Below are 114,910 nucleotides of genomic sequence, written 5' to 3'. Positions count from 1 at the left end.
TCACCCACGAGGTGTTCTCGAAGAACAGCGTGAACCCGACGAACGGTGCGCTCGCGCCCGCTACCGCAGCCCAGTTGGCTCGCGCTCCGTAGGCCAGGGCGACTCGAAACACGCCCCAGGCCAACAGAATCGAGAAGCCCAGTTTGACGACCGTTGCCAGCAGTACCAGGTTGTCGATCGACGGCGAGATGTAGTTGATCGCCATCTGCACGGGATTCCACAGGCCGCCCTGGCCCTCGACCGGGTAGTTGCCGGCCATCCACTGATCGAGCACCAGCGAGGGGAATTGCCCGTCGCGCATGATGCGTCCGAGCTGGAGCCAGTTGGGTACGGCACCCGATTCGGTGTCGTCGATGTAGAAGAAACGGGGATCGACGCTGAGCACCAGGAGATAGCCGAGGACCACCACTGCAGCGACCGCTGCTCCCCACGCGAGGCGCTCTCTCCTGCTGTCGGGCAGGGCGGCGCGCGCGATGTGGGTATCCGTGGGGGTCAAGGGTCAACTCCGTGAGTTCGGGCAAAGACACTCGACTGTATCTCTCGAGGTGTCCAGGAACCGAAACGTCGACGCGCGGAACACGCAGGTGATCGCGAGACGGCCGACTCGGTACGGCTATTGCGAGTGATCACTCTCTAAGTTAGAGTTTCGTCATCCTATGACGGAGGTCACATTGAGCTCGAACATTCCTTTCGACGTCGTCATCACCGGCGGCACCGTCTACGACGGGTCCGGCGGTCCAGGAGTGCGAGCCGATGTGGGCATCGTCGACGGTTTCGTACGGGCCGTGTCGTCCACTCCGCTCGAGGCGGGCCCGACGACCGAGGTGGTCGACGCCACCGGTAAGTGGGTCACCCCGGGCTTCGTGGACGTGCACACCCATTACGACGCGGAAGTGCTCGTCGGGCCCGGTCTAGAGGAGTCCGTTCGGCACGGGGTCACGACGGTTCTGCTGGGGAACTGTTCGTTGTCGACGCTCTACTCCACTCCGGTCGACATCGCTGATCTGTTCAGTCGGGTGGAGGCGCTGCCGCGCGATCATGTGCTCAAGGCCGTCGATACGCACAAGACGTGGACCAGTCCCGACGAGTACATCGCAGCGCTCGAGCGTCTGCCTCTGGGCCCCAACATCGCAGCCTTGGTCGGTCATTCTGATCTGCGTGCGCACGTGATGGGCTTGGACCGATCGACCGACCGCAGTCAGAAGCCCACCCGCGAGGAATGGCGCACCATGTCGGACGCGCTCGAGCAGGCGCTCGATGCCGGGCTGCTCGGAATGTCGACGATGACGAACCCGTGGGACAAGCTGGACGGGGATCGGTACCGATCTCGTTCGCTGCCGTCCTCGTACGCACGGTGGAGCGAATTCCGTGCTCTGCACAAGATCCTGCGTAAGCGCGGCCGACTGTTGCAGAGCATTCCGAACCTGAACACCAAGTACGACATGCTGTTCTTCCTTGCCTCGGCCACCGGGATCGGCCGCACTCCGCTCAAGATCTCGTTGCTGGCGGCGGCCGACGCGAAGGCCTCGCCCTGGATCCATCGGGTCTTCGGCCCGCTCGCTCGCATCGTCAACGGGCCGGGCAAGGGACAGTTCCGCTGGCAGCACTTGCCCACCACATTCGACGTGTATTCCGATGGCATCGACCTCGTGGTGTTCGAGGAGTTCGGCTCGGGCCGCGCCGCGCTACATCTGCGAGAAGAGTTGGGCCGCAACGAGTTGCTGTCGGACGAGGCCTACCGCCGCTGGTTCCGCGCCGATTTCGAGAAGAAGTTCAGCTCGCGCGTCTGGCATCGAGACTTCGCCGACGCCGAGATCACCGAGTGTCCCGACGCGTCGGTCGTCGGCAAGAACGTCGCAGAGGTTGCGGCCGAACGCGGGGTACACGTGGTGGACGCGTTCCTCGATCTGGTGGTCGAGCACGGTCGAAAGCTGCGCTGGCACACGACGGTTGCCAATCACCGCAAGCGGCAGATGGACAAGCTGATCAACCAGCCCGGGGTGACCGTGGGGTTCTCCGACGCCGGTGCTCATCTACGCAACATGGCGTTCTACAACTTCGGCATCCGGTTGCTGCACCGTGTGCACGACGCGCGAAACGATCGCCGACCCTTCATGACCGTGGAGAAGGCCGTGCACAAGCTCAGCGGCGAGCTGGCCGACTTCTACGGTCTCGACGCCGGACACGTGCGGGTGGGGGATCGCGCCGACATCGTGGTGATCGATCCGGAGGGGCTGGACGAGGAGGTCCTGGCCTACCGGGAGGAGACCATGCCGGAGTTCGGTGGCCTGAGTCGAATGGTCAACCGCAACGACCGGGCCGTGGCCGCCACCCTGGTCGCAGGCCGAGTGGTGTTCTCCGGTGGCACCTTTGCTCCCTGGTTCGGTGTGTCGGAGCGGGCAGGTAGTTTCCTGCGGGCCGGCACCCCGACGGCTCCGCGTCGACGGGAGCGTGTGTGAGCCCGAGTCAACTGCAGCGTCGGACCGAGACGATCGGAAAGTTGCTCGACGCGACCATCGAGTCGTTGTGCGAGAAGGGCTATGCCGCAACCAGTGTCAGTGAGATCGTCAGCCGCGCAGGGGTGTCTTCCGGTGCCATGTTTCGGCATTTCGACACCAGGCTGGACCTGATAGTTGCCGCAGCAGACGAGGTTCGGCGACGTCAGTTCGTGGAGTTTCGCCGTGGCCTGTCCGGTTTCGGGAGCGCGTCGATCGAGCACTGCCTCGAACTGCTCAGGGCTGCGTGCCGCGCTCCGATCAACGGTGCCTGGTACGAGCTGTTGACCGCGGCCCGTAGTGACGAGGAGTTGCGAGAGAGGCTGCAGCCGTTCACCGTTCGGTACCACGAGCAGATCGCCGAACTCGCTCGCACGCTACCGGTCGCCGGCGTGATCGATCCACGCCATCTGGAGACGGTGGTCTTCAGCGTGGTGCATCTGCTCGACGGCGAGGCGTTGGCCGCGGTGGTGCATCCGCAACCCGAGCAGGAGGCCATGCGGCTGAGGATGATCGCCCACTTGCTACGCGGCGGCACTCTGTACGCACTGAGCGACGCGGGATGACCCACTGGACTGTGCGCACTCCGGGTGCCGAGCTTCCCGTCTTCGAATACGGGGACCCGGCGGCGAAGTCCACAGTGCTGCTGGTGCACGGATACCCCGACAACCGTCACGTGTTCGATCCGCTGATCGCCGAGCTCGGCGACCAGGTTCGGGTGATCGCCTACGACACACGAGGAAGCGGAGCGTCCACGCTCGAGCACGAGGCGGACGTGTCCATCGAGCAGCTGGCGCGCGACGCCTTCGCGGTGGTCGAGTCGATTCCTGACCTCACCGGGAAGGTGCACGTCTTCGCCCACGACTGGGGTTCGGTCCAGATGTGGGAGGCGATGGCCTCGCCTCGCGCATCGACCGTGTTCGCGTCGTACACATCGGTGTCCGGACCCAGTCTGGATCATCTGAGGCAGGTGGCACGGGCGCGGCTGGTGCGGCCGCATCGATGGCCGTCGTTGATCGGGCAGTTGGCCCGGTCCTGGTACGTCTTCGGGTTTCATGTGCCCGTTCTGGGCACACGGGTACCGGACTTGTTGGCACGGCTGAATGTCGAGGGTGAGCCGACCCCGACGGTGGCCGACCAGCAGCGCGGCATCGCCCTCTACCGGGCGAACGTGTTGCGGCGTGTGCTCCGCGGGCCTGCTCCACGGTGCGCGGTCCCGACCACCGTGGTCGTACCGTCACACGACCGCATGCTGTCGACCAACCTCACCGACGGTCTCGATCGATGGATCCCCGATCTGCGCGTCGATCGAGTCGATGCCGGCCATTGGTGGCCGTACACGCACCCCGCCGACGCCGCCCGCGTGCTGATGGCGAGGGTGCAGGAAGCGAAGTAGACGGCGAGCGTCGGACAGATCGGTCGGGGCCTGTGCAACCATGGTCAGTGGTCTTCTTCTCTCCACGACCGCACAGAGCCACTACTCGAACTGGATGGGGTACTTCTCGGTATGGACGGCACTGCTCTCGATCGTCTCGGCTCGCCATCGGATGTGTCGGCTGTTGCCGGCGGTGACGGCGAGCCCGAACTGACAGTTCAGAGACTGCTGTTCGACGGCCCGTCGCCCCTGGTCAGTGCCGATATGTACAGCTCTGTCGGTAAGGGAAATGCCGAGCGCACCCGCACGGGCGTCCGTATCGCCAAGCGCAGCGTGCTGCACACCAACAGCTACTTCGGACGGTTCCCGGCCAGCTACTGGCAGCGGTGGACCACCGTCACCGAGGTGGTGTTCCGTGCGACCGTCGCCGGTGCCGGGCGGATCGATCTGGTGGGCACGGACTACAAGGGTCACGAGCGCACGATGGCCAGTACAACGGTCGATTCCGCGAACTCGTCGACTCAGTTGGCCGTTCCCGTCGCCACGACGCAGTTCCTCGACGGCGGCGCGCTGTACGTCCGCTTCACCACCACATCGAGCGAGTTGTCGGTACAGGACGCGGAGTGGACCGTCGCCGCGCCGGAGAAGCTGCGTCCCACCTCGGTGGTGATCTGCACGTTCAACCGCGCGGACGACTGCGCCAACACCGTCGCTGCCATGGCCGACGACCCCATAGCGCTACTCGGCGTCGACAACGTCTACGTCGTCGATCAGGGCACCGATCAGGTGCAGACGCGCGAGAAGTTCCAGCGCGTGGCGGCCCAGCTCGGCGACAAGCTCGTCTACATCACCCAGCCCAACCTCGGCGGTGCCGGCGGGTTCACTCGTGGGCTCTACGAGGTGCAGGGCAAGGGCGGCGATCCGGCCAACGTCATCTTCATGGACGACGACGTGCTGTGCGAGCCCGAGGCGATAGTGCGGATGAACTCGTTCGCCAACATGACCGTCGAGCCGGCGATCATCGGCGCGCAGATGCTCTACCTCTTGCACCCCGATCGCGTGCATGTCGGTGCCGAGGTGGCGAACCTGCAGAAGCTCGAAGCCGGAGTGCACGTCAAGAACGCAATTTCGGACAAGAGCGCGTTCAAGCGCAAGCGCCAGCAGGACGTTCGCGTCGACGCCGGCTACAACGGCTGGTGGTCGTGCCTCATCCCGTCCGAGATCGTCGGCCAGGTCGGCTACCCGCTGCCGCTGTTCTTCCAGTGGGACGACATCGAGTACGGATACCGTTCTCGTGCAAATGGTTTCGCGACAGTCACGCTGCCCGGTGCAGCTGTATGGCATGCCGACTTCGCGTGGAAGGACTGGGACGAGTGGCACCGCTACTTCAACCTGCGCAACGGCATGATCACCGCCGCCCTGCACATCGAGCTCGACGGTAGGACGCTCGCCAAGCAGCTGTTCACCGATCTGCTGCGGTACCTGGTGTCGATGCAGTACGGCATGGCGTACACGCTGATCAAGGCCGTCGAGGACTTCCTGGCCGGTCCGGAAAATCTGCTCGACGGCGGCATGGACGCTGCCGGTTCCATCCGACGCGAACGTGCTGCGTACGGAGAAACCAAGCGGCACAACGCCAACGACGTTCCCGGGGTGCGTCCGGCGGATATGTTCATCACCCCCGCGGGACCGCACCCGAAGAAGAGCATGGAATTCGCCGTGTTGGCCAAGCGGATGCTCAATCAGTGGCGCGGCACGGTGAACCCCGGTCCGGTCGCCATCTCCGCCGACGACGCCCACTGGTGGCACGTCTCGCTGTTCTCCCACGCGATCGTCACCGATCGCTCGCAGGAGGGCGTCCGAGTTCGCCAGCGCAACAAGCAACATGCGGTCGAGCTGCTCAAGCGCGGCGTGACCGCACTCAAGCGTCTGCGCACCGAAACCCCGACGGTCGCTGCGTCGTACCGCGCAGCGGTGCCCGAGCTGACGAGCCGAGAGAACTGGGCTCGCCTCTACGGCCAGTAGCTATTTCGCGCGAACTGTCGGGGCCGTGCGAATGCGTACGACGACCTGTTCGTTGTCGGCGGTGTAGCCGAGGTAGTCGAACTCGGTACCGGTGCGTGCGACGAATTCCGTCCACGCCCGGTACTCGTGGTTGCGCCAGCCGGGGAAGTTGAAGTACTCGTCGAACACGATCACCGTGCCCACCGCGAGTCGATCGGCCACCAGATCCAGCACGGTGACCGTCGACGAGTACAGGTCGGCGTCCAGGTGCAAGAACGCCAACTTCTCGTGATGGCCCTTCAGGAAGCCCGGCAGCGAGTCCTCGAACAACCCGGGGACGATCTGTGCGCCCGGCACTTCGGGGATGGTGTCCTGCTCGAAGAGACCCTTCGGGAAACCGGTGCGCCAGGTTTCGGGGAGGCCGGAGAACACGTCGAATCCGGCGACGACGGTGATGTCCTTGCGTGAGCTCAATTCCTCGGCGATGATCTCGAGCGTCGTTCCGCTGGCGACGCCGAATTCGAGTGCCATGCCGCGAATGGAGACCTCGCCGAGGGCGAACCGCAGCGTCGCGTGCGGCCGCAGGAACGTGGGGGCCTGCGGCATCATCTCTTCGGCGAATTCCGCGCTCTGGGCGGCTGCTTCGACGTCGGAGGCGTACGGAATATCGCGACGCATCCGCATCTCGAGGCCGCGGATGAACGCGTGCAGATCGTCGATCTCACGCCGCTGGCGTTCGAGGACGTCGAGCAATTTCGCCTGCTGATCGCTGGTCTGTTCGGCCAGCTGAGCGGTCTGCTGAGCCAGAACCTCGCCGATCGCCCGTTGAAGCTTCTCCCGTGCCGACGACTTGATGCGATCAGCGAGCTTCCGAGGTTCCGTCATGGGCACACGGTAGCGGTATCACGCGGGTCCGCGCACCCCATGACGAGCGGTGCTAGGGCCTACGGAAGTGTTCCCGACGCCCCAGCCCGCGCAACCGGAACCATTCGGCCAGACCCTTCGGGTTACGGGTGGTGATCAGGAAGAACCAGGTGAACCGAATCCACTCTTGCGGCAACAGCTTTCGCATGCCGGGCTGCGACATGAGGTAGCCGCGATTGCGGTACGTGAAGTAGCGCTTGGTCGCGTCCTCCGGGTACTGCGTGTGCATCCGGCCGCCGAGGATCGGCTTGAACTCCTCGGCTCCGTTGGGATGGACGTAGGCGGCGGTGAGGCAGGTGCCGAACTTCAAGCCCGATCGCTGCAATCGACGATGCACTTCCACCTCGTCGCCGCGCACGAACAGCCGTAGATCGGGCACGCCCACTGCGTCGATCGTCGACGCCTTGAACAGCGCTCCGTTGAACAGGGAGGCGATGCCTTCGAGAAGGTCGTCGTCCGGGTTCGTCGGGTCGATCAATTCGGACCGCAGCCGACGCCATTCGACGCCGCGGCGCAGCGGAAAGGCCAGCCGGTCCGGATCGTCGATGTCGCAGACGACCGGGGAGACCTCGTCGAGGCCGTGGGTGAGAGCGCAGTCGTAGAGAGTCTCGAGCACCTTCGGGCCCTCGGGGCGGCCGTCGTCGTCGGCGAGGAACACCCAATCCGCGCCGAGCGAGAGCGCATACAGAATCCCGAGCGCGAACCCGCCCGCGCCGCCCAGATTGTGCTGCGAGCCGAGATACGTCGTCGGCAGGTCGATCGATTCCACCAGTTCGCGTACGGCCGGCTCGTCGGCGTTGTCGACGACGACAAGATGATCGAGCGGACGAGTCTGTGCGCCGATGACATCGAGCGAGAGAGCCAACAACTCACGCCGCTTGTGCGTGACGATGACCCCGACAATCTTGTCAGCCACCGGCATTGTCTTCCCGCTCGATCTCTTTCAGGATCTGCGCGACGTGGTCTCCCGCGTCATCACCGTCGTATGCCCGCACCACGTCCTCGATGCCGCCCTGTTGGCGAATCTGGCCGTGATCGATCCACATCGCGGTGTCGCACAGCTGAGCCAGGAATTCGTTGGAGTGGCTGGCGAACACCAGGATTCCCGAGCGCTTCACCAACTCCTGCAGGCGGTGACGCGCCTTCTTCATGAATTCCGCGTCCACGGCTCCGATGCCCTCGTCGAGCAGCAGGATCTCCGGGTCGATGCTGGTGACCACGCCCATCGCGACGCGCACGCGCATGCCCGTGGAGTAGGTCCGCAGCGGCATGTCGAGGTAGTCGCCGAGTTCGGTGAAGTCGGCGATCTCGTCCATCTTCGCGAGCATCTGCTTGCGCGTCTGGCCGAGGAACAGGCCGCGGATGATGATGTTCTCGTAGCCGGAGATCTCCGGGTCCATACCGACGCCCAGATCGAACACCGGCGCGACGCGGCCGCGGATGGTGGCGCTGCCTCGCGTCGGCTCGTAGATGCCCGAGAGCAGCCGCAGCAGCGTCGACTTGCCCGCACCGTTGTGACCCACCAGTCCGACGCGATCGCCGTCCTTCAGGTTCATCGTGATGTTCTTGAGAGCTTCGACGACGACGACGTCGGACGAGTTGCGGTCGATCGCACCACCGGCCTTGCCGAGGAACGCCTTCTTCAGTGACCGCGTCTTGGCGTCGAAGATCGGGAAGTCGACGCACGCGTCGTGAGTGCTGATGCTGATGGACAACTCGAATACCCCTAAACCCAGTAGGGCACGCGGGCCCGGTACTTCTTGAGTGCGACGATGGCCAGCGCCCAGCCGACGACGGTGAACCCGAGCACGATGTACCAGTGGTACGCCTGCTGATCCTCGCCGATCAGTGGGGCCCGGATGATGTCGAGGTAGTGGAAGAGCGGGTTGATCTCGACGAGCTTGGCGCGGTTCGCGGCCTCGCCGCCCATGGACTGCAGGCCTGAGGTGGTCCACACGATCGGCGTCATGAAGAACATCAGCGTCACGAAGCTGCCGAGGATCGGGGCGATGTCGCGGTAGCGGGTGGCGACGATGCCGAACAGAATGGACACCCACACGGCATTGAGCAGAATCAGCACCAGCGCGGGGATCGCGAAGATCACGGTCCAGTGCAGCCCGCCCTCGGGCCAGAAGATCGCGATGATGATCACGTAGATCAGCATGTTGTGACCGAACAGCAGCAGCTGACGCCACACCAGGCGATAGACGTGCACGCTCAGCGCACTGGGCAGCTGTTTGATCAAGCCCTCGTTCGCGACGAAGACGTCTCCGCCTTCGAGGATCGCGGCGCTGATCAGTCCCCAGACGATCAGGCCGACGGTGACGTGTGGCAGGAACTCGCGCAGATCGATGTTGAGCAGGACCGAATACAGCAGACCCATCGCGATGGCCTGCACGCCGGTGGCGATGGTGATCCAGAACGGACCGATCACCGACCGGCGGTACCGCTGCTTGATGTCCTGCCAACCGAGATGCAGCCACAGCTCGCGCTGGTTGAAACCGGTTTTCAGGTCGCCGAAAGCGCGCCGATAAGTCTGTGAGTCCGAAACCGGAGCAGGCATCTGGTCTCCTGCCTCGCTCTCGGGATCCTTCGCTGGTGCCGACACGACGGTCGACACTACCTCTCTTCGGAGACTGCGCTCATTCCGAGCTTGCTACAGATACTGGCCGGTACCGCCGCCGCCGTGGCCCCCGCCACCCTGGCCGCCACCCGGGGCACCCATCACACCGGGAGGCAACGCGCCCTGCCGCATCTGTTCGAGTTGAGCCCGCGCGGCCATCTGCTGAGCGAACAGGGCCGTCTGGATGCCGTGGAACAGACCTTCGAGCCAGCCGACGAGCTGAGCCTGCGCGATGCGCAGTTCCGCGTCGGTGGGGACGACGTCGTCGCCGAAGGGCAGTACCAGGCGCTCGAGCTCGTCGCGCAGTTCCGGTGCGAGGCCCTGTTCGAGTTCGTGGATGGACGACTTGTGGATTTCCTTCAGCCGCGTCCGGCTCGCGTCGTCGAGCGGCGCGGCGCGCACCTCCTCGAGCAGCTGCTTGATCATCGTGCCGATGCGCATCACCTTCGCGGGCTGCTCGACCATCTCCGACAGGCCCGATCCATCGTCCGATCCTTCGTTCGCGGAGGATCCGGCGGCGCGGGCCGCAGCGGCCGTCGCTTCCTCGCGGCTCAGGGCGAGCGGTTCCCCGTTGGGGCCGATCACAACGACATGGTCATCGGGCGCGCTGTTCGGCTCGGATTGAGTCATATATCCATCATTACGCCTCGCTCGCCGTTGCGCGATCGTCAGGGGCGATTATCCTGGTTCGGTCGTCGGGAACAGTGGAGGCCGGGAGGATCGAGCGTGCGAGGTGGGCAACCGTTCCCTGGGGAAACAGGACGTGGAACACATGCTTCACCGGTCGGCGCTTAGAGTGTCCGGCATGGGTTACGACGTCGCGCGAGTGAGAGGTTCCATCCCCTCGCTCGGTGACGGGTGGATTCATCTCGACCCTCAGCTGGGGATGCTGATCCCGGACCGCGTGTCGACCGCTGTGTCCACCGCATTTCGGCACAGTGCCTCCAATCATTCGGCCGGCAACACCTCGGCCAAGCGCAGTGCAGCTCTGCTGGAATCCGCCCGCGTCGCGATCGCCGATCTGGTCGGTGCCTATCCGTCCGGTGTCGTCATCGGCCCGGACCGCGCGACGCTGCTGTCCTGGCTCGCGGACTCGATGAGCTCGCGGCTGGGCCTGGGAACCGGTCTGGTGCTCTCACGTCTGGACGAGGAAGCAAACGTCGCACCGTGGCTGCGGGTGGCCAGCCGGTCGGGCGCGCATGTCCGATGGGCCGAGGTCGAGATCGATACGTGCGAATTGCCCACCTGGCAGTTCGACGATCTGATCACCTCCACCACTCGGCTCGTCGCCGTCACTGCTGCGTCGCCGATCGTCGGTAGTGCGCCCGATGTTCGGGTCGCGGCGGATCTGGTGCACGAGGTCGGTGGGCTGATCGTGGTCGACGCGGCCGGAGCTGCCCCCTACGCCCACGTCGACATCAAGGAACTCGGGGCCGACATCGTCGCGATCGACACCGCCGCTTGGGGTGGGCCGTCGGTCGGTGCGTTGATCTTCCGCGATCCGACGCTGCTGGAACAGTTGCCGTCGATGTCGCTCAATCCGTCGGCCAAGGGGCCGGCGCGGCTCGAGGTCAGCAGTCACCAGTACGCGTTGTTGGCCGGCGTGGTCTCGTCCATCGACTACCTGGCCAATCTCGACGACGCAGCGACCGGGACGCGTCGCGAGCGCCTCGAGCTGTCGATCGGATCGCTGCAGCACTACCACGACGGTCTGTTCGATTACCTGATGAAGGCGCTCGGTTCGCTGGACCACGTGATGGTGCTCGGCAATGCACCGACGCGCATCCCCACTCTGAGCTTCACCGTCGAGGGCATGCCAGCGGTGAAGGTGTCCGAGCAACTCGCGCAGGCCAGAATCGGCAGTGTCAGCGGAGTCCACGGTGGCAGTCGGTTGCTCGACGCGTTGGGCGTCAACGACGAGGGTGGTGCCGTCACCATCGGTCTGGCTCCGTACACCACCCGCTACGAGATCGATCAACTCGTCAAAGCGCTCACCGCCCTCGCCCTCTGAGAGCGGCTGTGCCGCACGCGCACGAGGAGCCTCCGGGTCGTTCCGCAGGCTCCACTCCGGCCTCGTAGCCCACTACGAGGTTCCGCGCACGACCGCTGAGCTGCGCTACTGGATTCGCAGAATCACTTTTCCGATGGTCTCGGCCTCGTCGAGCATTCGATGTCCTTGCGCCGCTTCGGTTATCGGAATCTCGGCGTGCACGACGGCGGTCACGCGGCCCTCGGAGATCATCGGCCACAGGTGTGCGGTCATCTCTGCGACGATGTTCGCTTTGCTCGACGGCCCAGTTTCGGGTCGGCCACGCAATCCGGCTGCGTGCACCGAGCCGCGCTTGGCGAGGAGTTTGCCGAAGTTCAGCTCGCCCTTCACGCCGCCCTGCATACCGATGGTGACGACGGTGCCGTCCATGGCCAATGCGTCGAGGTTGCGGTCGAGGTATTTCGCGCCCATGTTGTCCAGGATCAGGTCTGCTCCGTGATCCTCTGTCTGTGAACGGATCTCGGTGACGAAGTCCTGGTTCTTGTAGTCGATCAGGATGTCGGCTCCGAGGTCTGCGCACATGTCCAGCTTGTACTTGGATCCGGCGGTGACGGCGACGGTTACGCCCATCTGTTTGGCCAGTTGGATTGCGTGCGTGCCGATTCCACTGCCGCCGCCGTGGATGAGCAGTACCTGCCCCGAACGCATGTGTGCGTCCATCACCAGGTTGGACCACACCGTCGAGGCGACTTCCGGAAGTGCCGCTGCGACATGTAGATCGAGGCCCTGCGGAATGGGGAAGAGTTGGGTGGCGGGTACGGCGACCTGCTCGGCGTAGCCGCCGCCGGCCAGCAGCGCACAGACCCTGTCTCCGACGTTCCAGCCGCTGACGCCCTCGCCGAGTTCGGAGATGATGCCCGAGCACTCGAGTCCGAGGATGTCGCTGGCCCCCGGAGGCGGTGGGTAATTGCCCTGACGCTGCATCAGGTCGGCGCGGTTGACGGCGGTGGCCGAGACATCGATGATCACCTGTCCGCGGCCGGGGCGGGGGTCGGGGACCTCGGTCCATTCCATGACGTCGGGATCGCCGAATTCTTTCAGTGTGATGGCACGCATGTCTCCATAGTGCGCCTCCGGCGCAGTGGTGCGGTTAAGTGCCCTCTGGAGCGCTTAACCGCACCACTGCCGCAGGCACCTTTACAGGTCCCAGAGATTGATTCCGAAGTCCTCGGCATGCGTGTCGATCTCGGCGAGTTCGGCGTCGGTGAAGTCCAGGTTCTTCAAAGCCGCCACGTTGTTCTCGAGCTGTTCGACGCTCGATGCGCCGATCAGTACCGACGTCACGCGTGGGTCGCGCAGGGCCCAGCTCAGCGCGAGTTGTGCGAGGGATTGGCCGCGGGTGGCGGCAATGTCGTTCAACGCCCGGAGATGTCCGATGTGGTCATCGGTGAGCCAATCCGGATTCAGTGATTTACCCTGCGCTGCTCGCGAATTCGAGGGAACACCGTCGAGGTACTTGTCGGTGAGCATGCCTTGGGCCAAAGGCGAGAAGGCGATGACGCCCGCGCCCACCGCGTCGAGGGTAGCGAGCAGTTCGGGTTCGATCCACCGATTGACCATCGAGTAGCTGGGCTGATGGATCAGCAGGGGAACACCCGCTTCGGCGAGCAGGTCTGTCATCTTCTGCGTGCCCTCGGGCTTGTACGAGCTGATGCCCGCGTACAGGGCTTTGCCCTGCTGCACAGCGCTGATCAGTGCGCCTGCTGTTTCTTCGATCGGGGTGTCGTGGTCGGGGCGATGGCTGTAGAAGATGTCGACGTGGTCGAGTCGCATTCGGGTCAAGGATTGTTCGAGCGAGGACAACAGATATTTGCGAGAGCCGCCGAAGCCGTAGGGGCCGGGCCACATGTCCCAGCCGGCCTTGCTGGAGATGATCAGCTCATCGCGGTATCCGGCGAAATCTTCGGAGAAGATGCGGCCGAAGTTCTTCTCCGCGCTGCCGTACGGCGGGCCGTAATTGTTGGCCAGATCGAAATGCGTGATGCCGAGATCGAATGCGCGACGCAGGATCGCGCGCTGGTTCATCAGCGGTACGTCGTCACCGAAGTTGTGCCACAGTCCCAACGACACTGCCGGAAGTCGGGGGCCCCGTGAGCCCACTCGGCGGAACAGCATGGACTCGTAGCGATCGTCGGCGGCAACGTACGGCGGGTCGATGTAGGGATCGGTCATACCTCGACCATAGGGCGCTCCGCCGAACGGGGCCTCGAACCGCCTCAACCTACTCGTGGGTAGATTTCCCGCCTAAGATGACACGCGTGACGGCCGAATTAGCCATTGGTCCCGGGGGGGACCCGCAGTGGCTCGACACTGCGGAAATGAAAGCATGGCGCGCCTATATGGACGGCGGGCAACGATTGATGGGGGTATTGAACAAGGATCTGCAGGATCGCCACGATCTGTCGATGGCCGAGTACCGCATCCTGGTGATGTTGTCGGAATCGGTCGACGGCTCCATCCGAATGAGTGAGCTCGCCGACGGTGTCCTGTCCTCGAGAAGTCGCCTGACGCATCAGATCAGGCGAATGGAACTGCAGGACATGGTGTCTCGCAGTACCTGCGTCAACGACGGCAGAGGCGTGCTGGCGGTGATCACCGAGGAAGGGCGTCGGCGATTGTCGGAGGCGGCACCCACGCACGTCCGCGGCGTCCGGCAGCACCTCGTCGACATCCTCTCGCCCCACGAACTCGAGGTGCTGGGCGACATCTTCGAGAAGGTCGACGCCGCGATGGACGCGTCCGGCTCGACACCGCGACGGTGAGGGGCGATTGGGCCTCGGGCCGCTCGGCCGTTTAAGATCGCACACGGAAGCGTGGCAGAGCGGCCCAATGCACTCGCCTTGAAAGCGAGAGACGTGTAAAAGCGTCCGGGGGTTCAAATCCCTCCGCTTCCGCCACATGTTCGTCGTTCACGCCCGGTCCACCCGCGAGGGTGGGCCGGGTGTTTCCGTGTCGGGTGTTTTCGTGTCGGAGAAGCCGAGCGAGGTCGTTGTCCTCGGGCATTCCGACCGGATTCAGCGGGGCTCTCCCGCGTGAGCTGATAGATGGGACAATCGATCGATGAGACATATTGAGACAGTTCGAGTTTCGGACGGCCAGATGCGATTGGCTCAGCAAGTGTCTCTGGATCTGGTCTGGCCGCCCACCGGTGTTCCGGGCTTTGTGTACTTCGGTGACGGAGGAGCGCTGATCAGCACGGGGATTTCAGGTGGTTTCGTGAGCGTCGAGCTGCGAATGCTCGAAGGTGAACCTGAACTGGATCTCCACTCGTGGGAAGACATCGACGAGGGCGACCTGCGAACCAAAGCGGGAGGCATTCGCCTGTCGGCGGGTATGGAGTTCAAGAATTGGATACCCGGAGGCCGCGAAGGCCTGACTCCTCGTGGTCCAGGGCTTCATCGGGTCCGTGTCAGTGCCACCGGTAGAAACTCGAACTACGACTTGGTAGTAGACGACGATCAACCCGTCGAGTCCTACTCGATCGAGATCTGGCAGGCGCAGTCTTCATCAGCGTCGATCGTACATAAGCACTCGTCGGGCAGGTAGAGGTCGAACACGGGACTCCCGACGGGCTGGTATCGATCCCGACTCAGTGGGTACTACCTGCGAATGAGTGAAGAAGCGCGGCGCAACGATGGCGACAACGAGGGACCTCTGGAAGAGGAACTCGAGGAAAGTTTCGACGCTGTCGTCTCCGAAGGTGCAGAGCGATTGCACCGGACCGTGCGCACAGTGCTGATCACCGGATTCTTCGGCGGGCTCGAAGTTGCTCTGGGTGTGATGGCCTATCTCGCGGTGCTGGACGAGACCGGAAGTCATCTGCTGGCGGGCCTTGCGTTCGGCATCGGCCTGGTGGCCATCTATCTCGCGCATGGTGAGCTGTTCACCGAGGACTTCCTGATGCCGATCGCGGCGGTGGTTGCCCGCGACGGAACACCTCTGCAGCTGGCGAGGCTGTGGGTCGGAACGTTGCTGGCGAATCTGCTGGGCGGTTGGTTCGTTATGTGGTTGATTGCACACGCGTTTCCGCAGTGGCTCGAGGTGCTGTCCGAGGCGGCACATCATTTCGTCGACGCACCGCTGAATCTCCAATCGATCTGCCTCGCCGTTCTCGGCGGCAGCACGATGACGTTGCTGACTCGCATGCAGCAAGGAACAACCTCTGATGTCGCGCGGATCATTGCTGCCATGGCGGCAGGGTTCCTGCTGGCCGGATTGCAGTTGTTCCACTCGATTCTCGATTCCTTGCTGATTTTCGGAGCCATCCACGCGGGTGCGGACGTGAGTTACCGAGACTGGATCGATTGGTTCGGCTACACAGTGCTCTTCAACATCATCGGGGGCGTCGTGTTGGTCACTGCGCTGCGCTTGGTGCGCACGAAGGAACTCGTGAAGTCCGAGCGTGATCGACATCCCGAGTAGCCGAGCGGAGCCGGAAGTCACGGGCCGACATCTGGTACCCACCGCTCCAGGCCTAATCCGGTCTCGAAGCGTCGCGGGGCTTTCGAGATCGGGTCCGTGAATTCGAGTACACTGGCGAGTAATTGGAGCGGGTCGGTGAAATCGTCGACGGCTCGGCCGGTGGCTGTCGGGTAGAGATCGTCGCCGAGGATGGGCACGCCGAGTGCATTCATGTGCAATCGCAGTTGATGGGTGCGGCCGGTCACCGGTGTCAGTCGATAGCGACCGAGTCCGTCTCGATGCTCCAGTAGTTCGACGGTGGTGTGCGCGTTGGGTTCTCCGTCGACCTCGTGGGCGGTGAATTGCCCCTTCTCCGAGACGATTCGACTGCGAACGACGGTCGGCAGGGTGAGCGACGGGTCGTAGCGCGCGATTGCCTCGTACTCCTTGCGGACCTCGCGATCCTGGAAGAGCGTTTGATACGCGCCGCGCAGTGTCGGATCCACGACGAACAGGACCAGGCCAGCGGTCACACGATCGAGCCGGTGAGCGGGCACCAGTTGCGGCAGTTCGAGTTCGAGACGCAATCGTACGAGCGCGGTCTGCAGAATATGTCCGCCGCGGGGGATGGTCGACAGAAAGTGAGGCTTGTCGATCACGAGCAACGCGTCGTCCCGGTGCACGATCGAGATATCGAACGGCACAACGGTTTCCGGCGGTAGGTCGCGGTGGAACCAGACCGCCTCGCCGGGAACGTATGGAGCGTCGAAGGAGATGGGGCCGGCCATGTCGACGATGTCACCGGCGGCGAGCATGGCGTCGATCCGGTGCGGGGGAATGCGTGACTCCGTAGCGGTGAGGAAGTCACGAACAGTGAGCCAGGGGCCGTCCTCGGGCATCCGAATTCGGGCGGGATCGAGACCGTACCGCTTCGCCAGGGGCGGTTGCTGGCGTCGTCTCACCGGATGAGCGTATCCGCCCGCCGAGACCGCACTTGTGCAGACAAATCAGTGCCATCTACCTGCACAAGTGCGAACTCGCTACTCGCAGCCGATGCCGTCGTTGTCGCGGTCGAGATGAGGTCCGTAGCCGTACTCGTCCCGATAGACCGGGTCGGCTCCGGCGTCGCGCGCCGCGTCGCAGTTCTCGTACTGGAATGTGCCGCCCTGACGGGGTGCGGGCGCGGGAGCTGCCAGTGGGGCCGGGGGTGGGGGCAGGAGAACCGGGCAGAACTGGGCCGAACCACTGTTGCAGAGGAAGTCGGTGATCGGATCGGCCGACGCTACGGCCGGGGCGGTGACCAGGGCGGCCGCCGCGATCACGCCGCTGATGCCGATCTTGACCAGCAGGTTCTTCGTCTTCATGGAACTCCAATCGAGGGGATGTGATGTGGAGCATCCTCGGCGAATTGTTGAACTGTCAATCAAGTCATTCGAGTGACCTACGCCAGAGCGCACACGGGCAATCGTGTTTGGAACCCGTCGATTCGGCGTATCTACGAACGTATGAGCGAAAACGAGCAGGTCAACCAGAACCCCGAGAAGGATCCCGACGATTGGGTCACCGGCGACGAGCCGATGACCGGCCCGCAGAAGAGCTACCTGAGCACTCTTGCGCAGGAAGCGGGCGAGGAAGTTCCCGAGGGTCTCAACAAGGCGCAGGCGTCGGAAATGATCGACAAGCTGCAGGGCGAGACCGGCCGCGGCTGAGACTCCCAGAGGTCCACTCGATGTGACATCGACCCCCGAAAAGTCCACCAAATGTCACATCGAGTGCCTTCGCGGTAGCGGTGTCCGCGAGGACATCCGACCAGGTAGACCGTTATGTCTCGAGTACATGTAACAAAGGATCACGCGGACTTTTGTACCCGTGTATCCGCGGCTATTGTGAGCGAACCCACAGCTTTAGCGTGCGCGCATATCGGTGGGTACGTTGAGTGACGGATGTTGTTTGTGTTGCGCCCCGTGAGGGTGCGCCGGGGGAGGATGGGCAATCTGATGCACCGTCGAGTGTTGGCAGTAGCGGGAGCTGCTCTGGCAGTGTCGCTGCTGGGGTCGGGTCTCGCCGGGGCGCAGCCGCTCCCCGATACCGGCAGTTCCGATGGCGCCGGTGCGGCTCCTGGCATCGCAGCTCAGTCCCAGCCGTTGCCCTCGGCGCGCATCGATCGGGTGGACATGCTGACCGACCGCCGCGCTGCCGTGTGGGTGGAGTCGCCGGCCATGGGCCGCGCCATCCAGGTCCAGGTTCTTCTTCCGGCCGCGCAGGCGGTGTCTCGTCCGACGCTGTACATGCTCGACGGTGTGAGCGCGGGCAAAGAATCCGATTACAAGGAAAGCACCTGGACGCAGAAGACCGACATCGTCGACTTCTTCGCCGACAAGCAGGTCAACGTCGTGCTCCCGGTCGGTGGATCGAGCAGCTACTACACGGACTGGAACGTGCCGGACCCGGTGCTGGGCGTCAACAAGTGGGAGACGTTCCTGACGTCGGAGTTGCCGCCGCTGATCGATGCGCGCTTCTCCGGTAACGGCACCAACGCGATCTCGGGTGTCTCGATGGGTGCCCAGGCCGCGATGGACCTGATGACACGTCACCCCAGCCTCTACACCGGCGTCGCCGGCCTGAGCGGTTGCTACGACAATTCGCAGACCAACTTCAAGGACGCGGTGCGCGCCACCGTCGCCACCAACGGCGGCAACGCAACCAACATGTGGGGCGAGAACACCGATCCCAAGTGGGTCGAGCACGATCCGTCGCGTAATGCCGAGGCGCTCCGCGGCAAGGACGTCTACCTGTCCGTCGGCACCGGCCTACCCGGTCCGTACGAGCTAGGCCCCGGTGGCAGCGGAGTCGAGAGCGCCCTGATGGGTGGACCGCTCGAGGCTGCCGCGCTCTACTGCACAACGGTGTTCGATACTCGGCTCCGGTCGCTGGACATCCCCGCGACAGTCGTCTACCGCCCGTACGGCATCCATCAGTGGCCGTACTGGCAGGACGACCTGCGTGAATCCTGGCCGACGCTCGAGCGCGCGCTAGGCCTGTAGAGCGAACTTCAGAAACGCGTCGTTCTCGTGCGGGTCGCCGATGGTGACCCGCACTCCGTCGTTTCCGTAGGCGCGCAGCAGCACGCCCTGTTCGGCTGCAGCAGCAGCGAATTCACCCGAGCGTTCGGCCAGCGGCAGCCAGACGAAGTTGGACTGCGATGCGCCGACGTCGTAGCCGCCCGCAACGAGCGCGTCGCGCGCACGATCCCGTTCCGCGATGAGGGCATCGGTGCGGGCCAGCAGCTCTGCCGACGCCTCGAGCGACGCCACCGCAGCCTGCTGGGCAACGGTGCTGACAGCGAAGGCGATCCGCACCTTCGACAGTGCCGTGATCACCTCGGGATCGGCCACCGCGTAGCCCACCCGCAAGCCGGCGAGTCCGTAGGCCTTCGAGAACGTCCGCAGCACGATCACATTGCGTCGTCCGCGTGCCAGCTCCACTCCGTCGGTGTGGTTGCCTGCGTCGGGACGGGTGTACTCGAAGTAGGCCTCGTCGAGGACCACGAGAATGTTCGACGGCACCGCATCGAGAAACGCCTCGAGCTTGTCGCGCTGAACGACGGTTCCGGTCGGGTTGTTCGGGTTGCAGACGAAGATCAGCCGGGTGCGGTCGGTGATGGCGGCGAGCATCGCGTCGAGGTCGTGCACGTGGTCGGCGGTCAACGGAACCAACACGGGTGTCGCGCCTGCGACGCTGGTGACGATGGGGTACGCCTCGAACGAGCGCCACGCGAACAGCACTTCGTCGCCGGGACCGCAGGTGATCTGTACGACCTCCTGGCACAGCGAAACCGAACCACTGCCGACGGCCACGTTCTCCGCGGCGACTCCGAGCTTCTTCGCCAGTGACTCGACGAGCGCGGTCGCTCGATTGTCGGGGTAGCGGTTGACGCCACCGACGGCCTCAGCGATCGCGTCGCGCACGCTCGGCAGTGGCCCCTGCGTCGTTTCGTTGCTCGCCAGTTTGATCGCACCCGGAAAAGTGCGTCCGGGAACGTAGGCGGGGATGGCGTCGAGGTCGGGGCGGATGCGCGCGGTCACGGCTGCCATTATGCGCTCAGGTTCGGGGTTGACTTCTGCGCGTCCGTGATATTGCTGTGCACGACCGGACCGATCGTCCTATCTTCGATAAGTATGTCGGGAATATTGAGCGACGTCGCAGTTCTTCGGTCCGCCTCCGCGCCCACGGTCGGTGCGGACGACGTGGTGGACACGACCGCGCACGAATCACCCCCGCGTGAGAAAGTGCCGTTGACGGCTGTCGAACCCGATGGTCCACCTCGCGGCGGAATCGTCGTGCTGCACGAGGCACGTGAGGTGCCCGAGTCTCTACTCGACCTGCTGCGCGCACTCGCGCTTGAAGGCTGGCTCGCCGTCGCGCCGAACCTGTTCCACCGAGGCCACGGCGACGACAAGGAAGTGTTCGGCGACGACCTCTTCGCGGACTTCGATGCCACCTCCGACTGGCTCGTCCAGCGCGGTGTCTATCCCGATTGTGTCGGGGTGATCGGGTTCGACGACGCAGGCACAGCAGCGTTGATCGTGGCCACCAGCCGTCCGGTCGGGGCGGCGGTCAGTGTTGCTGCCGCCGGCATCGTCGAACCGCTCAACTCCGACGCTGTCGCGTTGGTCGAGGCCGCACCCAAGCTGCAGGCCCCCTGGCTCGGTCTCTACGGCGAGGACGACCCGCACACCCCACCGGAACACATCGAAGCCCTTCGCGACGCCGCCACGCGCGCCTCAGTGGCCACGAACGTCGTCAGCTATTCGGGGCTGAAGCATCGAGCCGACCATCCCCGCGAACAACCCGGCAGCTCCGATCACAGCGACCCCGCAGCGGCCGCGCTAGTGGACGCGCAGACCCGAATCTTCGACTGGTTCGACAGCTTCATGCGCTGAAGAGCAACAAGCGTCTTTTACGCGAACGACGCGCGAACCATAGGCGTCGACCAGCCGTTTTGCCTTCTGGCCTCCGCTGTGGGTAATCTCTTTCCTCGGCGGTCCGAGAGGGCCGGCAGCCTAGGAGGCGTGCCAGAGCGGCCGAATGGGAGTCACTGCTAATGACTTGTCCTTTCACCGGGACCGGAGGTTCAAATCCTCTCGCCTCCGCCACGAACGGTAGATCGTTGCCGTTCAGCTGGACCAGTTGAATAACTGAACATGCGCCCGTAGCTCAACGGATAGAGCACTTGACTACGGATCAAGAGGTTAGGGGTTCGAATCCCTTCGGGCGCACAGAAGAAGAAGCCCCGAACTGCAGCGATGCGGTTCGGGGCTTTTTCGTTGCCCTCGAGTGGTGCGGCGGTGGAGCTCTGATCTCGACAATCAAAACAAACCGGGCGTAGGGTTTGATGACGTCGTCGAGGGAGTTCACGTGAGCGATCGTCCGGGTAGAATCTCGAACGAACGGGCTCGGCTGGACGGCGTCGGTGCCGATTCTCGACCGCATGCCGTCACCGCGTGGTTGTCCGTCCCTCTGTTGCTCATCGCGGCTTTGTTCATCGGCGCGTTGCCGTTCTACGTTCGGCAGCCGCTCGGTTCCGGGGAGTCGGTATCGAGTCCGATGTGGTTCGGCGGATCCGCGTATCTCGCATCACCGGTAGCGGGTCTCTACTGGCTGATCGCACTGCCGGTGTGCATCGGGGCAGTTGCTCTCTACTGCACGTGGTGTGAACGTAGATCAGGTGCCGAATTGCACGTTCGTCTGTGGCTCGCGGTCAGCGTTGGATTGTGTGTTGCCACAGTCGTTGCCGTGCGGAGCGGACTGCTGTTCTTCCTGGGCAACTTGACCATTCGTGGACTGCTACCGCTGTTGACGATGTCGGCAGCGGTGTTGATCTGGGGTGTTGCTCTGCGATCGCGCGTAGTGATCGGGGTGGGAGTCGTGGCCGTCGCGGCGAGCCTGGTGTCGAACCTCTACAACGTGGAGAACCTTGTACCGCAACAGTTCACGTTTGACCCTCGCTTCAGTCTGTGGTCGAACATCATGCTGACGGCGTCCGTCTTCGTAATCGGCGCGCTGGTTGCCGCGTTTACCGTCCGACGCAGCGATGGGGGTCAGTCCTGAGAGCGGTCACGTATGAACACAGCCCAGAACAGTGTGTAGAGCCCCCATGCGGTGGTACTGGCCAGGACTACCCACCAGAATCCGATGTCGTACACGACGAGCGCGACAAACTGACAGATGAACAGGCATACGTAAAATACTCGCCAAAAGCGCTGCTCGCGCCGAGCGGCCGAAGAAAGTCCCCGCTCCACATAGTCGACCGGGCGCATGGGTTCCACCACCCCACGTTCTCACAAGTCGTTCGCGGAGTCAGCCGGTCGGGCTCAACCCAGAACGCCGTCGACGACAAGTGCGCCGGCGAAGATCAGCAGCAGAACACCTACTCCGAGTTCGAGGTTGGCCAGTCCTCGCGGGCCGAGGTTGCGAAAAGCCCTGACGCCGAACAGGACCAGTATCGGCAGATAAAGAACCCCGACCAGGACGTCGGCGGCACCCAGGACGTCGGCGGCACCCAGGACTCCGAGTTGCATAGCGAAGGCCACGAGGACGATCGGTCGACGAACTGCGGCAACACGGCGACGAAGAACAGGATCACCTTCGGGTTGGTCAAGTTGGTGACGAAGGTACTTCGGAAGGCGCGTCGACGGGCATGGCTACCGGATACCGACTCGGGGCCGACGGTGAGGGAACTCCCGCCTGAACGCCTCGTGCCGACGCTCGCCATCAGCGCCCGAATACCGAGGTAGGCGAGATACACGGCCCCAAGGATTGCAAGGACGGTGAGGATGCCGGGAAGCGCGACGATCAATGCCGACAGGCCAACCGCGCTGACGAGCATATGCACGGCCAAGCTGCACAATGCGCCGGCAGCTGCTGCCATCGCGACGATCCGCCCTTTCACGCTCGAGCGCAGGATCATCACAGTGTCGGGCCCGGGGGAGATGTAGCTGGCCAACACCAACGACAAGAAGACGGCCCACTGCACACTCACGGGTGCTCGATCTCCTGTCGGTTCTTGGTCGGGTGATGGATAACCATAGAGTGCATCGGCGGCGTCGGCGAAGGGGAATCCGTGCATCGCGACGCTGTGTGCAATGTCCCGGTTCGGGTGCTGCTCCGACGTCTCGTGGATCGTCACTGCCGCATCGAAATCGACTGTTCCAGGTCGAGCTCGTCTGCCATCATGACGCCGTGAAGATCGTGTCGATCAATGCGTGGGGTGGTGCCATGTACGACGAGCTCGTCGCCTGGCTGAAAACCGTTGAGGCCGATGTCATTTGTCTTCAGGAGGTCACTCGCACTCCGCATCGATCGGGCTGGGCGACGTTCGCGGACGGTGAGCGCACTCTGCCGCAACGGCTGAACTTGTTCGACGACGTGTCGGCGGTGCTTCCCGGATATACACCGCATTTCGTCGCGAACGACGCGGGGCCTGTCACGGACGGTGACGGCACCGAGTTGAGGCAGGACTTCGGCATCGCCACCTGGGTGCGTGACGACGTTCCCGTCGTAGGAATCGATGCCAGGTTCGTTCACTCCCGGTTCGTCGATCACGCGGAGTGGAACGTTGACGACCGACCGCGAGCTGCCCTGACGATCACCGTTCGCGATCGCGTAGCCGAAAGCTTCATCTCTGTCATCCAATTGCACGGGCTGCGAGATCCAATAGGCAAGGGCGACAGTCCCGCTAGGTTCGAGCAGGCCCAGAAGCTAGCGGAGATCGTCGAGCATGTACGGGCGGTGAGTGACGAAATCGTCCTGTGCGGAGACCTGAATCTGCTGCCGTCGAGCGAGACGTTCAGGTTGCTGGCCGAGCATGGGATGACCGACATGGTGGGATCGACAGATACCCGAACGTCGAGGTACACGAAACAAGTGCGCCGTGCCAGCTATCTGCTGGTGTCCTCGCCGTTCGCGGTACGCAGATTCGAGGTCGTCGCCGCGCCGGAGGTGTCCGATCTCCGAGCACTTGCGCTCGACCTCTGAGGGCCGGGTCCTGGTTCGAGCTCGGCGCGATGCCCGTCTCGGGCAGGTAACAACTCGGCTGCAGCGGTGGACAGGCCGGCTCGAGTAAAGAATTGTTAAAGTTCGGCGGCGGCACGCCCCAACGACCGCGCAGGAACCGAATCCGACGAACCGTGCCGTCGAGGATGGTGACGGCAACCGTGGACACACTTGCTCGCAAACTGGGCCTCAGAACCGACAATCACATCTTCTTCGTGTCGGCCGGCCTCACGATCACACTGCTGGTTCTGTTCCTCGTCTTCCAGGACTGGGTGGGAAACGCGTTCGGTGTCGGGAGGGAGTGGATCGTCACCAATCTCGGCTGGTTCTTCATCATCGGCGTCACGGTGTGGCTGGTGTTCCTGATCTGGGTTGCCGTCAGTAAGTACGGTCATCTGCGGCTCGGTGAGGACGACGACAGACCCGAGTATTCGAACCTGTCGTGGTTCGCAATGCTCTTCGCCGGCGGAATCGGCACTGTGTTGATGTTCTGGGGTGTGGCAGAACCGATTTCGCATTTCTCCGCGCCGCCGTTCGATGACGTGGAGCCCTACAGTGTCGAAGCATCCCAGGATGCGATGAGTATCTCGCTCTATCACCTCAGCTTGCACACCTGGGCGATCTTCACGTTGCCAGGGTTGGCATTCGGCTTCTTCATCTACCGGTACAAGCTGCCGATGCGCGTGTCGTCGGTGTTCTATCCGATTCTGAAGGAACGCATTTCGGGTCCGATAGGCAAGACGATCGATGTATTCGCAGTATTGGGCACGATCTTCGGACTGGCAGTGTCGTTGGGGCTCGGTACTTCTCAGATCAACGCCGGACTGAGTGAGCTTGTCGGGCTTCCCGATGCCGTGTGGGCGAAGGTGCTGATCATCGGCGTACTCACTGTGGTTGCGACGATTTCGATTGCCGTCGGGTTGGACAAGGGCGTGCGTCGCCTCTCCAACCTGAACATCCTCGTCGCGGTCGGTTTGATGATCTTCGTCCTGATCGCGTCGGACACCGTCTTTCTGCTGCGCCAGGTGTTCGAGAGCTTCGGCAATTACGCACAGGACATCGTTCCGCTGTCCTTCTGGAACGACGCCATGGCCGAGTTCACCTCCGACGGCGGGTGGGGATGGCAGGGTGGTTGGACCGTCTTCTACTGGGCGTGGACCGTCACCTGGGCCCCGTTCATGGGCGTCTTCCTCGCACGAATTTCGCGGGGCCGCACCATCCGCCAGTTCGTCGCCGGAGTTCTGGTTGCGCCGTCACTGTTCACACTGGTGTGGTTCGTCGTATTCGGCTGGTCTGCAATGAGAATCGACGGAATCGGTGGCAACGGTGGTTCGATCTCGGACGCTGTGTCCGAGAGCGTTCCGTTGGCGATGTTCACGTTCTTCGAGAACTTCCCTGCGGCGACTTTGGTTCAGGGGATCGCTGTGGTGGTCGTGGCGCTGTTCTTCGCGACATCCTCGGACTCGGCATCGCTGGTGATCGACATGCTGTGCTCCGGTGACGGTGAAGCGGGCCCCGTGCGGCAGCGAGTGTTCTGGGGCGTCACCGAAGGCGCGGTGGCCGCAACGCTGATCGTGCTCGGCGGTGAGGCGGGACTGCAAGCCCTGCAGCAGGTCATCACCGTGATCGGACTGCCGATCTTCATTCTGGTGTCGCTGATGATCATTGCGTTGGTGATGGGACTGCGTGCCGAGCGAGTGAAGGTTGTACCGCTCACGAGGGAACAGTTCATGGAACATAACGGCCAGACGTCGCGCACCGAGTCCGAGAAAGTGCGCTCGTCGAGCTTGGCAAAAGACTCGGAGGTCACACAGGGTAGTTCGGACATCGATTAACGAGAGAGCATGCCTACTGTGTTGTTTCGTGACGAAGGGCGAGAGGCGGCAGCACGGTCGAAACAGGGGTGGGGATCCGTACTGTCGCCGCTTCTTCGCACGAGCCCACCCACCCAGTCGCTACGAATCGACCTCTGAAGCGGCCAGATCGCGTTCTCTCGTCTCGGGAATTGTGATCAGAGCGGCTATGGATACCGCAAGCAGAGCAAGTGTGTACCACTGGAACAGGTCCGGCGTTCCACGCTCGGCGAAGAATGTCTGCACGTAGGCAGCAGTTCCACCGAACGCGGCAACCGCGATCGAATACGGAACCCCTACTCCCGCGGCTCGCATGCCGGTGGGAAACAGCTCCGCCATCATCGCGGGCATGACGGCCAGGATTGCTCCGATGGCACACAACGCCACCGACATCGCAAGGAACAACGTGAACGCGCTGGATCCGACCATGGCGTCGAGCGGAAAGAGTAGCAGCGCGATTCCGATGTTTCCTATGAACAGCACCGGCTTTCGCCCGATTCTGTCCGAGAGTGCACCCCAGACGGGGAGTGATGCGATCAAGACGACATTGGCTCCCACACCCGCCCACAATGCGCCGGACGGGTCGATTCCGCGCACCGTGATGGCATAGGCCGGTGCCGATACTGCCCACACGTAGTAGAAGACCGTGCCGCCGACGCTGAAGAAGAGCACCTGCAGAACCTGGCGCCGATGTGCCGAGAATTGCTCCCTCATCGATGTTTTCGCGTGAACATCGCCGGACTTCTCGTATACCTCGGTCTCGGCCATGCGCGAACGCATCCACAGCACGAACAGTCCGAGCACGCCGCCCAACAGGAACGGAAGTCGCCATCCCCAGTCCGTCATTTGCTCACCGGTCAGCGTTGTCGTCAACAGGGCACCCAGGAGCGTGCCTGCGACCACACCCGAGGTATTAGAGATGTAGATCAGACTCGACCACAGTCCCCTACGTTCGGAGGGCGCGTACTCGATGATGTACGTCTGCGCGGAGGGTAGTTCACCGCCGTGAGCGACGCCCTGCGCAAGACGGGCCAGCACCAGGACGACGGCCGCTGCGGCACCGATCGTTTGGTGGGTCGGCGTCAGACCGATGACGAGACTACCGATCGAGGCCAGTGCGACAGCGAGTGTCATCGACAGCTTGCGTCCACGGCGGTCGGACAACCAGCCGAACAGGAGACCGCCGAAGGGACGTGCGACGAAACCGACCGCGAAGACACCGAACGATGCCAGTAGGTCGGAGACCGGAGATCCGGTGTGAAAGAACTGGGGCGCGAAGAAGGCAGCGAAGATCGCGTAGACGGTCCAATCGAAGTACTCGATTCCGTTTCCGGCCCCCACTCCCACAATGGCTTTGGTCTTCTCCCATCGGTCGTTCGGTCGAGCTTGGCTCGGTGTCACTCCGGTGGTTGCGCTCTCGGTCATGGTGCATCGCTTTCGGGTGAGGGGGTGTGGTCGAGCCGTCCGATGGCCAGTCCGGCGTAGACAGTCGCGGCGTCGGCGAGGACGGAATCGTCGAAACAGGCTCGGGGCGAGTGGTTCATCGGCGCGGTAGCAGTGTCGGCGTCGGGCATGCATGCCCCCAATCCGATGAAAGCTCCGGGAATGTCTTGGAGTACGTACGAGAAATCTTCGGATCCGGACAGAGGATGTGGAGCCGTTTCGTACCGCTCCTCACCGAGAAGTTCGACGACCGTCGCTGCCCCGAGCTGGACTTCGGTGGCGTTGTTCACGGTCATCGGAAACTCGGCGATCACGTCGACGTCGACGTCGACGCGGTGTGCCGACGCGACTCCGTCGAGAACCCGTCGCAGCGCGGTGGGTACGGCATCGTACGTGACTTCCGAGTAGCACCGCACCGTGGCCTCGAAGTACGCCTCGTCGGGAATGATGTTGTGGCGTGAGCCCGCTCGTACCTTCGCGACCGTGACGACTACGGGATCGAAGATGTCGAACGTGCGCGTGACCATGGTCTGCAGCGATGTGATCATCTCGGCCATCGCCGTCACCGGGTCACGTGCCGTCGAAGGTGACGAGCCGTGACCGCCTGCCCCTCGCACGGTGACGATGAGTCGGTACGACGCAGCGAGCAAGGTGCCGGGTCGGGAAAAGAATGTGCCGTTGGATTGTTGGGAGGAGAAGACGTGCAATCCGTAGGCCGCGTCCGCTCGTCGGCCCGATGCGTCGAGCACGCCTTCCTCGATCATCGTCGCTGCGCCGTCCCAACCTTCCTCGCCCGGTTGGAACATCAGCACCACATCGCCTGCGATGTGGTCACGATGACGTGAGAGCAGTTGGGCGGCACCGACCAATGCGGCAGTGTGCAGATCGTGGCCGCAGCCGTGCATCGCACCGTTCTGCGAGGCAAAGTCCAAGCCGGTCTGTTCCGTAACCGGTAATCCGTCCATATCGGCTCTGAGGAGCACTGTGCGCGCGATGTTGTCAGTCGGTTTCGTTCCGCGCAGAACAGCGGTCACCGACGTCGTGCGGGTGCCCGTACGGACCTTGAGTGGCAGGCCATCGAGTGCTTGCAGCACCGTTTCCTGCGTACGCGGCAGATCCAGACCGACCTCGGGCTGCCGATGCAGTGTGCGTCGGAGCTGCTTCAGATCGCCGGCCAAGGCGTGGGCGTCGTCCAGTAGATTCATTGATCACCTTTGTGTCGACAGCCATCCATCGGGGTTGACTGTGTCCGTCGTCATAGTGTCTGGTTGCCCCTACGAGGAGCGCCCATCTTCGTCAGAAGCGATCACCCAGCGAACCCATGAAGGTGTTCTGTGCAAGAAATGCTGACCGAATCCGAACTTTCGCTCGTTCATGCTCTGCAGATCGCACCGCGGGCTTCGTGGACGGATCTCGCTCCGATCTTGGGTTCCACCGCGGCGACGCTGGCTCGGCGATGGCATTCGATAGTCGAGCGTGGGCTGGCGTGGATCACCGCGTACCCCGCACCGTTGACCGGAGCGGGTGCGATCACCGCCATGATCGAGGTGACGTGTGGACGCGTCGGCTCAGCGGAGCTTGTCGATGCGTTGGTCCAGGATCCGCGAGTCGTGTCGATCGAGCATGCTGCGCGTGGCCGAGACCTGGTGTTGACGGTGCAGACGTCGTCGCTCGACGAGCTGACCGGTTTGGTGCTCGACGATCTGCCGGGCTTCGACAGTGTTCGATCGACTCAAACCCACACGTGCACGGCGTTGCACGTGGAAGGAAGTCGGTGGAGGTTGGACGCATTGGATGGCGCACAGCATTCCGCGGTCGCCGCGCTCGGCGAATCACCTGATCGGTCCGGGTACGCGCGTCCGGAAAGCCTGACCGATCAGGTGGCGCGCTCGCTCGTCGGTGAACTGACGGGAAACGGCCGGGCGTCGGCCCCTGAAATAGCGTCCGCGCTCGGTCGACCTACGTCGTCCGTTCGGCGGCAGCTTGCTGCGCTTCTGCGTTCTCGCGCAGTCGTGCTGCGATGTGAAGTGGCACAGGATGCTACGCGCTGGCCGATTACCGTGACGTGGTGGTGTCGGCTCCCCGTGCAGGCGCATCAGGAGGTCGTCGAGATAATCCGTGCGCGTTCGGAACTGCGACTCTGCATGTCGCTCACCGGACCCGCGAACTTCCTACTCAGCATGTGGGTGTCCTCCGTGCCCGAAATTCTGCGAGTACAGGAATGGCTCGAAAATCGGGCTCCGAGCTTGCACATCATCGAATCGTCGGTGACGCTGCGTTCACGGAAACGAATGGGTTGGGAACTCGGTGCCGAGGGCCGCGCAACCGGATACGTCACCACGTCGGGCGGGTCGACATGGACCCTTCCTCGGTGAGTCGAGGTCATCCTGCTCCAGTCCAGATACCCGTCTGACCTCACCACGCAGGGGTGATCATCTCTTCGTGGTCTTCGGCACTGCTCCTAGCGAACTGTTGTCACTGCGACTCGTGCCGCGTGACCGATGGCCTGATCGACCAGTGGGAGGTACAGATCCATCCGCGCGGCCCGGGTGAAGACCGAGACCGCGACGGGCGCCTCACCCGGAAACGACACCACCGCAACCTCGTTGCGGATGGGTCCGATCGTGCCGGTCTTGCCTGCGACCTGTACATCCGGGTATGGAATTCCGCTCCGAATCCTATGCGGCCATACCTGCTGAGAGAGAACCTCTTTCATGTACGCGCACTGCTCCGGCGAGGCGGCGGTATCGAGCCAGACGGCTCGTAGAACTGCGTTGCTGTCTCGGGGCGTGGTGCACGAGGTGTACGCGGGATCGAAACCGGCGCTGTCGACCACCGCGTAGTTGCTGGCCAGCAAACCCAACGCCTCGTCCGCGTTCAACCTGCCGGTGTCCCGCACGATCTGGTCACCCAGTGTCTTCGTGCCACCGACGATGCGGGTGTCTTCGAGCCCGAGTGAGTCGATCACCTGCGAGAGTGCATCGAGGCCGAGTGCACCGAGAAGTGCGTCCGCCGCAGCATTGTCGGAGACAGTGATCATCGAACGCGCGACGTCCCGCCAACTCATCGTCACCGGATCGGCGTAGCTCGCTATTCCCGTCGGCCCCGGACTGCACTGCGCCGGGACGAGCCGCACCGAATCGGTTGCAGCCAAGACGCCCTCGTCGAACGCGCGCGCCGTGGCAACCAGCAGCACGATCTTCCACACCGACGCTGCAACGACCGGATCGTCGCCCTCGAAGTCGACGACCGTGCCGGTGCCGTCGATTCGCTCGGCGCGTACCCAACCTCGGCAGCCGGCATCGGCGAATACTGCGCGAAGCTCTTCGTCGGTCGTGTTCATCTACAGGCCTGCAACAGGATTCGATCGATGAGATCCACCAGAGGTTTCACCGAGTCGTCGCGACGCACGATCCGAACCCGCAGTGCGACATCGTCGGCAGCGAGGTCGAGGTGCTCGGTTCCAGGCAGTACCGGGCTCGCGGCCGGAACGAGTCCGAAGCAGCGACCCGACGCGACGCCGATAGCGGCATCGCGAACGGTGTTCGCGGTGAACACCTCTGGGTCGAGAGCATGGCGTCTGAACGCGTCGAGAATCAGATCGTGTGCGGGTGGATTGGCACTGCGAGGCATGGTCGCGAACGCGAGATCGGACAACATCGTCAGTCGTGGCCGCTCTGCCCGAGCCGAGCGATGTCCCGCGGGAACTCTGACTCGCCGGGGGAGTGCGATGACCGGTCCGGCGAGCAATCGGTCGAGTACCACCGGATGATCGACCACCGCGAGGTCGAGGTCGTGTGAGCGCACCCCGTCGAGCAACGACACTGCACCGGCGGTCTCCACACGTGCCTGAACGCCAACGGATGCGGCGATCCGCGCGGCGATCCCATCGTCCAGTTGAGGGATGAGGCCGATGCGAACCGTCCCGGACGTAGTGAGTGATTCTGCGGTGGTGGTCAATCGGCGCGCGTCGTCGACGATCAACCGGGCTCGAGGCAACAGCGCAGCGCCGTGCTCGGTGATGGCGGCGCCGTCCGGCGTTCGCTCCACGAGTGTGAGTCCGAGGTGCTTCTCCAATGCCTTGATCGCCCGCGACACCGGTGGCTGCGTCACGCCGAGAGTTGCCGCGGCGCGGCCGAAGTGACGTTCTTCTGCGACGGCGACGAAATACTCGAGATGGCGAACCAGGTCCACCGACCTATTGAAACACGCTCAGCTGCCCCGATACCGAAGAGGAATGATCCGGCCGGGCCTCGGGACTTGGCCCCATGGTGCCCCCATGTGATCGGGTGACTCCCATGCGTACCTCGACCTCCACCCGACTGATCACCGCTATCGCAGCGGTGACTCTGACACTGACCACAGGCGTCGCGTGTTCGGCGACGACCACCGTAGAACCACCGCAGACTGCTGCAACCACCACCGAACAGTCCGTCGATGAACAGTCCAGTACCGAACAGGTCTATCTCGATTTCGAGGCCAGGGATAATGCTCGACTCGGCGTCAGTGCTGTCGATCTCGCCTCGGATTCCACCGAAAGTCATCGAGGCGACGAACGTTTCGCGTTCTGTTCGACGTTCAAGGTGTATGCCGTCGGTGCCGTTCTTGCCGCCGTCGATGCAGGTGCACTGCAGCTGAGCGACACCAGAACGATCACCGCGGCGGATAAGGTGCCCGAGTCGGCGGTCGATTGGACACCCGGGTCGGTGGTCTCGATCGCAGACCTGGCGGCGGCCGCATTGACCGAGAGCGACAACACCTCCGGCAATCTGTTGATTCGCGAGGCCGGTGGCACTGCGGCTCTCACCGAGTTCGCGAGGTCGCTGGGCGACACCGAGTTCCGGCTCGACCGCACCGAGCCTGAACTCAATACCGCTATCCCCGGAGATCCACGCGACACCACGACACCGAACTCGATGGCCGCCGGCTACAGAACCTTGCTCGACGGCGATGTACTGACCGCGGCCTCACGCGAACAGCTGTTGGCCTGGATGGCCGATACCCAGACCTCCGACGCCCGGTTCCGCGCCGCGCTCCCGGCAGGGTGGACTTCGGCCGACAAGACCGGCACGGGCAGTTACGGCGTCTCGAACGATGCAGGGCTCTTGCTGGGACCGGACGGGCAGCGATTTCTCGTGGTCGTCCTCAGCGCTACGACGTCAGACACCGAAGATTCACCGGCCATGAATTCCCTCGTTGCCGATGCGACGCGACAGGTCGTCGACGGATTGGCATGATCTCGACCGTCTGTGCCGTTGCGTCAGGGCGCGGACAATCGAGTTCTCCCCGAGGGGAATTCGTCATTCCATGGATTGGACTCCCATGCGAGATTAAGGCCGAACGCGACGGCTGCGCCGACGACCACCATCAGCGCGCATTTCCAGAACGGCACGTCGGAGCCGAAGCCCCAGATGAGAGCCAGCGCGATGATAGCTCCGACCACAGGGCTGAAGAATGCCCGAGTCGCTCGATTCATCGAGTACCTCCTGAAACGTCCAACCGAAGTTTATTTGCGTACCGTAAGTAACGGTAAGGAAGAATGTGCCTCGGTTCAACCCCTCGACGTTCCAGCTCGCTCACCTGCCGTGATTCTCAACCCTCCGCGCGGCGGACGGCGTCGACCAGTGGGATCAGATCCGGCTCGGTCGACGCCTCATCGAGTGCCTCGCGCAGCGCCGCATCGTTGGTCGGGCGCGCGGCCTCGAGCAGGGCCAGGCCTTCTTCGCTGACGTCGGTGTAGATGCCTCGGCGATCGGTGGGGCACAGGTACCGAGTGAGTAGTCCGCGGTCTTCGAGTCGGGTGACCAGTCGCGTCGTCGCACTCTGGCTCAGCACGACGGCGTCGGCCACCTGCTTCATCTGCAGATGCCCGCCCTCCCCGTCGTGCTGCCTGCCCAGGACGTCGAGCAGCCAGTATTCACGAGCACTGAGGTTGTGCTCGGCCTGTAGTGCGCGTTCGATCCGACCCTCGATCCGGCCGTGCAGCACCGCCAGCGCCAGCCAGTTCTGCGCCAGCGCCGTCAGCGCGGGGTCGTGTGCGGTCATTGCCGTGCCTTTCGATGCCGGTACTCGTGACCACCCACCGTACCGCGCCGACAATTAACGGCGTCTGCAATTACCGGTCTACGACGGCCTGCGGGCGACGATGCGTCGAGCATGCGCGAGTACCGGGGCATCGACCATCTGGCCACGGAAGGTGAAGACGCCGCGGTTCTGGGCAACGGCGTCGAGCACGTCGGTGGCCCAGTCGAGTTCCTCGGCGGTGGGTGCATAGGCCTGGCGAACGACGGGGATGTGGCTCGGGTGAATGGCCACTTTTCCGTCGAAGCCGATAGCCACGGCATCCTCGGACTCCGCGCGGACACCGTCGAGATCGGGGATGTCGAGGAACACCGAGTCCAACGCGAACACCCCACGTGCCTTGGCTGCGAGCAGCGTCTGCGACCGAACATGCTGCGCCACAGCACGATACTGTCCATTGGAATGCCTGCTCGAGTTGCCACCCATTGCGGCCACCAGATCCTCGGCACCCCACATGGCACCGATCGCATTGTCGGCGGCGAGGGCGTCGAACACCGTCATCGCGCCGAGCGGAGACTCGATCAGCGCGACGACATTCAACGGAGCCAAAGCCGCAATCTGTTCGGCCGATTCGCATTTGGGGAGCATCACGGTCGTGTACTCGGTCTGCTGCAACGCCGCGAGGTCCGCAGCCTGATCGTCGGTGCCGTGCGCGTTGACGCGGACGATGGTGCGCGCTGGATCCAGTGGGGTCGACAGGACGGACTCACGAGCACCCGCCTTGTCCGCCGCCCCGACCGCATCCTCCAGGTCGAGGATGACGACATCTGCTCGTGCCGCCGCCTTCTCGTAGCGCTCGGGGCGGTCTGCCGGGCAGAACAGCCACGCCGGTCCCGGCGGAACCCAGGTCACGACGCCTCCTCCGGTGGTTGCATCCGGACGAGCGTCTTGCGGACGGCAATCGCGACGACGTCCCCGTGTTGGTTTCGACCGGTGTGGGTGAACGTCACGATGCCCTCGCCTGGGCGGGATTTCGATCCGCGCTTGTCCGAGATCACGGTCTCGGCGTAGAGGGTGTCTCCGTGGAACAGCGGCTTGGGGAACGACACCTCCGAGAAACCCAGGTTCGCCACGATGGTGCCCTGGGTCAACTGCGTCACCGACAGTCCGACGAGGGTGGAGACGGTGAACATCGAATTCACCAATCTCTGGCCGAACGCCGTTGTCTCGCTGTAGGCCGCGTCGAGGTGCAGGGCCTGCGTGTTCATCGTCTGCGTGGTGAACAGCGTGTTGTCGGCCTCGGTGATGGTGCGGCCGGGTCGGTGCTCGTAGACGGTGCCGAGTTCCATCTCCTCGAACCACAGGCCACGTTGCCGAATTCGCTTGTCGCTCACAGTCCCAGGCTCCGCGCGATGAGCATCAGCTGAACCTCGGTTGTCCCCTCACCGATCTCGAGGATCTTGCTGTCGCGGTAGTGACGAGCGACCACATATTCGTTCATGAAGCCGTACCCGCCGTGGATTTGCGTCGCATCGCGCGCGTTGTCCATCGCGGCCTCGGAGGCGACGAGCTTGGCGATGGACGCAGCTTTCTTGAACGGCTTGCCCGCCAACATCAATGCCGCCGCGTCGTAGTACGCGGTTCGCGCGGTGTGGGCGCGGGCCTCCATGCGGGCGATCTTGAACGAGATCGCTTGATTGCGGCCGATAGGTTGACCGAATGCTTCACGTTCCTTGGCGTACTTGACGCTCTCGTCCACGCAACCCTGTGCGGCACCGACCGAGACGGCGGCGATCGCGATCCGGCCCTCGTCGAGGATGTGCAGGAAGTTCGCGTACCCGCGACCTTCCTCGCCGAGCAGATTCTCCTGCGGCACGCGCACATCGGTGAAGCTGAGCGGGTGTGTGTCCGACGCGTTCCAGCCGACCTTGTTGTAGGCGGCCTCTGCGACGAATCCCGGGGTATCGGTGGGGACGAGGATCGACGAGATCTGCTTGCGTCCCGTTGCTTCGTCGACGCCCGTCACGGCGGTGACGGTGACGAGCTCGGTGATGTCGGTGCCGGAGTTGGTGATGAACTGCTTGCTGCCGTTGATGATCCAGTCACCACCGTCGCGCTTGGCGGTGGTCTTGGTGCCACCCGCGTCGCTGCCGGCGCCGGGCTCGGTGAGACCGAACGCGGCCAGGGCCTTGCCTGCGGTGAGCTTGGGCAGCCACTGCTGCTTCTGCTCGACGTTGCCGAATCGGTAGACGGGCATTGCGCCGAGCGAGACGCCGGCTTCGAGGGTCATCGCAACGCTCTGGTCGACCTTGCCGAGTTCCTCGAGGGCCAGGCACAGCGCGAAGTAATCGCCGCCCATGCCGCCGAATTCCTCGGGAAACGGCAGCCCGAACAGGCCCATTTCGGCCATGCCGGCAACTACCTCGTACGGAAAGGAATGCTCGGCATCGTGTTTCGCCGATACCGGTGCGACGACGGTGCGGGTGAAGTCGGCAACGGATTTGACCAGCTGCTGGTACTCGTCGGGCAGATTCGCGGACGACAGATGATCGGTCATGATGGGTCCTGTTCGGTGTGGTTGGGGACGATTCGGGCGAGGACCTGGTCGACGCGGACCTGATCCCCCACTGCAACAGTCAGTTCGACGGTGCCGTCGATCGGGGTGGTGAGGGTGTGTTCCATCTTCATCGCCTCGACGACGACGATGGCCGTGCCCGCGCTGACGGCGCTGCCGGTGGTTGTTCCGATCGCGATGATCGAGCCCGGCATGGGCGAGAGGATCTCGGCATCGCCGGAGTGCGCGTCGTCCTCGCGGACGCTCGCCTCGGCGATCCGATCGACTCGCCAGGTGCCTCGGGAGCTGGAAATCCATGTTGCCGAGCCGCTTCGAGCGAAGGTCATCGATTCGCGTAGACCGTCGAGCACCAGATCCACCGAATTCTCGGTGGCCGTTGCCCGCAGGGTACGCGGCGATCCGGCGTCGACGACGACCGTTGCCGCGGCTGTCGTGCCGGTGATCGCTACGTGCGCCGTTCGACCTCCGGACGCGAGACGACGATGGAAGGACGCGTGCTTGCCGACTCGCCAACCCGATGGTGCTGCCCAGATGTCCTGTTCCGCGGTCTGCCACGCGTCGAGCCACTGCACTGCGGTGGCGGCGATCAGCGCCTCGTCGGTGGCCTCGGCGGCGACGAAATCCTCGACACGGCGGTCGAGCAGGCCGGTGTCGAGATTGCCGGCACGAACATCGTTGTCGGCGAGCAGGAACCGAGCGAACTCGATGTTGGTGACGACCCCGAGTACTGCGGTGTCGGCCAGTGCACGATCGAGGCTGCGCAATGCGGTCGCGCGATCGGGGCCGTGCGCGATGACCTTGGAAAGCATGGGGTCGTAGTTGCTGCCCACCTCCGTTCCGACGGCGAGACCGGAGTCGACGCGAATCCCCGGCGCAGAGGGCTCACGCAATCCGACGACGGCACCGCCGGTGGGGAGGAATCCGCGGCCGGGGTCCTCGGCGTAGACGCGGGCCTCGATGGCATGTCCGGTGAGCAAGATGTCGTCCTGCGCGAGAGTGAGGGGCTCGCCCGATGCCACCCGAACCTGCCATTCAACGAGGTCGAGACCGGTGACCATCTCGGTGACCGGGTGCTCGACCTGAAGACGAGTGTTCATCTCCATGAAGAAGAACTCGTCGGGGCGATCGGCCGAGACGATGAATTCGACCGTGCCGGCACCGGAGTAGTCGACACTGCGGGCAGTGTTGCAGGCGGCCTCGCCGATGCGTGCGCGGGTTGCTTCGTCGAGCAGGGGAGACGGAGCCTCCTCGATGACCTTCTGGTGCCTGCGCTGCAGACTGCATTCGCGTTCGCCGAGGTGGATGACATTGCCGTGTCCGTCGGCGAGGATCTGTACCTCGATGTGCCGGGGCCGCAACACGAATCGCTCGAGGAAGAGGGTGTCGTCTCCGAAGGACGAGGCCGCCTCCCGGCGAGCGCTGGTCAACGCTGCAGGCAGATCCTCGGCGCGCTCGACCAGACGCATACCCTTGCCGCCGCCACCGGCGGAGGGTTTGACGAGCACTGGGAATCCGACGTCCGGCGCGCCGGCGACGAGGTCGGCGTCGGTAAGGCCGGGGCGGGAGATTCCCGGAACGACGGGTACGCCGAATGCGCTGACGGCAGCCTTCGCGGCGATCTTGTCGCCCATCACTTCGATGGCTTTCGCCGGGGGCCCGAGGAATGCGATTCCGGCTTCGGCACAGGCGGTTGCGAACTCGGAGTTCTCGGAGAGAAAGCCGTATCCGGGGTGAATGCCCTGCGCGCCTGTGCTGTTCGCGGCCGCGATCACCTTGGCGATGTCGAGGTAACTTTCGCGAGCGTTCGCGGGTCCGAGCCGTACGGCGGTGTCGGCCTCACGGACGTGCCGGGCATCGGCGTCGGCATCGCTGTACACGGCGACGGTACGAATTCCCATGCGGCGCAGTGTTCGTGCGACCCGCACGGCGATCTCGCCGCGGTTGGCGATCAGAACGGTGTCGATCATGGTGGTCATACCTCTCACATCCTGAATACGCCGTAGGAGACCGGCTCGAGCGGCGCGTTGGCGCACGCCGAGAGCGCCAGTCCGAGAACCTGCCTGGTATCGGCCGGGTCGATGATGCCGTCGTCCCACAGGCGGGCCGTCGAATAATAAGGGTTGCCCTGACTTTCGTACTGGTCACGGATGGGAGCCTTGAACGATTCCTGGTCCTCGTCGCTCCACGGCTGACCGGCAGCGTCGAGTTGTTCGCTGCGCACCGTGGCGAGCACCGACGCCGCTTGCTCACCGCCCATCACCGAGATTCGCGCGTTGGGCCACATGAACAAGAAGCGTGGTGAATACGCTCTGCCGCACATCGAGTAGTTGCCCGCGCCGTAGGAACCGCCGATGACGACGGTGATCTTGGGGACGCGGGCACAGGCGACCGCGGTGACCATCTTCGCGCCGTGCTTGGCGATGCCACCTGCCTCGTAGTCGCGGCCGACCATGAAGCCGGAGATGTTCTGCAGGAAGACCAGCGGAATGCTGCGCTTGTCGCACAGTTCGATGAAATGCGCGCCCTTCATGGCAGATTCGGCGAACAGTACGCCGTTGTTGGCGACGATTCCGACGGGATGGCCGTGGATGTGGGCGAATCCGGTGACGAGCGTCTTGCCGTATTCGGCTTTGAACTCGTCGAATTCACCCGCGTCGACCACCAGGGTGATCACCTCACGCACGTCGTACGGAGTGCGTGGGTCGGTGGGGACCACGTCGTACAGATCGGTCTGGTCGGCTACCGGTGCGCGTGTGGGAAGAAGGTCCCACGGCCGCGGAGTGCGGGGCCCGAGGGTGGAGACGATGCGGCGGACGCGGTGGAGCGCGTCTCGATCGTCCTCGGCCAGATGGTCGGTGACGCCTGAGGTCTTCGAGTGCAGATCACCACCGCCGAGTTCCTCTGCGGTGACGACCTCGCCGGTCGCCGCCTTAACCAGAGGCGGGCCGCCGAGAAAGATCGTGCCCTGATTCTTGACGATGATCGCTTCGTCGCTCATCGCCGGCACGTAGGCGCCGCCCGCAGTGCAGGAGCCCATGACGGCAGCGATCTGCGCAATTCCTTTGGCGCTCATGGTCGCCTGGTTGAAGAAGATGCGGCCGAAGTGGTCGCGGTCGGGAAAGACCTCGTCCTGGCGCGGAAGGAATGCTCCGCCCGAGTCGACGAGGTAGATGCACGGCAGAGTGTTCTGCAGTGCGATCTCCTGCGCGCGTAGATGCTTCTTCACCGTCATCGGGTAGTAGGTGCCTCCCTTGACGGTGGCGTCGTTGGCGATGATCACGCATTCGCGACCGGAGACGCGGCCGATGCCGGCGATCACGCCTGCGCCGGGGCACTCGTCGTCGTAGAGGCCGTTGGCCGCCAACGGTGAGATTTCGAGGAACGGGCTACCGGGATCGAGAAGCTCGTCGACGCGGTCGCGGGGGAGGAGCTTGCCGCGGGCGATGTGCCGTTCCCGAGACTTCTCGCTCCCGCCGCGGGCAGCAGTGGCCAGCTTCTCTGCGAGCTCACTGGTGAGAAGCTCGTGATCTGCCCGGTTGGCAGCTGTGTCGATCGCCATGAGGTGCACGCCTTAAGGGGTTGGACGTCGGTGTCACGAAAGTTCAGTTAATCGTTGATAACTGACACGATAGTAAACTACGATTAACTGAGTGTCCAGAGGCGAGGAGGTGACGGTGCAGGAGTCGGAAGCGAAACCGACGACCGTGCGTGAGCAACGCAAGGCCGAGCGTCGGCAGCAGTTGCTGGGCGCTGCAGCATCACTGTTCGCCGAACGCGGGTTCACCTCGGTGCGACTGGAGGATCTGGGCGCGGCCGTCGGTGTCAGCGGACCGGCCGTCTACCGGCACTTCCCCAACAAGGAGGCCGTGCTCGTCGAGTTGATGGTCGGGATCTCGGAGTATCTGCTCGACGGTGGCCGTGCGGTGGTCGATGGTGGTGAGGTCGCCGCGGACACCGTGTCCGCGTTGGTCGAGTTCCACCTCGACTTCGCCTTCGACACACCGGCATTCATCAGAATTCAGGATCGCGACCTGCAGAGTCTTCCGGAGGGTGCGCGCCGCAAGGTGCGCCGAATGCAGCGCGAGTACGTGGAACTGTGGGTCGAGGTGCTGTGTGCCGTCGACCCGGAATTGAACGAGTCCGACGCGCGAACCACGGCGCACGCGGTCTTCGGTCTGATCAACTCGACGCCCTACAGTGCGGGGCGTACTCCGTCGAAGAACGCTCGTCCGGTGCTGCGGGCAATGGCGCTGGGGGCGTTGGGGGTTGCTGCGCCGAGCCGCGCAGCATCGACCTGAGCGTCCACCTACACCGACGCGCGCTCGGCTTGCTCTGCCTGTCGGCGGGTGGGCTCGGGCGGACGAGCGCGACGGGATCCGATCACTCCGGCGGCAACGGCACCGACGAGGAACACTCCACCGACCGCGGATCCCAGGAGCGGTCCCCGGGTGGTCACCCACTCCAACTTGTTGGCCGCGTCGCGTGCCGAGGCCACCTGCTCGAGGCGACCCGTCTCGTCCAGGGCGAGTGAGGCCTTGAAGATCGTCACCTCGGGGACCTTCGGATCTCTCGCGAAGTACTGGTACGGCGTTTCCTGTCCCCACACCAGGCTCCCGCTCATGGGCTCGACGTAGATGTCGCGCACGTTCGAGTACCAGCGCTTCATCGTGATCGGCTCGTCCCCGTCGCCCAATCCCCACTTCGATGCCGGGAGGGTCACCGAGTTGATCGGCGACTGCGTGGTGGTCGAGAGGTCGGCTTCGGTCACGATCGATCGGAAGTGATAGATCGGCAGCCCCTCCATGGTGAGCTCCTCGACGAAGTTCGCCTCGAAGCTCGTCCACGCCGTCGCGTCGTAGACCGTGTACGTGATCGGCTGGGTATCGAAGGGAAAGCGATGCTGTAAGCCTGTGCGCGGCAAAGGAATGGCCGGCGAGTCGACTGTGGTCTGCAAGGATCCGGCGGGTTCGACGGGTAGTCCGGTGCGCCGGTCGCTCGTCACCCGATCCACCGAGGCGGTGAGCAGACCCGCGTCACCGTCGCGGTCGGCCCGTCTCACGGTCGCTCCCACTTGGAAGGTGACGCGGTCTGCGTCGGAGGGATCCTCGACGGTGATGTACCGCTGGAGAACGAGGGGTACATCCGTCGCGATGGAGAGAGGGCCGGGTCCGGTGATCGTCGTCGAGTCGAGGACCTCACCGCCCGCACCGTCCGCCGTGGTGGCCACCGTGGTGGCGTCGATGTCGAGTGGAGTCACCGCCAGGCGGTCGTACACGAGGGTGGGCAGAAGTAGAGCGACGACGATCGCGAAGGATCCCAGCCCCGCGAGCAAGCACATCGCGATTCTCACCCGTGACATGAACACCGTCCCAATTCTTTTCGTTTCCGGCCGTCTCATCCTGCCGTGGCGAGAGCCCCGAATGTCCGCTTCTGCGTTGTGACCTGTCAGCATGTTCGTGGGAATTTACAGAGACATCAACCGATGTTGAGAATTTCCGAAAAGGTGCACACTGGGGTCACTCGTCATTTGCCGCACAACGCTGAATCGGGGGACGACACATGGCGACCGGTATCGATCGAGGTACAACGGTCGATCACGGCAATCGTTGGCGAACCATCGGGACGTTGCGAACCGGGCCCGGTTCTGCAGTCCTGCCGTTCGGCTGGGGACCGGCGATCGTGTTGGTGCTCGTGGCCTTCGTGGACCGTATCGAATTCAGCCTCGTGGCCGCGGTTCTTCCTCAGCTGCAGGCCGAATGGGGTTTCGGCGACGCGGTGGCGGGATCGCTGCCCAGTGCGTCCGCGATCGCCGCGGGTGTCCTCGCGATACCGGCTGCATACCTCGCCGACCGTCACGATCGCGGCAGGATCGTGACCTGGGTCGTCGTTCTGTGGTCTCTGGCAACTCTCGGTTCGGCGCTGGCACCCACCTTCCTGATCTTCTACCTCGTGCGGGTCGGTCTTGCCGCCGCGGAGGCCGTGGACAACCCGGCCAGTGCGAGCCTTCTTGCCGACTTCTACCCGCCTGCAACACGATCCACTGCGTTCGGTTGGTGGCGAACCTCGGCGTACCTGGGCGGGGCGGGCATAGTCCTGGGTGGTGTGCTGGCGGACTGGCTGGGTTGGCGCGGGGCGTTCATGGTCATGACGATCCCGGGACTGCTTGTCGCAGTGCTCGTCTCACGTTTGAGAGAACCCGAACGCGGATACGCAGACCGGTTGGCGGCCCGCGCAGACCCGAGTGCGCAGATTCCTACGCCGTCCGGACCGCTTCCCACCCAGCTGCGCCGACTGCTGCCCATCCGAACGCTGTGGTTCACCGGCGCGGCTCTGACGGTCATGAGTCTGTCGATCGGTGGACTGACCTTCTGGCTGCCGAGCCTGCTGCAACGCCGGTACGGCCTGTCCGAATCGGCCGCCGCGACGGCAGGCGGAGGAATGACACTGCTGGGAATCGTGTTCGGCACGCTCGTCGCGGCGATGGCAACCCGTCGAGCCGTCGTCGGCACCAGCCTGGCGCAATGGCGAGTACTGCTGGGCGGTAGCGGAATCCTGGTGGGAAGTGTGTTCATGTCGATCGCGCTCGGCATGAACTCCACGGTGATGTTCGTCGTTCTTCTCACCGTGTTCGCCTTCTTCTCGGCCTTCGCTCTTCCTACGCTCACCGCCTGTGTCGCCGACGTGGTTCCGGCACGCGATCGGGGTCTCGGATTCGGCATGCTGCAGATCGCCGCGACCGCGGGCGGTGCCGTCGGGCCGCTCATGGTCGGTGTGGTGTCCGACGCGGCGGATTCACTCACCGTCGGCCTGATTCCGCTTCTTCCGCTGCTGGCGATCGGGGGAGTGTTCGCCCTCCTGGCCTACTGGTCCGTGGAACGCGACTCGACGCGCGTCCTGGCCGAGGCTGCGCGGGAAGAGTAATTCGTTGTCGTCGGTCACAATGTTCTTCATGACGAGTGAGCTATCGCGCGCCGAGGTCGGCCGGCGGCAGAGTCGATTCACTCCCGACGAGATCCCCCGCCTGCTGGCCATGGCCGGAGTCGTGGCCGCCCTGCACGTGATCGGGTGGGGGTTGTTCACCCATTACAACGCCATTCCGAGTATCCACAACCTCACCGGAGCGGACGGGACGCTGGTCTACGCCGGAGCCGGCGTATTGGCGTACACCCTCGGGCTCAGGCATGCGTTCGACGCCGATCACATCGCCGCCATCGACGACACCACCCGCTTTCTGCTGCAGAAGGGCAAGCGGCCGTTGGCCGTCGGGCTCTTCTTCTCACTCGGTCATTCGACCGTCGTATTCGTCTTCGTCGCCGCCATCGCGTTCGTGGCCTCGCAGGCGACGGCGTTCCAGGACGCGTTCGCCGGAGTCGGCGGCATCATCGGCACGCTGGTGTCCGGAACGTTCCTGTATCTCATCGCGGCGTTGAACATCGCAGTGCTCGCCGGAATCGTCGGAGTCTGGCGACGCGCGAAACGCGGTGAGTTCACCGAAGCCGGACTCGACGAGTTGCTGGCCAAGCGTGGGCTGATGAACCGATTGTTCCGGGGGCGCTACGACAAGCTGATCGACCACTCGTGGCAGATGTACCCGCTGGGTCTGCTGTTCGGGCTCGGATTCGATACCGCCACCCAGGTCGGTCTGCTCGCGATCGCAGGCACGACGGCCATGGCAGGAGGACTGCCGCCGATGGCGATCATCGCGCTGCCGGTTCTGTTCGCCGCGGGCATGACCACCATGGACACCATCGACGGCATCTTCATGTCCAAGGCGTACGGCTGGGCATTCGTGACACCGGTGCGCAAGATCTACTACAACATGACGATGACGGGACTGTCCGTCTTCGTTGCTCTGGTGATCGGCACGGTGCAGCTGTCGACCCTGCTCGCCGAGCAGTTCGAGCTCACCGGCGGACTGTGGGACGCGCTGGCCGTCATCGATTTGAATCTGGCCGGCCAACTCGTCGTCGGCACGTTCTTCGTCGTGTGGATCGGAGCGGTCGTGTATTACAAGGTGGCGCGCATCGACGAACGCGGTGGCTTCACACACTCGAACGAAATGGAGAACCAGTGACCTCTCGGCGTCGGATCGGTGTCCTCGCAGTTGCCGCGGCGCTCGCGTCGAGCATGGCGACGGCGCTGCTGGCCGTACCTGCTTCCGCTGCACCGGCTATCACTCAGGAGATCGGTGACGTCGTCTCGACTCGCGATCTGGACCGAAACCTCTGGATTCCCGGCGCGGCCTCGGCCGAGGTGCTCACTTACGTCACCACCGACACCTTCGGTGAGAAGGCTCTGAGCACCGGCACCGTCTTCCTACCGCCCGGAACTGCGCCGGACGGTGGCTGGCCGGTGATCTCGTGGGCCCACGGCACTTCCGGGCTCGGCGACGCGTGTGCGCCGTCTCTGATCGGTCCGACGTACGCCGAGCGGGATCTGCCGTACCTGGCGAACTGGCTCGCGCAGGGCTACGCCATCGTCGCCAGTGACTATGCCGGCCTCGGAACACCCGGATTGCCAACGTATCTCGACGGTCGAACCACGGCCCACAACGTGGTCGACATGGTCAAGGCGGGCCGCAACTACAGCGAGGACCTCTCGCGTTCCTGGGTGGCCGTCGGCCAATCGCAGGGCGGTGGCGCTGCGATCTACACCGCCCGGTACGCGACCGAGTTGGGCGGCCCCGATCTGGACTACCGCGGGGCGGTCGGAACCGGAACTCCGGCGTACATCGAGAAGTTGATCTCGATCGGTGGACCGGGCGTACCGCCGGTGGAACTACCGTCGGGCCTGACCGCCTATGTCGCGTACATCGGCGCGTCGCTGCGCTACGCGCATCCCGAGCTCGGGCTGGACGACATCCTGACTCCGCTCGGGAAGAAGTACGCAGACCTGGCCGAGACGACGTGCGTATCGGATTTCGAGGCACAACTCGACGGTGTGACGATCGGCGACTTCTTCACCGCGCCACTGACCGGTCTGCCGAACTTCACCGCCGTGCTCGACGACTACATGGCGATGCCCGAAACGGGATTCGACAAGCCGTTCTTCATGGGCAACGGCCTGCAGGACATCGACGTTCCGTTCCCGACCACCGCCGCCTACGTCGCCCGTCTGACGGCCAACGGTCAGCCGGTGACGTTCCGCGCCTACGACACCGACCACAGTGGAGCCTTCGTGCAATCGCAGGCCGATACGATTCCGTTCGTCGCGAACCTGTTTCGCTAGTTCACCGGCCGCTTGCTGGGCAGCCCGTAGGCGCGAGCGGTGAACAATTCCAGCACCGTGCGCGGCAGCAATCGCTGGGCGAGGAACACCGCCGGAGCATTGCTGCCGACCGCGTAGATGGGCAGCGTCTTCTTGTCCTCGACGGCTTTGAGGACGGTGAGCGCGACGGTCTCTGCCGTGATCCCCTCGGCCTCTTTGGCGTCCAGCTGTGAGATCACCGTGGTGAAGTCACGGAGATACGGCGAATGCGGGCCGCAGTATTTGGTTCGACGGGCCGAGAGCCCGGTGGCGATGGCCCCGGGTTCGACTGTGGTGATGTCGATTCCGTAGGGCTTGAGCTCGTAGCGCGCGGCCGTGGAGAACCCCTTGATCGCGGCCTTCGTGGCGGCGTACGACGAGCGGTAGGCCAGCGGAAAGCTCGCGAGCATCGACCCGATGTTGACGATCTTTCCGCTGCCACGATCTCGCATGCCCGGCAGCACGGCCTGGGTCAACTCGATCGCGCCGAAGACGTTGAGCTGGAAGAGCCGGGTGATCGCCTCGATGGGCAGCTCTTCGATTGGGCCGCACTGGCTTTCGCCTGCGTTGTTGATCAGCACATCCACCGGGGTGTCGGCGATGCCGTCCACGAACCCGCGGAGCGATGCCGGGTTCGTCAGGTCCAGGTCGCGGTAGTCGACGCCGGGTATCGGGTCGGCCACCGATGAGCTGTCGCGGCTCGTTCCGATGACGTGGTAGCCGCGAGAGATCAGAACCTCGGCGACGGCCTCGCCGATTCCGGACGTCGCTCCGGTGACTATTGCAGTGTTCATCTACGCCTCTTGTTCACGGTGCGGGTAGGTGCCGGCTTCGTCGCGACAGGTGCCGGGCATTCTGTCCTGCGAAAAGCTGTGGTCGGCACTTTGGTGTGCAGGGACGGCACCGAGGTGCCCGACGCCATGACCGTGCGGTCCGGCCGCACGATGGCGGCGACAGCGTGGCCGCGGCGCAGCCAGACCCCCAGCTCCGACGACGCCGCAACCTCGACGACGACGGCTCCGCGGCGTTCGATCTCTCGACGGTGCCCGACGGCCAGGGGTGTCGACGAGACGAACAGGAACCGGCCCGGTGCGAGGTCGTCCAGACGAGCTCCGCCGTCCAACGGGCTGTTGGGGCAGAGCTTTCCGGCCAGTGTGCGAACCGGAACGGGTGAACGCAGCACGTACGGCGATCGAGCGAGTGACGGGGTGGTGCTGGCGGTGACCTTCTCGCCGATGAACGGCAGATAGCCGAGGGCGGGTGCGATGTTCGCGCGCATGATGCCGGTGAGCCGGCTGCCGCCGGTCATGGCCCATCCGATCGCGACTGCCAACTCGATCATCTGCTTGGCGTGCGTCTTTCGTTCTGTCTCGTAGCTGTCGAGCGAGGTCTCCTTCAGATGCCCGTCGAGCACGCCGACGAGCTTCCAGACCAGATTGCGCGCATCTCGGAGTCCTGCGCCCATCCCCTGCCCGATGAAGGGCGGCGTCAGATGCGCGCTGTCGCCGAGCAGGAACACCCGGCGATCACGCCATCGGTCGACCACCTGTGCACGGAAGGTGTACTCCGCGCTGCGAATCAGCTTCATGTCCGGGATCTCGCCGGAAACGAACCACGGTGCGATGAAAGGGTGGATGGCCGAGAGATCGGTGAACTCGTCGAGGGTCTCGCCGTCGAGCATCCGGAACTCCCAGCGGTAGCGGGTGGGGCCGATGCGCATGTACGTCGCCGATCGCTCGGAATCGCACACCTGGTGCACGCCGTCCCACTGTTCGAGATCGACGTCGGTCTCGATGTCCACGACCAACCATCGCTGCTCGAAACCGAGATCCTCCATTTTCGAGCCGATGGACCTGCGCACCACACTGTTGGCACCGTCGCAGCCGAGGACGTAGTCGGCGGTCACCCAATGTCCAGTCCCGTCCTCGGTCGAGTCGTACCGGACCCGAACCGAGTCCTTCAGGTTCTGTACATCGGTGATCTCGCATCCGCCACGCATCTGCACGGAGTCGTAACGCGCGATGTGGGAACGCATCAGACGTTCGAGTTCGGGTTGATCGAACATGTTGGCCTGCGGGTAGCCGTGCGGTCGCGCATCCGGATCGCGCTCGAACTCGGCCAGGGTTCGAATCCGCTTGTCGCACAACCTCAGTCCGCGACCGGGGCGGGAGATGGCCGCGAAGTCCTCGGCCAGGCCCAGATCGCCGAGGATGCGGTACACCTCGTCGTCGAGATGGACTGCCCGCGGCTGCGGGTAGACGTCCTCCCATCTGTCCAGCACGAGGCACGGCACGCCGTACCGGCCCAGCAACAACGCAGCGGTCATGCCCGTCGGACCGGCTCCGACGATCACCACTGGAAAGTGCGTGCCGTCGGACTCGGTACCGGTCATCGGTAGGAGACCCGGGTGCGCTGGACTCCCAGATCGAGGGCTCCGTCGGGAGTCGAGCAGGTCAGTTCGAGGACGTCGCCGTCTTTCAGAAACGCGGGATTCTTGGCCTGCTTCTTGAAGAAGACCTTCCACTTGACCGACGGAGGAACCAACGATCCGATCATCTCGATCGGCTTGGCGGGGGCCTTCAACGCGGTTCCGCCCGGAGTGCCGGTGAGCAGCAGGTCGCCCGGGTCTATCCGCTGGAACTTGCTCAGCGCCTTCAGCGACTCGACCGGGCGGTAGATCATGTCGGCGACCGTACTGTCCTGTCGCACAGAGCCGTTGACCCGCAGGGTCAGTGCGAGTTCGCCGAACCGATCGAACTCGCCGGCCTCCAGGAGAACCAGGCGCGGCCCGACCGGAGTGAAGGTGGGATACGACTTGCCCTCGTAGAACTGAGTTTTCGGCAACTGGACGTCGCGGGCCGAGACGTCGTTGGTGAGCACGAGCCCGGCGATGTACTCGGCCACGTTGGAGGCGTCGACCTTGGTTCCGACGGTGAGGGTCTTGCCGAACACCAGTCCGATCTCGATTTCGTAGTCGAGCAGCTTCACGTGCGGCGGCTTGATCACGTCGTCGGTGGGTCCGCTGATGGAACCGGACGTCTTGCGAAAGAACGTCAGCGGCACGGTGTCGGGGTTCATTCCCGAGTCTTGGACGTGGGAGACGAAGTTGGTCATGTTGGCCATGACGCGGCAAGGCGCCGTCACCGGCGAGATCAACGACAATGTCTCCACGGCAACGACATCGGTCGAACTGCGGGCGGATTCAATGGCAGGCCGATCGGCGAGGAGCTCGGCGGTGCTGACCGCGGAGGTGTCGATGCGTGACGCGCCTGCGGGGGTTTCGACCCACCACGCGTCGGCGGTGCGGAGTACAGCGATGCTCATGAGGATGCCACTTTCATCAGGCCGCGAAGGCGATCGGTGTCGAACTCGTTGTCGTTGCGCAGTGAGGAGAGGATCGATTTCAGTTCGTGCAATGACGCTCTGCTGGGAGCGATTCCGAGGAAGTCCTTCGACGCAGGCGGCCCCCACTGGGCCAGCCCGGACGCCGTCATCGGGGCCCAACCGGGTTCGAGGGAGTTGTCGAACATGTCGCCGTCGCTGAAATGCTCCACCAGGAAACCGTCGGGATCACGCCAGTAGTCGAAGATCTGGCTGCCCTGGATGTGTCTGCCGATGCCCCACGAATGTCGGTACCCGCGTTGGGTCAGGTACTCGCCGCCCGCGGCGATGGCATCGAGATCGGACACCTGGTAGGCGGAGTGCACATACCGGTTGGACGGGCCGAGAGTCATTGCGAGAGTGTGATGATCGGACGGAGTGTTACCGCGATCGCAACGGATGAAACTCATCACCGGACCGCGATCACGCTGGCCGTCGTAGTAGAGGAAGTCGCTGACGATCAGGCCGAGGTGATGCAGATACCAGTCCAGATTCTGGAGGTAGCCGGTGCGCTGGAGCACCACATGTCCCAGGCGCTGGACTCGGGCGGGCTGACGCGGTGGCCGCTGCGTCGCGTTGAGTCGAAAGCGCGGATCACCGAAGTTGTAGGTGTGCGCTTCCTGACCGGGAAGTTCGGGATGCTCGGTGTATCCGGACACCACCTGGACGGGCTGCCCGCCCGGATCGGTGAGCGTGACCGCGACACCGCCGAGTGTCTCGGGGAGCCGTTGGACCCGCTGCCCGGTTGCCTCGGCCAATCTCATGAGGTCGCCGTCGTCGGCGGCGGCGAAGGCTGCGCCCACGAAGCGTGTTCGCTTGCCGCGGCGGATGATCACACACGGTGCGCCGACCTGCGTGCCGCGCAGATGGATCTCCTCCGGAGTGCGAAGCGAGACGGTGAAACCGAAGGCGACAGCGAACGCCTCGGCCTTGGTCAGATCCGGCTTGCGAAACTCCAGCCAGGCGATGTCTCGAACCTTGATGATCGGATCTTTCGCGCGACCGGGGTGCTCGCCGGGGAGTGCGCCCTGGTCCACGTGCATGTCCTTGTGGCCGTCGACGTCGTGTCCCATGAAGCCCTCCCTCGTTGGTGACAATATCGTCACCTATGACAGCACTGTCAGTCAATAGTATTGACAAATTCGTCAGCGGTGAGGAAGAGTCAGGGCGTCGACCAGCGGCAGACAGAAGTAGGGAACATGACAGAGACCCCGAATCGGCTCGAGCGGCGCAAAGCGCGCACGCGCGGCGCGCTGATCGCAGCGGCGCAAGGATTCATCGCCCGCGGCGAACTGAACGCTCCGATCGCGGAGATCACCCAGGCCGCCGACGTCGGGATGGGGTCCTTCTACAACCACTTCGTCAGCCGTGAGCAGCTGTTCCAGGCCGCGGTCGACGGTGCCCTGGAACTGCTGGGCAACTATCTCGATTCGTTGACCGACAGCTCGGCCGACCCGGCGGAAGCCTTCACCCGGTCCTTCCGGATCGCAGGTCGTCTGTTCCGGTTGCAGCCGGAACTGAGCCGCGTACTCATCCACTCCGGCCCCGAATTGATCACCTCGCAACACGGTCTCGGTCCGCGGGCGGCCAGAGACATCCAGGCCGGAGACGCCGCAGGCTACTTTCGGGTACCGGACCTCCAGCTGTCTCTGGCGCTGGTGGCGGGCGCGCTGATCGGCCTCGGGCAGTTGTTGCTCGAGCAACCCGATCGAGACGACATCGAGGCGGTCGACCGCATGGCCTACGGCGTTCTGCTCGCCCTCGGTGTACCCGACTCCGATGCCCGGGACCTGTGCGCACGATCTCTACCACCAATGAGCGACGTACCCGCCGTGATCGGGGAGGGCCGGTAGCCGGACCCGCCGGCAAGACTCAGTGCGCGTGCGCCTTCTCCAGGTCCCGGATGATCTCGGCGATCGCGCGGTCCTTCGCAAGTCTGCGTTCCAGAATCGGGTTGAGAACCCCGCGGAACCAGAAGTACGGCATCCAGGTGGCCGGCGCGATGATGCGGGCCCGACGCGTGCGGACCGAGTGCACGAGCAACTCCGCGGCGCGCTGCGAGGGCAGTCGCCGATTCAGCGGCCACGGCAGAAATCCGCCGATCCGCCGGCCCATCGGATCGCTGTCGAGGGTGTTGCGGGCCAGATCGGTATCCACCACACCGAAGTACGCCAGACCCGCTGTTGCGCCCACGGCCGCGAGTTCGATTCGCAGCGCGCGGCCGAGCTGTTCGACCGCCGCTTTGCTTACCATGTAAGCAGACCCGCCCATGCCGGGAGTGAAAGCGGCACAGGACGATACGAGCAGAATGTGGCCACCGCTCGCGACGATCTCGTCGGCCGCAGCACGCACGATGTTGAGCACACCACCGAAGTTCACGGCCATCACCGAGTCGAAAACCGCGCGGTCGACGGTCCTGATGGTGGCGGGCGGGGGTGTGATGCCGGCGTTGGCGATCACGATGTCGAGACCGCCGAATTCGCTCACCGTCGCGGCCACGCAGTCCGCCATCGCATCGGAATCGGTGACGTCGCCGGTGAGCAGCAGGATCCGTTCGGATCGCGCAGCGTCCGGCGGAAAGTCTCGATCGACCACAGCCACCAAGGCTCCCGCGGATACCAATTCCGCGACCGACGCGGCTCCGATTCCACGCGCTCCACCGGTCACCAACGCCACTTTCCCGGCCAGGTCGATTCGGTTCTTCATGCGAGGTCCTTCGTCGTCACGAGCTCGGTATCGGCCGGGGAATCCACACTGCGCCAGTGGTAGTGGCCGAGATCGATCGTCGACATACGCTGGGTGAAGTTGCGCACCGAACCGGGCCAGTACGTCACATTTCGACCCGACGGGCTCAGGTAGTAGCTGCTGCACCCGCCGGAGTTCCATACCGATCCCGCGAGCGTGCGGTCGGTGTGTTCGACGAACGTCGACTGCGCGCGCATGCTCACTTCGAGCGCCGTGATCGCGTTGGAGTCCATGGCGCGCAACGCCGCGAGGATGTAGTTCACCTGAGCCTCGATGGTGACCACCTGCGAGGTGTACACCACCGAGTTGGGGCCGAGCAGCATGAAGAAGTTCGGGAAGCCGTGCACCGTGGTACCCCGGTACGACGACATCTCGCCGTCGGGCCATTTGTCCGCCAACGACTTTCCGTCGCGGCCGACGATGCGCCGAAAGCCGGTGTGGCCGGACACGGCGAATCCCGTCCCGAGAACGATCGCATCCACCTCGTGCACGGTTCCGTCGGTGGTGACGATGCCCTCGGGCACGATCCGAGCGATGCCGGTGGTCTCGACGGTGACGTTCTCTCGGCACAGTGCGGGATAGAACTTGTTCGAGAAGGTGGGTCGCTTGCAGCCGAATTCGTAATCGGGCGTCAGCTTCTCGCGAAGAACAGGATCTTTGACCTGACGACGCAGGTGGGCACGCCCCATGGCCGTGAGCGGTGCCAGCAACGAGCGATGGCCGATGAGTCCGGGTACCAACGCTTCCTGGAACAGATCGAACACCCGGCGCATGGCCCGCTGGGCCCGGGGGTACTTCCGAAGCACGGACCTGCCGGATTCGGAGATCGGGCGGTCGGGGTGCGGAAGAATCCATGTCGGCGTCCGCTGGAACAGAGTCAGGTGCGCGGCCTCGGGGGCCAGGCGCGGAACGAACTGCACCGCAGATGCTCCGGTGCCGATGACGGCGATGCGTCGACCCTCGGCGGAGTGCTCGTGGTCCCACTTCGCCGAGTGGAACACTCTGCCCGAGAACGATTCCAGGCCTTCGATTCTGGGCGTGGCCGGTTCGCTGAACGGTCCGAGGGCTCCGATGAGGATGCGCGCCGACCACGTTCCTGCATTCGTCCGCACCACCCACCGGGCCTGCTCGTCGTTCCAGGTTGCGTCCAGTACCTCGTGGCCGAAGCGGATGCGATCCCTGATCCCGAACCTGTCGGTGCAATCGTTGAGGTATGCCTCGATCTCGGGCTGCAGCGGGTACAACCGCGTCCAGTCCGGGTTGGGCGCGAACGAGAACGAGTACAGCGCGGACGGGATGTCGCACTGCGCACCGGGATAGGTGTTCACGTGCCACGTTCCCCCGACCGCGGTGTCGCGCTCGAAGATCAGAAAGTCGCCGCGTCCTTCCTGCTCGAGTCGGATTGCGGCACCGAGGCCGCCGAATCCCGCGCCGATGATCGCGACGTCGATGTGTGGCATCGCCGTGCCGGATTGTGTTGCAGTCATCAGAGTTCGAGCTCCTTCTACAGATCGAGGACGAGAACTTCGCCGTCGACGGCACCGCGCGAGACGCACAGGGTGAGCGAGTTCTCGCGTTCGGAGGCATCGAGAACGCGGTCGCGGTGATCGACGCGTCCGCCGACGAGACCGACCACGCACGCTCCGCAGAAGCCCTGTCGGCAGGAATAGGGCTGGTCCGGCCTCGATCGACGGAGGGCATCGAGTGCGGTCTCCTGGGCACCGACCTCGACGATCTCCCCGGAGCGGGCGAGCTGCAACACGAACGGCGTGCCGTCGACCACCGTTGCGGGCGCGAACAATTCGGTGTGGAATCCACGGACGGCCGTACTCGAGAGGGCCTCGGCACGAAGCCTGCTCGCCAGTGCCGCAGGCCCGCAGACGTACATCGCGGAGGTGCCCATCCCGAGATCGACGATGTCCGCCGGAATCGGAAGTCCATCGACATCGTCGGTCTTGACGATCACATGACCACGTGAGGTCAGGGCCAACTGCTGCAGCACGGCAACGAACGGCAGACTCGCCCGAGACCGACCGTGGTAGTACAGCGTCCACCGCGCTCCGTCCGCGGCAGCACGTTCGATCATCGCCCGGATGGGTGTGATGCCGATTCCGGCGGCCACGAAGAGGTAGTGCTCGGCCTCGGCCATCGGAAAGGCGTTGCGGGGTCCGCGAACTCGGAGGACATCGCCGCGGGTGAGGGTGTGAATCTCGGTGGACGCCGTGCCGCCGGGGATCTTGCGGACGCTGATGCGGTAGCGATCACCTGCGCCGGGGCGGCCGGCGAGCGAGTACTGCCGCACGGAACCGGACGGGGTGGTGACGTCGATGTGGGCGCCGGGCAACCAGTTCGGAAGCGGTGCAGCGTCTTTGCGGGACAGCAACAGTGAGCGAACGTCCTCGGCCTCGTCGATCGTCTCGTCGACGACGGTCTCGAATTCGTATCCGACGCTTCGCCGGGGCCGCGCCGGGGACAGGGCCGTGACGATCGAAAAATCGGTGACAAGCTTGGCGTAGAGGCGGGACGCGGCACCGACGGCCCGCAGTCCGATGCCGGGTGCCGTCACGTCGACCTCGCCCAGATGGCTGTGTACCGGAGGCGCTGTGGTCGTCACTGCTGGGCCGCCAGTGCTGCCGGGGAGATCGCCAGATACTGCACGGCCTTGTCGATGTCGCCCATGTTCGAGGGATGGAAGCCCGGGCGAATGTAGAGGGCGAGCTGTACGAACAGGAACGACAGACCGGGGATCAGGTGCTTACGTGACGCGCGTGCGAAGGCGATCGGCCAGGGCGTCCGCAATCGGCGTCTGCCGGTGCGCGGCGTGGCAACGGAGTTCTGGTACAGGTACGCGGCGGTGCTGAACCACAGCACGGCCAACCCGGCACTGGCGACGACTGCCGTTCGGGCACGGCGGAATCCGCCACCGTCGACGTACTGGAACGCGTCGAATGCGACGTTGCGGTGCTCGAGCTCTTCCGCGCCGTGCCAGCGCAGCAGGTCGAGCATCGTGGGGTCGACGCCGATGCGGTCGAATTCGGTGTTGTCGAGCAGCCATTCGCCCACCACAGCCGTGAAGTGCTCTGCCGCTGCGTAGATTCCGAGGCGCTCGTTCAGCCATGCTTTGCCTGCGCGGCCGGTGAGGCCGTGGTCGCCGAACACCACACCCACGGCGAAACGAATGCGCTGCAGAATCGGTTCGATGTCCACTCCGTGCGCAACGAGATAGTTGCGGAAGCTCTCGTGGGAGGACGCGTGCGTTGCTTCCTGGCCGACGAATCCCACGACCTCCTCGTGCAGCCTGCGGTCGTCGATGAACGGCAGCGCCTGGGCGAACACGTCCGCCATCGCTCGTTCTCCCTCGGGCAGGACCAGGTGCATCACATTCCAGAAGTGGGTGGCGTACCACTCGTGGGGGATGTACTGGAGTGGAACGCCGGACCAGTCGAATGTCACTGCGCGCGCGACGATCGCATAGGACTCGTCCGTGTACTGCTCGTTCGCGTCGACCGCCTTGTTCCGAGACATTCCGAACTCCGTTTCTGCAGGATGGTCACCTGATGCTACATAGCAACAGTATGTGTCGCAATGTTGCATTCAGTAGGAGTTGGACGGCCGATAGGATCGAACGATGCAGCCAGATGGTGACGACGGGCCGATCCTCGATGCCGCCCTGGAACTGTTCGGTGAGGTGGGAATTCCTCGGACCACCATCGGCGACGTCGCCAAGCGCGCCAGGATCAACCGGGTGACCGTCTATCGCCGGATCGGGTCCAAGGACGACCTGGTGCGAGCCGTCATGGCGCGGGAGTCGTCGCGATTGTTCGTGGCGGTGGCGGCTGCGGCTGCGGAACAGACGTCACGCGCGGATCGGGCCGCCCACGGGTTCGCGACCACGATCGACTCGGTGCGCACCAATCCGGTGTTGATCAAGATGTTCGATTCCGAGAGTTCGTTGGTGCTCGAGCAATTGACCACGAACGCATCGGCATTGCTCGTGTCCGCGATCAACGCTGCCGCGCACATTGCCAGGGGTGAACTGGAATCCGACACCTTCGCCGTGCCCGATGCTCCGGAAATCGTTGTGCGCGTTGTGCATTCGATCTTGCTGACCCCGTCGGCCGCCGCCCCGCTCGATACCTACGACGATCTGCTCGCGTTCGCGCACCGCAGCATCGTGCCGCTTCTCGTCGGAACCACCTGACGCGTTCCTCCTCGAATTCAGGCCCGCGGCACGTACGAGTCGAGTACGCGGAGCAGAGCGCCCTTCAGCTCGGCCCGATTGCCACCCGGTGTCGGCCTGGCGATCTCGTGCAGGGTGTAGCCGTCGATCAGGGCCAGGAAGTGCCGAGCCGGTAGATGCGGTTCCTCGATGCCGAATGCTCCCAGCGCGGCCTCGGCCGCCTCCTCGATCATCCGCATGATTCGATGCACCGACACCGCGAGCTCCGGTCGCCTACGCACGGCGAGGTACGCCTCGAACTGCACGAGGGAGTCGTCGTCCTCCGGAGAGGACAGCAGTGAGACGAGGTCCATGATCGCGTCGGCGAGATCGTCGCGAGTGAGTTCACCGGATTGCGCGACGTCGAGTAGAGCGTTGACCTTGGCCGTCACGTTCTCGGCGATTCGAGTGATCGCGGCATCGATGAGTTCGCCGACCGAGCCGAAGAAGTAGCTGGTGGTCGACGGCGGGAAGCCGGCCGCGTCGGCGACGGACCGAAACGAGACGCGTTCGAGTCCGCGTGTTCCGATCACACCGATGGCGGCGTCGACCAGGGCGTCGCGACGCTCCTGGCCACGCGCGTATCGAGTCTTCCGGCGCTCTTCGGTCATGGCTACAACGTAGCCGGGGTGTTGTCGCTGAGCTCCACCGCAGTGCTCTCCAGCAGGCACTTCTCGCCAATCCTGGCCTAGTGGCCAATATTGAGTTACTGTCGCCGCTACATCGAACAGCCCGGAAAGGAGCACCGATGAACGAGATCTCGGAAGCCTCGCGTGTGGACGTGGTGGTCGTCGGCGCGGGACTCGCGGGTCTGACTGCCGCCAGGGAACTGACGGCCGCAGGGTTGACCGTCCAGGTTCTCGAGGCCAGAGACCGGGTGGGCGGACGGACGGTCAACCACGCACTCGGGGAGAACGCGGTGGTGGAGACCGGCGGACAGTTCGTCGGTCCGACGCAGGACCGCATACTCCGCCTGGCCGCGTCCGTGGGCGTCGGGACGTTTCCCGCATACGACATCGGATCGAGCGTCTACGTCAAGAACGGACGCGCCCGACGCTTCGACGGCGGAGTGCCGCCGGATCTGGCGGCGCTACCCGACGTCGGGATGCTGGTGGCGCGAATCGATCGGGCTGCTGGGCAGATCCCCGTGGGTAGACCGTGGTCGGCACCGCGTGCCTCCGAGTGGGACACGCAGACTCTCGCCACCTGGGCCCGAAAACACTCGGCCACCGACGGCGGTGTGGAACTGCTCGACATCCTGCTCGGTTCGGTGTTCGGCGGCACCTCCGCCGATGTGTCGGCGCTCTTCGGCCTGGCGTACGTGGCCGGGGCAGGCAACGAGTACACCCCCGGCACCGTCGACCGCTTGATGAGTGTCGCTGGGGGAGCGCAGCAGTGGCGATTTCTCGGTGGCTCACAGGCGATCTGCATCGAAATGGCGTCGCGACTCGGTGATTCGGTCCGCCTCGATACTCCCGTGCGCCGCGTGGAGCAGCATCCGGATCGCGTGGTGGTGCACAGCGATACCGAGTCGTGGGTGGCCCGATCGGTCGTCGTCGCGATTCCGCCTGTTCTGGCCACCCGAATCGACTGGAGCCCTGCGCTTCCCGCGGCGCAGGAAGCACTGTTCCAGCGGATGAACTTCGGCGGACTGGCCAAGTGCGAGGCCGTGTATCCCGAACCGTTCTGGCGCACGAGCGGGCTGTCCGGCCAGGCACTCTTTCGCGACAGCGACGTGCCGGTGTCCTCGATGTTCGACAACTCGCCTCCCGACGGAAGCCACGGAGTGCTGATGGGATTCGTCGGCACCTGGGGCGCGCGCCATCGAGGCGGCCGAAACTGGTCCGAGGGCAACGAATCCGAGCGGCGCGGTGAGGTGCTGCGAGCTTTTGCCTCGGTGGTGGGTCCGCGCGCATTGGAACCGACGGAGTGGATCGAACTGGACTGGACCGACGAACACTGGACGCGCGGTGGGCCGACCGCGGTGTTGACCCCCGGAGTGTTGACCGGGCTCGGACGGTGGCGCGATGTTCCGTTCGGCCGAGTGCGATGGGCCGGTGCCGAGCACTCCGACTATTGGAACGGATACATGGACGGTGCCGTGCGATCGGGTGAAAAGGCCGCAGCAGAAATACTTTCGACCGAAGGAGAACTCTCGTGGAACAACGCTTCGTAGTCTCGGCTCATCGCACACTCTCGGTGAGCCCCGAGGAGGTCTGGGCACTGACCGGTGATACCAGCCGCTATGCGGAATGGGTGTCCGACGTCCGTGCCGTCACCGCTCATCACGGCACCGCACGCACAGGTGGCGTCTACACCGAGAAAGTGGCGGCACTCGGCCGCTTCACCACCAACGCCACGTGGACCGTCCGGCATCTGGAACCGAACCGACTGCGAGTCGATTCGGGCCAAGGATTCGCGCCGCTCACCAACGTGGCCAACGTCTTTCGCTTCGCACCGCTCAGCGGCGGAACCTCGACCGCGATGACCTTCGAGTTCTGGTTCGACGTCTCCCCGCGCTGGCTGGGACGGATTGTGCGACCCATCGCCACCGCCGGGATGTCCGCACGATTCGACATCTCGATGTGCAACCTGGAGGCGCTGATCCTCTCCGAGCGAACCGCGACGATCCGATGAGGGAACCGGCGGAAGTCCTCACCCTCGGGGTGCACATACTCGACACCCTGGTACGGCCGGTGACCGAGATTCCGCACGGTCAGACGGCGGTCCTGGCGGAGCAGATCGCGATGTCCGCCGCGGGGACCGCCGCGGGAACGGCGCTGGTGCTGTCCCGGCTGGGTGCCGCGGTGCACACCGCGGGAGTCGTCGGCGCTGATTCGGCAGGCACGTTTCTACTGCAGCTCCTCGTCGACGAGGGCATCGACGTCTCGCTCGTCCATCGGATGGAGGGAGTGCAGACCTCGGCGTCGGTGTTGCCGATCAGGCCGGACGGATCACGGCCGGCTCTGCACGTCATCGGAGCCAACGGCTGTCTGGCCCGGCATGTTCCGTGGAACATGTTCCACAACGTCGACTTCCTGCATCTGGGCGGACCCGAGTTCTTCGGACCGGACACCGCGCGCGACATCGCGCGTCGCGCCCACGAGGACGGCGTCGTCGTCACCGTCGACAGCCTGGCACCGTCGGTTCCGGAAGGACTCGGTGCGTTCGCCGCCGCGCTGCCCCACGTCGACTACCTGCTGCCCAACGACGAGCAGGTCCTCGGCTGGACCGGCAGCGCGACTGTCGAAGACGGGTGTCGTCGACTGCTCGAGCTCGGAGCGTCCTGTGTGGTGGCCACCGCGGGGGCCTCGCCCACTCTCGTCGTCACGAACAGCTCGGCCGTCGAGGTCCCCGCGTATGCCGTGGACGTGGTGGACACCAGCGGATGCGGAGATGCGTTCTCGGCCGGGTTCGTTCGGGGCCTGTCACTGAGCATGAACGCCGTGGAGGCTGCCGAACTGGGCAATGCGACCGCCGCGCAGGTGGCGCAGGGCCTCGGAACAGACTTCGGCACCTACGACCTCGAATTCGTTCGGAAGTTCGCACGTACCTGCAGGACCATCTGATGCCGGCCGACGTCGACGAGCTACGGCAGTCCGTCGCAACGACCGCCCGGCACCTGGGCCGACGGGGTCTGGTTCTCGGTACCGCAGGCAATGTCAGTGCACGTACGGGTGATGTGGTGGCGGTGACGGCGACCGGGCTGGTGTTGGCGGACGCGACGATCGAGGACGTCACGGTTGTCGGTATGGACGCCGTCGTGCGCGCCGGTGCATGCGAACCGACCTCGGAACTGGGCTTGCACCTCGGAGTCTACGAGGCGACCGAGGTTCGGGCTGTGGTGCATGCGCATTCTTCTGCGGCCGTTGCTCTTTCGCTCGTCGCGGACGAACTGCCGCCCGTGCACTACGCACAACTCGCCCTGGGTGGGACCGTCCCGGTGGTGCCGTTCGCGCCGTTCGGTACCACCGAGCTCGCCGACGCGGTGGTGGCGGCGATGCGTTCGAGGTCTGCGGTCATCATGGCCCACCACGGATCGGTGGCCACCGGTCGCGATCTCGATTCGGCACTGTCGAACATCGAACTGCTCGAATGGCTCTGCGGGGTCTATCTTTCCGCTGCCGCAGTGGCGACTCCGCGCACCATGACCGAAGTGCAGCTGGCCGCGACCCTCGACGAGGTGGTCCGCCGTGCCTACGGAACCGCGGCACCCGTGCGAGGGGACTGATCGATGACCACCCGGGTACGCCCGCTCTGGATTGCCGTGTTCTCCGTGGCGTGGCTGGGCTACTGGATGGCCAATCTGGTTCCACTGCAGCTGCTTCTGCCCGAGCGTTTGCAGGAGATCGATCCGCAATCGAAGGTGTTCGACTTCGCGGTGATCAACGCGGTCTCCGCCGTGGTGCTCCTGATCGGTCTACCCGTGTGCGGGTCGCTGTGCGATCGAACACGCAGCAGGTTGGGGCGACGGCGCGTCTGGTTCGGCGGCGGTGTCCTGTTCTTCGCCGGTGGGTTGGTGGTCACCGGGCTGCAGAGTACCGTCCTCGGAATCGGGACGGCGTGGTCGGCGGCGATGCTCGGATTGAGTGCTGCCACAGCGGGTTTGACGGCCGTGGTGGCCGATCGCGTGCCGGACGAGCAGCGCGGAACGGTGTCGAGTGCGATCTATGCACCGCAGGCACTGGGCGTGGTGGCGGGCCTGGCGCTGGTGTCCACGCTTGCTCTGTCGGTGTTGGGCGGGTACTTCGCCGTGGCGCTCGCCCTGGTGGTCTGCTCGGTGCCGTTTTCGCTGACGTATCGCGAAACCGGTGCGCCGACAGCGCTGTTGAGTCTGCGCAGCATCGTTGCCTCACTTCTCGATTCGATGCGTCACCGCGACTTCGCGTGGGCCTTCGGGGGTCGAATCCTGGTCAACGTGGCCAACTCGCTCGGCACCTGCTACCTGCTGTTCTTCCTCACCGACGGTCTTCGAGTCGCCGATCCGACGGGATCGCTGCTCGAGGTGACCGTCGTCTACCTGATCGCCTGTGTGGTGTGCACGTTCACCTTCGGGCCGTTGTCGGACAGGATGCGTCGCCGAAAGATCTTCGTAGCGGTTGCGGCATCGATGCAGGCCATCGCCGGCTTCGTCCTGGCTATACATCCCACGATGGATGCGACATTCGTCTCGGCGGCGTTGCTGGGCGGCGGATTCGGCGCGTACATGGCCGTCGATCAGGCACTGGTGACCGGGGTTCTTCCGTCCGCCGACAGTCGGGCGACCGATCTCGGCGTGATGAACATCGGGGCGATCGTTCCACCTGCCCTGGCTCCGCTGCTCGCGAGCGTGTTCCTCTCCACCGTCGGTGGATACCCGGTGCTGTTCGCGGCGGTGGGGATACTTGCGGCGCTCGGGGCAGTGGTGACCTGGCAGGTGAAATCGGTGCGCTGATCTCTCAGCGGCGGTGACGAAGCCCCAGCACACGGTCGATCAGCGGCATGACCCACCGTCGGCGTCGCAGCGTCACCAGCTCGAATCCGGGGATATCGAACAGCTTCGTGACGCGGCTGTGCGTGCGGCAGAATTCTGCGAACCCTTCGTCGCCGTGTACCCGGCCGAAGCCGCTGGCACCGACGCCGCCCATCGGAACCGATCCCATTCCGGCGAACGCGATCACCGAGTTGACGGTGACCTGACCGCACACCAGCTGCGCCGCAATCTCTTTGCCGTGCGTGCGGGAGAACACCGATGCGCCGAGGGCGTACCGATGATCGTTGCTCAGCTCGATCGCCTCCTCGATGCTGTCGACCTCACGGACGGTGACCGTGGGGCCGAACGTTTCCTCGCGAACGGCCGAGCAGTTCTCGGGCGTGTCCACCAACACGGTGGGTCCGACGAATCGCTCGCCGATCGACGGCAGTCCGCCGATCAGTGCTCGGCCACCGGCCGCCTCGGCATCGGCGAGGTGGCGCCGGACGATGTCGATCTGGCTTGGCATGGTCATCGGTCCGTAGGTGGCCGACGCATCGCCACCGGGCGCGATGGCACGGGCGTGCTGCACGAGGGCCCCAGTGAATTGTGCTGCGACACTGCGCTCGACGTAGACCCGCTCCACTCCGACGCACGTCTGGCCGCCGTTGGTGAATGCACCCCACGCCACCGCCTCGGCAGCCGCTGCGATATCGGCGTCGGCTGCAACGATCACCGGATCCTTACCGCCGCATTCGAGAACCACCGGCGTGAGCGTCTCGGCGCACGTGGCCATGATCTTCGATCCGGTTCTCGTCGAGCCCGTGAACGCGATCTTGTCCACGCCCGAGCGGCACAATGCGGCACCGGTGTCGCCGTATCCGGTCACCAGAGACAGAATGCCGAGCGGGAGAGCAGGATTGGCCTCGTGGAAGGCGCGGACGTAGCGGGCCGCCACCGCGGGGGTGTACTCGCTGGGCTTGAACACCACGCAGTTGCCTGCGGCCAGAGCCGAACCGATCGCACTGTTTGGGGCATAGAGCGGGTAGTTCCACGGGCCGATGACGCCCACCACGCCGAGAGCGACCTTGTCCACGTGTGCGGAGTAGTTCGCCAGCAGCACGCCGGGGTTCACCCTGCGTGATCGCATGAGCCGCGGTGCCTGCTTTTCCGCCCACGCGATGTGTTCGAGGGTCAGGACGATCTCCAGTAGCGCATCGTCGGCCGGTTTGCCGTTCTCGCGGTGGATCAGATCGATGAATTCGGCGCGGTGACTCCAGATCTCGTGTCGCCAGGCCCGCAGGTGCCGGCCGCGAGTGCGCGGCGGTAGTGCCGCCCAGGTGCGCTGCGCCCTCCGCGCGAGGCCGACCGTTCGCGCGACGGACTCCGCCGAATCGACGGTGAACGAGGCGATCGAGCTGTCGTCGATGGGCGAGATCGAATCGAAGGTGGCTCGCGTACGGACCTGGCTGGTCACAGGGAAGCTCCGAGCGCATCCTTCGCAACGTGGGCGTCCCGCAGTTCGCGCTTGAGGATCTTGCCTGCGCCGCTCATGGGCAGTGCCGTGACGAACTCGATGGTGCGCGGGGTCTTGTATCCGGCAACGAGAGTGCGGGTGTGATCGCGGAGCTCCTCGACATCAGGCGAGAACCCCTCGGCCAGCACGACACAGGCGTGAACGCGTTCGCCCCACTCGCCGTCGGGAACACCGATCACGGCGCACGCCAGCACCGAGGGGTGCAGGCTCAGTGCGCTCTCGACCTCGGCGCTGTAGACGTTCTCGCCGCCGGTGATGATCATGTCCTTGAGTCGATCGACGACGAACAGGAATCCGTCGGCGTCGAGGTAGCCGACATCTCCGGTGTGCATCCAACCGTCGCGAACGGCCGCGGCGGTTTCGTGCGGCTTGTTCCAGTAGCCCAGCATCACGTGTCCACCGCGAACGCAGATCTCGCCGACGGACCCGGTGGCCAACTGCTCGTCGTCCGGGCCGAGAATCTGGATCTCCGAGTGCGGGGCCGCGCGACCGGCCGAGCCGATGCGTTCTCCCACATGGTGTTCCGGCCAGAGCAGCGACGCGACCGGTGCGAGCTCGGTCATGCCGTATGCCTGAGTGAGGCGGGCCTGCGGGAGTCGGGCGAGGGTCCGCTCGAGGACGCCCGCGGAGATCGGGGATCCTCCGTACAACACGCGGCTGAGCGAGGAGGTATCGAATTCGCTCAGCGTGGGGTGGTCGACAAGAAGCTGAATCATGGTGGGTACCAGCAGCACATCGGTGACCGAATGCGTCGCGATGGCACCGAGCACGGCAGTCGGCTCGAAGAACGGAACCATGACGTGGGTGCCGCCGAGCATGACCTGACCCACCCATGCGGCCAGATCGGCGAGGTGGAACATCGGCGCGGCATGGAGCAGGATCGACGCGTCGTCGAGCAGCTGTCCGGTCGCCACCGTTCCCAGGCCCGAGGTGACGAGGTTCGCGTGCGAGAGCATGACGCCCTTGGGGAAGCCGGTGGTGCCACCGGTGTAGAACAGGCCGGCAAGGGCGTCGCCGCTGCGTCGCGCGTCGGGAACGGGATCGTGGGACGAGATGAGGTCCTCGTACGAGACCATGCCCTCGGGGGTGGCCCCGTCCCCGCAGTAGACGATGGTCTGCAGGCCGGCGCATGCGGGGCGCAGTGCCGGGACCATGGCACCGAAGGTGTCGTCGACCAGCAGAACCTTGGTGTCGGAATCGTTGAGTGCGTACGCGACCTCCACGGGCGACCACCGGATGTTCACGGGGTTGAGCACGGCGTCGGCCCACGGCACCGCGAGCAGGTACTCCGAGTACCGGTCGCTGTTGAATGCCAGCATCGCAACTCGATCGCCGGCCTCGACGCCGATGGAGTGCAGGCCCGCAGCCAGTCTTGCCACTCTGTCGAGTTGCTCGGCGAAGGTACGAACGCGATCGCCGAACACCGTTGCTGCCCGGTTCGGTGTGGTCGACGCGGAGCGGTGAAGGCCCTGAGTGAGATACATGGCGAGTCCCTTGTGCGAGTGGGGGGCGAGGGTGCCCGAGGTGAGTACCGCCACAGTTCCACCTTGTTGGCACAGTGTCAATAGGAGATACGGGCGGTTACCACTCGCAAGGACCGCCGAAATGAATTGTCCGGCTAACGGTCTCGGGCGTCGTCCAGGGAGCGCGCCGTGCCGAGGACGGTGACGAGCACATCGGTCAACAGAATCTCGACCTGCTCGCGCGTCAGTGTGCCGCGCACCAACCATTCGCGGCCCGCGGCCTTGACCATGCCGCCGAACGCGCGCACGGCCGAGGTAGCGATTCGACGGTCACCACCCCTGCCCTCGAATGCTGTTGCGTCCAAGACGCGTTCGGCGGCCAGGTCATCGGCCTCGTCCAGAATCCGAGCAACCTGCTCGTCGACACCCGAGCCGCTCGCCACCGACACCCAGGCAGTACCGTGCGTCTCGATGACGCCGACCAGCCAGTGGACGCTGCCCCGGGCCCGGTCCTCGAGCGAGCCCGTCGGCAGGTGCACGTCCTCGATCGGCGGCACGGTGACCAGGAAGCGAACGCACTCGAGGTACAGGTCGCGTTTGCTTCCGATGTAGTGGTGGATGAGCCCGCGTGCGACGCCGGCCGAGGCAGCGACGTCCGACATCGAGACCTCGGCATAAGGCTTGTCGCCGAACAGGCGAACGGCGGCAGCCAGAATCTGAGTCCGTCGCTCGTCCGGTTCCAGTCGATTCCATTTGGGTGTACTCGCAGCCGGCATGGTTGTCATGATTGCACCGAACCGACGCCGCGAGGCGTCAGAGGTACCGCTCGGTGCGGGAGCGCAGTGATGTCGGCACGACGAACCGATCGCCGTACCGTGCCCGCAGGTGGTCGGCCCGCTCGACGAATCCCGGAAGGCCGCCGTCGAACTGATTGACGAACTGCAGCACGCCACCGGTCCACGCGGGGTAGCCGATGCCGAGGATGGAGCCGATGTTCGCATCGGCGACGGTCCGCAGAACACCCTCGTCCAGGCATGCGATCGAGTCGAGCGACTGCGCGACCAGCATGCGATCCATCATGTCCTCGAACGGAATTCCGTGATCGGGACGGTGATAGTGCTCCACCAGACCCGGCCACAATCCTGCCTTGGTGCCGTCCTCGGTGTACTCGTAGAAGCCGCGTCCGGCCTTGCGTCCGGGGCGATCGAACTCGTCGACCAGGCGATCGACCAGCGCATACGAGTTCGAGACGATCCACGGTCGACCGTCGGCGCGCGCGGCCTCGGCCATGCCCTCGCGGATGTGCCGAGACAGGGTCAACGAAATCTCGTCCATCAGGGCCAGCGCACCGGACGGATAGCCCGCCTGGAGAGCGGCCTGTTCGACGGTGGCCGGATGCACGCCCTCGGCGACCAGAGATATCGCCTCGTCCATGAACCGGCCGATGACGCGGGTGGTGAAGAAGCCGTGACTGTCTCCGACGACGATCGGGGTCTTGCCGATCAAGCGAACGAAGTCGAATGCGCGGGCGAGCGCGGAGTCGCTGGTGTGTTCTCCCACAACGATTTCCACCAACGGCATCTTGTCCACCGGGGAGAAGAAGTGCGTGCCGATGAAGTCCGAGGTGCGCGAGACTCCCGTCGACAGTTCGGTGATGGGCAGTGTCGAGGTGTTCGAGCACAGCAGTGCGTCGGCGGTCAGATACTTGTCGACCGCCTCGAACGCACCCTGCTTGACGGCGGGATCCTCGAACACGGCCTCGACGACCAGATCGCAACCCTCGGCATCGGCCGCGTCGGAACTGGGTGTGATGAGCGCGAGCACCGCATCGGCCTCGGCCTGGGTCTTGCGTCCCTTCGCGACGGCCTTGCCGAGAATCGAACGCGCGTAATCCTTGCCGCGCTCGGCGGATTCGATCGAGACATCGCGCAGCACGACGGGAACCCCGGCCGAGGCGACGACGTAGGCGATGGCAGCACCCATCATTCCGGCACCGATCACCAGGACCTTCTCGGGTACTCGGTGCGGTTCGGCGCTCGGACGCGAGCCGCCCTTGTGGATGGATCCGAGATCGAAGAACATCGATTGGATCAGATTGCCCGAGACCGCTCCGCAGGCGAGCGAGGTGCAATGCCGGGTTTCCACCAGCGAGGCCGACTCGAAGTCGAGTACCGACCCTTCCACGGCCGCAGCAACCACCGCGATCGGAGCGGGCATGGGTGCGCCCTTGACCTGCTTGCGTACCGTTGCAGCGAAAGCGGGCAGCTGCGCAGCCAATGCGGGTGAGGCTGCGGTGCCGCCGGGAATCGTGAATCCTTTCTTGTCCCAGGGCTGTGACGCTTCGGGATTGGCGAGAATCCAGGCACGTGCACGTGCCATCATCTGCTCGTCGGTGTCGACGACCTCGTCGATCAATCCGAGTTCGAGGGCCTGCGTCGGCCGATACCGCTGGCCCTGGCCCACCACCTGTGTCAGAGCCTTGACGATGCCGAACATCCGAACCGTCCGGGTGACGCCGCCGGCCCCGGGGAGCAGCCCGAGAGTGACCTCGGGAAGCCCGAAGCGAGCTCTGCTGTTGTTCAGCGCAATTCGATGATGGCACGCCAGCGCAATCTCGAAACCGCCGCCGAGTGCGGTACCGCCGAGCGCAGCCACCACGGGCTTGCCCAGCTTCTCGAGGCGACGAAATTTGTCCTTGGTGAAATCGAGGGCGTCGGCGATCGCCGCGTGGTCCGACGGACCGGCGTCGCGCAGCAATTCCAGATCGCCACCGGAGAAGAACGAATCCTTGCCCGAGGTGACGATGATGCCGTCGAACGCATCGAGGTTGGCCTCGAGCCAGTCGATCGTCTGCTCGAGTGACTCGCCGAACGCGGCGTTCATCGTGTTGGTGGACTGCGTGGGGTCGTCCATCGTCAGCACGAGTATGCGGTCGTTGCCGATCTCGCCGGTGATCGTGGGGGTCCGCAGAGTTGCTGTGGTCATCGAGGTCCTCGGGTCGTTGTTCTCTCGCGGGATGGTCACAGGCGCTCGATGATGGTGGCGACGCCCATTCCGGCACCGATGCAGAGTGTGATCAGTGCGTAGCGCTCGCCCCGACGTTCGAGCTCGTCGAGGGCCATTCCGGTGAGCATCGCGCCCGTTGCGCCCAGTGGGTGGCCCATCGCGATCGCGCCACCGTTGACGTTGATGCGTTCGTGGTCGATGTCCAGCTTCTTCGCGTAATTGAGTACCACCGAAGCGAATGCCTCGTTGACCTCGAACACCGCGATGTCGTCGAGCGTGAGCCCCGCCGCGGCCAGTACCTTGTGGGTGGCCGGAACCGGGCCGGTGAGCATCAGCGTCGGGTCCGATCCGGCGACGACACCGGCCACGACGCGTCCGCGCGGGGTCAATCCGCCTGCGCGCCCGGCTTCTTCGGAACCGATCAGCACCATCGCGGTGCCGTCTACGATGCCGGAGGAGTTCCCGGCGTGGTGGACGTGATCGATGCGCTCGACCTCGGTGTACTTCTGCATCGCGACGGCATCGAACCCGGCGAGCGCCCCCATCCGGGCGAACGACGGTGTCAGGGTGGCGAGATCGGCCATGGTGGTCTCGGGTCGCATGATTTCGTCGTGATCGAGCATCAGCCGGCCGTTCGCGTCGAAGACCGGGATGACCGACTTCTCGAAGTGGCCCATCGACCAGGCGTGTGCCGCGCGCTGCTGGCTGCGCACCGCGAAGGCGTCGACCTCGTCGCGGTCGAACCCCTCGATCGTCGCGATGAGGTCTGCACTGACTCCCTGCGGCACGAAGTAGCTGCCGTAGTTGGTCAGCGGGTCGCACGGCCAGGCACCGCCGTCCGCCCCGAGCGGGACACGAGACATCGATTCGACCCCGCCTGCGACGATGAGTTGATCCCAACCGGACCGAACGCGTTGCGCCGCAGTGTTGACGGCCTCGAGCCCCGATCCGCAGAAACGGTTGAGCTGAACGCCGGCAACGCTGTCCGGCAGTCCGGCAACCATCGCGACCGTCCGGGCGATGTCGCAGCCTTGATCACCGACCGGGGTGACGACACCGAGCACGACGTCGTCGATCAGGGCCGGATCGAGCTGCGAGTGTCGAGAGAGCAATGTGGACAACGTGTTCGCGGCCAGATCGACCGGTTTGACGGTGTACAGCGAACCGGAGCTCTTACCGCGGCCACGTGGGCTGCGAACCGCGTCGTAGAGGAATGCCTCCATGGGGTGCCTTTCTGGGGCAACAAGATTGCCGAGTACTACAGGGAACGAGAGATGAGGTCTTTCATGACTTCGTTGGCACCGGCGTAGATGCGCGCGATGCGGCCGTCGACGAACATGCGAGCGATGGGGTATTCCTCCATGTAGCCGTACCCACCGAAGAGCTGCAGGCAGCGGTCGACCACCTCGAACTGTCGGTCGGTGGTCCAGTACTTGACCATCGCTGCGGTGGTGACGTCGAGGCTGCCCGAGATGTGCTGTGCCATCGCGTCGTCGACGAAGGTGCGGACGACGCGGCCGATGGTGGCGCATTCGGCGAGCTCGAACTTGGTGTTTTGCAGATCGAACAGTGTCTTACCGAAAGCGTTGCGCGACTTGGTGTATTCGACCGTCTGTGCGACGGCGGCATCGATCATCGCGGCGGCGGCGATGCCGCAGATGAGGCGTTCCTGGGGGAGTTGCTGCATCAACTGCGCGAAGCCGCGGCCTTCTGTTTGGCCCAGGAGATTTGCGGCGGGGATGCGAAGCCCGTCGAAGGTGAGTTCGGCTGTGTCCTGGCCCTTCTGGCCGATCTTGTGCAGCACGCGTCCGCGGTGGAAGCCCTCGGTGTCGTCGGAGACCTCGGCGACGAGCAGTGACAGTCCCCGGGCTCCCGCGGACGGATCGGTCTTGGCGGCGATGATGATCAGATCGCAGTGAGCTCCGTTGGAGATGAACGTCTTTCCGCCGGTCACCACGTAGTCGTCCCCGTCACGCACTGCGCGGGTGGTGATGCCCTGCAGGTCCGAGCCGGTGCCCGGTTCGGTCATGGCGATGGCACCGATCCACTCTCCCGAGCACAGCTTCGGCAGCCACTGCTGCTTCTTCTCCTCGGAGGCGTAGGCCAGGAGGTAGTGCGGAACGATGCCGCTGTGCACACCCAGCTGCATGGACGAGTCGCCGGAGCGCACCTGCTCGGAGAACAGCACCGCCTCGTGGCGGAAGTCGCCTCCGCCTCCGCCGTACTGCTCGGGTACCGACATGCCCAGCAGTCCGAGACTGCCTGCGGTGCGGTAGACCTCGCGGCTGGGGCGTCCGGCAGCCGCGAACTCCTCGCGGTGGGGCGCGACTTCCTTCTCGAAGAATCCTCGGGCGAGCTGTCGCACGTCGGCGAGCTCGGTGGTGAGGTCGCTGGGGGTGCGGTCTGCGAGTGCAGTCATGGTGGGTCCTTGGCTCGAAGCGCACCTGTGGGTTATTGGCGCTGTGCCAATAATGATGGCGCGGGGTTGCCGCGGATGTCAACCAGGTAGTGCTCCCCGGGGACTGCTGCCGGAGTTCTAGCTGTCGACCGAACGCAGCAGTGCCACATCCGAGACGAGTCGGATGTGGTCGGCCATGGCCCGTCCTGCCTCGGCCGGATCCTGATTGCGCACGGCCTCGGCGATGCGTCGATGATGCTCGAGCGAGGCCTGTGGACGGTTCGACTGCGACAGCGATTCGATGCGGGTCTCGCGAATGAGACCGGCGATTTCCCCCATGAGCCTGGCGAGCAGCGGTGAGTGTGCCGCCTCGGTGATGGCGTGATGGAACAACTCGTCGCCGGAGTCTCCTCGATCACCGTCGGTGATCTCGGTGGCCATGACGGACAGGGCGTGGTCGATCGCGGCCATTTCACTGTCGCTGCGACGCGTGGCAGCGAGTTCGGCGAGCTTGACCTCGAGTGCCTCGCGGGCCTCGATCACCTCGGGTAGCCGGTCTGCGTGCTCGCGTAGAGCACGAATTGCCATGTCTCCCACGGACCGTCGTACGAGCACTGCGCCGTCGCCGTGCCGGACCGACAGGATGCCCTGTACTTCGAGGGCGACGAGGGCCTGGCTCAAGGATGCTCGACTGACCCCGAGGTGTCCGGCCAGTTCGCGCTCGGGCGGAAGTCGATCGCCAGGGTTCATCTCGCGGTCGGCGATGTGCTTGCACAGCTGTTCGACGATGACCTCGTACAGCCGTGGTCGGGTCACGGGGCGAATTTGCTCAGCCACTGTGTCACTCGCTCTCTGTTCCTCTGGACCTCCACCCTAGTCGCCGCCATGCACGTAACGGCGGACACATCGAGGGTTGACAAGTGATCCACTTCACTGGTTGAGTCCCTATTGACTCAGTGGCCAGTCCAATTAGCCACTGGAGATCCTGGGCAACCGCTCGGGTGACACCACAGACGGACCGGAGACCTTCGATGTCGACCGAGTTGATACCCATCCTTGCGCTCGTCGTCATGTTCCTCGCCGCAACCGTGTTCCCCGTGAACATGGGCGCGTTGGGGTTCGTGGCGGCGTTCTTCGTCGGAACACTTGCCGTGGGCATGGGTGCCGACGACATCATTGCCGGCTTCCCGAGCAGTCTCTTCCTCACGCTCGTCGGCATCACCTACCTGTTCGCCATCGCGCAGAACAACGGCACGGTCGACCTGCTGGTCCGCGGAGCCGTTCGACTCGTCGGAGGCCGGGTGGCACTCATCCCCTGGGTGATGTTCGGCATCACCGGTGTCCTGACCTCCATTGGTGCGCTCGGACCGGCCGCGGTGGCCATCGTCGCCCCGATCGCCCTCGGATTCGCCGCGCGCTACAAGATCAACGCCCTGCTCATGGGCATGATGGTCATCCACGGCGCGCAGGCAGGCGGATTCTCGCCCATCAGCATCTACGGCGTCACGGTCAACAACATCGCCGCCAACGCGGGACTCGTCAACAGTCCGCTCACACTTTTCCTCGGCAGCCTGTTCTTCAACGCCGCGATCGGCGCGCTGCTGTTCATGTTCCTCGGTGGCCGCTCCCTCATCGGACGCAGCGTGCACGACGAGGACGGCACGCGTCCCGACGGTGACACCGGCGGAGTCGGCGGTTCGGGTTCGCGAACGGTCATGCGCGGCTTCGGTGCATCGACGCCTCGTCCGTCCGGTCAGACGGTCACGGTCGAGAATGCGCCACCCCTGGCCACCGCGGTCAAGGCCATCACCTTCGATCAGATTCTCACGCTCGTCGGCCTGGCCTCGCTGGCTCTGTTCGCCCTCGTGCTCGACCTCGACGTCGGATTCATCGCGATGACGGTGGCCGTGATCCTCGCACTCGCATCGCCCAAGGCCCAGAAGGGCGCGATCAACCAGATCAGTTGGTCGACGGTGCTGCTCATCGGTGGCGTGCTCACGTTCGTCGGGGTGCTGCAGGAAGCCGGAACCGTCGAGTACGTCGGCGATTCGGTCGCCAGCATCGGCATCCCGCTTCTGGTGGCGCTGCTGCTCTGCTACATCGGTGCCATCGTCTCGGCCTTCGCGTCGTCCACCGCGATCCTCGGCGTCACCATCCCGCTGGCGGTTCCGTTCCTGCTCGCCGGTGAGGTGGGAGCCATCGGAGTCATCGTGGCTCTGTCCATCGCATCGACCATCGTCGACGTCAGTCCGTTCTCGACCAACGGAGCCCTGGTGCTCGCCAATGCCCAGGACATCGACCGCGACGTCTTCTACAAGCAGATCCTCAAGTACAGCGCACTGGTGGTGGTCATCGGCCCGCTGATCGCCTGGGCATTGCTGGTCGTACCCGGCTGGATGTAGCGGTACTGCAGCTGAAAGCAGACGCTCGATGATGGCGGCACGTGTGTTCGACGTGCCGCCATCACGCGTCTGAGCTGGGCAAAGGCGCGTACATCGTTACTTGACATCGCCGTGGTCCGCTGGTCCAATTGAATTGGCTAGTCCACTGGCCCAGTAATCCAATCGGACTTCGGGTCCGGCTCCCACCTCGCTTCGACGTAAGGATCAATTCGATGCCCCTCAACACGACAGGCAGAACCGGACCGCTCGAAGGCACCGTGGTGGTCGATCTGACCCGCGCCCTGGCCGGTCCGCATGCGGCGATGATGCTCGGCGACCTCGGCGCAGACATCATCAAGGTCGAGACCCCGAAGGGCGGCGACGACACCCGCGTCTGGGGTCCCCCCTTCGTCACTCCGCGCGATGCCGAGCGCGAGTCGACGTACTTCCTCTCGGCCAATCGCAACAAGCGGTCCATCGCGCTCGACCTCAAGACCGACGACGGCCGAGAAGCGTTGGAGCACATGATCGAACGGGCAGACGTACTGCTCGAGAACTTCCGTACCGGTGTTCTCGACCGACTCGGCTTCTCGCCCGAGCGGATCGCCGAGATCAACCCGCGCACAGTGGTGCTGTCGATCAGCGGCTTCGGTCACGACGGCCCCGAGGGCGGCCGCTCCGGCTACGACCAGATCGCTCAGGGTGAGGCCGGGCTGATGTCCTTCACCGGCTCGGGTCCCGAGGACGTCCAGCGCGTCGGCGTTCCCATCGCGGACCTGCTGGCCGGAATGTACGGAGCTTTCGGCGTTCTCGCTGCACTGCGTGAACGCGACCGCACCGGCCGCGGCAAGGTCGTCCGTACCTCGCTGCTCGCCAGCGTCGTCGGAGTGCACGCCTTCCAGGGCACCAAGTGGACCGTCGCAGGCGAGGTCGGCGCGGCGCAGGGCAATCACCACCCGTCGATCTGCCCGTACGGCCTGTTCCCGACATCGGATGGCGCAGTGCAGATCTCGGTGGGCAGCGAGGGACTGTGGCATCGGTTCTGCGAGGGCTTCGGCATCGACCCCGATCTCGAAGGCATGGCCACCAACCCGCAACGGGTGAACAGTCGCGACGATGTCATCGAACTCGTGTCCAAGATCTTCCGCACGTACGAGACCGAACCGCTGCTGGCCCTTCTCGACGAGATCGGTGTTCCCGCAGGCAAAGTGCGCAACGTCCAGGAAGTCTACGAGTGGGAGCAGACCAAATCCCAGGGCCTGCTGGTGGACGTCGAACACGCGACGTTGGGCACGGTGACACTGCCGGGACCGCCACTGCGGTTCTTCGAATCCGACGGCACCGAGGTCACCGAAACCAATCACCTGGCACCGCCGGTGCTCGGTGCCGACGACGAGCTCGTCCGCGACTGGCTGAAAGAGGCGACACGATGACCAGAATGACCGCCCTCGAACTCCTCGATCTGGTGATCGATTCCGGCAGCTTCGACTCCTGGGACACCCCGACGGCCGACTACGTCGTCGACGACGAGTACGCAGGCGAACTCGCCGCGGCACGTGAGAAGACCGGCCTGGACGAGTCCGTGCTCACCGGCTCCGCGACCATCCGCGGCCGCAAGGTGGCCATCCTGCTCGGCGAGTTCGCGTTCCTGGCCGGCTCGATCGGGGTCGCGGCGGGCGAGCGCCTGGTCAACGCCGTACACCGCTCGACCGACGAGCGGCTGCCGCTGCTGGCGCTGCCGACGTCCGGCGGAACCCGAATGCAGGAGGGCACGGTCGCGTTCTTGCAGATGGTCAAGATCACCGCCGCGATCACCGCACACAAGGCGGCGAACCTGCCGTACATCGTCTATCTGCGGCACCCCACCACCGGCGGAGTCTTCGCGTCCTGGGGATCGCTCGGTCACGTCACCGTCGCCGAGCCCGGTGCTCTCGTCGGATTCCTCGGCCCCCGCGTGTACGAGGCTCTTTACGACGCGAAGTTCCCCACGGGCGTGCAGACGTCGGAGAACCTTCAGGCCCACGGGCTCATCGATGCCATCCGTCCGCCCGAGCAACTCGGCGAGATCGTCGATCGCGCATTGCGGATCATGACCGACATCCCGTCGTACCGCCCCCGCGCCGTCGAGGCGCTCGAATGGAAGATCGAGGACGTACCCGCGTGGACGTCCATTCTGGCCTCGCGCAGAGCCGATCGCCCCGGGGTCCGTGAGCTGCTGTTCAGTACCGCAGCAGATGTGCTGCCGCTCAACGGAACCGGCCAAGGGGAGTGGGATCCGGGTCTGATTCTTGCCCTCGTCCGGTTCGGCGACATGCCCTGTGTTCTGCTCGGGCAGGATCGACGCGGTCAGACGACGAAAACGCCGCTCGGTCCCGCAGCGCTTCGCGAGGCTCGACGTGGTATGCGTCTGGCCCAGGATCTGAAGCTTCCGCTCGTCACCGTCATCGACACGGCGGGTGCCGCACTGTCGAAGGAGGCGGAGGAAGGTGGCCTGGCCGGCGAGATCGCACGGTGCATCGCAGACATGGTCGACCTCGAAACCCCCACGCTGTCATTGCTGTTGGGGCAGGGTACCGGCGGCGGCGCACTCGCTCTGGTACCCGCGGACCGCGTTCTCGCCGCACAGCATGCGTGGCTCTCGCCGCTGCCGCCCGAGGGTGCGTCGGCCATCGTGCACCGCGACACCGCCCATGCCGCGGAGATGGCGACGAAGCAGGGAGTGCGCTCGCTCGATCTCTTCCGAGCCGGCGTTGTCGACATCATCATTCCCGAATTGCCCGACGCGGCAGACGAATCGCAGCAGTTCTGCGACCGGGTGGGTGCGGTACTGCACCGCGAGCTCGCCGAACTGATCGCTCAGGACCCGTCGATGCGGATGATCGCCCGCGAGAAGCGATTCAACAGAATCGGCTTCGCGGCGGCCGCGGTGTAATTCCCACCGAGCTCGAAGTTATGGACGGTTTTCGGCTGAAATGTATCCATAACTTCGAGTTCGGCGGGTGGTCGGGGAGGCTATCGTCGTCCGGGTGGCGGGCAATGCGCGGGATCCAGGGGTGTCGGTGGCCTCGCGGCTGCTGGCGCTTCTGGCTGTGTTCGACGAGAAGACCCCTGCGCTGACGCTGTCCGAACTGGCCGACGGCGCAGGCCTGCCCATCGCCACCGCGCATCGGATGGTGCGTGAACTGGTCGATTGGGGCGCGCTCGTTCGCGGCGAGGACGGCCGCTACGTGGTGGGGCGTCGACTGTGGAAGTTGGGATTGCTGGCACCGGATCAAGCCGACCTGCGAGAGATCGCCTCACCGTTTCTGCACGACATCTACGGCGCGACACTCGCCACGGTGCATCTGGCCATTCGCGACGGCGACGAGGTGCTCTATCTCGACCGGCTTGCCGGACACGCGTCGGTACCTGCGGTCAGCCGGGTCGGAGCACGCCTGCCCCTGTATGCGACCGGAGTCGGCAAGGTGTTGTTGGCCTACGCCCCGCGTGAGGTGCACGATCGCGTGCTGAGGAACCTGACCCGCATCACCGCGTACACGGTGACTCATCCGGGGAAGTTGGACAGCGAACTACGCCGAGTGCATCGCGAGGGGTATGCGCAGACGGTCGAGGAGATGACGCTGGGGGCGTGTTCGGTGGCCGTACCGGTCCGCGGCGAAGGCGAACGAGCGGTGGCGGCGTTGGGCATCGTGGTTCCGAGCATCGGACGAGATCGAGCCAGACTGGTTGCCGCTCTGCAGGTTGCCGCCCGAGGAATCGAGCGAAGTCTGCGGGGATGAGATCGGTATTTTCGCTGAGTGGAAACGTGGTCTTGTTCGCGGCCCCGATGCGCGGTGTACTCGATGCATGCGAACACAGGTCGCCATCATCGGTGCAGGGCCCGCGGGTCTGCTGCTGTCCCACCTGCTCGGGGAGCAGGGAATCGACTCCGTTCTGATCGAGTCGCGCACGCAGGAGTACGTACTCTCGCGCATTCGCGCCGGCATTCTCGAACATTCGACGGTTCAGCTGCTCGACGACCACGGTCTGGGGGAGCGGTTGCATCGCGAAGGCCACGAGCATCGCGGAATCTATCTGCAGTGGCCGGAAGAGCGGCACCACATCGACTTTCGCGACCTGGTGGACCGAAGCGTGTGGGTGTACGGGCAGACCGAGGTGACCAAGGATCTCGTTGCGGCCCGGGAGAAAGCAGGCCAGCAGATCTTTTACGACGTCTCCGATACCGCGTTGCACGACGTCGACTCCGACTCCCCGTACGTCACGTTCACCGATGCCTCGGGTACTCCGATGCGGATCGACGCGAATGTCGTTGCCGGGTGCGACGGTTCGTTCGGTCCGAGCCGCGCTGCGATGCCGGACTCGGTGCGCAACACCTGGGAGCGAACGTATCCGTTCTCCTGGCTCGGGGTGCTGGCTGACGTCGCGCCCTCGACCGACGAGCTCATCTATGCCTGGCATCAGGACGGATTCGCGATGCACTCCATGCGATCGTCGGCGGTCAGTCGGCTGTATCTGCAGGTGCCGAACGGGACCGACATCGCCACCTGGTCCGACGACCGAATCTGGGATGCATTGGCACGCAGGCTCGGTCACGGGCAGAACGGCTGGGAGCTCACTCCTGGACCGATCACCGAGAAAAGCGTCTTGCCGATGCGCAGCTACGTGCAGACGCCGATGCGACACGGCAACCTCTTTCTGGCCGGCGACGCCGCGCACATCGTGCCGCCGACCGGGGCGAAGGGCCTCAACCTCGCAGTGGCCGACGTCGCCCTGCTGGCACCGGCACTGACGTCGCTGCTGGGCAAGAACGATTCCCGCGCCGCCGATGCCTACAGTGACGACGCGCTCCGACGCGTCTGGCGTTGCACGCACTTCTCCTGGTGGATGACGACGATGCTGCACACCGGCGACGACCCGTTCGATGCGCAGTTGCAGCTCTCGCAGTTGAAATGGGTTGCTTCCAGCGAGGCCGGGGCAACGGGACTGGCGGAGAACTACGCCGGTCTGCCGATCGGCTTCTGACCCTCGAACTCTGCCGAACTCGAAGTTGTGGACGGAATATGCCCGGAATCCATCCATAACTTCGAGTTCGGCGGGAGCTACCGTCGACGATCCAACACGTAGGTCACCGCCACACCGGCGACCAGTCCCCAGAACGGAGCCCCCAGGCCCGCGACGTCGGTTCCCGAGACGGTGACCAGCAGGGTGATCAGCGGCGCGAGTACCGGACGGCCGGTCGAATCGGAGAATGCGGCGGTGAAGGCTCCGCGCAGTGCCTCGAGCATGGCCAGACCGGCGAGGGCGGCGATGAACGTCGCGGGTACCACGGCCAGTCCGCGCACCAACACCGGTGCCAGTACACCCACGACGATAGCCAGTGCGCCGCAGGTCATTCCGGCGATGTACTGCCGCGACCGTTCACCCACAGCGACGAGCAGTGCGTTGGTCGGACCGGCGAGACACGTCGACACCGCACCCAGCGGTGCGACGAGAAGCGACCACACCCCGCACGCGATGGTGACAGCGGTCATCGGAGGCCGATGGCCCGCGGAGCTCAGGACGGCAGCGCCTTGACCGTTCTGCACCGCGACCACGGTGATGGCGAGCGGTATCACCAACTGCGCCATTGCCGCCCCACTGAACGACGGCGCAACGAGTTCGGGCAGACCGATCAGAGGGAGCTCGGCCGCGGGGCCGGTCAGTGGGGTGTATCCGCCGGTGACCGCCAGCGCAGCGAGACCGGCCACCAATGCCGCCAGCACCGGAGGTATGCGCCTCGACCAGACATCGGATCGTGTCAGGGCCAACCACGCCACGACCATGGTGCCCGCGACCAGTACGTTCGACGAAACGGACTGCACCAGTCCGGTTCCGAACGACAGGAACGCGCCTGCAACCATCGCCATCACCACACTGTGCGGCAGAAAGGCCATCAGCTTCGCGACGACACCGGTGGCACCGAGCACGATGATCAGGACCCCCGTCGCGAGATAAGCCCCGACGACTTCCGGCCAGGTCAGCGACGCCAGCGACTGACCGACCAGAACGGTGCCCGGAATGGTCCAGAAAAAGCTCAGCGGCATTCGGTAGACCCAGCTCGCCACCAGGGTGAGAATGCCGTTGAGCACGAACACCCCGAACACCCATGACGCCGTCTGCGCGGCGGTGAGCGAGCCTGCTGCCGCGGCACCCATGATCACCGCAACGGGCCCGGTCGCGCTGAACAGCACGCCGGTCGCCCCTGCACCGACGTACAGCCCGCCGAAGTCCGCGCGCAGAGCACGCAGATTCGGCGGGCGACGTTCCGGTAGGTCGCTCGAGGTCGGCCTCTGGAAAATATCTGTCATTCAGCCACTTTCACCGGTTCTTCGATTGCTGGATCGGATCGACGCAGTGCCCGAACCGCAGGGACGGCTGTGGTGACGAGAGCTCCGAGCAGGGCAACGACGGCGAAGATGTAGAACGCCTGCGAGGACGCGATTCCCGCACCGAGCAGGATACCGCCGAGCAGCGGACCGAGAATGCCGCCGAGGCGTCCGAAACCGGCGCACCATGCGACGCCCGCCGCCCTGGCGGTCGTGGGGTAGTAATTGGAGACGAAGCCGTAAATCAGCACCTGGGTGCCGATAGCGCCGATGCCGGCACCGGCCACGGCGACGAGCAGTACGCCGAGCGGGAAATTCAACGTCAACAACACCAACGACAGTGCGGCAAGGCAGAAGGTGGCGGCGATGACGCGCTGTGGTCCGGTCCGATCGGCGACGCGAGAGGCGATCAATCCACCGATGATGGCACCACCGTTGAGCACCAACAGGAATGACAGCGACCCCTTGGCGTTGTATCCGGCCTCGGACATGATTTGCGGGAGCCAAGTATTGAGGCCGTAGGTCAGCAGCAGGCCGGAGAAGCTCATCAACCCGAGGAGTGCCGTCGGGCGCAGCAGTGGTTTGCGGGCGAGCGCGGCGAATCCGACGCGATCGCCGGCGACTGCGGGCTCGGGCTCGGGCATCGGGATTCCGGTCTTCGCGCAGATCTGCTGGGCATCGGCGACGCGTCCGTGCGCGAGCAACCACCGCGGGGATTCCGGCATACGGAGCACTGCGAGGGGCAGCAGGATGACCAGCGGCAGTGCTCCGATCCAGAACAGTCCGCGCCAACCGATGCTGTCCTGCAGGGCGATTGCGGCCAGAGAAGCCAAGACGCCGCCGGCGGGGATACCGCTGTAGACGATGGCGTTGAACAGATTTCGACGCCCCGCCGGTGCGAACTCGGCGATCATCGCGCCTACCGTGGCGACGAGTCCGCCGACTCCGATTCCGGTGACGAATCGAAGGATTCCGAAAGCGGTGATGTTCTGGGCCAGTGCGGTGGCCCCCATCCCGACCGAGAACCACACGATGCACGTCAGCATCGTTCGCCGACGCCCGATGCGGTCGCCGAAGGCTCCGGCTGTCAAAGCACCCACCATGACTCCGATGAGAGCGTACGAACCGAGGGCACCGGCCTGCTCGGGGCTGAGGGCACCGAGTTGGGTCGAGTCGGCCAGCAGTGTCGGCAGGACGGTTCCGTACACGACGAGGTCGTATCCGTCGAAAACGATTGCTGCGGTGGAGAGTGCGACGATCCAGATCACGCTACGTCGGTGACGGTCGCTGGCCCAGCCGGCGGCTGCGCTGCGGGGCGTCGGAATTGTCGGTGAGGTCATCGACTGTCCTTCGGTAGAGGGCCCGTCGTGGCGGGCGAATGCGGCACCCGGTCGGTGCAGTACGGCAAGTGTGTCGCACTGTGCCCTGGGTCACACCGGGTAAATGCCTAGGATCGACCCAGGGTTCGTGCCGAAAAGCGCTGTTGCACAATCATGGTGGCGTGCTCTCGGATGCACGGGCCGCGGCGAGTTCGGAACGGGATCGAACGCCGAGCTTGGCATAAACACGCGTGAGATGGAATTGCACGGTCTTCACCGACAGGAACAGTTCCGCGGCCACTTCTCGATTGGTCAGACCCGTTGCGACGAGGCTGGATACCGCGTCCTCCTGTGGCGTCAGCGCGTTGTGCGGCCTGTCCTTGAGGATCGCGTGCACTCCACCTGCCTTGAGCTCGCGGTCGCACCGCCGGACGTACGTCGTAGCGCCGAGAGAAAGGTAGTCGTCGCGGGCCGCGGTGACCACCACGTCGGCTTCGCGTCGCTTGCCTGCCCGCCGCAACGTCTGGCCGTACGCGTAGTTCACCCGGGCGCGGTCGTACACCAGGGGCAGTGGCATGAGCGAATCCAAGGCATCCTCGAAAGAGGCTCGCGCAGAGTCCATGTCGCCGGTTGCGCCGTGCCATCTACCCCGCGCACACGCGAGCCGGGCATGTGCCGATCGGTGGCCGCGCTCTGCCACCCGGGCTTCGTGGGGAGTGAGGAAGGCATCGGCTTCGTCGAGCCTGCCCTCCACGATCAGCGCGTTGGCGTACACGTCCGGCCAGGCCCAGAAGCCCGGCTCGGAGACGTCGGCGTGTGCCCATTGCTGTGTCAGCGGACTCAGGGCGCGCAGGACACCGGCATAGTCGGCCCGAGCCTCGGAGATCGCTGCGCGGCCCAGAGCCGTGGGGACGCGCATGATCTCGTAATCTCTAGCGCCGGATTCACCTCGTCGTGAACTCGCCGCGGCGGCATCCCAGTCACCCCGAAGCGCGTGGATCTGCATGGCCGTCCACTGCAGGAGCGGGACGATGAGGGCGGCACCGGAACTGTCGGCCAGGTCGGAGGCGCGTCCGACTATCCGCAGCGCCGCGTCCCATTCTCCGGTGACGAAATACGTGCGGGCCAACCAGGCGTTGGCCCACAGTGCGATTCGGGTGGAGCCGCCGAGGAAGTCCGTCGGTGCCGCTGCTTCCAGTTCGGACCTCGCCAGCTCCACCGAGTCGGTGGCCAGGTGCAGCCAGCCGGCACCCATTTGCACTCGCTGTCCCACGGCTCCGGTGCCGGCCTGTCCCCACAGATCCTCGTAGCTGGCCAATGCTTCTGCGACGCGGCCGGTTCCGGCCAGACCGAGCCCGCGGATGGCCTGCGCCTCGACGGCAGTCGGATGGTCCGAGCCGACGAGTTCGACGGCGCGGTCGGCCCAGTACACCAGTGCGCCGCCGTCGCATCGGGCGAGATTGTGCAGGACCTGGCGATGACAGATGACGGCGGCGACGTCGCGATCGTGGCGGGTTCGGACGAGCTGCCACGCCCGTGTCAATCGGGCGTCGGCCTCCTGCGGGCGGCCCCGCAGAATGGCGAGATAGCCGAGAACGGCGTTGCGGCTCGGTGTTTCGTGCAGACTCTCGATCTCGGCGATGTAGTCCGATGCTCCGCGAACGTCACCGGCACCGATGAGGGCGTCGACGCCGCGCACGAGTCGATCCTCGCGTAGGCCTGCGTCGCCGGACGCTCGGCTCGAGAGCATGAAGAGCCTGGCAGCGGTAGCCCATTCTCCGGTCCGCGCGCGTTCTGCGGCAAGTGATTCGAGCTCGTCGGCCATGTGTGGCTCGGGTAGCAGCGCCGCCTCGGCGCGGTGCGCAAGCCGATCGGCCGGGTCGGATTCGGCGGACGCCGCGGCTCTGTGGACGTCGGCGACGCCGGTTCTGCTCATGGTGGCCAGTACGGCTGCGCGAATCATCCCGTCCGGGCACTCGAGCAGAGTGATACCCGATCGACGGCGCACGAGAACAAGGCCCAGTGCCTCCGCCAGATCGAGTGCAGCACTGGGATCATCGATCTCTGCTACCTCGCACACCGTCGAGACCGGTCGAGCGCCATCGAGCACGGCCACGGCCTGCACCAACCGAACTGTGTCCGCCGAACTCTCGCTCAGTGCCGCTCGCACCGATGCCTGCACGTACTCGGGTGCGGGTAGTTCGGGCCGCACGCCCGTCCACATGTGGCCGGGCAGTTCGGACAGCAGCGCCGACACCTGTTTCGGGCGTCCACCCGTGTGCGCGGTCAGGTGCGCGGCCGACGACGGTGAGAGGATGACGCCGCGCAGCGCAGCGAGTTCTGCGACGTTGTTGCTTCCCAGCGGTTCGACGACGAACCGGGTATCGGCTGCGCGATCGAGTATCTCGTGCGATTCGATGCTCCCCGCGGGCAGAATTCGACGGATGCACACCACGGCGATCTTCGAGTCGCGGTGGCGTCGGACGGTAGAGGCAAGTACGCGAAGCGAATCCGCGTCGGCGTCCTGAGCGTCGTCGATCAACACGGCGGTCACCGAGGGGCCGTTGCTGCCTGCGATTCGCTCCGGCAGCGTCCGGCCGTCGGCGATGTCGATCTCGGGGAAGCATTGGTGCGCGATCTCCCACGGCCTGCTCGTCTCCCACGGTACGGCGGACACCTGCCGGACGCGCGGGCGAGGCTCGGCCGCGTCGAGGCGGGCAGCCAGCTCTCGCAGCACCGCGGTCTTGCCGACACCTGCCGCGCCGTCCACGACGACGAACCTCGATCGGGCGTCGGCGTCCTGCACCTCGTCCACCAGCGCATCGAGCAGCTCGCCACGGGCAACGAGCGGCGCGGGGGACATGAGCTCACCGTAGCGGTGACGTGCGGGTACGTCCGGCAATCGAACCGACATCGCGCACACTCAGCCCGGGTCGCCGCCGGCGACGGGGAGCACCGTACCGGTGATGTACGACGCCTCGTCGGAGGCCAGGAAGCAGATCGCCGCGGCCTGCTCGTCCAGTGTCCCGTAGCGCTTGAGCAGGGACGAGTCGACGGTCTGATCGACGATGGCCTGGTACCACTGCTGTTCCTGATCGGTGCTCGGCGCAGGTCCGCGAGCGACTCGGCGCGGCGGTGCCTCGGTCCCTCCGGGCGCGGTCGCGACCACCCTGACCCCGTGCGGAGCCGCCTCCAGTGCGAGTGCCGAGGTGATGGCGTTGACTCCACCCTTGGCTGCGGCGTAGGGAACTCGGTGCACTCCGCGGGTCGCGACCGAGGAGACGTTGACGATGGTTCCGGTGCCTTTCGAGATCATGTGCGGGATCACCGCGCGACACGACCAGAGTGTGGGGAACAGCGAGCGCGAGATCTCCTTCTCGACCTGTTCCGGTGGGTACTCCGCGAACGGCTTCGCCCAGATGGTCCCGCCCACCACATGGATCGACACGTCCACTCGTCCGTGCGCGACCAGCGCCGCGTCCACGGCGCTCGACGCACCGGCCCAGGTTTCGAGATCGGCCAGCACACTGGATGATTCGGTGCCGTCGCGGCCGAGCTCGGCGCTCAGTTCCTCGACGAGTTCGGAGCGATCGGCCAGCATCAGGGTGCCGCCCTCCGCGGCGATCCTGCGTGCGACGCACTCTCCGATGCCCTGCGCCGCACCGGTGATCAGGACGACCTTCCCGGCGAACCGGCCCGGGCTGACGAATCTGGGTCGCTTGCTCGCGGCCGAGTCGTGCATGGCACGCTTCATCGTGGTCTTGGAGCGGTCGGCATGGTCGGCGATCAAGGTGCGAGCGCGTTCTCGGTCGCCTGCCTCGAAAGCGTCGACGATGTCGAGATGATCCTGGGCGCACAACGGGTCACACCACGTCGCGTTGCGGAGCACGTCCTCCATCGCAGCTTCGACCCCGAGGGCCCGATATGCCTGCAGCAGATGCTCGTTGCGTGTCTGGGTGAACAGGTAGTCGTGGAAGGCGGCGTTGGTTTCGGTGTACGCGGCGGCGTCGACGAAGCGATCGCCGTCCACGTAGCGGGTGGTGGCCTCCGCGAGCAATCGGTAGCCCGCGATCTGCTGGGAGCTGAGCCTGCCGATGACCAACTCCAGTGCGCCGAGTTCGAGTGCGCGTCGGGCCTCGAACACCGCATCGGATTCGTGCACCGAAGGATGTTCCTCGCCGATCTCGTAGTCGACGGTGGCTGCGGCAGGCTCGACCCGGTCGAACAACGGCTCGATATCTCGGACCGGCCATATGCGTTGACCGGCGACCGACTGGGCATCGGGTGTGACGGCGAGACCGTCCGAGGCCTCGTCGAGTGGGTCGGCGCTTCCGGTGCCGTGGGAGACGATGCGCTGCCGGGCGATCGAGGTGATGGCGAGGGCTTCGTCGCTCGCCGAGATCGCAGTGCCGGCGCGGAGGGGATTCTCGTCGCGAGCATCGAAGAGCGTTCGGCCGCAGACGGATCGAGCGTCGGTGGCAGGCCGGTCCTCGGTGACGAGGTCTTGCGCTTCGGCACCCGTCGCGGGAACCCGTTCGACCGCAACGGGCGTGGAGTCCACAGCAATCGGCTCCTCGACGGGATCAGGACGCTCGACGGCCGGGGCAGACGGCGCGAACTTCTCGTAGTAGAAGCCGGTCGGTTCGATTCCCGACTCGGCGAAGTGCGTACGCACGGCCTCCACCATCGGCGGAGGACCGCACAGGTAGACGGCAACATCGCCGTCGTACAGGTGTTCCTCGCTCAGCAGCGACGTGACGTAGCCCTTGTTCGCGGCCGTGCTGTTCGGATCCGACACACAGTGATCGAAAGTGAACGCATCGAGTTGCGAGGCGAGTGCGGCCAGCTCGTCGAGGAGTACGACGTCCTCGTCGGTGCTGACGCCGTAGACCAGATGCACGGGACGCGAGGATGATTCGGCGGCCAAGGTGCGCAGGATCGACAGGATGGGAGCCAAGCCGGTTCCGCCGGCCAACAGCAGCGCGGGCCGTTGCGCTTCCCGAAGGAAGAAGCTGCCGTGCGGCCCGGTGAACGAGATCTTGTCCCCGACGGCTGCGGCGTCGGCCAGGTAGGTCGACATCGACCCGTCGGGGGTCAGCTTCACCAGGAACTCGAGCTCTTCGGATCCGGACACGCAGCTGAACGAGTACGACCGGGTCTGCTCCGATCCGGGCACGGTGATGTTGACGTACTGGCCCGGTAGGAAGGTGAGTTCGTCGCCCTGCGGTGCCTCGACGGCCAGGCGGACCGTCGTCGGTGAGAGTCGGTCGACTGCGGTGACCACGGTTTCGTGCGTCGCCGCTCGGGTTTTCGCAACCGCGGAGGTGCTGGCGATCTGGAGTACGAGGTCGGACTTCGGAGTCATGCTGCACGGCAGGCAGTAGCCCTGCTCCGATTCGCCGGCGCTGAGCGCGTCGTCGAGGTACGTGCCGCCGTCGAAGTCGCCGGATTCGCACAGTGCCTTGCAGGTTCCGCACGCCCCGTCCCGGCAGTCGAGGGGGATGTTGATTCGCGACCGATAGGCGGCGTCGGCGACGGTCTGGCCGTCGGAACAGGTGATGAATCGGGTGACGCCGTCCTCGAAGGACAGTGCGACGGAATGTCTCACGAGGGGTCTCCTTTCCTGATCAGAAGTGATAGATGTCGACGACGTGGTGGATGTAGTCGTTCTTGAGCACCACGGTCTTGCGGCGGATCAACGGTGATTCGCCCGAGAAGTCGATGGTGTAGAAGGACGTCCCGTAGTACGGATCGATCGTCTTGTATCGGAAGTACATCGTGTGCCAGTTGAAACGCACATCGACCAGGTCGCCTCGGCGTTCGATCACCTCGACGTTGCTGATGTTGTGACTCGTGCGCGGCTCGGGAATCGAGGTGGCACTGGAGCGCTCGGTGCGGATGCGGAACACGCGGTCCTCGAGGCCACCCTTGTTCTCGTAGTAGATCAGCGAGATGTCGGTCTGCGGATCCTCGGTGAGCAGATCGTCGTCGCCCCAGCAGGGCATCCAGTACTCGACGTCGTCGGCGTAGCAGGTGAGCCAGAGTTCGAACTCCCGGTCGTCGAGGTATCGGGCCTCGCGGTAGAGGAACTGCTCGATCGCGCTCTGCGTGATGCGAGTTTCGGTGGAGGTCATGTCATTTCACCCGGCTCTCGGTAGCTGTCCTGTCGATGGCAGCGAGCAGGGTGCTGCGCCAGTAGCCGTGCTGAACGGGGAAGAGTCCCTCGTCCTCGTTCTTGACTCCCGCGGAGACCACCCCGTGCATGTCCAGTGCTTCGGCCACTGGATCCGGCCCGGTCAGCCAGTGCTCGGCACCGCGGCTCATGTCGTTCCACGGCGCATTGGTCGCCTGGAACGTCAGCTGGCAGGAGCGGAATTCTTCCAGGTCGTCGGGGGTGGCCATGCCGGACGCGTTGAAGAAGTCCTCGTACTGCCGAATGCGGTGCGAGCGAGCCTCTTTGCTCTCACCCTTGGGAGCGATGCAGTAGATGGTGACCTCGGTCTTGTCCGGCGCGATCGGGCGGAAGTGCCTGATCTGGGTGCTGAACTGATCCATCAGGTACACGTTCGGGTACAGGCACAGGTTGCGTGAGCCCTTCACCATGAATTCGCCCTTGGCATCGCCGAATTGCTCCTTGAGCGCATCCATCTGGTCCCACAGCGGCCGATCCTGGGGGTTGGCGGCCCACGTCCACAGGCACAGGTGCCCGTTGGGGTAGGACCAGTAGCCGCCACCGGACTTGCCCCAGCCGCCTGCGTCGAGGGCCTTGGTGGTGTTCTTCGATTCGCCGTTGTTGCGCCGCGAGGTGGTCGCGGCATAGTTCCAGTGCACGGCACTGACGTGATATCCGTCGGCACCGTTCTCGGCCTGCACCTTCCAGTTGCCGTCGAAGGTGTAGGTCGAGGAACCCCGCAGTACTTCGAGACCGTCCGGTGATTGATCGACGAGCATGTCGATGACCTTGGTGGTGTCGCCGAGGTGCTCGGCGAGCGTCGATACGTCGTCGTTCAGGCTGGCGAACAGGAACCCTCGGTAGCTCTCGAACCTCGGCACCTTGGTGAGGTTGTGCGAGCCGTCGACATCGAACGTGTCCGGATAGCCGGCACCCTCGGGATCTTTGACTTTGAGGAGTGTGCCGTCGTTGCGAAATGTCCAGCCGTGGAACGGACATGTGAGGGTGGGGCGATTGTCGGTCTTCCGGCGGCACAGCATCGCGCCACGGTGCGCACAGGCGTTGATGAGGCAGTGCAGCTCCCCGTCCTTGTCGCGGGTGATGACCACCGGCTGACGACCCATGTGCACGGTGAAGTAGTCGCCGTTGTTCGGAATCTGGCTCTCGTGGGCGATGTAGATCCAGTTGCCCTCGAAGATGTGCTTCATCTCGAGCTCGAAGATCTCCTCGTCGGTGAAGATGCTCCGATTGGCTCGATAGATGCCGGCGTCGGCATCGTCGATCACCGCTCCGTCGATGGCGGCGTGCGCCTGATCCAAGATTTCCGTCATGGTCGTGTCCTCGCTGTCGTTCGATTCCGCGGCGGTGCAAGTCGCGTGGCGGTTGTCTCCGACTCTGACACCGAGTGGCACCGGTCACACCAGGGCTTTGCCTAGGCTCGACCAGGGTGCCTATTGATCACGTTCACTTATCAATCGACCGGAAATAGGTCTTTGCCGTCGATGGATGTGCGGCTTACTGTGGGCAGGGTCACGCCGAGGAGTACGTCGGCTCGGAACGCGATATCGGAGAGGAAGTCACCGTGGAGCTGCGGCACCTGTATCAGTTCGTGGCGGTGGCCGAGACGTGCCACTTCGGTCAGGCCGCCAAGCGCCTGCATCTGGCGCAGCCGGCGCTCTCCCAGTCGGTTCGTCAACTCGAGGCAGAACTCGGCGTCACGCTGCTCACTCGCACCACACGGCAGGTCAGCCTGACGCCTGCGGGCGAGTTCTTCTACCGCGAGACGGTCCGAAACCTGGAGAACATCGAGCGAAGCACCCACGGTGTTCGACGCATCGCCGAGGGGCGCTACGGGCTGGTGCGTATCGGTTTCACCGGTACCGCTGCCTTCGATCAGCTGCCGCCGATCGCCAGAGCGATCAAGCAGCGCCTGCCCGGGCTCGCACTCGAGGTCCACGGGGATCTGCTCACTCCTGCTCAGGTGGAGGGGCTGCGCTCCGAGCAACTCGACGTGGCGGTACTGCGGCCGCCCGTGGCGGGCGACGATCTGGTCATCCGCACCATCACCACCGAATCTCTTTTGCTGGCAGTGCCCGTCGACCATCGGTACGCCGCCGAGGCCGCACTCGAGGTAGCAGACCTCGCCTACGAGGACTTCGTGATGTACGCGGACTCGCATTCGGTGGTCAACGAGGCAGTTCTACGTAGTTGCCGCGCAGCGGGTTTCAGCCCCCGGCGTGAGCACGAGGCCCCCGACACGTCCGTGTTGCTGGCCCTGGTCGCTGCCGGGCTCGGGGTGGCTCTCGTTCCGGAATCCGTCCGAGCACTGCAACTCACCGGGGTCGTCTTCCGTGACATCGCGGGCGCAAGCACCATAGATCTGGCATTGGCCTGGCATCGCGACCGACCGTCGGCCCTCGTCGACGCATTGGTCGGCGCTCTCGAAGAGGCCGGGGTCCTGCCCCGCGTCGACACGCTTTCTCCATCACCCGACCCGAAGGCAGTTCTATGAAGATCGTTGCAGTCGAGGCGATTCCGTACAGCATTCCGTATGTCAAACCGTTGAAATTCGCCAGCGGAGAGGTGCACGCCGCCGAGCACGTGCTGGTTCGAGTGCACACCGACGACGGTATCGTCGGCACCGCAGACGCGCCCCCACGTCCCTTCACCTACGGCGAAACTCAGCGCGGAATCGTCGCGGTAATCGAAAGCCTCTTCACCCCAGCGATTCTCGGACTGACCCTGCTCGATCGGGAAGTGATCCGTTCCAGGCTGACCCGCACCGTGGGCAACCCGGTGGCGAAGGCTGCGATCGACATGGCCGTCTGGGACGCGCTCGGCCGCACCCTCGACCTGTCCGTCACCGAGATGCTCGGCGGATACACCGACCGGATGCGGGTGAGCCATATGCTCGGATTCGACACTCCGGCAGCAATGGTCGACGAGGCGACTCGAATGCGCGACACCTACGGAATCGAGGTGTTCAAGATCAAGGTCGGTCGCCGGCCCGTAGCCCTCGACACCGCCGTCGTGCGCGCGCTCAGGGAAGGTCTCGGCAAGGGCGTCGAACTGTACGTGGACGGCAATCGCGGCTGGACTGCTGCAGAATCGGCACGCGCCATGAAGGACATGGCCGATCTCGGACTCACCCTTGCCGAGGAACTGTGCCCGGCCGACGATGTTCTCGGTCGCCGCTGGCTGGTGCAGCAACTCGATGTCCCCTTCGTCGCAGACGAATCGGCCACCACGCCTGCCGAAGTGACTCGCGAGATCCTCGGGGGATCGGCGACGGCGGTGAGCATCAAGACCGCCCGCACGGGGTTCACCGACTCGACGCGAATCCATCACCTGTGCGAGGGCCTCGGCCTGGATGTGGTGATGGGCAACCAGATCGACGGTCAACTCGGCTCGGCCTGCACCGTTGCCTTCGGTGCCGCCTTCGACCTGACGTCGCGTCGAGCCGGGGAACTTTCGAACTTCCTCGACATGAGCGACGACCTGGTGACCGAGCCGCTCGAGATCCGCGACGGAGAACTCACCGTCCCCACCGGTTCCGGTCACGGCATCGACATCGACCCCCACAAACTCTCCACCTACCGCATCGACACCTAGCCCCGAGAACGAGGAGTTTCACCATGAGTATCGACCACGCAGCATCGACAGATCTGTCCGCGGAGGTGGCCACCGCCGCCGCGTCCGGCGCGAACGCCACCCAGCGCTTCACCTCCGACAAGCAAGCCGCTGCCGACACCCCACCCGAGCGCGTGAGTCTGCTTGCTCGCCAGGTCATTTCGGCGATCCATGACACCGTCCGCGAACACAAGGTCACGTACGACGAGTACAACGCCCTCAAGGCATGGCTGATCAACGTCGGGCAGACCGGAGAGTGGCCGCTCTTCCTCGACGTATGGGTGGAACACGTCGTCGAGGAGGTGGCAGGAGAGTCCCGCGAGGGCAGCAAGGGCACCATCGAGGGCCCCTACTACGTTCCCGATGCACCCGAACTCGGTTCCGCGGCGATCCTGCCCACCCGCGACAGCGAGAAAGGCACCCCGCTGCTGTTCAAGGGGCAGGTGCGCGGCGTCGACGGTGCCGCGCTGCCCCATGCAGTCATCGAGATCTGGCATGCCGACGCCGACGGCTTCTATTCGCAGTTCGCACCCGGCATCCCGGAGTGGAACCTGCGCGGCACGGTCACTGCAGATGATCAGGGACAGTTCTGGATTCACACGATGAAGCCGGCGCCGTACCAGATTCCGACCGACGGAGCGTGTGGAAACCTGATCTCCGCTGCCGGCTGGCATCCGTGGCGTCCGGCGCACCTGCACCTCAAGGTCGCCGCAGCAGGCCATCAGCAGATCACCACCCAGCTCTATTTTCCCGGTGACGCCCACAACGACGACGACGTCGCGAGTGCGGTCAAGCCCGAGCTCATTCTCGACACGCACGACGTCGACGGCGGACAGGAAGTCACCTACGACTTCGTTCTCGACAAGGCCTGAGCGGCATGCTGTTTGCAGTGAAGATGGACGTCGCGCTCCCGCAGGATCTCGATGCGGACGTGCGAACCGACACCCTCGCCCGAGAGAAGGCGTACTCGCAGCAGTTGCAGCGCGACGGCGAATGGGTGAACATCTGGCGGCTCGTGGGCCAGTACTCGAATCTGAGCATCTTCGATGTGCGGGACAACGAGCGACTCCACGAGATTCTATGGAATCTGCCGCTGTTTCCGTACATGAGCATCGACGTGACTCCGCTCGCCGCGCACCCTTCGGACATCGCCGCGGGGTGAAATCAACCTCCCGCCTCGTCGAACTCGCAGTTGTGCACGATATTGGGCCGAAATCCCTGCACAACTGCGAGTTCGGCACTCCGGCGACGGTCTCGGGACCTAGGCTGACGCCATGCGTATCGACGAGTATCGCAAGTACGACGGCCTCGGCCTGGCAAAACTGGTAGCCGACGGTGAGGTGACGCCGCGCGAGTTGCTCGATTGTGCTCTGGCACAGACCACATCGATCGACCCGTCGCTCAATTCGATCGTGCGCCTCATGTCGGAGCAGGCGGACGAGCAACTGACGGGAACGCTCGACGGGCCGTTCGCCGGTGTGCCGTTCCTGATCAAGGATCTCTCTCAGGACTACGCCGGGGTGCCCACCGCGAGCGGATCCCGCTCGTTGACGAATCTGCCGATGCCCGAGCACGCAACGGTGGTGCAGCGCTGGCTCGACGCAGGCCTGGTCATCTTCGGCAAAACCAACACCCCGGAGTTCGGTGCCAAGGGAATCACCGAGCCGACCGTCTTCGGCCCGGCTCGAAACCCATGGGACCCCAGCCGAACTCCCGGCGGCTCGTCGGGCGGATCGGCCGCTGCGGTCGCGGCCGGGATCGTCCCGGTGGCAGGGGCCAGCGACGGTGGCGGTTCGATTCGCATTCCGTCGTCGTGCTGCGGGCTCGTCGGCCTCAAGCCCGGCCGCGGGCTGGTGCCGTCGGGACCGACGTTCGGTGAGGCGATGCACGGAGCGGCAGTGCAGGGCGTCGTGTCGAGGTCGGTACGCGACACCGCCAAGATGCTCGACGTGTTGGCCGGTGGCGAGGCGACATCCGGTTACTCGCCCGCCCGGCCGGACGGGAGCTTCCTGTCACGGACGGAGCAGGATCCCAAGTCCTTAAAAATCGGCATGTACGCGGCGACGTCGGTGAATCCGAGTCCGGATCCGCAGGCCGTCGCTGCGATGGAGTCTGCCGCCAAGACACTGACCGAACTCGGCCACACCGTCGAACTTCTCGACGCCCCGCCGTACGACGATGCCCGCCTCAATCGCGAGTTCCTGCTGGCCTGGTTCACCTATCTGGCCTACGAGATGGACGAGGTCAAGCGTCGAACCGGTTGCGGTGACGATTCTTTCGAGCGGGACACCCGGATCATGGCGGCGCTGGGAAGATCCGCCAGTGGCGTCGACTACCTCCAGGCGGTGGAAGGTCGCCACGTGCACGTGCGGGCTCTGGCCACGTACTTCGAGACCTACGATCTGCTGCTGACCCCGACGATTGCCGAGCTACCGCCGAAGATCGGTGCATTCGACCTCGCGAAGCCACTGGAAATGGCGTCGGACTTGTTGTTGCGCAGTAGAACCGCCGGTTTGCTTCGGCACACCGGCATCGTCGACCAGATGATCGACGACAACATCTCGTGGATTCCGTACACCCAACTCGCCAACGTCACCGGCCGCCCGGCGCTGTCGCTTCCGCTGCACTGGACGCCGAGCGGACTCCCGATGGGTGCGCACTTCACCGCTCCGCTGGGCGGCGAAGCATTGCTCGTCCAACTGGCCGGACAGTTGGAACGAGCCGTGCCGTGGGCCCACCACTACGCCGATATCGGTCAGCGGGTAGCCCCCAGCTGAGCCTTTCCGAGGATGCCCGACGGCCGCTGCCGCACCTGGCCGTCGACGATGTCGACGACCCCTCCTGCCCACTCGGGATCGGTGTCGGCGGCAGCCTGGGGATCGGCGTGGGCATCGGTGCCCTCCTCGGCGGTCACGGTGATCGAACGCTGCAGTGCCTCCTCGACGCTCATCAGCGACGTACCGGGCTCGGCGAACACTTCCGTTGCCGCGTTCCCGCGGCGCACCACCATGTCGTGGGTGAGGCTGTCGACCAGCGAGATCACCGTGCCGGGAGGCATGCCGGTGATGATGGCGACGGCGCGCCCCACCAATCCCGTCGGCAACAGCGGCACCGGAATCTGTGCGCGACGCAGACCGGCAACGCTGCCGTACGCCTGCAGCAGCTCCGGGTAGCTCATCGTTTCGGTTCCACCGATGTCGAACGTTCCCGGGCGTGCGGTGTCGCCGAGGGCGCGGGCGATGATGGCGACCACGTCGACTACGGCGATGGGCTGCACCTGCCTGCGCATCCACGTCGGAATCGGCGTCAGCGGTAGACGCTCGGTCATGCGACGCACCAACTCGAACGAGGTCGATCCGGAACCAAGGATGATCGCCGCGCGCAGCACGGTGGCGTCGACCGAACTGTCGAGGAACACCTCCTCGACCTGCAGGCGAGAGCGCAGATGATCCGAGAGCGGGGTGCCGTCGTCGGGGATGAGGCCGGAGAGGTAGACGATCCGGCGCAGGCCGTTGCGCTCGGCGGCGGCGGCCATGGACTGCGCGGCGTGGCGATCCTTCTCGACGAAGTCGCCCTCGTCCATCGAGTGCACCAGGTAGACGACGGCGTCGACATTCTCGGTCGCGGTGTCGAAGGTCTCGTGATCGTCGAGGTCGAAGTGCACCGCGGTGACGTGCGCGCCCCAGGCGAAGCGAGATTTCTTGCTCGGATCGCGCATGGCCGCGTGCACCTCGTGGCCCTGCTCGAGAAGGACCGGGATCAGCCGGGATCCGATGTATCCGGTTGCACCGGTGACCAGTACTCGCATGAGATTTCTCGTTTCTGTAGGTACAGGCCATACCCGGTCGGGGCAGTCTCACTCCCCGCTGTCGTAGCCAGGTGACAGACTGTGCGGGTGAGTGCGCGCATCAGGAACAACGTCAAGGTCGTGGGGGCTGCCGACGGTCCCGTGGTGATGTTGGCTCACGGCTTCGGATGTGACCAGACGCTGTGGCGCTCGGTGACCGACATCCTGGCCCCGAATTTCTCGGTCGTGCTCTTCGATCACGTCGGATCAGGAGCGTCGGACCCGGCGGCCTGGGATGCCGACAAGTACGCGCCGCTGGAGGCCTACGCCGACGACATCATCGACATCGCCGAGGAACTCGACCTCCGTGACGTCACGTTCGTCGGGCATTCGGTGGCGTCGATGATGGGCGTTCTCGCAGTTCAGGCGGCTCCCGAGCGATTCTCCAAGCTCTTTCTCCTGACGCCGTCTCCGCGATACATCGACGACGGTGACTATCGCGGGGGTTTCAGCCGCGAGGACATCGACGAGCTGCTCGAGTCGTTGGACAGCAACTATCTGGGCTGGTCCGCTTCGATGGCACCGATCGTGGTCAATGCGCCGGATCGGCCGGATCTCGAGAACATGTGGTCCGCGAGCTTCTGCCGAACCGATCCCGAGTGCGCGCGGGTGTTCGCCCGCACCACCTTTCTGTCCGACAATCGCGCCGATCTGGCCGGGGTGACCCTGCCCACGATGATCGTCGACTGCGCACGGGATTCGTTGGCTCCGCCTCAGGTCGGCAGATACGTGCACGAACACATCGCCGGCAGCACTCTGAAGACGCTCGACGCCAACGGGCACTGCCCGCACGTCACCCAACCCGAACAGACCGCCGAGGCGATTGCGGCCTTCGTGAGACCGGCGTAATGCACGAGCTGGACATCGAGGATCTGTACGAGAACGCGCCGTGCGGTTACCTGTCGGTCTATCCCGACATGCGGATCGCGAGGCTGAACGCGACGCTGGCGGGCTGGCTCGGCTTCGAGGTCGACGCCCTGATCGGGACCGACTTCACCCAACTTCTCACCGCCGGTGGCCGCATCCACTACGAGACCCATTTCGGTCCGATTCTGCGGATGTACGGTCAGCTCGACGGCATCGCGCTCGATTTCGTGACGTCCGATCGACGTCGGCTGCCGGTGTTCATGACCGCGAACGTCAAGACCGACGAGTCGGACACGCCGGTGCTCATTCGCATCACCGCGCTCGACGCCAGGGACCGTCGCACCTACGAACGCGAGTTGCTCGAGTCCCGGACGCGAGCAGAGCTGCTGGCCAAGACACTGCAGCGGTCGCTGCTGCCGCCTGCCCTGCTGCCGCCGTCGGGAATGACCGCTGCCGCGCACTATCACGCGGCATCGAGCGACGAGGTGGGTGGAGATTTCTACGATCTGTTCCCGCTGTCGGACGATCGCTGGGGATTCTTTCTCGGCGACGTGTGTGGCAAGGGTGCGTCGGCTGCAGCCGTGACGTCGTTGACGCGGTACACCCTGCGCGCTGCCGCGGTGTACGACCACGACCCGGTCGCTGTACTGCACAATCTGGATTCGGTTCTGCGACAGGAATTCCGCGAGAACAACGCGCAGTTCTGCACGGCGGTGTTCGGGGTGCTCAGTCGTTCGGCCGATGGATTCGAGGTGTGCATGGCCAGTGGCGGTCATCCGCCGCCACTGGTGATGCGTGCCGACGGCAGCGCGCACTACGTCCACATGACGGGCGGGCAACTCGTCGGAATTCTGCGTCATGCGCGCTTCGTGCCTGCCACCGTGACGTTGAGCGCGGGCGACACCCTGATGCTCTACACCGACGGCCTCACCGAGGCCAAGGTGGGCACGGGTCGATACGACGACGAGGGCGCGCTGTTGGAATTCGCGACTGCCCACGCCCCGGCGTCGCCTGCAGTCATCGTCGAGGACCTACGGGTACTGCTGACCAGCTTCGGCGACGGCTTGGCCGACGACGCAGCAGTGATGGCGCTGGGAGTGGGGTCAGTCGAGAGCGGCGAGAGCTGACGCGAGATCGGCGTGCAGCGCGAATTCCTGATCGAGACCCATCAGTTTGATCGGGCGGCTGGTGGTCGGCCCATCGGCGACGACCGAGAAGGCAACGGTGTCTCCGTGGTCCTTCTGCGTCGACGCCAGCACGGTCATGGCAGCCGAGGCCAGAAACGAGACCTTGCTCAGATCGACGATCAGGGCAGCCGGTGTGGTCGAAATCTGTGCTTCGATCGCGGACGACAGCGCGGGGGCCGTGGTGACGTCGAGTTCACCGGCGACCGCGATGACGGCTGCGCGCCCGTCGTTGCTGGACTGGATGGAAAATCCGGCGGTGTTCGTATCGGCTGGCATGTGTGTACTCCTGAATCGTTACCCGACGCGCTCGTCGACGGGGTCTGCGGTCCATTCAATCAGTAGGTCCTACCTGAACGTGACCTGCGTTCCTCTGAGTGCGGGAGCGCCGACCGTCGTGGTCCAGGACGGCACGGCGTCGGGCTCGATTCCAGTGGCCCCGCCGTAGACGACGGCCAAGGTCTGTTGCTCGGTGACCGAGTTCGCGTACGAAGCCGGTACGGGGGAGAGCTGCGGAGCCGGAAGTGACGGAAGGTCCTGCTGCCCGGGGTTTCTCGACGGCACCTGGTACGAGCCGTCGTTGGGGGAGCCGCCCGGGTACTGCGGGAAGTATTCGCCCGCCGAACGGTCGAGGGGGCTGGGGCAGCTCGGGGGCCGGTTCTGCTCGAACAGTCGCGGTTCGTCCTGGTTCGGCAGGTACCGCCCCTTCGGATTGACGAAGGGCATCGAGACGTTGATGCCGGGATGCTCGTCGCCGACGCCGGTGACGATTCGGCCGCGTCTGGCACCCTCGGCGAATTGGGCGACGGTGCAGCCGACAGCCGGGGAGAACTCGGCGAACACCTCGAGCGCCTCGCGTGAGTTCGCGGCCAGTCCGATGATGTCGGCGGAGTTGGCGTCGAGGAAGTCAGCAGTCGTGCCCGAGGCCGACGTGACCGAGGAGTACAGCGTTTCGAGTGCCGGGCGCTTCTCGACGACGGTGTTGCCGGTGGTCCGCAGGTTGTCGAGCGCGTTGATCAGTGCGGGTGCCGCGTCGGCGTAGGTCTGCGAGAAGTCGGCCAGTCCGCGCAGGTCCTCCTGAATGGCCGGAAGCTCGGTGTTGAGCCCGGCAAATATGTTCTCGAGTCGGTCGATCGTGAGGCCGAGTTCCTCGCCGCGACCGCTCAGACCCTGCGCCAGCGCACCGAGGGTGTTCGAGAGGTCCTCCGGCGGCACGGCCTGGAGCAGCGGCAACAGGCCGTCGAGAACCTGTCCGACCTCGATGGCGTTGCCGCTGCGATCCTGCTTCAACACCGTGCCCTCGGTGATCGGCGTCCCGGGCCTACCGTCCGGCAACTCCAACGCGACGTATCGCTCGCCGAACAGTGTCTTCGGCAGCAGTCGCGCGGTGGCGTTCGACGGAATCATCTCGGCCATGTCCGGTTCGATGGCCAACTCTGAGGTCACGACGCCACCGGACGTCGTCGCCGATCGCACTTCGCCGACGATCATGCCGCGAACCTTGACGTCTGCGTTGCGGGGAAGTGCGTTACCGACGGAATCGGTCTCGAGGGAGACCGTCACGACGTCCTTGAACGTCTTGTTGTACGAGGTGACGCTCCACCCGACGAACATGACGATGAGTACGACGAGACCGATTCCGAGGAGTCGGTTCTGGACCGGTGAGGGGGAGCCGGTCATGGATGAGTCGCAACGACGACAGCAGTCATGTCGCGAACCTTAGTGGTACACAACGTCACACTTACTACCGAAAATTGCTTTGTGAGATGGACCTAGCACTTCGGTAACAATGTGATGTGAGCCACTAGTTCTCAGTCGGCGATCAACTGAGGCGCATGGAACCAGCCGCCCTGTCCGCCTTCACGCTGACGGCCGATGACATATCGACCCGGAGCGATTCCGGTGGCTCCGTGTTCGGGGTGAATGAGGTACGCCGTCTGCGAGTTGGCCAGAATTCCCAGGGCGAGACCTCGGACGTCGTGGACGGGACTGAGCCACGTGCAGATGCCGCCGTCGGCGACCAGGCTGTGCGGGTTGCCGCCCGCAGCGCTGCGCAACAATTCGATTCCCGTCAAGGGCACATCCTCGCGACGGGTCTGCTCGGTGGGGACGACTATGCCGTCGAGCAGTACGTACGGTACGACGATCAGATCGCCCTGGGCTTGCAGGCCGTCGATGACGGGCACGGAGATCTCCTTGTCGAGATAGTCGAATACGTCGAGGCCGGTGAGGTCGGTCAGTGCGGACAGCGTGATGTTCGAGTTCATGTTTTTCACCTTGGGTGTGTTGTAAGGGTGTGGGGTCAGGTTCTGCGGAGTAGTCGGCCGTAATCGGCTCCGGCCAGACCGTAGGTCCAGCCCGCGGCATCGACCGCGGACGAGAACGCGCCGGGGACGCGAAGCCCGTAGCGTCGGCGCTCCCCGTCTCGTTCTCGAGAACCGTTGACGGCAAGCAGTATTCGACCCTCGTCGCCCCATCCAGCGGGCGTGGCGAACAGTTGCAGGGTGCAGCCGGGGTTACCCGGGTCGTCGTCGGTGTCGACCAGTCGTAAACCGGCCTGGTCCAGATAGGAATCCCAGCCGATCCGTTCGATGGCGCTTCGCCGGATCTCGACGTTGCGTTCGACGGTGATGCGTTCGACCGTCGGATCATGGATCACCCAAGCGGGAATCACTGTCCCGTTCAGGACATGGACACCGCTGCCGTCGCCGAACTCGACCGCGGGGGAGGTCGAATGATGCAGTCGCACTTCGCCGTGCACCGGATCGGGAATCGGTTCGGTGTGCAGAGCCGTCGGCCGTTCGGACATCACTGCGATGTCGTCGAACGCCCACCACCATCCCGTCGACTCGATGAGGGCGGATTGAATGTCGAGAAGCTCGTTGTCCTCGCGCCCGAACGTCATGAGGCCGAAAGAGCGATAGATGTCGTAGTAGGCGACGCGATGGGCTTCTTGTTGTCCGTACCAGCTGACGGTGCCGAAGGGGTGCGGAGCGAGGGTTCGGACAGCCGTGGCCACTCCGTCGAAGAGGCTGGTGTGCAGAGACTTTCGCACGGTTCGGCGAATGATCGGATCGGGACTGATGCCGGCGCGGGCCGCGTCTGTCGGTGAGCGGCGTGCGACATCGATACGCGCCTGCAGATCACGCTGTGCATTGTTGTCGGAGTAGTAGTACTGCTGTGGCCATTCGATCTGTCGTCGATCGATTCGCTGGTCCATTCGTCGGCGTGAACTCGACAGCAGTGATGCGATGAGGGAGCCTGCACCTGCGCTGTCCGCTATCGGTCGAGATGTCATGAATTCGGCGGCGGCTGCAGGAGATGCCACCCACACGAATTTCGGCTCAGGACGCCCCGATCTTCGATACAGCTGTGCCACAGCCGATTCCGCGGCTGTTCTGTCGGAGGGGCCGGCCTTCAGGCCGTAGGCGAGCCATCGATCGCGCTGCGCGCAGATTGCGCGAATGCTCTCGGCATAATCTTCGGGATTGTCACTGAATGTGCCGCGACGGGGAAATGTCGACGGCATCGGCACGGCGCTCACGTGAGGGAGGCGGTGTCCGCCTTTCCGGTTGTCATGAAGAAAAGAGTGACACGAGAATGGGATGAGCGCAAGGCACACGTGCACGAAACTTCGTAGCAGGGGTCGAGGTGTCTCTTGGTCGTTCCTGCAGGCTCCACTCCTACCCGCTCACGTGGGTCAGCCGCGCGAGCGGAGAATCAACTGGGCCGCGCTGATGTCGTCGATGACGAGGTCGGTGATCAATCCGCCGCGCAGCGCGGCGGTGAGTGCATCGAGTTTGGACGCCCCGGCGACGATGCAGACTCGGCGCGGCACCACCTTGAGTCGGTCCAGGCTCGGTCCACTCGATCTGTCGTTCAACGCAATTCGATCGTGGCTGCCGTCGGAGCGCAGGAACACGGTGGCAATGTCTCCGACGACGCCGTCGCGCTGTAGCTCGGCTCGATCCTCGCGCTCGAGATAGCCGGCGCTGTAGACGTGACTAGGAACAGCACTGCTCATGACGCCGATGCTGAACACGGCGAGGTTCATCCGGTCCTGCAGTTCCAGTACTCGCTTGATGCTCCGCTCGCGCCACAGGTGTCGGCGGGTTTCGGGGTAGTCGAAGAATGCGGGAACCGGAAAGCCCTGCGCCACAGCGCCGTAGGCGTCGGCGAAAGTTCGGACGATGTCGGTGGCGTAGGAGACCCCGGTGGTGCGGGTGTTCGCTGCGCCGTTGAGCTGCACGACGGTCGAGTTGTGGGTTCGTTTGGGTGCGAGCTTGCGACTGACGGCGCTGACGGTGGTTCCCCACGCGACGCCCATCACCATGTCCGACTCGAAGAACGACGTCAGCAATCGGCCTGCGAAGGTGGCGACGCGGTCGAGGCGCTGCAATTCGTCGACGGTTTCCGACACGGGGACGACATGTGCACGAATGTCGTACAGATCGGCGAAAGCCCGCTCGATTCGTGGTGCCTGACCGAGAGGGGTGGAGATCTTGATTTCCACCAGTCCCGATGCCCGCGCGAACGTGATGAGCCGGGAGACCGTCGAACGAGATACGCCCAGCTCACGGCCGATCGCCGCCATCGTCATGTCCTGGAAGTAGTAGAGGCGCGCTGCCTGGGTGGCATGGCCGGTCCGCAGATCCGATTCGGGTGCGATGCGTTGGTCCGTCACCATCGCCAGTGTACGACCGCTTTGCACATATGTGCATCAGCTGTGCAACGCAGTGCAGGCCGTCTACCGTGGCAAACAGCACGCAATGTGGCGTGCATCACCAACTTTGCGGAGGCTACACAATGGCTCGTAAGGAACCGGAATGGGGACTACCGGCGCACATGGCTGCCGAGTTCGCCGGAACCATGATTCTCATTCTGTTCGGCGTCGGCGTCGTCGCGCAGGTCGTCTCGGGCGGTGAATCGGGAAGTCTCGGAGACCACGACTCGATCGCCTGGGCCTGGGGGCTCGGCGTGATGTTCGGCATCTACGTCGCGGGTCGGATCACCGGCGCGCACCTCAACCCCGCGGTCACGATCACGTTCGCACTCTTCCGCGGATTCAGCTGGAAGATGGTTGCGCCGTACATCCTCGCGCAGACCGCAGGTGCCTTCGTGGCCGCTCTGCTGGTGCGCTGGAACTACAACGACATGATCAACGCAGTGGACCCCGGGCACACCACCGCCACCCAGACGATCTTCTCGACGCTTCCCGGTAACGGAACTCTGCCGGTCAGCGTGTCCTCGGCACTGATCGACCAGATCATCGGTACCGCGATCCTGCTGTTCCTCATTGTGGCCGTGACCGATTCGCTCGGCACCGCGCCGATGGCCAACATGGCACCGCTGATCGTCGGCCTCATCGTCGTCGCCATCGGTTTCGCGTGGGCCACCAACGCCGGCTACGCGATCAATCCGGCCCGAGATTTCGGACCTCGCCTGGCGTCGTACATCACCGGATACGGTGGAGCCTGGCGAGATCAATACGGCGGCCTGTACTTCTGGGTCCCGATCGTCGGACCTCTCGTAGGCGGACCGATAGGAGTGTTCCTGTACGACCTGCTCATCGGAAAGAACCTACGCAAACAAGAAGGTTCGACGCCCGAGCCGCCATCACGACTCCCAGCAGACACCCAGACCACAGGAGAGAAGCCATGACCGAGTTCGCAGGAAAGTACGTCGCCGCGATCGATCAGGGAACCACGTCTTCACGCTGCATGATCTTCGATCACGCGGGCACCGTCGTCGCGGTCGATCAGAAGGAACACCAGCAGATCTTTCCGCAGGCCGGTTGGGTCGAGCACGACGCGTCGGAGATCTGGGACAACGTGCGCGCTGTTGCGGCCGGTGCCATGGCCGCAGCGGATCTGACGCGCGAGGACATCGCCGCCGTGGGAATCACCAACCAGCGCGAGACGGCGCTGGTGTGGGATCGCGCAACGGGCAAGCCGATCTACAACGCCATCGTCTGGCAGGACACCCGTACCGATCGCATCGCCACCGCGCTGGGCGGGGGCGATGCCAACAAGTACACCGCCAAGACCGGTCTGCCCCTGGCCACCTACTTCTCCGGCCCCAAGATCAAGTGGATCCTGGACAACGTCGACGGTGCACGGGCGAAAGCCGAAGCGGGAGAACTGTGTTTCGGAAACATGGACACCTGGGTGCTGTGGAACATGACGGGCGGTGTCGACGGCGGGTTGCATTACACCGATCCGACCAACGCCTCACGCACCCTGCTGATGGATCTCGACTCCCTGCAGTGGGACGAGAGCATCTGTGCAGACATGGGCATTCCGATGTCGATGCTGCCCGAGATCCGCTCGAGCTCCGAGGTGTACGGAACCGGCCGTGAGCGCGGACCGTTCAGTGGCGTGCCGATCGCCGGAATCCTCGGCGATCAGCAGGCAGCGACCTTCGGGCAGGCCTGCCTGTCTCCCGGTGAAGCCAAGAACACCTACGGCACAGGCAATTTCGTGCTTCTCAACACCGGTACCGAAAAGGTGATGAGCAAGAACGGTCTGCTGACCACGGTCTGCTACAAGATCGGCGACCAGCCGACGGTGTACGCGCTCGAAGGTTCCATCGCCGTGACGGGCTCGTTGGTGCAGTGGCTGCGCGACAACCTGGGCATGATCTCCTCGGCCGCGGACATCGAGACCGACGCACGGTCGGTGGACGACAACGGCGGTGCCTACTTCGTCCCCGCCTTCTCCGGTCTCTTCGCCCCGCACTGGCGATCGGACGCCCGCGGTGCCATCGTGGGATTGACGCGCTTCGTCAACAAGGGGCACCTGGCGCGTGCCGTTCTCGAAGCCACCGCGTATCAGACGCGTGAGGTGATCGAGGCCATGAACGCCGACTCCGGCGTCGATCTCGAGGTGCTCAAGGTCGACGGCGGCATGGTGGTCAACGAACTGCTGATGCAGTTCCAGTCCGACATCCTGAACGTCGACGTGGTCCGTCCCGTCGTGGCCGAAACCACTGCTCTCGGAGCGGCTTACGCCGCCGGACTGGCCGTAGGCTATTGGGAGAGCGAAGACGACATTCGCCAGAACTGGGCCGAGGACAAGACATGGACCCCGTCCATGGACGAAGACCAGCGGGCGAAGTTGTACGCCGGCTGGAAGAAGGCAGTAACACGAACTCTCGATTGGGTTGATGAAGAATGAGTTCCACCACAACGGCCATGAGTCCTCAGGCACGCGCAGATGCGCTGGCGAGGATGGAAGCCGAAGAGCTCGACATTCTGGTGATCGGCGGCGGCGTCGTCGGTGCCGGAACTGCACTGGACGCCGTGACCCGCGGATTGAAAGTGGGTCTGCTCGAAGCGCGTGACTACGCGGCCGGCACGTCCAGCCGCTCGAGCAAGCTGTTCCACGGCGGTCTGCGCTACCTCGAGCAGTTCAACTTCGCGTTGGTGTTCGAGGCGCTCAAGGAGCGTTCGCTGGTACTGAACAAGCTGTGCCCGCACCTCGCTCGCCCGGTGCCGTTCATCTATCCGCTCGAGAAGGTGATCGACCGTCCGTACGTCGGGCTCGGGATCGGCGTGTACGACGTCATGGGTGCCGGACGCGGCGTCCCGAGTCACCACAAGCACCTCGGCAAGAAGAAGACGCTCGAGTCCTTCCCGTCGGGCAAGCGCTCGGCGATCCGCGGTGCGGTGAAGTTCTACGAGGGCCAGGTCGACGACGCTCGGCACACAATGATGCTCGCTCGTACCGCGGCAGCCTACGGCGCGTTGTGCGCCAACAGCACTCGCGTCACGGGCTTCCTTCGGGAGGACGACAAGGTCGTCGGCGTCGTGGCGAGCGACCTGGAAACGGGCCGTTCCTTCGAGGTGCGGGCCAAGCAGGTCATCAACGCCGCCGGGGTGTGGACCGACGAGGTGCAGCAGATGGTCGGTGGCCGTGGACAATTCCAGGTTCGCGCCTCCAAGGGGGTGCACCTGGTGGTGCCGCGCAACCGCATCAACAGTGCCACCGGCATCATCACGCGGACCGAGAAGAGTCTGCTGTTCGTCATCCCGTGGGGTAGTCATTGGATCATCGGCACCACCGATACCGACTGGAAGCTCGACCTGGCTCACCCGGCCGCGAGCCAGAGCGACATCGACTACATCCTGGGCCACGTGAACAAATTGCTCGCCGATCCGTTGGACCGCACCGACGTCGTCGGCGTGTATGCCGGACTGCGCCCGTTGCTGTTCGGCGAATCCGATTCCACCAGCACCCTGTCCCGGGAACATGCGGTGTCCAGCCCGGTCCGCGGACTGACGGTCATCGCCGGTGGCAAGTACACCACCTATCGCGTGATGGCCAAGGACGCAGTCGATTCCGCGGTGCACGGACTCGAACGCACGGTACCGAAGTGCGTCACCGAGGACATTCCGCTCGTCGGTGCGGACGGCTACCTCGGCGCGTACAACTCCCGCGCTCTGACGGCCGAACGCACCGGTATGCGCGTCTCACGCGTCGAGCATCTGCTCGGCCGGTACGGCACTCTGATGGGTGAGCTGCTGGACTTGATCGACGCCGATCCAGAACTCGGAAAGCCGCTCGAGAGTGCACCGGAGTACTTGAAGGCAGAGGTGGTCTATGCGGCCAGTCACGAAGGCGCGCAGCATCTCGACGACATTCTGACCCGTCGGACCCGAATCTCGATCGAGGTTCCCGATCGTGGTGAAGCGGCGGCCATCGAGGTGGCTCGTCTGGTTGCACCCATCCTCGGGTGGGACGATCAGCATGTTGCCGAGGAAATCGAGCACTACCGGCTCCGCGTTCTGGCAGAACGGGATTCGCAGGAGCAGCCGGACGACGACACCGCCGATGCAGCTCGACTCGGAGCACCGGACGTGCGCGCCGGGGTGAGCTGAAACGAACAATGGCGGCAGTCCTCGTGACGAGGACTGCCGCCATTGTCGGCTGTTGCGGGGTCAGCCCTGCAGCAACGTGAACGAGTGTTCGCGAATCAGAATCGACGGCCCGCCTGCCTCGTATGCCTGATCGGGGTCGCTCGAAGTCGACTGAGTCCAATGTCCCTTCGGCAGAGTGAATTCCACGGTGCCAGGCGAGGCGTTGACCATCCACGCGAACGACGCATCGGACTCACCGGCACGCATGAGGACAAGAATGCTGTGCGCATTACCGTCCGACCAATCCTCGTCGGAGAGCTTCTCGCCGTCGGCGCGGTAGAAGTCGACGGTGTCCGGTCCGGCTCCTTCCTCGTCGGAATCGCTGTCGTGGCGGAACCACGTGGGGCGCAAGGCCTGGTGTTCGTCGCGTAGAGCGATCAAGTGGGTGGTGAAGTCGATGAGGTCCTGATCGGCTGTGCTCCAGTCGAACCAGGAGACCTCGTTGTCCTGGCAGTAGGCATTGTTGTTGCCGTTCTGCGTCCGGCCGAGCTCGTCGCCGCCGAGGATCATCGGCACGCCGGCCGAGAGCAACAGCGTGGCAAGGTGATTGCGCTGCTGACGGGCCCGGAGTGCGTTGACGCCCTCGTCGTCGGTCGGGCCCTCGGCGCCGCAACCCCACGAACGGTTGTCGGACTCGCCGTCCTGACTGTCCTCGCCGTTCTCCTCGTTGTGCTTGTCGTCGTAGGAGTTCAAGTCGGCCAACGTGAAACCGTCGTGTGCGGTGATGAAGTTGACGCTGGCCAACGTGGGTCGACGAGTGCTCTCGTAGACGTCCGGACTGCCGGTGACGCGTTGCGCCAGGGCGGGTAGTGCGCCGCTCTCGCCGCGCCAGAAGTCACGGACGTCGTCGCGGAACTTGCCGTTCCACTCCGACCATCGGGCCGGGAAGCCGCCCACCTGGTAGCCCTGGGTGTCCCACGGTTCGGCGATCAGTTTGACCGGCGCGAGCGTCGGATCTTGGTGTACCAGGCTCAGGAATGCGCTGTGCACGTTCAGGTCCGAGTCTTGACGCGTCAGCGTGCTGGCGAGGTCGAAGCGGAACCCGTCGACGTGCATCTCCGTCACCCAGTAGCGCAGCGAGTCCAGGATCAGTGCCAGGGCAGCGGGGTGGCCGACGTTGAGACTGTTGCCGGTGCCGGTGGTGTCGTAGTACGCGCTGCGGTCCTCGTCGACCAGACGGTAGTGCGAGCCGTTGTCGATTCCCTTGAGCGAGAGCGTCGGTCCGAGGTGATTTCCCTCGGCGGTGTGGTTGTAGACGACATCGAGAATGACCTCGATGCCGTTCTCGTGCATGGCCTTGACCAACGCCTTGAACTCGTCCACCTGGCCGCCGGTGTCGCCGCTGCTGCTGTACTCGTTGTGCGGTGCGAAGAAGCCGATGGAGTTGTAGCCCCAGTAGTTCCGCCGCCCCTCCTCGAGCAGATGCGAGTCCTGAACGAACTGGTGGATGGGCAGCAACTCCACCGCGGTGACGCCGATGCGCTTGAGATGTGCGATCGCGGCGGGGTGCGCCAGACCGGCGTAGGTGCCCCGAATATCCTCGGGTACATCGGGATTGGTGGCAGTGAAGCCCTTCACGTGTACCTCGTAGACGACCGTGCGATCGAGTGGTGTGCGCGGTGGCTCGTCGCCGGACCAATCGAAGTTCGACTCCACGGCAACGGAATACGGCATGTGCGGGGCCGAGTCCTCGTCGTTGCGGGTCTCCGGCCCGGCGTGGAGGTGGCTGAACACCGATTCGTTCCAGTCGACCTGACCGGTGATGGCGGTGGCGTACGGGTCGAGGAGCAACTTCGCCGAGTTGTGCCGCAGCCCCGACGCGGGATCCCATGGACCGTCGACGCGCAGTCCGTAGCGTGCACCCGGCGTGACGTCGGGAACCAGATCGTGGAAGACGTGGCCGGTACGCAGCGTCAACGGTGTTGTACTGCGCTCTGTTCCGTCGTCGTTCAGCACGACCACGGACACCGAGTCCGCGGTTTCGGAGTAGACGGCAAGGTTGGCACCGTCGTTCGACAGACGAGAGACGCCCAAGGGGTACGGGAGACTTGATGAGAGGGGCATGCTCGCGGCAGTACCCCCGTGGGGGATCAGCGAAACGCCTGCATACCGGTCGTTCGGCTAGTATTGACGCCGAGATCGCGCCCTCCGGACTGGAGCGGAACGACAGTGCGAAGGACGAGGCGATGAATTCCCCACAACCCGATGGTAGTTCGGCCCAGCTGGACGAGCTGTTTTCGGGTGACAACGCCACCGACGCGCGATTCCGGGAACTGGACTGGACGGCGACCGATCTGGGGCCGGTGGAGAGTTGGCCGCAGGAGTTGGTGACCGCCGTCCGCACCGTCATGCCGTCGACGATCCCGATGTTGATCTGGTGGGGCCCTCATCTGGTGCAGATCTTCAACCACACGTACACGGATTTTCTCGGGGACAAGTTTCCGCAGGCCGCAGGTCAGCGGGCCAGCCAGTGTTGGTCCGAGATATGGGACGACGTCGGCGGTCTCTGCGCTCACGTGGTCGAGGACCGCAAGCCAGTGCACGGTGTTCGGCAGCTGTTCGTCATGAATCGGTTCGGCTACCCCGAGGAGACGTACTGGACCTTCTCGTACAGCCCGATCTTCGGGGCCGGACGGACGGTACTCGGCGTGTTCGTTGCCACGACCGAGGTCACGATGCAGGTACTCGGCGAACGCCGCATGCACGCGCTGCTCGCCCTGGGCTCACTGACGGGTGACGGCACCGAGGGGCCGGTAGGCATCTGTCGCGCCGCGGTCGAGACGCTGGGTGACGAGGCCCGCGAGTTTCCCCTCGTCGCGGCCTACCTGCGCCGCGACCTCGCCGAAGACGGGCAGCTCGATCACATCGCAACCTCGGGCGAACTCGGCTGCGACGACGCGACCTGGGACCTTGCCCACGTTCTCGACGTGTGCGACGGACGCGTTCCCTGCTCGACGGTCGAGATTGCCGGATCCGTCGCGCAGGCGGTCATCGTTCCGCTGACGCTCGCGGGACATGCTCAGCCCATCGGAGCCCTGTTGGTCGGAGTCGACGAATCTCGCGCCCGCGACGACTCCGTCGTGTCCTTCTCGATCGCGGTGGCCGAGCGGGTGTCCACGGCCCTGACCGCCTCGCATGCTTTCGAGATGGAGAGGCGACGCGTCGCGGCACTCGCCGAAGCCGACGAGGCGAAGACGCGGCTGCTCGAGAACGTCGGACACGAGTTCCGTACGCCGCTGACCTTGCTCGCGGGCCCGTTGGATTCGGTACGCGAGAGTGTCGACTCGACGCTCACCGACGTCGATCGTGAGTCCTTGGACGTCGTTCATCGCGCGTCGACTCGACTGCGTCGACTGGTCGACGATCTCCTGGACGTGGTCAGTGCCGATGCCGGTCAGCTGCGTCCCCGCCTCGAACCCACCGACCTCGGAGCGGTGACGCGTGACTGCACGTCGCTGTTCGAGGCGGTGGCGTCGGGCAAGGGTCTCGAGCTCGTGGTCGACGTCGCCGACGATGTCGTCGTCCTCACCGACGGTGAGATGTGGACGAAGATCGTGTTCAACCTCGTCGCGAACGCCGTCAAATACACGCCGGTCGGTCGGATCTCCGTGCGCCTGCGGACCGACAGCGACGTCGTCCGCCTGGTCGTTGCGGACACCGGTCTCGGGATCCCCGCAGATGACCTGCCGCTGATCTTCGATCGATTCCATCGAGTCGAACGATCGGGTGCCCACAGCATCGAAGGATCCGGTATCGGACTGGCGCTGGTATCGGACCTGCTCACCGTCTTGCGCGGCCGTATCGACGTCGAGAGCGAGGCGGGCCGTGGCAGTACCTTCACCGTCGTGGTTCCGCGCCTGCCCGCCGAGGCGGCTGCAGCCGTCGAACGGCCGGCCGCCCCCGCCGATTCGGTGTCGGCGATCTTCGCTGCGAGCGACTCGGCGACGGTGACCACCGAGCGCGCGGACATTCTTCTCGTCGAGGACAACGTCGACATGCGTAACTACCTGGTGCGCCTGCTGACCGAAGAGGGCTGGTCCGTCACCACCGCGGGCGACATCGAGACCGCACTCGGCAGCGCTCGATCGACGATGCCTGGCCTCGTGCTCTCCGACGTTCTGCTGCCCGGACGCAGCGGTCTGGAACTCGTGGACGAGATCCGCCGCGACGACGTCTTGCAGCGGGTGCCGGTGATACTGCTGACCGCGCGAGCGGGAACCGACTTCGTGCTCGACGGGCTCGGGCGCGGGGCCGACGACTACATCGTCAAACCGTTCCACGACCGAGAATTGGTGGCTCGAATTCGAGTGCACCTCGAACTCTCGCGCGTGCGCGAACAACTGATCCAGGAAAGCGGCAACGAGGCCGCGACACTACGGACTGCGCTCGACACCCGCGGATCCATCGGCCGAGCCGTCGGAATCCTGATGTCGGTGTACCGCATCGACGCAGACGCTGCCTTCACGCAGCTGACCGAGCTCTCGCAGAACACCAACCGCAAGACCCGCGACTTGGCGGCGATGATCGCCGACGATTTCACCGCCGGGCTCGGCCGAGAGCGTCAGTGATTGCGGCGGTAGTTCTCTCGCTCGCGTTCCATCTCGGCCATCTTCTTCGGGCTCTTCAGATCGGCCGGTAGCCCGTGGATCTCGAGGCGTCGAGCGCGGTTCTGGTCCATGTAGGCGGCGGTGTAGAACAGCGCGAGCAGCAAACTGAGCAACACCATCGACGCGCGTAGCCAGATCGCTCCCGGAAACAGAACGAAGAATCCGATGAAGATCGGCAGGAACGGGATCATCGACCGCAGGATGTGACGTGGTGTCGCTCCTGGGCCGACGAGGTCGCGTCGAACCCAATCCTGCATGGAGTCAGGCAGTTTGCGGCCGAGGACGGCGTAGCCCAGCCACTGACCGAAGCGCGGGCGGGTAGGACGAGTGTTCACGACAGTGCTCCTGCTGCGATGGCCGCGTCGTTGACGCGGGTGAGGACGCGTCGTAGTTCGTCGAGTTCGACGAGTGACGCTCCGAGTTTCGAAACGACGGTGGGTGGAATTTTCTCCGCTTTCTTGCGAAGCGCGGCCCCGGCCGGGGTGAGCGCGACGAGTAGAACGCGCTCGTCCTCGGCGCTTCGATTGCGGGTGAGCAACCCCATCGACTCCAGACGCTTCAGAAGAGGCGAGAGGGTGGGGGAGTCGAGTTGCAGGGCCGATCCGATGGCCTTGACCGACATCGGCGATTCGCCCCACAGCGCCAGCATCACCAGATACTGCGGATGAGTCAGTCCCATCGGCTCGAGCAGTGGCCGATACACCGACAGCACGGCGCGGTTGGCGACGGCGAGCGCGAAGCAGACCTGGCGGTCGAGCGCGAGTGGATCTTCGGTGGTCGTCACGATGCCCAGGCTACCAGTATTGGTTAGTGCACTAACCATTAGTGGACGAAGCGATGCGGTGAAATCGGAACTGGATGCCCGAAAAGCGTTGCAAAGAAGGGTGAATGCTCGTGCAGTGATGTGTTGTCAGAGTCCCGGTCGGTCCGAATCGGGTGGATGTTCGTACGGCGTTCCATCCGGTCGGTTGCTGTGCAATGCTCCATGCAATTCGCCAGTTTCTTGTGACAACTCCCGCCCTGTGACAAATCCCGAGAGGATCGCCATGCGTCGTCGACGCATCTTCACCACGTTCGCCGTCGCCGCCGCGCTGTCCGTGTCCTCGGTCGGCATTGTCTCCGCCGATCCTGCCGTCTCGGCCGCCCGCATCGTCGATACCGTGATCGCGTCCGACACCCTGCGCACGCTGAGTGTGGAATCGCCTGCGATGGGGGCCGTTGTCGAGGTGCAGGTGCTGACTCCGGCAGCGAAGACCGGATCGCGGCCGACGTTGTACATGCTCAGCGGAATCGGCGAAGAGGATCCGAACAACAGCATGTGGCTCCGCAAGGGCGGAGCGGCCGAATTCTTCGCCGACAAGAACGTCAACGTCGTGCTACCGCTGGCCGGGCCGGGCAGCTTCTACACCGACTGGCAACGAGACGATCCGAAACTCGGCCGCTATCAATGGGAAACGTTCCTGACCGAGGAGCTTCCTCCGCTGATCGACGCGTCTGTGGACGGCAACGGACGCAACGCGATTGCCGGGCTGTCGATGGGTGCACAGTCGGCCATGATGCTGGCCGCACGTAATCCCGATGTCTACTCCGGGGTGGCGTCGTACAGCGGGTGTTTCGCCTCCTCGGAGCCCATGGGGCAGGCGAGTATCCGCGCGATCGTCGGAGCATTCGGCGGAAATGCCGACAACATGTGGGGCGGTCCTCTCGATCCTGCCTGGGCGCAACATGATTCGGTGGTCAATGCCGAAAGCCTGCGCGGCACCGACGTGTACGTGTCGGTGGGAACGGGAGCACCGGGTCGCCACGAAAGTTTCGACAGCGCGTCGGCGCTCGACGTGGTGGTGGTCGGTGGTCTCATCGAGGTGGGCGCGAACTACTGCACCCATCGACTTGCGGATCGACTGAGCCAGTTGAACATCCCCGCGACGTTCGACTTCACCGAGACCGGAACCCATTCGTGGCCTTACTGGGTGGAGCAACTGCCCAAGAGTTGGCCCACGCTGGCGGGATCGCTCGGGATCTGAGCTCACCCGCGGTTGGTGTCGCGAAAGTCCTTGGGGGTGCAGCCGAAGCGGGCCCGGAAGGCACGGCTGAAGTGCGCCGGGTCGGTGAATCCCCAGGACGCCGCCAGGGCTCCGATGGTGGTGCGGGAATTCTGGGGTTCGCACAGAGCGCGTTTGACGCCGTCGAGTCGCTGCATCCAGATCCATTCACTGGCGGTGCACGGTTCACCGGCGAACGCTCGATGCACCGTACTCAGCGACAAGTGCAGCGAGGCTGCCACTTCCGTCACGGTCAGATCCGGATCTCGCAGCCGCGCGGTCATCGCACGCTTGATTTCGCCCAGCCGTTCGGAGGCTGCGTAGGGTGCAGGCTTCTCCACCCCGGTCAGCCCGACCAGGCCTGCGACCAGGATGTACTCGACGCTCTGCGACACGGCCTCGGCCGACGCGGTACTCATGTCGGCGTCGTCCATGATCGACGAGATCATGCTCACGAGTAGTTTTCCTGCCCCCTGTCGTCCGGACACCGCCCGTGCGGTCAGCGAACCCGTGTCCCGGACGAGCGTTCGCAGTGTTGCGCCGGGGAGCATCAGCACGTACTGGGCAAACGGGTCGTCGAAGCGAAGACTGTACGGCCGGGTGGTGTCGTAGAGCGCGAAGTCTCCCGGTTGCAGGACCGCCGTTCGGTCGTCTTGCACGACAAACCCGGTCCCCGACGTCTGGACGCTGACCAGAAAGTAGTCGTCACTGGTTCGGGAGATACCTGCTGGCGTCCGCAGCACGGTCTGAGCTGTCGCAGACACTCGCGACAATCCGAGAGTCGCAAGTCCGGTGGACTCGATATGCCCGGTGATGGCCGACGCGTTCTCCGGAATCGTGCACTCGAGATCGACGTACGTCCGACTCACCGCAGCGGTCCAGAAATCGACGCTGTCGGCCAGATCGACGGAGTCGGTGCGCAGCGGATCGGCCATGTCAGGTACCTCCCGTCTCCTCACAGGGTAGAACGCTCCGCAGCGGTACGCAGTAGACCCGTGCGGTCGTGGCAGCCGAAATACTCGAAGTACTGCTCGTCCGCCGCCGCGACGGTCACCTCGTGATAGAGCCGTAGCGACGCCGCGGGCCCCATCGTCGACAGATACTTCAGCGCGGCACCGAAGATGGCGACATGCGTCGGATGCGACACGGCCCATGCTTCGAGGTCGCTCAGGCTGCGCCACCAACTCATGCCGAACGACTTGTCGGTATCGACGCCGTTGTCGTCGACCACCGTCATGTATCGGTTGGCGAAGCAACCGATGTCCAGGCCGTCGTCGCGAAGAAACTCCATGCCGGCGCGCAACACCGGTTCGACGTCCCGGAGGTACATCTCTCGTTCGGACCCGACCGTATCGACCCAGTCCTGCCCGGATCGAATGAGGCAGATGTTCTCCTGCGGCACAATCGTGACTCTGTCGCCGTCGCGTACGACCTGAGGCTCCCCGCTGGGAGCAAGTGAGTCACTCTGCGACAACGGGATTCGATCCCGGACCCCGCCCCAGTAGGCATGTTCCTCGATGGAACCACTGAGCGAATCCGTCAGAGTGGCAACACCTTCCATGCGGCCGGTGGAGGAGAAGAGTGTCTCGTAGCGGTCGACGGTCGGTCTGATGATTTCGACGAAGCGGCCTCCGACGCTGGTCCAGTGCCGACCGACGGTATCGAACCAGCGGTCGAACACTGCGACGTCGTCCCAGTAGCCGATGAACACCGTCGTGTCGATGCCCTCCTCGTCGGTGTACCGGGCTCGGTCCCTTCGGGATGGGCCCTCGTCACCCCACGGGGAAGCGTCGGGCATGCCCTGTATTCCGAAGTAGCCCATCACGACTCGTTCGGTGGATACCGGAAAGCGGGCGACGTACGACGGGAAGGGTGGCTGGTAGCCCTCGGGTGTGCGACGCGGACACGACCGGGGAACGACGAGATGGGCGGGAATTGCCGACTCGAGTTCAGACACGAGCGGCGCCCTCGTCGAGAGCGAGCTGCTCGGTGATCTCCAGACGTAGCTCGGCCGCGACGTCCTCGGTGAAGTCGTAGCGCGTATTCGCACCGGGCTGCGTCCCCTGAACGACGCGGTCGCCCGGAGTCTTGTTGAGCCACAACCGTGTCACGTCGGAACGGGAGTAGTGGCCGGCCGGGTCGGCGGCGGCCTTGGCGATCGAAATGAGGCTGGTGTCGATGTCGGCGTAGACGATGCCTTCCGCGTCGGGTGCGAGCGGCTCGTGCATCAGTTGGCCGTCGGGCGCGAAGATGCGGGCATGACCGCCGCCTGCGGTGAGCATCGCGCGCTTGGCGTCGTCGGTGCACATGATGTCGATCATCTCGGGGGAGACGGTCGCGCAGGGACTGATGACGAAGCAGCCGCCTTCGACGGCGTAGATGCGGCTGGCAGCGGTGTTGACCTCCGGCCCGAGGGCGTAGGCCGCGCCGGTGTAGAGCGAGAAGCTGGGCCAGGCACCGATGTGCACCTGCTCGTTCTGGGCGTACATCGCGTACTTCGACAACGGTTGCAGGTGCTCCCAGCAGCACAGTGCGCCGACGCGTCCGAGGTCGGTGTCGTATACCGACAGGTCGGAGCCGTCACCTTCGCCGTACACGGTGCGTTCGACGTGAGTCGGCTTGAGCTTGCGGCGCATCGCGACGGTCTTGCCTTGGGCGTCGATGATCCACTGGGCGATGTAGAGGCTGGCCTTGTATCGCTCGCTCAGGCCCATCACGACCATGATGTGATTGTCCTTGGCGGCCTGCGCAATTCGAGCCGCCTGCGGTGTTCCGTACTCCAGTGAGTTGTCGAAGTAGCGCTGCGTGAACTGAAACCCCCACGCCGGTGCGTCGAGCCAGATGTACCAGGGATAGCCGGGCAGGTAGGTCTCGGGAAATGCGATGAGCTCGGCTCCGGCGCGGGCCGCGTCCTCGATCAGGCCGATCGCCTTGTCGATCGACGCGTCGAGATCGAGAAATACCGGCGCGGCCTGGACTGCTGCGGCGCGAAACTGGTGGTGTGTCATTGCGGGCCTTTCGTATGGGAGGGCACCAGTTTTGCCTGCTGAGAGGCCGATGGATGGCCTCGAAGTGTCGGAATAGTTGACTCTCCGTCGCATGCCAGGGCGGTGAAACACGGCGGTAACCGGGGCCGGGTGTCTCGACACACGATCGTCACGCGAGGAGGTCGATCGGCGGTGCGCATCTACCGCACAATGTGTGCGCGATCACACAAGACCTCCTCGCCTGTCCGGGCGCAGTCTGGACCGGACACGCCACAGGTGCCGCGATCGGCACCCGAGAAGGAGCCAACACACATGACTGCAGTCCAGGAATCGGCCGCACCGTCGTTGCCGACCGACACCGCCACCGAGCTCTACATCGCGGGGCAGTGGCACGGCGCTTCCGACGGAGGCACGTTCACCGACATCAACCCCACGACGGAACAGCCGCTCGCCGAAGTTGCTGCAGCCACCGCGTCGGACGTCGATGCAGCGGTGCGTGCCGCCCGTGCCCAGCTCGGTGGTGAATGGGGCGCGACGCCCGGAGCAGTGCGCGGGAAGCTGCTCAACCGGATTGCCGATCTCATCGAACGTGACGGGGACCTGCTGGCACGGCTCGAGGCTCTCGACGTGGGCAAGCCCGTGGGTCAACCGGCGATGCTCGACATCCCCAATGCCGCAGCCACGTTCCGGCACTTCGCCGGCTGGGCCGACAAGATCACCGGCAGCTCCATCCCCACTGCGGGCTACTTCGGCCAGCCGACGCACTCGTACACCGTCCGTGAGCCGGTGGGCGTCATCGGCATGATCGTTCCCTGGAACACCCCGCTGATGATCGCCGCGTGGAAGCTCGCGCCCGCGTTGGCCGCCGGAAACACCGTGGTCGTCAAGCCGCCGGAGGACGCGCCGTTGTCCATCCTGCATCTGGCTCGTCTGATCGACGAGGCGGGAGTACCTGCCGGAGTGGTCAATGTTGTTCCAGGGCTTGGAGAAGTGACCGGCGACGCGTTGGTCGGGCATCCGGACGTAGACAAGATCAGCTTCACCGGCAGCCCTCGGGTCGGCAAGCTCATCGCCAAGAAAGCTGCCGATACGTTCAAGCGAACCACGCTCGAACTCGGCGGCAAGTCCCCGCAGATCATTCTCGAGGACGCGGATCTCGAGGCGGCGATCAACGGAACCGCGATGGGATTGTTCTTCAACCAGGGCCAGGTGTGTGCGGCCGGGACGCGGGTTCTGGTGCATCGCTCGCTGTACTCGCAGGTGGTCGACGGTCTGGCCGCTGCGGCGTCGGCTCAGGTCCTGGGTGATCCGTTCGATCCGTCGACG

General features: G+C 64.7%; 103 protein-coding genes, 3 tRNA genes and 1 pseudogene (2 of these 107 only partly in view). 48 read left to right on the top strand and 59 right to left on the bottom strand.

Features of this window, described 5'->3' with window-relative positions:
- Positions 1-496, bottom strand: the start of a protein-coding gene (locus QM615_RS12950) for a hypothetical protein (protein WP_262498517.1). 1,757 nt of this gene lie to the left of the window's left edge; 496 of the gene's 2,253 nt are visible here — the first part of the coding sequence; it begins with the start codon at positions 494-496; the stop codon falls past the left edge of the window.
- 160 nt (positions 497-656) lie between these two features.
- Here QM615_RS12950 and QM615_RS12945 point away from each other — a divergent pair, with 160 nt between their 5' ends.
- The 4 genes from QM615_RS12945 (at position 657) to QM615_RS12930 (ending at position 5,895) form a co-directional block, all read left to right on the top strand.
- Positions 657-2,459, top strand: a complete 1,803-nt coding sequence (locus QM615_RS12945) for an N-acyl-D-amino-acid deacylase family protein (RefSeq protein WP_149407119.1) — start codon at positions 657-659, stop codon at positions 2,457-2,459.
- Positions 2,456-3,061 (top strand): TetR/AcrR family transcriptional regulator, encoded by a 606-nt coding sequence (locus QM615_RS12940; protein ID WP_068054851.1) that lies wholly within the window; start codon positions 2,456-2,458, stop codon positions 3,059-3,061. Before QM615_RS12945 ends, QM615_RS12940 begins: the two co-directional genes overlap by 4 nt.
- Positions 3,058-3,891, top strand: coding sequence for an alpha/beta fold hydrolase (locus tag QM615_RS12935; protein ID WP_068054854.1), 834 nt, complete (start codon positions 3,058-3,060; stop codon positions 3,889-3,891). The genes QM615_RS12940 and QM615_RS12935 overlap by 4 nt, the downstream gene beginning before the upstream one ends.
- Positions 3,892-4,002: 111 nt before the next feature.
- Positions 4,003-5,895 (top strand): glycosyltransferase, encoded by a 1,893-nt coding sequence (locus tag QM615_RS12930; RefSeq protein WP_149407120.1) that lies wholly within the window; start codon positions 4,003-4,005, stop codon positions 5,893-5,895.
- On the opposite strand, the gene QM615_RS12925 is transcribed toward QM615_RS12930, so the two are convergent.
- Genes QM615_RS12925 through QM615_RS12905 form a run of 5 tightly spaced genes read right to left on the bottom strand, consistent with a single transcriptional unit; the run spans position 5,896 to position 10,051 of the window.
- Positions 5,896-6,759, bottom strand: coding sequence for a TylF/MycF/NovP-related O-methyltransferase (locus tag QM615_RS12925; protein ID WP_068054857.1), 864 nt, complete (start codon positions 6,757-6,759; stop codon positions 5,896-5,898). It abuts the gene before it with no gap.
- 52 nt (positions 6,760-6,811) lie between these two features.
- The gene (gene glfT1 / locus QM615_RS12920) at positions 6,812-7,720 is read right to left on the bottom strand and encodes a galactofuranosyltransferase GlfT1 (protein WP_149407121.1); all 909 of its coding nucleotides are present in this window, start codon (positions 7,718-7,720) and stop codon (positions 6,812-6,814) included.
- Positions 7,707-8,513 (bottom strand): galactan export ABC transporter ATP-binding subunit Wzt/RfbE, encoded by an 807-nt coding sequence (gene wzt, locus QM615_RS12915; protein WP_149407122.1) that lies wholly within the window; start codon positions 8,511-8,513, stop codon positions 7,707-7,709. Before wzt ends, glfT1 begins: the two co-directional genes overlap by 14 nt.
- A gap of 11 nt (positions 8,514-8,524) precedes the next feature.
- Complete coding sequence (gene wzm / locus QM615_RS12910) at positions 8,525-9,406, bottom strand: galactan export ABC transporter permease subunit Wzm/RfbD (protein ID WP_068054868.1); 882 nt, start codon at positions 9,404-9,406, stop codon at positions 8,525-8,527.
- Between the two features lie 48 nt (positions 9,407-9,454).
- Positions 9,455-10,051: a bacterial proteasome activator family protein gene (locus QM615_RS12905; protein WP_068054864.1), complete on the bottom strand. Its 597-nt coding sequence runs from the start codon at positions 10,049-10,051 to the stop codon at positions 9,455-9,457.
- Positions 10,052-10,226: 175 nt separating this feature from the next.
- Between QM615_RS12905 and QM615_RS12900 the strand changes: the two genes are divergently transcribed.
- A complete protein-coding gene (locus QM615_RS12900; RefSeq protein WP_068054866.1) occupies positions 10,227-11,432 on the top strand; it encodes a cysteine desulfurase-like protein in 1,206 nt (401 codons plus the stop codon).
- Between the two features lie 105 nt (positions 11,433-11,537).
- On the opposite strand, the gene QM615_RS12895 is transcribed toward QM615_RS12900, so the two are convergent.
- Complete coding sequence (locus QM615_RS12895) at positions 11,538-12,527, bottom strand: NAD(P)H-quinone oxidoreductase (protein ID WP_149407123.1); 990 nt, start codon at positions 12,525-12,527, stop codon at positions 11,538-11,540.
- A gap of 81 nt (positions 12,528-12,608) precedes the next feature.
- Entirely contained in the window at positions 12,609-13,643 is a 1,035-nt protein-coding gene (gene mgrA / locus QM615_RS12890; RefSeq protein ID WP_068054872.1) for an L-glyceraldehyde 3-phosphate reductase, read from the bottom strand.
- Between the two features lie 77 nt (positions 13,644-13,720).
- On the opposite strand from mgrA, the gene QM615_RS12885 reads away from it, so the two are divergent.
- From QM615_RS12885 to QM615_RS12870, 4 genes are all read left to right on the top strand, one after another.
- Entirely contained in the window at positions 13,721-14,233 is a 513-nt protein-coding gene (locus QM615_RS12885; protein ID WP_068054875.1) for a MarR family winged helix-turn-helix transcriptional regulator, read from the top strand.
- A gap of 45 nt (positions 14,234-14,278) precedes the next feature.
- A tRNA-Ser gene (locus QM615_RS12880) sits at positions 14,279-14,368 on the top strand.
- A 319-nt stretch (positions 14,369-14,687) separates the two neighbouring features.
- On the top strand, positions 14,688-15,017 hold the full coding sequence (locus QM615_RS12875) for a hypothetical protein (protein WP_149407124.1): 330 nt from the start codon (positions 14,688-14,690) through the stop codon (positions 15,015-15,017).
- A gap of 63 nt (positions 15,018-15,080) precedes the next feature.
- Positions 15,081-15,893, top strand: a complete 813-nt coding sequence (locus QM615_RS12870; protein WP_068054878.1) for a formate/nitrite transporter family protein — start codon at positions 15,081-15,083, stop codon at positions 15,891-15,893.
- Positions 15,894-15,910: 17 nt separating this feature from the next.
- Here QM615_RS12870 and QM615_RS12865 read toward each other — a convergent pair whose 3' ends face one another.
- Both QM615_RS12865 and QM615_RS12860 read right to left on the bottom strand, forming a co-directional pair.
- Positions 15,911-16,834: a pseudouridine synthase gene (locus tag QM615_RS12865; RefSeq protein ID WP_188078760.1), complete on the bottom strand. Its 924-nt coding sequence runs from the start codon at positions 16,832-16,834 to the stop codon at positions 15,911-15,913.
- 78 nt (positions 16,835-16,912) lie between these two features.
- A complete protein-coding gene (locus QM615_RS12860) occupies positions 16,913-17,236 on the bottom strand; it encodes an excalibur calcium-binding domain-containing protein (protein WP_068054881.1) in 324 nt (107 codons plus the stop codon).
- Between the two features lie 141 nt (positions 17,237-17,377).
- Between QM615_RS12860 and QM615_RS12855 the strand changes: the two genes are divergently transcribed.
- Positions 17,378-17,581, top strand: a complete 204-nt coding sequence (locus tag QM615_RS12855; protein ID WP_032395510.1) for a DUF3072 domain-containing protein — start codon at positions 17,378-17,380, stop codon at positions 17,579-17,581.
- Positions 17,582-17,869: 288 nt separating this feature from the next.
- Complete coding sequence (locus tag QM615_RS12850) at positions 17,870-18,916, top strand: alpha/beta hydrolase (protein WP_128646485.1); 1,047 nt, start codon at positions 17,870-17,872, stop codon at positions 18,914-18,916.
- On the opposite strand, the gene hisC is transcribed toward QM615_RS12850, so the two are convergent.
- Positions 18,905-19,957: a histidinol-phosphate transaminase gene (hisC, locus tag QM615_RS12845; RefSeq protein ID WP_149407125.1), complete on the bottom strand. Its 1,053-nt coding sequence runs from the start codon at positions 19,955-19,957 to the stop codon at positions 18,905-18,907. The genes QM615_RS12850 and hisC overlap by 12 nt on opposite strands.
- 93 nt (positions 19,958-20,050) lie before the next feature.
- On the opposite strand from hisC, the gene QM615_RS12840 reads away from it, so the two are divergent.
- From QM615_RS12840 to QM615_RS12825, 4 genes are all read left to right on the top strand, one after another.
- Positions 20,051-20,815, top strand: a complete 765-nt coding sequence (locus QM615_RS12840) for a dienelactone hydrolase family protein (RefSeq protein WP_068054886.1) — start codon at positions 20,051-20,053, stop codon at positions 20,813-20,815.
- A 123-nt stretch (positions 20,816-20,938) separates the two neighbouring features.
- A tRNA-Ser gene (locus QM615_RS12835) sits at positions 20,939-21,028 on the top strand.
- Between the two features lie 50 nt (positions 21,029-21,078).
- Positions 21,079-21,151 (top strand) — tRNA-Arg (locus tag QM615_RS12830).
- A 139-nt stretch (positions 21,152-21,290) separates the two neighbouring features.
- A complete protein-coding gene (locus QM615_RS12825) occupies positions 21,291-21,983 on the top strand; it encodes a hypothetical protein (protein WP_149407126.1) in 693 nt (230 codons plus the stop codon).
- Between the two features lie 263 nt (positions 21,984-22,246).
- On the opposite strand, the gene QM615_RS12820 is transcribed toward QM615_RS12825, so the two are convergent.
- Positions 22,247-22,465, bottom strand: coding sequence for a hypothetical protein (locus QM615_RS12820; protein ID WP_262498518.1), 219 nt, complete (start codon positions 22,463-22,465; stop codon positions 22,247-22,249).
- A gap of 56 nt (positions 22,466-22,521) precedes the next feature.
- Positions 22,522-22,842, bottom strand: a pseudogene (locus QM615_RS22445) (LysE family translocator); the annotation flags it as partial.
- Positions 22,843-23,114: 272 nt separating this feature from the next.
- On the opposite strand from QM615_RS22445, the gene QM615_RS12815 reads away from it, so the two are divergent.
- Positions 23,115-23,909 (top strand): endonuclease/exonuclease/phosphatase family protein, encoded by a 795-nt coding sequence (locus tag QM615_RS12815; RefSeq protein WP_149407128.1) that lies wholly within the window; start codon positions 23,115-23,117, stop codon positions 23,907-23,909.
- Positions 23,910-24,088: 179 nt separating this feature from the next.
- Positions 24,089-25,762 carry a BCCT family transporter gene (locus tag QM615_RS12810; protein ID WP_262498519.1) on the top strand — a complete coding sequence of 558 codons (1,674 nt, stop codon included), beginning with the start codon at positions 24,089-24,091 and terminating at the stop codon, positions 25,760-25,762.
- 120 nt (positions 25,763-25,882) lie between these two features.
- Here QM615_RS12810 and QM615_RS12805 read toward each other — a convergent pair whose 3' ends face one another.
- Together QM615_RS12805 and QM615_RS12800 are read right to left on the bottom strand one after the other, a co-directional pair.
- A complete protein-coding gene (locus QM615_RS12805; RefSeq protein ID WP_149407129.1) occupies positions 25,883-27,205 on the bottom strand; it encodes an MFS transporter in 1,323 nt (440 codons plus the stop codon).
- A complete protein-coding gene (locus tag QM615_RS12800; protein WP_149407130.1) occupies positions 27,202-28,428 on the bottom strand; it encodes a M20 metallopeptidase family protein in 1,227 nt (408 codons plus the stop codon). Before QM615_RS12800 ends, QM615_RS12805 begins: the two co-directional genes overlap by 4 nt.
- 129 nt (positions 28,429-28,557) lie before the next feature.
- Here QM615_RS12800 and QM615_RS12795 point away from each other — a divergent pair, with 129 nt between their 5' ends.
- Positions 28,558-29,598: an Lrp/AsnC family transcriptional regulator gene (locus QM615_RS12795; protein WP_149407131.1), complete on the top strand. Its 1,041-nt coding sequence runs from the start codon at positions 28,558-28,560 to the stop codon at positions 29,596-29,598.
- Between the two features lie 86 nt (positions 29,599-29,684).
- Here the strand turns inward: QM615_RS12795 and QM615_RS12790 are convergent, their stop codons facing one another.
- Positions 29,685-30,566 (bottom strand): serine hydrolase, encoded by an 882-nt coding sequence (locus QM615_RS12790; RefSeq protein ID WP_149407132.1) that lies wholly within the window; start codon positions 30,564-30,566, stop codon positions 29,685-29,687.
- Positions 30,563-31,417 carry a LysR family transcriptional regulator gene (locus tag QM615_RS12785; RefSeq protein WP_149407133.1) on the bottom strand — a complete coding sequence of 285 codons (855 nt, stop codon included), beginning with the start codon at positions 31,415-31,417 and terminating at the stop codon, positions 30,563-30,565. Before QM615_RS12785 ends, QM615_RS12790 begins: the two co-directional genes overlap by 4 nt.
- A 74-nt stretch (positions 31,418-31,491) precedes the next feature.
- Between QM615_RS12785 and bla the strand changes: the two genes are divergently transcribed.
- Entirely contained in the window at positions 31,492-32,460 is a 969-nt protein-coding gene (gene bla / locus QM615_RS12780; protein ID WP_502941876.1) for a class A beta-lactamase, read from the top strand.
- A gap of 23 nt (positions 32,461-32,483) precedes the next feature.
- Here the strand turns inward: bla and QM615_RS12775 are convergent, their stop codons facing one another.
- From QM615_RS12775 to QM615_RS12745, 7 genes are all read right to left on the bottom strand, one after another.
- A complete protein-coding gene (locus QM615_RS12775) occupies positions 32,484-32,699 on the bottom strand; it encodes a DUF4175 domain-containing protein (RefSeq protein WP_149407135.1) in 216 nt (71 codons plus the stop codon).
- Positions 32,700-32,815: 116 nt separating this feature from the next.
- Positions 32,816-33,268 carry a MarR family winged helix-turn-helix transcriptional regulator gene (locus QM615_RS12770; protein WP_149407136.1) on the bottom strand — a complete coding sequence of 151 codons (453 nt, stop codon included), beginning with the start codon at positions 33,266-33,268 and terminating at the stop codon, positions 32,816-32,818.
- Between the two features lie 78 nt (positions 33,269-33,346).
- Positions 33,347-34,156: an HpcH/HpaI aldolase/citrate lyase family protein gene (locus QM615_RS12765; RefSeq protein WP_068054903.1), complete on the bottom strand. Its 810-nt coding sequence runs from the start codon at positions 34,154-34,156 to the stop codon at positions 33,347-33,349.
- Positions 34,153-34,638, bottom strand: a complete 486-nt coding sequence (locus QM615_RS12760; RefSeq protein ID WP_349307166.1) for a MaoC family dehydratase — start codon at positions 34,636-34,638, stop codon at positions 34,153-34,155. The genes QM615_RS12765 and QM615_RS12760 overlap by 4 nt, the downstream gene beginning before the upstream one ends.
- Entirely contained in the window at positions 34,635-35,801 is a 1,167-nt protein-coding gene (locus QM615_RS12755; protein ID WP_149407137.1) for an acyl-CoA dehydrogenase family protein, read from the bottom strand. The genes QM615_RS12760 and QM615_RS12755 overlap by 4 nt, the downstream gene beginning before the upstream one ends.
- Positions 35,798-37,795 carry an acetyl/propionyl/methylcrotonyl-CoA carboxylase subunit alpha gene (locus tag QM615_RS12750; protein ID WP_149407138.1) on the bottom strand — a complete coding sequence of 666 codons (1,998 nt, stop codon included), beginning with the start codon at positions 37,793-37,795 and terminating at the stop codon, positions 35,798-35,800. Before QM615_RS12750 ends, QM615_RS12755 begins: the two co-directional genes overlap by 4 nt.
- Positions 37,796-37,800: 5 nt before the next feature.
- Positions 37,801-39,378: a carboxyl transferase domain-containing protein gene (locus tag QM615_RS12745; protein WP_149407139.1), complete on the bottom strand. Its 1,578-nt coding sequence runs from the start codon at positions 39,376-39,378 to the stop codon at positions 37,801-37,803.
- A gap of 91 nt (positions 39,379-39,469) precedes the next feature.
- Between QM615_RS12745 and QM615_RS12740 the strand changes: the two genes are divergently transcribed.
- Entirely contained in the window at positions 39,470-40,117 is a 648-nt protein-coding gene (locus QM615_RS12740; protein ID WP_149407140.1) for an SACE_7040 family transcriptional regulator, read from the top strand.
- Positions 40,118-40,125: 8 nt separating this feature from the next.
- Here the strand turns inward: QM615_RS12740 and pgfA are convergent, their stop codons facing one another.
- Positions 40,126-41,178 carry a cell envelope lipid trafficking protein PgfA gene (gene pgfA, locus QM615_RS12735; RefSeq protein ID WP_188078762.1) on the bottom strand — a complete coding sequence of 351 codons (1,053 nt, stop codon included), beginning with the start codon at positions 41,176-41,178 and terminating at the stop codon, positions 40,126-40,128.
- Between the two features lie 200 nt (positions 41,179-41,378).
- On the opposite strand from pgfA, the gene QM615_RS12730 reads away from it, so the two are divergent.
- From QM615_RS12730 to QM615_RS12720, 3 genes are read left to right on the top strand one after another with little or no spacing between them, the layout of a single operon-like run.
- Positions 41,379-42,740 (top strand): MFS transporter, encoded by a 1,362-nt coding sequence (locus tag QM615_RS12730; RefSeq protein WP_068054919.1) that lies wholly within the window; start codon positions 41,379-41,381, stop codon positions 42,738-42,740.
- A 28-nt stretch (positions 42,741-42,768) separates the two neighbouring features.
- The gene (gene nicT, locus QM615_RS12725; RefSeq protein WP_082899048.1) at positions 42,769-43,893 is read left to right on the top strand and encodes a Nickel transporter NicT; all 1,125 of its coding nucleotides are present in this window, start codon (positions 42,769-42,771) and stop codon (positions 43,891-43,893) included.
- Positions 43,894-43,946: 53 nt separating this feature from the next.
- A complete protein-coding gene (locus tag QM615_RS12720; RefSeq protein WP_231894006.1) occupies positions 43,947-45,047 on the top strand; it encodes a lipase family protein in 1,101 nt (366 codons plus the stop codon).
- On the opposite strand, the gene QM615_RS12715 is transcribed toward QM615_RS12720, so the two are convergent.
- Genes QM615_RS12715 through QM615_RS12700 form a run of 4 tightly spaced genes read right to left on the bottom strand, consistent with a single transcriptional unit; the run spans position 45,044 to position 49,519 of the window.
- Positions 45,044-45,859, bottom strand: coding sequence for an SDR family oxidoreductase (locus tag QM615_RS12715; RefSeq protein WP_149407141.1), 816 nt, complete (start codon positions 45,857-45,859; stop codon positions 45,044-45,046). The genes QM615_RS12720 and QM615_RS12715 overlap by 4 nt on opposite strands.
- Positions 45,856-47,457 (bottom strand): bifunctional 3-(3-hydroxy-phenyl)propionate/3-hydroxycinnamic acid hydroxylase MhpA, encoded by a 1,602-nt coding sequence (gene mhpA / locus QM615_RS12710; RefSeq protein ID WP_149407142.1) that lies wholly within the window; start codon positions 47,455-47,457, stop codon positions 45,856-45,858. Before mhpA ends, QM615_RS12715 begins: the two co-directional genes overlap by 4 nt.
- Positions 47,454-48,389 carry a fumarylacetoacetate hydrolase family protein gene (locus QM615_RS12705; RefSeq protein WP_149407143.1) on the bottom strand — a complete coding sequence of 312 codons (936 nt, stop codon included), beginning with the start codon at positions 48,387-48,389 and terminating at the stop codon, positions 47,454-47,456. Before QM615_RS12705 ends, mhpA begins: the two co-directional genes overlap by 4 nt.
- Positions 48,386-49,519, bottom strand: coding sequence for a VOC family protein (locus tag QM615_RS12700; protein ID WP_068054955.1), 1,134 nt, complete (start codon positions 49,517-49,519; stop codon positions 48,386-48,388). Before QM615_RS12700 ends, QM615_RS12705 begins: the two co-directional genes overlap by 4 nt.
- A 126-nt stretch (positions 49,520-49,645) precedes the next feature.
- On the opposite strand from QM615_RS12700, the gene QM615_RS12695 reads away from it, so the two are divergent.
- A complete protein-coding gene (locus QM615_RS12695) occupies positions 49,646-50,299 on the top strand; it encodes a TetR/AcrR family transcriptional regulator (RefSeq protein WP_068054958.1) in 654 nt (217 codons plus the stop codon).
- A gap of 19 nt (positions 50,300-50,318) precedes the next feature.
- On the opposite strand, the gene QM615_RS12690 is transcribed toward QM615_RS12695, so the two are convergent.
- From QM615_RS12690 to QM615_RS12675, 4 genes are read right to left on the bottom strand one after another with little or no spacing between them, the layout of a single operon-like run.
- On the bottom strand, positions 50,319-51,152 hold the full coding sequence (locus QM615_RS12690) for an SDR family NAD(P)-dependent oxidoreductase (RefSeq protein WP_149407144.1): 834 nt from the start codon (positions 51,150-51,152) through the stop codon (positions 50,319-50,321).
- Positions 51,149-52,678 carry a flavin-containing monooxygenase gene (locus tag QM615_RS12685; protein ID WP_149407145.1) on the bottom strand — a complete coding sequence of 510 codons (1,530 nt, stop codon included), beginning with the start codon at positions 52,676-52,678 and terminating at the stop codon, positions 51,149-51,151. Before QM615_RS12685 ends, QM615_RS12690 begins: the two co-directional genes overlap by 4 nt.
- 17 nt (positions 52,679-52,695) lie before the next feature.
- Positions 52,696-53,805, bottom strand: coding sequence for a PDR/VanB family oxidoreductase (locus tag QM615_RS12680; protein ID WP_283347404.1), 1,110 nt, complete (start codon positions 53,803-53,805; stop codon positions 52,696-52,698).
- Entirely contained in the window at positions 53,802-54,716 is a 915-nt protein-coding gene (locus tag QM615_RS12675) for a metal-dependent hydrolase (RefSeq protein WP_068284246.1), read from the bottom strand. The genes QM615_RS12680 and QM615_RS12675 overlap by 4 nt, the downstream gene beginning before the upstream one ends.
- 103 nt (positions 54,717-54,819) lie before the next feature.
- Here QM615_RS12675 and QM615_RS12670 point away from each other — a divergent pair, with 103 nt between their 5' ends.
- Positions 54,820-55,392 carry a TetR/AcrR family transcriptional regulator gene (locus tag QM615_RS12670; protein WP_094687520.1) on the top strand — a complete coding sequence of 191 codons (573 nt, stop codon included), beginning with the start codon at positions 54,820-54,822 and terminating at the stop codon, positions 55,390-55,392.
- Positions 55,393-55,409: 17 nt separating this feature from the next.
- Here the strand turns inward: QM615_RS12670 and QM615_RS12665 are convergent, their stop codons facing one another.
- Positions 55,410-56,021 (bottom strand): TetR/AcrR family transcriptional regulator, encoded by a 612-nt coding sequence (locus tag QM615_RS12665; protein ID WP_283347403.1) that lies wholly within the window; start codon positions 56,019-56,021, stop codon positions 55,410-55,412.
- Positions 56,022-56,158: 137 nt separating this feature from the next.
- Between QM615_RS12665 and QM615_RS12660 the strand changes: the two genes are divergently transcribed.
- From QM615_RS12660 to QM615_RS12640, 5 genes are read left to right on the top strand one after another with little or no spacing between them, the layout of a single operon-like run.
- Positions 56,159-57,586: a flavin monoamine oxidase family protein gene (locus QM615_RS12660; RefSeq protein ID WP_283347402.1), complete on the top strand. Its 1,428-nt coding sequence runs from the start codon at positions 56,159-56,161 to the stop codon at positions 57,584-57,586.
- The gene (locus QM615_RS12655) at positions 57,568-58,047 is read left to right on the top strand and encodes an SRPBCC family protein (RefSeq protein WP_094687523.1); all 480 of its coding nucleotides are present in this window, start codon (positions 57,568-57,570) and stop codon (positions 58,045-58,047) included. The genes QM615_RS12660 and QM615_RS12655 overlap by 19 nt, the downstream gene beginning before the upstream one ends.
- Entirely contained in the window at positions 58,044-58,979 is a 936-nt protein-coding gene (locus tag QM615_RS12650; protein WP_283347401.1) for a carbohydrate kinase family protein, read from the top strand. Before QM615_RS12655 ends, QM615_RS12650 begins: the two co-directional genes overlap by 4 nt.
- Positions 58,979-59,641 (top strand): class II aldolase/adducin family protein, encoded by a 663-nt coding sequence (locus QM615_RS12645; RefSeq protein ID WP_283347400.1) that lies wholly within the window; start codon positions 58,979-58,981, stop codon positions 59,639-59,641. The genes QM615_RS12650 and QM615_RS12645 overlap by 1 nt, the downstream gene beginning before the upstream one ends.
- Before the next feature lie 3 nt (positions 59,642-59,644).
- Positions 59,645-60,844, top strand: a complete 1,200-nt coding sequence (locus QM615_RS12640; RefSeq protein ID WP_283347399.1) for an MFS transporter — start codon at positions 59,645-59,647, stop codon at positions 60,842-60,844.
- Positions 60,845-60,848: 4 nt separating this feature from the next.
- On the opposite strand, the gene QM615_RS12635 is transcribed toward QM615_RS12640, so the two are convergent.
- The 7 genes from QM615_RS12635 to QM615_RS12605 all read right to left on the bottom strand — a co-directional run bounded on the left by QM615_RS12635 (position 60,849) and on the right by QM615_RS12605 (position 70,103).
- A complete protein-coding gene (locus QM615_RS12635; RefSeq protein ID WP_283347398.1) occupies positions 60,849-62,339 on the bottom strand; it encodes an aldehyde dehydrogenase family protein in 1,491 nt (496 codons plus the stop codon).
- Positions 62,336-63,883 carry a long-chain-fatty-acid--CoA ligase gene (locus QM615_RS12630; protein ID WP_283347408.1) on the bottom strand — a complete coding sequence of 516 codons (1,548 nt, stop codon included), beginning with the start codon at positions 63,881-63,883 and terminating at the stop codon, positions 62,336-62,338. The genes QM615_RS12635 and QM615_RS12630 overlap by 4 nt, the downstream gene beginning before the upstream one ends.
- A gap of 134 nt (positions 63,884-64,017) precedes the next feature.
- A complete protein-coding gene (locus tag QM615_RS12625) occupies positions 64,018-64,647 on the bottom strand; it encodes a TetR/AcrR family transcriptional regulator (protein WP_188078763.1) in 630 nt (209 codons plus the stop codon).
- 28 nt (positions 64,648-64,675) lie between these two features.
- Entirely contained in the window at positions 64,676-66,847 is a 2,172-nt protein-coding gene (locus tag QM615_RS12620) for a 3-hydroxyacyl-CoA dehydrogenase NAD-binding domain-containing protein (protein ID WP_283347397.1), read from the bottom strand.
- Positions 66,848-66,882: 35 nt separating this feature from the next.
- Positions 66,883-68,091: an acetyl-CoA C-acetyltransferase gene (locus QM615_RS12615; RefSeq protein ID WP_283347396.1), complete on the bottom strand. Its 1,209-nt coding sequence runs from the start codon at positions 68,089-68,091 to the stop codon at positions 66,883-66,885.
- 35 nt (positions 68,092-68,126) lie between these two features.
- Complete coding sequence (locus QM615_RS12610) at positions 68,127-69,287, bottom strand: acyl-CoA dehydrogenase family protein (RefSeq protein ID WP_068055004.1); 1,161 nt, start codon at positions 69,285-69,287, stop codon at positions 68,127-68,129.
- Positions 69,288-69,404: 117 nt separating this feature from the next.
- Positions 69,405-70,103 carry a FadR/GntR family transcriptional regulator gene (locus tag QM615_RS12605; RefSeq protein WP_283347395.1) on the bottom strand — a complete coding sequence of 233 codons (699 nt, stop codon included), beginning with the start codon at positions 70,101-70,103 and terminating at the stop codon, positions 69,405-69,407.
- A 194-nt stretch (positions 70,104-70,297) separates the two neighbouring features.
- On the opposite strand from QM615_RS12605, the gene QM615_RS12600 reads away from it, so the two are divergent.
- The 5 genes from QM615_RS12600 to QM615_RS12580 all read left to right on the top strand — a co-directional run bounded on the left by QM615_RS12600 (position 70,298) and on the right by QM615_RS12580 (position 76,669).
- Positions 70,298-71,668: an SLC13 family permease gene (locus QM615_RS12600; protein WP_068054349.1), complete on the top strand. Its 1,371-nt coding sequence runs from the start codon at positions 70,298-70,300 to the stop codon at positions 71,666-71,668.
- Positions 71,669-71,880: 212 nt separating this feature from the next.
- Positions 71,881-73,080 (top strand): CaiB/BaiF CoA transferase family protein, encoded by a 1,200-nt coding sequence (locus QM615_RS12595; protein ID WP_094669687.1) that lies wholly within the window; start codon positions 71,881-71,883, stop codon positions 73,078-73,080.
- On the top strand, positions 73,077-74,579 hold the full coding sequence (locus tag QM615_RS12590; RefSeq protein WP_068054355.1) for a carboxyl transferase domain-containing protein: 1,503 nt from the start codon (positions 73,077-73,079) through the stop codon (positions 74,577-74,579). The genes QM615_RS12595 and QM615_RS12590 overlap by 4 nt, the downstream gene beginning before the upstream one ends.
- A gap of 94 nt (positions 74,580-74,673) precedes the next feature.
- The gene (locus QM615_RS12585) at positions 74,674-75,426 is read left to right on the top strand and encodes an IclR family transcriptional regulator (RefSeq protein WP_283347394.1); all 753 of its coding nucleotides are present in this window, start codon (positions 74,674-74,676) and stop codon (positions 75,424-75,426) included.
- Positions 75,427-75,493: 67 nt separating this feature from the next.
- A complete protein-coding gene (locus tag QM615_RS12580; RefSeq protein ID WP_283347393.1) occupies positions 75,494-76,669 on the top strand; it encodes a 4-hydroxybenzoate 3-monooxygenase in 1,176 nt (391 codons plus the stop codon).
- Between the two features lie 77 nt (positions 76,670-76,746).
- Here QM615_RS12580 and QM615_RS12575 read toward each other — a convergent pair whose 3' ends face one another.
- The 6 genes from QM615_RS12575 to benA form a co-directional block, all read right to left on the bottom strand.
- Positions 76,747-77,994: a benzoate/H(+) symporter BenE family transporter gene (locus tag QM615_RS12575; RefSeq protein WP_068054365.1), complete on the bottom strand. Its 1,248-nt coding sequence runs from the start codon at positions 77,992-77,994 to the stop codon at positions 76,747-76,749.
- Positions 77,991-79,352: an MFS transporter gene (locus QM615_RS12570; protein ID WP_068054368.1), complete on the bottom strand. Its 1,362-nt coding sequence runs from the start codon at positions 79,350-79,352 to the stop codon at positions 77,991-77,993. The genes QM615_RS12575 and QM615_RS12570 overlap by 4 nt, the downstream gene beginning before the upstream one ends.
- Positions 79,353-79,503: 151 nt before the next feature.
- Complete coding sequence (locus QM615_RS12565; protein WP_068054431.1) at positions 79,504-82,194, bottom strand: LuxR C-terminal-related transcriptional regulator; 2,691 nt, start codon at positions 82,192-82,194, stop codon at positions 79,504-79,506.
- A gap of 60 nt (positions 82,195-82,254) precedes the next feature.
- A complete protein-coding gene (benC, locus tag QM615_RS12560) occupies positions 82,255-84,939 on the bottom strand; it encodes a benzoate 1,2-dioxygenase electron transfer component BenC (protein WP_283347392.1) in 2,685 nt (894 codons plus the stop codon).
- A 19-nt stretch (positions 84,940-84,958) separates the two neighbouring features.
- A complete protein-coding gene (gene benB / locus QM615_RS12555; RefSeq protein ID WP_094638854.1) occupies positions 84,959-85,465 on the bottom strand; it encodes a benzoate 1,2-dioxygenase small subunit in 507 nt (168 codons plus the stop codon).
- Position 85,466: 1 nt separating this feature from the next.
- Positions 85,467-86,834, bottom strand: coding sequence for a benzoate 1,2-dioxygenase large subunit (gene benA / locus QM615_RS12550; protein ID WP_283347391.1), 1,368 nt, complete (start codon positions 86,832-86,834; stop codon positions 85,467-85,469).
- Between the two features lie 251 nt (positions 86,835-87,085).
- Here benA and QM615_RS12545 point away from each other — a divergent pair, with 251 nt between their 5' ends.
- The 5 genes from QM615_RS12545 (at position 87,086) to QM615_RS12525 (ending at position 91,910) form a co-directional block, all read left to right on the top strand.
- Positions 87,086-88,015: a LysR family transcriptional regulator gene (locus QM615_RS12545; RefSeq protein WP_068054375.1), complete on the top strand. Its 930-nt coding sequence runs from the start codon at positions 87,086-87,088 to the stop codon at positions 88,013-88,015.
- Positions 88,012-89,115, top strand: a complete 1,104-nt coding sequence (locus QM615_RS12540; RefSeq protein WP_283347390.1) for a mandelate racemase/muconate lactonizing enzyme family protein — start codon at positions 88,012-88,014, stop codon at positions 89,113-89,115. The genes QM615_RS12545 and QM615_RS12540 overlap by 4 nt, the downstream gene beginning before the upstream one ends.
- 23 nt (positions 89,116-89,138) lie before the next feature.
- Positions 89,139-90,005, top strand: coding sequence for a catechol 1,2-dioxygenase (catA, locus tag QM615_RS12535; protein WP_283347389.1), 867 nt, complete (start codon positions 89,139-89,141; stop codon positions 90,003-90,005).
- 5 nt (positions 90,006-90,010) lie between these two features.
- Entirely contained in the window at positions 90,011-90,295 is a 285-nt protein-coding gene (gene catC, locus QM615_RS12530; RefSeq protein WP_068054383.1) for a muconolactone Delta-isomerase, read from the top strand.
- Positions 90,296-90,407: 112 nt separating this feature from the next.
- Complete coding sequence (locus tag QM615_RS12525; protein ID WP_283347388.1) at positions 90,408-91,910, top strand: amidase; 1,503 nt, start codon at positions 90,408-90,410, stop codon at positions 91,908-91,910.
- Here the strand turns inward: QM615_RS12525 and QM615_RS12520 are convergent.
- A complete protein-coding gene (locus QM615_RS12520; protein ID WP_283347387.1) occupies positions 91,889-92,941 on the bottom strand; it encodes an NAD(P)H-binding protein in 1,053 nt (350 codons plus the stop codon). The genes QM615_RS12525 and QM615_RS12520 overlap by 22 nt on opposite strands.
- Positions 92,942-93,028: 87 nt before the next feature.
- On the opposite strand from QM615_RS12520, the gene QM615_RS12515 reads away from it, so the two are divergent.
- Positions 93,029-93,829 (top strand): alpha/beta fold hydrolase, encoded by an 801-nt coding sequence (locus QM615_RS12515; protein ID WP_283347386.1) that lies wholly within the window; start codon positions 93,029-93,031, stop codon positions 93,827-93,829.
- On the top strand, positions 93,829-94,974 hold the full coding sequence (locus QM615_RS12510; protein WP_283347385.1) for a PP2C family protein-serine/threonine phosphatase: 1,146 nt from the start codon (positions 93,829-93,831) through the stop codon (positions 94,972-94,974). The genes QM615_RS12515 and QM615_RS12510 overlap by 1 nt, the downstream gene beginning before the upstream one ends.
- Here QM615_RS12510 and QM615_RS12505 read toward each other — a convergent pair.
- The 5 genes from QM615_RS12505 to QM615_RS12485 all read right to left on the bottom strand — a co-directional run bounded on the left by QM615_RS12505 (position 94,951) and on the right by QM615_RS12485 (position 99,715).
- Positions 94,951-95,310, bottom strand: a complete 360-nt coding sequence (locus QM615_RS12505) for an STAS domain-containing protein (RefSeq protein WP_068054398.1) — start codon at positions 95,308-95,310, stop codon at positions 94,951-94,953. The two genes, QM615_RS12510 and QM615_RS12505, sit on opposite strands and share 24 nt — an antisense overlap.
- Before the next feature lie 69 nt (positions 95,311-95,379).
- Positions 95,380-96,711: an MCE family protein gene (locus QM615_RS12500; protein WP_283347384.1), complete on the bottom strand. Its 1,332-nt coding sequence runs from the start codon at positions 96,709-96,711 to the stop codon at positions 95,380-95,382.
- 131 nt (positions 96,712-96,842) lie between these two features.
- The gene (locus QM615_RS12495) at positions 96,843-97,298 is read right to left on the bottom strand and encodes a DUF8820 family protein (RefSeq protein WP_068054403.1); all 456 of its coding nucleotides are present in this window, start codon (positions 97,296-97,298) and stop codon (positions 96,843-96,845) included.
- Between the two features lie 35 nt (positions 97,299-97,333).
- On the bottom strand, positions 97,334-98,575 hold the full coding sequence (locus QM615_RS12490; RefSeq protein WP_068054406.1) for a DUF6745 domain-containing protein: 1,242 nt from the start codon (positions 98,573-98,575) through the stop codon (positions 97,334-97,336).
- A 156-nt stretch (positions 98,576-98,731) separates the two neighbouring features.
- Positions 98,732-99,715 (bottom strand): sugar-binding transcriptional regulator, encoded by a 984-nt coding sequence (locus tag QM615_RS12485; protein ID WP_094638970.1) that lies wholly within the window; start codon positions 99,713-99,715, stop codon positions 98,732-98,734.
- Positions 99,716-99,837: 122 nt separating this feature from the next.
- Between QM615_RS12485 and QM615_RS12480 the strand changes: the two genes are divergently transcribed.
- From QM615_RS12480 to QM615_RS12470, 3 genes are read left to right on the top strand one after another with little or no spacing between them, the layout of a single operon-like run.
- Positions 99,838-100,692 carry an MIP/aquaporin family protein gene (locus QM615_RS12480; protein WP_032379865.1) on the top strand — a complete coding sequence of 285 codons (855 nt, stop codon included), beginning with the start codon at positions 99,838-99,840 and terminating at the stop codon, positions 100,690-100,692.
- The gene (gene glpK, locus QM615_RS12475) at positions 100,689-102,206 is read left to right on the top strand and encodes a glycerol kinase GlpK (protein WP_094687540.1); all 1,518 of its coding nucleotides are present in this window, start codon (positions 100,689-100,691) and stop codon (positions 102,204-102,206) included. Before QM615_RS12480 ends, glpK begins: the two co-directional genes overlap by 4 nt.
- On the top strand, positions 102,203-103,909 hold the full coding sequence (locus tag QM615_RS12470) for a glycerol-3-phosphate dehydrogenase/oxidase (protein WP_094687541.1): 1,707 nt from the start codon (positions 102,203-102,205) through the stop codon (positions 103,907-103,909). The genes glpK and QM615_RS12470 overlap by 4 nt, the downstream gene beginning before the upstream one ends.
- A gap of 60 nt (positions 103,910-103,969) precedes the next feature.
- On the opposite strand, the gene glgX is transcribed toward QM615_RS12470, so the two are convergent.
- The gene (gene glgX / locus QM615_RS12465; protein WP_283347383.1) at positions 103,970-106,012 is read right to left on the bottom strand and encodes a glycogen debranching protein GlgX; all 2,043 of its coding nucleotides are present in this window, start codon (positions 106,010-106,012) and stop codon (positions 103,970-103,972) included.
- A gap of 122 nt (positions 106,013-106,134) precedes the next feature.
- Between glgX and QM615_RS12460 the strand changes: the two genes are divergently transcribed.
- A complete protein-coding gene (locus QM615_RS12460) occupies positions 106,135-108,516 on the top strand; it encodes an ATP-binding protein (RefSeq protein WP_283347382.1) in 2,382 nt (793 codons plus the stop codon).
- Here QM615_RS12460 and QM615_RS12455 read toward each other — a convergent pair.
- Together QM615_RS12455 and QM615_RS12450 are read right to left on the bottom strand one after the other, a co-directional pair.
- Entirely contained in the window at positions 108,510-108,890 is a 381-nt protein-coding gene (locus QM615_RS12455) for a DUF5313 family protein (RefSeq protein ID WP_269594706.1), read from the bottom strand. The genes QM615_RS12460 and QM615_RS12455 overlap by 7 nt on opposite strands.
- Positions 108,887-109,378 carry a MarR family winged helix-turn-helix transcriptional regulator gene (locus tag QM615_RS12450; RefSeq protein ID WP_283347381.1) on the bottom strand — a complete coding sequence of 164 codons (492 nt, stop codon included), beginning with the start codon at positions 109,376-109,378 and terminating at the stop codon, positions 108,887-108,889. Before QM615_RS12450 ends, QM615_RS12455 begins: the two co-directional genes overlap by 4 nt.
- A 223-nt stretch (positions 109,379-109,601) precedes the next feature.
- On the opposite strand from QM615_RS12450, the gene QM615_RS12445 reads away from it, so the two are divergent.
- Positions 109,602-110,579, top strand: coding sequence for an alpha/beta hydrolase (locus QM615_RS12445; RefSeq protein ID WP_283347380.1), 978 nt, complete (start codon positions 109,602-109,604; stop codon positions 110,577-110,579).
- Positions 110,580-110,581: 2 nt separating this feature from the next.
- Here the strand turns inward: QM615_RS12445 and QM615_RS12440 are convergent, their stop codons facing one another.
- From QM615_RS12440 to QM615_RS12430, 3 genes are read right to left on the bottom strand one after another with little or no spacing between them, the layout of a single operon-like run.
- Positions 110,582-111,532: an AraC-like ligand-binding domain-containing protein gene (locus tag QM615_RS12440; RefSeq protein WP_283347379.1), complete on the bottom strand. Its 951-nt coding sequence runs from the start codon at positions 111,530-111,532 to the stop codon at positions 110,582-110,584.
- A gap of 20 nt (positions 111,533-111,552) precedes the next feature.
- Entirely contained in the window at positions 111,553-112,554 is a 1,002-nt protein-coding gene (locus QM615_RS12435; protein ID WP_283347378.1) for a phenylacetaldoxime dehydratase family protein, read from the bottom strand.
- Positions 112,547-113,605, bottom strand: coding sequence for a carbon-nitrogen hydrolase family protein (locus QM615_RS12430; RefSeq protein WP_269594702.1), 1,059 nt, complete (start codon positions 113,603-113,605; stop codon positions 112,547-112,549). Before QM615_RS12430 ends, QM615_RS12435 begins: the two co-directional genes overlap by 8 nt.
- A gap of 291 nt (positions 113,606-113,896) precedes the next feature.
- Here QM615_RS12430 and styD point away from each other — a divergent pair, with 291 nt between their 5' ends.
- Positions 113,897-114,910, top strand: the 5' portion of a protein-coding gene (gene styD, locus QM615_RS12425; protein WP_269594701.1) for a phenylacetaldehyde dehydrogenase StyD. The gene runs 471 nt beyond the window's last position; only the first 1,014 of its 1,485 coding nucleotides appear in the window; its start codon is at positions 113,897-113,899; the stop codon falls past the right edge of the window.

The organism is Rhodococcus sp. IEGM 1341, assembly GCF_030056895.1.
Classification (GTDB): domain Bacteria; phylum Actinomycetota; class Actinomycetes; order Mycobacteriales; family Mycobacteriaceae; genus Rhodococcoides.
This window is presented reverse-complemented; position numbering and strand designations above follow the sequence as displayed.

Excerpts from the sequence above, each read along its gene's own strand:
- QM615_RS12945 (WP_149407119.1), top strand. The coding sequence starts at position 657 with ATGACGGAGGTCACATTGAGCTCGAACATTCCTTTCGACGTCGTCATC.
- QM615_RS12935 (WP_068054854.1), top strand. The coding sequence starts at position 3,058 with ATGACCCACTGGACTGTGCGCACTCCGGGTGCCGAGCTTCCCGTCTTC.
- QM615_RS12930 (WP_149407120.1), top strand. The coding sequence starts at position 4,003 with ATGGACGGCACTGCTCTCGATCGTCTCGGCTCGCCATCGGATGTGTCG.
- QM615_RS12925 (WP_068054857.1), bottom strand. The coding sequence starts at position 6,759 with ATGACGGAACCTCGGAAGCTCGCTGATCGCATCAAGTCGTCGGCACGG.
- glfT1 (WP_149407121.1), bottom strand. The coding sequence starts at position 7,720 with ATGCCGGTGGCTGACAAGATTGTCGGGGTCATCGTCACGCACAAGCGG.
- QM615_RS12905 (WP_068054864.1), bottom strand. The coding sequence starts at position 10,051 with ATGACTCAATCCGAGCCGAACAGCGCGCCCGATGACCATGTCGTTGTG.
- QM615_RS12900 (WP_068054866.1), top strand. The coding sequence starts at position 10,227 with ATGGGTTACGACGTCGCGCGAGTGAGAGGTTCCATCCCCTCGCTCGGT.
- QM615_RS12895 (WP_149407123.1), bottom strand. The coding sequence starts at position 12,527 with ATGCGTGCCATCACACTGAAAGAATTCGGCGATCCCGACGTCATGGAA.
- mgrA (WP_068054872.1), bottom strand. The coding sequence starts at position 13,643 with ATGACCGATCCCTACATCGACCCGCCGTACGTTGCCGCCGACGATCGC.
- QM615_RS12885 (WP_068054875.1), top strand. The coding sequence starts at position 13,721 with ATGACACGCGTGACGGCCGAATTAGCCATTGGTCCCGGGGGGGACCCG.
- QM615_RS12870 (WP_068054878.1), top strand. The coding sequence starts at position 15,081 with ATGAGTGAAGAAGCGCGGCGCAACGATGGCGACAACGAGGGACCTCTG.
- QM615_RS12860 (WP_068054881.1), bottom strand. The coding sequence starts at position 17,236 with ATGAAGACGAAGAACCTGCTGGTCAAGATCGGCATCAGCGGCGTGATC.
- QM615_RS12855 (WP_032395510.1), top strand. The coding sequence starts at position 17,378 with ATGAGCGAAAACGAGCAGGTCAACCAGAACCCCGAGAAGGATCCCGAC.
- QM615_RS12850 (WP_128646485.1), top strand. The coding sequence starts at position 17,870 with ATGCACCGTCGAGTGTTGGCAGTAGCGGGAGCTGCTCTGGCAGTGTCG.
- QM615_RS12840 (WP_068054886.1), top strand. The coding sequence starts at position 20,051 with ATGTCGGGAATATTGAGCGACGTCGCAGTTCTTCGGTCCGCCTCCGCG.
- QM615_RS12805 (WP_149407129.1), bottom strand. The coding sequence starts at position 27,205 with ATGACCGAGAGCGCAACCACCGGAGTGACACCGAGCCAAGCTCGACCG.
- QM615_RS12800 (WP_149407130.1), bottom strand. The coding sequence starts at position 28,428 with ATGAATCTACTGGACGACGCCCACGCCTTGGCCGGCGATCTGAAGCAG.
- QM615_RS12790 (WP_149407132.1), bottom strand. The coding sequence starts at position 30,566 with ATGAACACGACCGACGAAGAGCTTCGCGCAGTATTCGCCGATGCCGGC.
- bla (WP_502941876.1), top strand. The coding sequence starts at position 31,492 with ATGGTGCCCCCATGTGATCGGGTGACTCCCATGCGTACCTCGACCTCC.
- QM615_RS12775 (WP_149407135.1), bottom strand. The coding sequence starts at position 32,699 with ATGAATCGAGCGACTCGGGCATTCTTCAGCCCTGTGGTCGGAGCTATC.
- QM615_RS12770 (WP_149407136.1), bottom strand. The coding sequence starts at position 33,268 with ATGACCGCACACGACCCCGCGCTGACGGCGCTGGCGCAGAACTGGCTG.
- QM615_RS12755 (WP_149407137.1), bottom strand. The coding sequence starts at position 35,801 with ATGACCGATCATCTGTCGTCCGCGAATCTGCCCGACGAGTACCAGCAG.
- QM615_RS12750 (WP_149407138.1), bottom strand. The coding sequence starts at position 37,795 with ATGACCACCATGATCGACACCGTTCTGATCGCCAACCGCGGCGAGATC.
- QM615_RS12745 (WP_149407139.1), bottom strand. The coding sequence starts at position 39,378 with ATGGCGATCGACACAGCTGCCAACCGGGCAGATCACGAGCTTCTCACC.
- pgfA (WP_188078762.1), bottom strand. The coding sequence starts at position 41,178 with ATGTCACGGGTGAGAATCGCGATGTGCTTGCTCGCGGGGCTGGGATCC.
- QM615_RS12730 (WP_068054919.1), top strand. The coding sequence starts at position 41,379 with ATGGCGACCGGTATCGATCGAGGTACAACGGTCGATCACGGCAATCGT.
- nicT (WP_082899048.1), top strand. The coding sequence starts at position 42,769 with ATGACGAGTGAGCTATCGCGCGCCGAGGTCGGCCGGCGGCAGAGTCGA.
- QM615_RS12720 (WP_231894006.1), top strand. The coding sequence starts at position 43,947 with ATGGCGACGGCGCTGCTGGCCGTACCTGCTTCCGCTGCACCGGCTATC.
- QM615_RS12715 (WP_149407141.1), bottom strand. The coding sequence starts at position 45,859 with ATGAACACTGCAATAGTCACCGGAGCGACGTCCGGAATCGGCGAGGCC.
- mhpA (WP_149407142.1), bottom strand. The coding sequence starts at position 47,457 with ATGACCGGTACCGAGTCCGACGGCACGCACTTTCCAGTGGTGATCGTC.
- QM615_RS12705 (WP_149407143.1), bottom strand. The coding sequence starts at position 48,389 with ATGAGCATCGCTGTACTCCGCACCGCCGACGCGTGGTGGGTCGAAACC.
- QM615_RS12700 (WP_068054955.1), bottom strand. The coding sequence starts at position 49,519 with ATGGGACACGACGTCGACGGCCACAAGGACATGCACGTGGACCAGGGC.
- QM615_RS12695 (WP_068054958.1), top strand. The coding sequence starts at position 49,646 with ATGACAGAGACCCCGAATCGGCTCGAGCGGCGCAAAGCGCGCACGCGC.
- QM615_RS12690 (WP_149407144.1), bottom strand. The coding sequence starts at position 51,152 with ATGAAGAACCGAATCGACCTGGCCGGGAAAGTGGCGTTGGTGACCGGT.
- QM615_RS12685 (WP_149407145.1), bottom strand. The coding sequence starts at position 52,678 with ATGACTGCAACACAATCCGGCACGGCGATGCCACACATCGACGTCGCG.
- QM615_RS12675 (WP_068284246.1), bottom strand. The coding sequence starts at position 54,716 with ATGTCTCGGAACAAGGCGGTCGACGCGAACGAGCAGTACACGGACGAG.
- QM615_RS12670 (WP_094687520.1), top strand. The coding sequence starts at position 54,820 with ATGCAGCCAGATGGTGACGACGGGCCGATCCTCGATGCCGCCCTGGAA.
- QM615_RS12665 (WP_283347403.1), bottom strand. The coding sequence starts at position 56,021 with ATGACCGAAGAGCGCCGGAAGACTCGATACGCGCGTGGCCAGGAGCGT.
- QM615_RS12660 (WP_283347402.1), top strand. The coding sequence starts at position 56,159 with ATGAACGAGATCTCGGAAGCCTCGCGTGTGGACGTGGTGGTCGTCGGC.
- QM615_RS12650 (WP_283347401.1), top strand. The coding sequence starts at position 58,044 with ATGAGGGAACCGGCGGAAGTCCTCACCCTCGGGGTGCACATACTCGAC.
- QM615_RS12645 (WP_283347400.1), top strand. The coding sequence starts at position 58,979 with ATGCCGGCCGACGTCGACGAGCTACGGCAGTCCGTCGCAACGACCGCC.
- QM615_RS12640 (WP_283347399.1), top strand. The coding sequence starts at position 59,645 with ATGACCACCCGGGTACGCCCGCTCTGGATTGCCGTGTTCTCCGTGGCG.
- QM615_RS12630 (WP_283347408.1), bottom strand. The coding sequence starts at position 63,883 with ATGTATCTCACTCAGGGCCTTCACCGCTCCGCGTCGACCACACCGAAC.
- QM615_RS12625 (WP_188078763.1), bottom strand. The coding sequence starts at position 64,647 with ATGACAACCATGCCGGCTGCGAGTACACCCAAATGGAATCGACTGGAA.
- QM615_RS12620 (WP_283347397.1), bottom strand. The coding sequence starts at position 66,847 with ATGACCACAGCAACTCTGCGGACCCCCACGATCACCGGCGAGATCGGC.
- QM615_RS12615 (WP_283347396.1), bottom strand. The coding sequence starts at position 68,091 with ATGGAGGCATTCCTCTACGACGCGGTTCGCAGCCCACGTGGCCGCGGT.
- QM615_RS12610 (WP_068055004.1), bottom strand. The coding sequence starts at position 69,287 with ATGACTGCACTCGCAGACCGCACCCCCAGCGACCTCACCACCGAGCTC.
- QM615_RS12600 (WP_068054349.1), top strand. The coding sequence starts at position 70,298 with ATGTCGACCGAGTTGATACCCATCCTTGCGCTCGTCGTCATGTTCCTC.
- QM615_RS12595 (WP_094669687.1), top strand. The coding sequence starts at position 71,881 with ATGCCCCTCAACACGACAGGCAGAACCGGACCGCTCGAAGGCACCGTG.
- QM615_RS12590 (WP_068054355.1), top strand. The coding sequence starts at position 73,077 with ATGACCAGAATGACCGCCCTCGAACTCCTCGATCTGGTGATCGATTCC.
- QM615_RS12580 (WP_283347393.1), top strand. The coding sequence starts at position 75,494 with ATGCGAACACAGGTCGCCATCATCGGTGCAGGGCCCGCGGGTCTGCTG.
- QM615_RS12575 (WP_068054365.1), bottom strand. The coding sequence starts at position 77,994 with ATGACAGATATTTTCCAGAGGCCGACCTCGAGCGACCTACCGGAACGT.
- QM615_RS12570 (WP_068054368.1), bottom strand. The coding sequence starts at position 79,352 with ATGACCTCACCGACAATTCCGACGCCCCGCAGCGCAGCCGCCGGCTGG.
- QM615_RS12565 (WP_068054431.1), bottom strand. The coding sequence starts at position 82,194 with ATGTCCCCCGCGCCGCTCGTTGCCCGTGGCGAGCTGCTCGATGCGCTG.
- benB (WP_094638854.1), bottom strand. The coding sequence starts at position 85,465 with ATGACCTCCACCGAAACTCGCATCACGCAGAGCGCGATCGAGCAGTTC.
- benA (WP_283347391.1), bottom strand. The coding sequence starts at position 86,834 with ATGACGGAAATCTTGGATCAGGCGCACGCCGCCATCGACGGAGCGGTG.
- QM615_RS12540 (WP_283347390.1), top strand. The coding sequence starts at position 88,012 with ATGAAGATCGTTGCAGTCGAGGCGATTCCGTACAGCATTCCGTATGTC.
- catA (WP_283347389.1), top strand. The coding sequence starts at position 89,139 with ATGAGTATCGACCACGCAGCATCGACAGATCTGTCCGCGGAGGTGGCC.
- catC (WP_068054383.1), top strand. The coding sequence starts at position 90,011 with ATGCTGTTTGCAGTGAAGATGGACGTCGCGCTCCCGCAGGATCTCGAT.
- QM615_RS12525 (WP_283347388.1), top strand. The coding sequence starts at position 90,408 with ATGCGTATCGACGAGTATCGCAAGTACGACGGCCTCGGCCTGGCAAAA.
- QM615_RS12520 (WP_283347387.1), bottom strand. The coding sequence starts at position 92,941 with ATGCGAGTACTGGTCACCGGTGCAACCGGATACATCGGATCCCGGCTG.
- QM615_RS12510 (WP_283347385.1), top strand. The coding sequence starts at position 93,829 with ATGCACGAGCTGGACATCGAGGATCTGTACGAGAACGCGCCGTGCGGT.
- QM615_RS12505 (WP_068054398.1), bottom strand. The coding sequence starts at position 95,310 with ATGCCAGCCGATACGAACACCGCCGGATTTTCCATCCAGTCCAGCAAC.
- QM615_RS12500 (WP_283347384.1), bottom strand. The coding sequence starts at position 96,711 with ATGACCGGCTCCCCCTCACCGGTCCAGAACCGACTCCTCGGAATCGGT.
- QM615_RS12495 (WP_068054403.1), bottom strand. The coding sequence starts at position 97,298 with ATGAACTCGAACATCACGCTGTCCGCACTGACCGACCTCACCGGCCTC.
- QM615_RS12480 (WP_032379865.1), top strand. The coding sequence starts at position 99,838 with ATGGCTCGTAAGGAACCGGAATGGGGACTACCGGCGCACATGGCTGCC.
- glpK (WP_094687540.1), top strand. The coding sequence starts at position 100,689 with ATGACCGAGTTCGCAGGAAAGTACGTCGCCGCGATCGATCAGGGAACC.
- QM615_RS12470 (WP_094687541.1), top strand. The coding sequence starts at position 102,203 with ATGAGTTCCACCACAACGGCCATGAGTCCTCAGGCACGCGCAGATGCG.
- glgX (WP_283347383.1), bottom strand. The coding sequence starts at position 106,012 with ATGCCCCTCTCATCAAGTCTCCCGTACCCCTTGGGCGTCTCTCGTCTG.
- QM615_RS12460 (WP_283347382.1), top strand. The coding sequence starts at position 106,135 with ATGAATTCCCCACAACCCGATGGTAGTTCGGCCCAGCTGGACGAGCTG.
- QM615_RS12450 (WP_283347381.1), bottom strand. The coding sequence starts at position 109,378 with ATGGTTAGTGCACTAACCAATACTGGTAGCCTGGGCATCGTGACGACC.
- QM615_RS12445 (WP_283347380.1), top strand. The coding sequence starts at position 109,602 with ATGCGTCGTCGACGCATCTTCACCACGTTCGCCGTCGCCGCCGCGCTG.
- QM615_RS12440 (WP_283347379.1), bottom strand. The coding sequence starts at position 111,532 with ATGGCCGATCCGCTGCGCACCGACTCCGTCGATCTGGCCGACAGCGTC.
- QM615_RS12430 (WP_269594702.1), bottom strand. The coding sequence starts at position 113,605 with ATGACACACCACCAGTTTCGCGCCGCAGCAGTCCAGGCCGCGCCGGTA.